This window comes from Paenibacillus riograndensis SBR5, from assembly GCF_000981585.1.
Taxonomy (GTDB): domain Bacteria; phylum Bacillota; class Bacilli; order Paenibacillales; family Paenibacillaceae; genus Paenibacillus_AQ; species Paenibacillus_AQ riograndensis.
Genome location: NZ_LN831776.1, coordinates 7,453,488 through 7,568,830, shown reverse-complemented (window position 1 = coordinate 7,568,830; position 115,343 = coordinate 7,453,488). Strand labels below are relative to the sequence as shown.

92 protein-coding genes and 1 riboswitch (2 of these 93 cut by a window edge) are annotated in these 115,343 nt (G+C 53.3%); of the genes, 56 read left to right on the top strand and 36 right to left on the bottom strand.

The window, feature by feature from the left end:
• Positions 1 to 121 carry the end of a beta-phosphoglucomutase gene (gene pgmB / locus PRIO_RS31940; protein WP_020425921.1) on the top strand. 2,888 nt of this gene lie to the left of the window's left edge, so the window shows 121 of its 3,009 coding nt (coding positions 2,889-3,009); its start codon lies off the left edge, out of view; it ends in the stop codon at positions 119 to 121.
• 699 nt (positions 122 to 820) lie between these two features.
• On the opposite strand, the gene PRIO_RS31935 is transcribed toward pgmB, so the two are convergent.
• The 3 genes from PRIO_RS31935 to PRIO_RS31925 all read right to left on the bottom strand — a co-directional run bounded on the left by PRIO_RS31935 (position 821) and on the right by PRIO_RS31925 (position 4,248).
• Complete coding sequence (locus PRIO_RS31935) at positions 821 to 1,285, bottom strand: DinB family protein (protein ID WP_052741557.1); 465 nt, start codon at positions 1,283 to 1,285, stop codon at positions 821 to 823.
• Between the two features lie 500 nt (positions 1,286 to 1,785).
• Positions 1,786 to 2,763 (bottom strand): LacI family DNA-binding transcriptional regulator, encoded by a 978-nt coding sequence (locus PRIO_RS31930; RefSeq protein ID WP_020426580.1) that lies wholly within the window; start codon positions 2,761 to 2,763, stop codon positions 1,786 to 1,788.
• Between the two features lie 171 nt (positions 2,764 to 2,934).
• Positions 2,935 to 4,248: a hypothetical protein gene (locus PRIO_RS31925; RefSeq protein ID WP_020426579.1), complete on the bottom strand. Its 1,314-nt coding sequence runs from the start codon at positions 4,246 to 4,248 to the stop codon at positions 2,935 to 2,937.
• Positions 4,249 to 4,636: 388 nt separating this feature from the next.
• Between PRIO_RS31925 and PRIO_RS34280 the strand changes: the two genes are divergently transcribed.
• A complete protein-coding gene (locus PRIO_RS34280) occupies positions 4,637 to 7,603 on the top strand; it encodes an ABC transporter substrate binding protein (RefSeq protein ID WP_020426578.1) in 2,967 nt (988 codons plus the stop codon).
• 29 nt (positions 7,604 to 7,632) lie between these two features.
• On the top strand, positions 7,633 to 8,334 hold the full coding sequence (locus tag PRIO_RS31910) for a hypothetical protein (protein WP_144412146.1): 702 nt from the start codon (positions 7,633 to 7,635) through the stop codon (positions 8,332 to 8,334).
• A gap of 451 nt (positions 8,335 to 8,785) precedes the next feature.
• Here PRIO_RS31910 and PRIO_RS31905 read toward each other — a convergent pair whose 3' ends face one another.
• From PRIO_RS31905 to PRIO_RS31895, 3 genes are read right to left on the bottom strand one after another with little or no spacing between them, the layout of a single operon-like run.
• Complete coding sequence (locus PRIO_RS31905) at positions 8,786 to 9,169, bottom strand: RidA family protein (protein WP_020430008.1); 384 nt, start codon at positions 9,167 to 9,169, stop codon at positions 8,786 to 8,788.
• 58 nt (positions 9,170 to 9,227) lie between these two features.
• Entirely contained in the window at positions 9,228 to 10,619 is a 1,392-nt protein-coding gene (locus tag PRIO_RS31900; protein ID WP_020430006.1) for an aldehyde dehydrogenase, read from the bottom strand.
• Positions 10,620 to 10,664: 45 nt separating this feature from the next.
• A complete protein-coding gene (locus tag PRIO_RS31895) occupies positions 10,665 to 11,372 on the bottom strand; it encodes a Crp/Fnr family transcriptional regulator (protein ID WP_020430005.1) in 708 nt (235 codons plus the stop codon).
• 143 nt (positions 11,373 to 11,515) lie between these two features.
• Between PRIO_RS31895 and hcp the strand changes: the two genes are divergently transcribed.
• From hcp to PRIO_RS31875, 4 genes are all read left to right on the top strand, one after another.
• Entirely contained in the window at positions 11,516 to 13,168 is a 1,653-nt protein-coding gene (gene hcp, locus PRIO_RS31890) for a hydroxylamine reductase (protein WP_020430004.1), read from the top strand.
• 177 nt (positions 13,169 to 13,345) lie between these two features.
• A complete protein-coding gene (locus PRIO_RS31885) occupies positions 13,346 to 14,005 on the top strand; it encodes a response regulator transcription factor (protein ID WP_020430002.1) in 660 nt (219 codons plus the stop codon).
• A 7-nt stretch (positions 14,006 to 14,012) separates the two neighbouring features.
• Positions 14,013 to 15,368 carry a sensor histidine kinase gene (locus tag PRIO_RS31880; protein ID WP_020430000.1) on the top strand — a complete coding sequence of 452 codons (1,356 nt, stop codon included), beginning with the start codon at positions 14,013 to 14,015 and terminating at the stop codon, positions 15,366 to 15,368.
• A gap of 61 nt (positions 15,369 to 15,429) precedes the next feature.
• On the top strand, positions 15,430 to 16,548 hold the full coding sequence (locus PRIO_RS31875) for a hypothetical protein (protein WP_020429999.1): 1,119 nt from the start codon (positions 15,430 to 15,432) through the stop codon (positions 16,546 to 16,548).
• Positions 16,549 to 16,628: 80 nt separating this feature from the next.
• Here PRIO_RS31875 and PRIO_RS31870 read toward each other — a convergent pair whose 3' ends face one another.
• Both PRIO_RS31870 and PRIO_RS31865 read right to left on the bottom strand, forming a co-directional pair.
• Positions 16,629 to 17,603 carry an aldo/keto reductase gene (locus tag PRIO_RS31870; RefSeq protein ID WP_020429998.1) on the bottom strand — a complete coding sequence of 325 codons (975 nt, stop codon included), beginning with the start codon at positions 17,601 to 17,603 and terminating at the stop codon, positions 16,629 to 16,631.
• A 35-nt stretch (positions 17,604 to 17,638) separates the two neighbouring features.
• Positions 17,639 to 18,550 (bottom strand): LysR family transcriptional regulator, encoded by a 912-nt coding sequence (locus PRIO_RS31865; RefSeq protein WP_020429996.1) that lies wholly within the window; start codon positions 18,548 to 18,550, stop codon positions 17,639 to 17,641.
• A 99-nt stretch (positions 18,551 to 18,649) separates the two neighbouring features.
• On the opposite strand from PRIO_RS31865, the gene PRIO_RS31860 reads away from it, so the two are divergent.
• Both PRIO_RS31860 and PRIO_RS31855 read left to right on the top strand, forming a co-directional pair.
• Positions 18,650 to 19,534: a DMT family transporter gene (locus tag PRIO_RS31860; RefSeq protein ID WP_020429993.1), complete on the top strand. Its 885-nt coding sequence runs from the start codon at positions 18,650 to 18,652 to the stop codon at positions 19,532 to 19,534.
• A gap of 14 nt (positions 19,535 to 19,548) precedes the next feature.
• Complete coding sequence (locus tag PRIO_RS31855) at positions 19,549 to 20,151, top strand: flavin reductase family protein (RefSeq protein ID WP_020429991.1); 603 nt, start codon at positions 19,549 to 19,551, stop codon at positions 20,149 to 20,151.
• A gap of 100 nt (positions 20,152 to 20,251) precedes the next feature.
• Here PRIO_RS31855 and PRIO_RS31850 read toward each other — a convergent pair whose 3' ends face one another.
• Positions 20,252 to 22,138 (bottom strand): flagellar assembly protein A, encoded by a 1,887-nt coding sequence (locus tag PRIO_RS31850; protein WP_020429989.1) that lies wholly within the window; start codon positions 22,136 to 22,138, stop codon positions 20,252 to 20,254.
• 104 nt (positions 22,139 to 22,242) lie between these two features.
• A riboswitch (cyclic di-GMP riboswitch) is annotated at positions 22,243 to 22,334 on the bottom strand.
• 374 nt (positions 22,335 to 22,708) lie between these two features.
• Positions 22,709 to 23,809 (bottom strand): FUSC family protein, encoded by a 1,101-nt coding sequence (locus PRIO_RS34275; protein ID WP_020429987.1) that lies wholly within the window; start codon positions 23,807 to 23,809, stop codon positions 22,709 to 22,711.
• 292 nt (positions 23,810 to 24,101) lie between these two features.
• Between PRIO_RS34275 and PRIO_RS31840 the strand changes: the two genes are divergently transcribed.
• The 4 genes from PRIO_RS31840 to PRIO_RS31825 are packed head-to-tail and all read left to right on the top strand — an operon-like array spanning position 24,102 to position 27,916.
• Positions 24,102 to 25,226 carry an ABC transporter ATP-binding protein gene (locus PRIO_RS31840; protein ID WP_020429985.1) on the top strand — a complete coding sequence of 375 codons (1,125 nt, stop codon included), beginning with the start codon at positions 24,102 to 24,104 and terminating at the stop codon, positions 25,224 to 25,226.
• Positions 25,216 to 26,022, top strand: a complete 807-nt coding sequence (locus tag PRIO_RS31835; RefSeq protein ID WP_020429983.1) for an ABC transporter permease — start codon at positions 25,216 to 25,218, stop codon at positions 26,020 to 26,022. The genes PRIO_RS31840 and PRIO_RS31835 overlap by 11 nt, the downstream gene beginning before the upstream one ends.
• Positions 26,019 to 26,846 (top strand): ABC transporter permease, encoded by an 828-nt coding sequence (locus PRIO_RS31830; protein WP_020429981.1) that lies wholly within the window; start codon positions 26,019 to 26,021, stop codon positions 26,844 to 26,846. Before PRIO_RS31835 ends, PRIO_RS31830 begins: the two co-directional genes overlap by 4 nt.
• Positions 26,843 to 27,916 (top strand): ABC transporter substrate-binding protein, encoded by a 1,074-nt coding sequence (locus tag PRIO_RS31825; protein WP_020429979.1) that lies wholly within the window; start codon positions 26,843 to 26,845, stop codon positions 27,914 to 27,916. The genes PRIO_RS31830 and PRIO_RS31825 overlap by 4 nt, the downstream gene beginning before the upstream one ends.
• Positions 27,917 to 29,017: 1,101 nt before the next feature.
• Here the strand turns inward: PRIO_RS31825 and PRIO_RS31820 are convergent.
• The 4 genes from PRIO_RS31820 to PRIO_RS31805 all read right to left on the bottom strand — a co-directional run bounded on the left by PRIO_RS31820 (position 29,018) and on the right by PRIO_RS31805 (position 32,617).
• Positions 29,018 to 29,689, bottom strand: a complete 672-nt coding sequence (locus PRIO_RS31820; protein WP_020429977.1) for a MarR family transcriptional regulator — start codon at positions 29,687 to 29,689, stop codon at positions 29,018 to 29,020.
• 226 nt (positions 29,690 to 29,915) lie between these two features.
• Positions 29,916 to 30,740 carry a class I SAM-dependent methyltransferase gene (locus PRIO_RS31815; protein ID WP_020429975.1) on the bottom strand — a complete coding sequence of 275 codons (825 nt, stop codon included), beginning with the start codon at positions 30,738 to 30,740 and terminating at the stop codon, positions 29,916 to 29,918.
• A 323-nt stretch (positions 30,741 to 31,063) separates the two neighbouring features.
• Positions 31,064 to 31,903 (bottom strand): 1,4-dihydroxy-6-naphtoate synthase, encoded by an 840-nt coding sequence (locus tag PRIO_RS31810; RefSeq protein ID WP_039789655.1) that lies wholly within the window; start codon positions 31,901 to 31,903, stop codon positions 31,064 to 31,066.
• Positions 31,904 to 31,915: 12 nt separating this feature from the next.
• Positions 31,916 to 32,617 (bottom strand): futalosine hydrolase, encoded by a 702-nt coding sequence (locus PRIO_RS31805; protein ID WP_082118158.1) that lies wholly within the window; start codon positions 32,615 to 32,617, stop codon positions 31,916 to 31,918.
• Between the two features lie 527 nt (positions 32,618 to 33,144).
• Between PRIO_RS31805 and PRIO_RS31800 the strand changes: the two genes are divergently transcribed.
• From PRIO_RS31800 to mprF, 8 genes are all read left to right on the top strand, one after another.
• Complete coding sequence (locus PRIO_RS31800; RefSeq protein WP_020433161.1) at positions 33,145 to 33,615, top strand: MarR family winged helix-turn-helix transcriptional regulator; 471 nt, start codon at positions 33,145 to 33,147, stop codon at positions 33,613 to 33,615.
• A gap of 182 nt (positions 33,616 to 33,797) precedes the next feature.
• The gene (locus PRIO_RS31795) at positions 33,798 to 34,199 is read left to right on the top strand and encodes a DoxX family protein (RefSeq protein ID WP_020433163.1); all 402 of its coding nucleotides are present in this window, start codon (positions 33,798 to 33,800) and stop codon (positions 34,197 to 34,199) included.
• Between the two features lie 142 nt (positions 34,200 to 34,341).
• Positions 34,342 to 35,292 carry a ring-cleaving dioxygenase gene (locus tag PRIO_RS31790; protein WP_020433164.1) on the top strand — a complete coding sequence of 317 codons (951 nt, stop codon included), beginning with the start codon at positions 34,342 to 34,344 and terminating at the stop codon, positions 35,290 to 35,292.
• Positions 35,289 to 35,909: an alpha/beta hydrolase gene (locus PRIO_RS31785; RefSeq protein WP_020433165.1), complete on the top strand. Its 621-nt coding sequence runs from the start codon at positions 35,289 to 35,291 to the stop codon at positions 35,907 to 35,909. Before PRIO_RS31790 ends, PRIO_RS31785 begins: the two co-directional genes overlap by 4 nt.
• Before the next feature lie 213 nt (positions 35,910 to 36,122).
• Positions 36,123 to 37,352 (top strand): multidrug effflux MFS transporter, encoded by a 1,230-nt coding sequence (locus PRIO_RS31780; protein WP_020433166.1) that lies wholly within the window; start codon positions 36,123 to 36,125, stop codon positions 37,350 to 37,352.
• A 260-nt stretch (positions 37,353 to 37,612) separates the two neighbouring features.
• Positions 37,613 to 38,692: an IS200/IS605 family element RNA-guided endonuclease TnpB gene (gene tnpB / locus PRIO_RS31775; RefSeq protein WP_046502053.1), complete on the top strand. Its 1,080-nt coding sequence runs from the start codon at positions 37,613 to 37,615 to the stop codon at positions 38,690 to 38,692.
• Positions 38,693 to 38,831: 139 nt separating this feature from the next.
• On the top strand, positions 38,832 to 39,206 hold the full coding sequence (locus tag PRIO_RS31770) for a FlxA-like family protein (protein ID WP_020427236.1): 375 nt from the start codon (positions 38,832 to 38,834) through the stop codon (positions 39,204 to 39,206).
• A 1,754-nt stretch (positions 39,207 to 40,960) separates the two neighbouring features.
• Positions 40,961 to 43,621, top strand: a complete 2,661-nt coding sequence (gene mprF / locus PRIO_RS31765) for a bifunctional lysylphosphatidylglycerol flippase/synthetase MprF (protein WP_039786450.1) — start codon at positions 40,961 to 40,963, stop codon at positions 43,619 to 43,621.
• A 70-nt stretch (positions 43,622 to 43,691) separates the two neighbouring features.
• On the opposite strand, the gene PRIO_RS34270 is transcribed toward mprF, so the two are convergent.
• Together PRIO_RS34270 and PRIO_RS31755 are read right to left on the bottom strand one after the other, a co-directional pair.
• Positions 43,692 to 45,392 carry an ATP-binding cassette domain-containing protein gene (locus PRIO_RS34270; RefSeq protein ID WP_052741555.1) on the bottom strand — a complete coding sequence of 567 codons (1,701 nt, stop codon included), beginning with the start codon at positions 45,390 to 45,392 and terminating at the stop codon, positions 43,692 to 43,694.
• Positions 45,389 to 46,201, bottom strand: coding sequence for an ATP-binding cassette domain-containing protein (locus PRIO_RS31755; protein WP_020426948.1), 813 nt, complete (start codon positions 46,199 to 46,201; stop codon positions 45,389 to 45,391). The genes PRIO_RS34270 and PRIO_RS31755 overlap by 4 nt, the downstream gene beginning before the upstream one ends.
• A 125-nt stretch (positions 46,202 to 46,326) precedes the next feature.
• Here PRIO_RS31755 and PRIO_RS31750 point away from each other — a divergent pair, with 125 nt between their 5' ends.
• Positions 46,327 to 46,935 (top strand): biotin transporter BioY, encoded by a 609-nt coding sequence (locus PRIO_RS31750; protein ID WP_020426949.1) that lies wholly within the window; start codon positions 46,327 to 46,329, stop codon positions 46,933 to 46,935.
• Between the two features lie 145 nt (positions 46,936 to 47,080).
• On the opposite strand, the gene PRIO_RS31745 is transcribed toward PRIO_RS31750, so the two are convergent.
• Together PRIO_RS31745 and PRIO_RS31740 are read right to left on the bottom strand one after the other, a co-directional pair.
• Positions 47,081 to 48,616 carry an alpha-amylase gene (locus PRIO_RS31745; protein WP_020426950.1) on the bottom strand — a complete coding sequence of 512 codons (1,536 nt, stop codon included), beginning with the start codon at positions 48,614 to 48,616 and terminating at the stop codon, positions 47,081 to 47,083.
• 102 nt (positions 48,617 to 48,718) lie between these two features.
• On the bottom strand, positions 48,719 to 49,561 hold the full coding sequence (locus PRIO_RS31740; RefSeq protein WP_020426951.1) for a DUF72 domain-containing protein: 843 nt from the start codon (positions 49,559 to 49,561) through the stop codon (positions 48,719 to 48,721).
• A 181-nt stretch (positions 49,562 to 49,742) separates the two neighbouring features.
• Here PRIO_RS31740 and PRIO_RS31735 point away from each other — a divergent pair, with 181 nt between their 5' ends.
• The gene (locus PRIO_RS31735; protein ID WP_020426952.1) at positions 49,743 to 50,597 is read left to right on the top strand and encodes an MBL fold metallo-hydrolase; all 855 of its coding nucleotides are present in this window, start codon (positions 49,743 to 49,745) and stop codon (positions 50,595 to 50,597) included.
• Positions 50,598 to 50,722: 125 nt separating this feature from the next.
• On the opposite strand, the gene PRIO_RS31730 is transcribed toward PRIO_RS31735, so the two are convergent.
• Complete coding sequence (locus PRIO_RS31730; RefSeq protein ID WP_020426953.1) at positions 50,723 to 52,315, bottom strand: histidine kinase N-terminal 7TM domain-containing diguanylate cyclase; 1,593 nt, start codon at positions 52,313 to 52,315, stop codon at positions 50,723 to 50,725.
• 400 nt (positions 52,316 to 52,715) lie between these two features.
• Between PRIO_RS31730 and PRIO_RS31725 the strand changes: the two genes are divergently transcribed.
• The 6 genes from PRIO_RS31725 (at position 52,716) to PRIO_RS31700 (ending at position 59,414) form a co-directional block, all read left to right on the top strand.
• Positions 52,716 to 53,498 (top strand): ABC transporter ATP-binding protein, encoded by a 783-nt coding sequence (locus tag PRIO_RS31725; RefSeq protein ID WP_046506052.1) that lies wholly within the window; start codon positions 52,716 to 52,718, stop codon positions 53,496 to 53,498.
• Between the two features lie 2 nt (positions 53,499 to 53,500).
• Positions 53,501 to 54,310: an ABC transporter permease gene (locus PRIO_RS31720; RefSeq protein WP_020426956.1), complete on the top strand. Its 810-nt coding sequence runs from the start codon at positions 53,501 to 53,503 to the stop codon at positions 54,308 to 54,310.
• The gene (locus tag PRIO_RS31715) at positions 54,310 to 55,212 is read left to right on the top strand and encodes an ABC transporter permease (RefSeq protein WP_052741554.1); all 903 of its coding nucleotides are present in this window, start codon (positions 54,310 to 54,312) and stop codon (positions 55,210 to 55,212) included. The genes PRIO_RS31720 and PRIO_RS31715 overlap by 1 nt, the downstream gene beginning before the upstream one ends.
• Positions 55,213 to 55,354: 142 nt before the next feature.
• Positions 55,355 to 56,452 (top strand): ABC transporter substrate-binding protein, encoded by a 1,098-nt coding sequence (locus tag PRIO_RS31710; RefSeq protein WP_020426959.1) that lies wholly within the window; start codon positions 55,355 to 55,357, stop codon positions 56,450 to 56,452.
• A 100-nt stretch (positions 56,453 to 56,552) separates the two neighbouring features.
• Complete coding sequence (locus PRIO_RS31705; RefSeq protein ID WP_020426960.1) at positions 56,553 to 58,016, top strand: CoA-acylating methylmalonate-semialdehyde dehydrogenase; 1,464 nt, start codon at positions 56,553 to 56,555, stop codon at positions 58,014 to 58,016.
• A 30-nt stretch (positions 58,017 to 58,046) separates the two neighbouring features.
• Entirely contained in the window at positions 58,047 to 59,414 is a 1,368-nt protein-coding gene (locus tag PRIO_RS31700; protein WP_020426961.1) for an aspartate aminotransferase family protein, read from the top strand.
• Here the strand turns inward: PRIO_RS31700 and PRIO_RS31695 are convergent.
• Complete coding sequence (locus PRIO_RS31695) at positions 59,380 to 61,074, bottom strand: PucR family transcriptional regulator (protein ID WP_231869784.1); 1,695 nt, start codon at positions 61,072 to 61,074, stop codon at positions 59,380 to 59,382. The two genes, PRIO_RS31700 and PRIO_RS31695, sit on opposite strands and share 35 nt — an antisense overlap.
• A gap of 324 nt (positions 61,075 to 61,398) precedes the next feature.
• Here PRIO_RS31695 and PRIO_RS31690 point away from each other — a divergent pair, with 324 nt between their 5' ends.
• From PRIO_RS31690 to PRIO_RS31660, 7 genes are all read left to right on the top strand, one after another.
• Positions 61,399 to 62,793 (top strand): NAD(P)-dependent oxidoreductase, encoded by a 1,395-nt coding sequence (locus PRIO_RS31690; RefSeq protein ID WP_046506046.1) that lies wholly within the window; start codon positions 61,399 to 61,401, stop codon positions 62,791 to 62,793.
• Positions 62,794 to 62,915: 122 nt separating this feature from the next.
• The gene (gene preA, locus PRIO_RS31685) at positions 62,916 to 64,205 is read left to right on the top strand and encodes an NAD-dependent dihydropyrimidine dehydrogenase subunit PreA (protein WP_020426964.1); all 1,290 of its coding nucleotides are present in this window, start codon (positions 62,916 to 62,918) and stop codon (positions 64,203 to 64,205) included.
• Positions 64,206 to 64,207: 2 nt separating this feature from the next.
• Positions 64,208 to 65,635: a dihydropyrimidinase gene (hydA, locus tag PRIO_RS31680; protein ID WP_020426965.1), complete on the top strand. Its 1,428-nt coding sequence runs from the start codon at positions 64,208 to 64,210 to the stop codon at positions 65,633 to 65,635.
• Positions 65,636 to 65,878 (top strand): hypothetical protein, encoded by a 243-nt coding sequence (locus PRIO_RS31675; RefSeq protein WP_020426966.1) that lies wholly within the window; start codon positions 65,636 to 65,638, stop codon positions 65,876 to 65,878.
• Positions 65,879 to 66,127: 249 nt separating this feature from the next.
• A complete protein-coding gene (locus PRIO_RS31670; protein WP_020426967.1) occupies positions 66,128 to 66,910 on the top strand; it encodes a methionine ABC transporter ATP-binding protein in 783 nt (260 codons plus the stop codon).
• Positions 66,907 to 67,575, top strand: a complete 669-nt coding sequence (locus PRIO_RS31665; RefSeq protein WP_020426968.1) for a methionine ABC transporter permease — start codon at positions 66,907 to 66,909, stop codon at positions 67,573 to 67,575. Before PRIO_RS31670 ends, PRIO_RS31665 begins: the two co-directional genes overlap by 4 nt.
• 29 nt (positions 67,576 to 67,604) lie before the next feature.
• Entirely contained in the window at positions 67,605 to 68,468 is an 864-nt protein-coding gene (locus tag PRIO_RS31660; protein WP_020426969.1) for a MetQ/NlpA family ABC transporter substrate-binding protein, read from the top strand.
• A 138-nt stretch (positions 68,469 to 68,606) separates the two neighbouring features.
• On the opposite strand, the gene PRIO_RS31655 is transcribed toward PRIO_RS31660, so the two are convergent.
• Positions 68,607 to 69,116: a GNAT family N-acetyltransferase gene (locus tag PRIO_RS31655; protein ID WP_020426970.1), complete on the bottom strand. Its 510-nt coding sequence runs from the start codon at positions 69,114 to 69,116 to the stop codon at positions 68,607 to 68,609.
• Positions 69,117 to 69,284: 168 nt separating this feature from the next.
• Here PRIO_RS31655 and PRIO_RS31650 point away from each other — a divergent pair, with 168 nt between their 5' ends.
• The gene (locus PRIO_RS31650) at positions 69,285 to 69,911 is read left to right on the top strand and encodes a TVP38/TMEM64 family protein (protein ID WP_407944475.1); all 627 of its coding nucleotides are present in this window, start codon (positions 69,285 to 69,287) and stop codon (positions 69,909 to 69,911) included.
• Here the strand turns inward: PRIO_RS31650 and PRIO_RS31645 are convergent.
• Complete coding sequence (locus tag PRIO_RS31645; protein WP_020426972.1) at positions 69,897 to 71,408, bottom strand: aminotransferase class V-fold PLP-dependent enzyme; 1,512 nt, start codon at positions 71,406 to 71,408, stop codon at positions 69,897 to 69,899. The genes PRIO_RS31650 and PRIO_RS31645 overlap by 15 nt on opposite strands.
• A gap of 189 nt (positions 71,409 to 71,597) precedes the next feature.
• Entirely contained in the window at positions 71,598 to 72,074 is a 477-nt protein-coding gene (locus PRIO_RS31640) for a DsrE/DsrF/DrsH-like family protein (protein ID WP_020426973.1), read from the bottom strand.
• A gap of 461 nt (positions 72,075 to 72,535) precedes the next feature.
• Here PRIO_RS31640 and PRIO_RS31635 point away from each other — a divergent pair, with 461 nt between their 5' ends.
• A complete protein-coding gene (locus PRIO_RS31635) occupies positions 72,536 to 73,990 on the top strand; it encodes a transposase (RefSeq protein WP_046506039.1) in 1,455 nt (484 codons plus the stop codon).
• A gap of 209 nt (positions 73,991 to 74,199) precedes the next feature.
• On the opposite strand, the gene PRIO_RS31630 is transcribed toward PRIO_RS31635, so the two are convergent.
• Complete coding sequence (locus tag PRIO_RS31630) at positions 74,200 to 75,081, bottom strand: helix-turn-helix transcriptional regulator (RefSeq protein WP_020426246.1); 882 nt, start codon at positions 75,079 to 75,081, stop codon at positions 74,200 to 74,202.
• A gap of 279 nt (positions 75,082 to 75,360) precedes the next feature.
• Between PRIO_RS31630 and PRIO_RS31625 the strand changes: the two genes are divergently transcribed.
• Positions 75,361 to 75,822, top strand: coding sequence for a VOC family protein (locus PRIO_RS31625; protein WP_020426245.1), 462 nt, complete (start codon positions 75,361 to 75,363; stop codon positions 75,820 to 75,822).
• Positions 75,823 to 76,654: 832 nt separating this feature from the next.
• Here the strand turns inward: PRIO_RS31625 and PRIO_RS31620 are convergent.
• The 4 genes from PRIO_RS31620 to PRIO_RS34260 form a co-directional block, all read right to left on the bottom strand.
• The gene (locus PRIO_RS31620; RefSeq protein WP_020427728.1) at positions 76,655 to 76,978 is read right to left on the bottom strand and encodes a hypothetical protein; all 324 of its coding nucleotides are present in this window, start codon (positions 76,976 to 76,978) and stop codon (positions 76,655 to 76,657) included.
• A 123-nt stretch (positions 76,979 to 77,101) separates the two neighbouring features.
• On the bottom strand, positions 77,102 to 79,246 hold the full coding sequence (locus tag PRIO_RS34265; RefSeq protein WP_020427727.1) for a bifunctional diguanylate cyclase/phosphodiesterase: 2,145 nt from the start codon (positions 79,244 to 79,246) through the stop codon (positions 77,102 to 77,104).
• Between the two features lie 221 nt (positions 79,247 to 79,467).
• The gene (locus PRIO_RS31610) at positions 79,468 to 80,091 is read right to left on the bottom strand and encodes an acetate uptake transporter (RefSeq protein WP_020427726.1); all 624 of its coding nucleotides are present in this window, start codon (positions 80,089 to 80,091) and stop codon (positions 79,468 to 79,470) included.
• A 120-nt stretch (positions 80,092 to 80,211) separates the two neighbouring features.
• The gene (locus tag PRIO_RS34260) at positions 80,212 to 82,578 is read right to left on the bottom strand and encodes an EAL domain-containing protein (RefSeq protein WP_020427725.1); all 2,367 of its coding nucleotides are present in this window, start codon (positions 82,576 to 82,578) and stop codon (positions 80,212 to 80,214) included.
• Positions 82,579 to 82,774: 196 nt separating this feature from the next.
• Here PRIO_RS34260 and PRIO_RS31600 point away from each other — a divergent pair, with 196 nt between their 5' ends.
• Both PRIO_RS31600 and PRIO_RS31595 read left to right on the top strand, forming a co-directional pair.
• On the top strand, positions 82,775 to 83,728 hold the full coding sequence (locus PRIO_RS31600; RefSeq protein ID WP_020427724.1) for a 1,4-dihydroxy-2-naphthoate polyprenyltransferase: 954 nt from the start codon (positions 82,775 to 82,777) through the stop codon (positions 83,726 to 83,728).
• Between the two features lie 93 nt (positions 83,729 to 83,821).
• Positions 83,822 to 84,823 (top strand): Gfo/Idh/MocA family protein, encoded by a 1,002-nt coding sequence (locus PRIO_RS31595; protein ID WP_020427723.1) that lies wholly within the window; start codon positions 83,822 to 83,824, stop codon positions 84,821 to 84,823.
• Positions 84,824 to 85,352: 529 nt separating this feature from the next.
• Here PRIO_RS31595 and PRIO_RS31590 read toward each other — a convergent pair.
• Positions 85,353 to 86,720, bottom strand: coding sequence for a dicarboxylate/amino acid:cation symporter (locus tag PRIO_RS31590; protein ID WP_020427722.1), 1,368 nt, complete (start codon positions 86,718 to 86,720; stop codon positions 85,353 to 85,355).
• 264 nt (positions 86,721 to 86,984) lie between these two features.
• On the opposite strand from PRIO_RS31590, the gene PRIO_RS31585 reads away from it, so the two are divergent.
• From PRIO_RS31585 to PRIO_RS31575, 3 genes are all read left to right on the top strand, one after another.
• Positions 86,985 to 87,785: an ABC transporter ATP-binding protein gene (locus PRIO_RS31585; protein WP_020427721.1), complete on the top strand. Its 801-nt coding sequence runs from the start codon at positions 86,985 to 86,987 to the stop codon at positions 87,783 to 87,785.
• A complete protein-coding gene (locus PRIO_RS31580) occupies positions 87,778 to 89,433 on the top strand; it encodes a hypothetical protein (RefSeq protein WP_020427720.1) in 1,656 nt (551 codons plus the stop codon). The genes PRIO_RS31585 and PRIO_RS31580 overlap by 8 nt, the downstream gene beginning before the upstream one ends.
• Positions 89,434 to 89,664: 231 nt before the next feature.
• Positions 89,665 to 91,674 carry a bifunctional diguanylate cyclase/phosphodiesterase gene (locus tag PRIO_RS31575; protein WP_020427719.1) on the top strand — a complete coding sequence of 670 codons (2,010 nt, stop codon included), beginning with the start codon at positions 89,665 to 89,667 and terminating at the stop codon, positions 91,672 to 91,674.
• Between the two features lie 220 nt (positions 91,675 to 91,894).
• Here PRIO_RS31575 and PRIO_RS31570 read toward each other — a convergent pair whose 3' ends face one another.
• Positions 91,895 to 93,589, bottom strand: coding sequence for a methyl-accepting chemotaxis protein (locus tag PRIO_RS31570; RefSeq protein WP_020425686.1), 1,695 nt, complete (start codon positions 93,587 to 93,589; stop codon positions 91,895 to 91,897).
• 210 nt (positions 93,590 to 93,799) lie between these two features.
• Here PRIO_RS31570 and PRIO_RS31565 point away from each other — a divergent pair, with 210 nt between their 5' ends.
• Complete coding sequence (locus tag PRIO_RS31565) at positions 93,800 to 94,231, top strand: MarR family winged helix-turn-helix transcriptional regulator (RefSeq protein WP_020425687.1); 432 nt, start codon at positions 93,800 to 93,802, stop codon at positions 94,229 to 94,231.
• A gap of 78 nt (positions 94,232 to 94,309) precedes the next feature.
• Here the strand turns inward: PRIO_RS31565 and PRIO_RS31560 are convergent, their stop codons facing one another.
• Positions 94,310 to 96,196: an LTA synthase family protein gene (locus PRIO_RS31560; RefSeq protein ID WP_046507726.1), complete on the bottom strand. Its 1,887-nt coding sequence runs from the start codon at positions 96,194 to 96,196 to the stop codon at positions 94,310 to 94,312.
• 257 nt (positions 96,197 to 96,453) lie between these two features.
• Between PRIO_RS31560 and PRIO_RS31555 the strand changes: the two genes are divergently transcribed.
• Both PRIO_RS31555 and PRIO_RS31550 read left to right on the top strand, forming a co-directional pair.
• A complete protein-coding gene (locus PRIO_RS31555; protein ID WP_020425689.1) occupies positions 96,454 to 98,763 on the top strand; it encodes a helicase C-terminal domain-containing protein in 2,310 nt (769 codons plus the stop codon).
• Positions 98,764 to 98,816: 53 nt separating this feature from the next.
• Positions 98,817 to 99,785: a Gfo/Idh/MocA family protein gene (locus PRIO_RS31550; RefSeq protein ID WP_020425690.1), complete on the top strand. Its 969-nt coding sequence runs from the start codon at positions 98,817 to 98,819 to the stop codon at positions 99,783 to 99,785.
• 87 nt (positions 99,786 to 99,872) lie between these two features.
• On the opposite strand, the gene PRIO_RS31545 is transcribed toward PRIO_RS31550, so the two are convergent.
• A complete protein-coding gene (locus PRIO_RS31545) occupies positions 99,873 to 100,553 on the bottom strand; it encodes a CidB/LrgB family autolysis modulator (RefSeq protein ID WP_039785086.1) in 681 nt (226 codons plus the stop codon).
• A complete protein-coding gene (locus PRIO_RS31540) occupies positions 100,553 to 100,924 on the bottom strand; it encodes a CidA/LrgA family protein (RefSeq protein WP_020425692.1) in 372 nt (123 codons plus the stop codon). The genes PRIO_RS31545 and PRIO_RS31540 overlap by 1 nt, the downstream gene beginning before the upstream one ends.
• A 196-nt stretch (positions 100,925 to 101,120) precedes the next feature.
• Here PRIO_RS31540 and cidR point away from each other — a divergent pair, with 196 nt between their 5' ends.
• From cidR to PRIO_RS31505, 8 genes are all read left to right on the top strand, one after another.
• On the top strand, positions 101,121 to 102,044 hold the full coding sequence (cidR, locus tag PRIO_RS31535; RefSeq protein ID WP_020425693.1) for a cidABC operon transcriptional activator CidR: 924 nt from the start codon (positions 101,121 to 101,123) through the stop codon (positions 102,042 to 102,044).
• 110 nt (positions 102,045 to 102,154) lie between these two features.
• Positions 102,155 to 102,439 carry an aspartyl-phosphate phosphatase Spo0E family protein gene (locus PRIO_RS31530; protein WP_020425694.1) on the top strand — a complete coding sequence of 95 codons (285 nt, stop codon included), beginning with the start codon at positions 102,155 to 102,157 and terminating at the stop codon, positions 102,437 to 102,439.
• Between the two features lie 134 nt (positions 102,440 to 102,573).
• Positions 102,574 to 103,974, top strand: coding sequence for a hypothetical protein (locus PRIO_RS31525; protein WP_020425695.1), 1,401 nt, complete (start codon positions 102,574 to 102,576; stop codon positions 103,972 to 103,974).
• Between the two features lie 421 nt (positions 103,975 to 104,395).
• On the top strand, positions 104,396 to 104,782 hold the full coding sequence (locus PRIO_RS31520; RefSeq protein WP_020425696.1) for a MarR family winged helix-turn-helix transcriptional regulator: 387 nt from the start codon (positions 104,396 to 104,398) through the stop codon (positions 104,780 to 104,782).
• Positions 104,775 to 106,535: an ABC transporter ATP-binding protein gene (locus tag PRIO_RS31515; RefSeq protein WP_020425697.1), complete on the top strand. Its 1,761-nt coding sequence runs from the start codon at positions 104,775 to 104,777 to the stop codon at positions 106,533 to 106,535. Before PRIO_RS31520 ends, PRIO_RS31515 begins: the two co-directional genes overlap by 8 nt.
• Positions 106,532 to 108,445, top strand: coding sequence for an ABC transporter ATP-binding protein (locus PRIO_RS31510; protein WP_020425698.1), 1,914 nt, complete (start codon positions 106,532 to 106,534; stop codon positions 108,443 to 108,445). Before PRIO_RS31515 ends, PRIO_RS31510 begins: the two co-directional genes overlap by 4 nt.
• A 347-nt stretch (positions 108,446 to 108,792) precedes the next feature.
• A complete protein-coding gene (locus tag PRIO_RS36335; RefSeq protein ID WP_167345688.1) occupies positions 108,793 to 108,957 on the top strand; it encodes a hypothetical protein in 165 nt (54 codons plus the stop codon).
• Positions 108,958 to 109,296: 339 nt separating this feature from the next.
• Positions 109,297 to 111,522 (top strand): MMPL family transporter, encoded by a 2,226-nt coding sequence (locus PRIO_RS31505; RefSeq protein ID WP_046506029.1) that lies wholly within the window; start codon positions 109,297 to 109,299, stop codon positions 111,520 to 111,522.
• Between the two features lie 458 nt (positions 111,523 to 111,980).
• Here PRIO_RS31505 and PRIO_RS31500 read toward each other — a convergent pair whose 3' ends face one another.
• The 3 genes from PRIO_RS31500 to PRIO_RS31490 form a co-directional block, all read right to left on the bottom strand.
• The gene (locus PRIO_RS31500; protein ID WP_020433176.1) at positions 111,981 to 112,292 is read right to left on the bottom strand and encodes an antibiotic biosynthesis monooxygenase; all 312 of its coding nucleotides are present in this window, start codon (positions 112,290 to 112,292) and stop codon (positions 111,981 to 111,983) included.
• A gap of 76 nt (positions 112,293 to 112,368) precedes the next feature.
• A complete protein-coding gene (locus tag PRIO_RS31495) occupies positions 112,369 to 113,088 on the bottom strand; it encodes a 3-ketoacyl-ACP reductase (RefSeq protein ID WP_020433175.1) in 720 nt (239 codons plus the stop codon).
• Between the two features lie 119 nt (positions 113,089 to 113,207).
• Complete coding sequence (locus PRIO_RS31490; protein WP_020433174.1) at positions 113,208 to 114,776, bottom strand: FAD-dependent oxidoreductase; 1,569 nt, start codon at positions 114,774 to 114,776, stop codon at positions 113,208 to 113,210.
• A 217-nt stretch (positions 114,777 to 114,993) separates the two neighbouring features.
• On the opposite strand from PRIO_RS31490, the gene PRIO_RS31485 reads away from it, so the two are divergent.
• On the top strand, positions 114,994 to 115,343 hold the 5' portion of the coding sequence (locus PRIO_RS31485) for a Fur family transcriptional regulator (protein WP_020433173.1). It continues 52 nt past the right edge of the window; 350 of the gene's 402 nt are visible here — the first part of the coding sequence; its start codon is at positions 114,994 to 114,996; the stop codon falls past the right edge of the window.

Sequence of the window (115,343 nt, the reverse complement as noted above, 5' to 3'; positions counted from 1 at the left end):
GGCCGCGGGCATGAAGGCCGTAGGCATCGGAAGCCCGGCGCAGCTGGGCGATGCCGATCTGCTGCTGCCCCGGGCCGCGGAGCTAAGTGTGGAGAAGCTGCTGGAGCTGATCCGGCAATAAGACAACACCCCGGTCCTCCTGCATTGCGGGAGCGCCGGGGTGCTTGCATTTAGAACCACGGCATGGAGCTGCCGCTGAGATCTACAGTGCGGAAGTACGGCCGAACCCTGACCGGGCCTGGATATTCACTGCGGCCATCCGCTGCAGTAAGACTATATAATTTGAGCTTGATTCTATCCTGAAATAACGATGTCCGAACGGAGTACATTGTTATGGAAGCCTCGAATTTGGCAAAGCCGAATTGAGGTACTCCTTCTCCGAAATCTCACCGTCTGAAGTGCCGCGAAAAAGCGCCATGGGATATCTATTGCAGTTTCTGCAGCAGATATCCCATAAATCGGCCGAAAAGCTCAATCTATTACACTCTGTACATTAGAATCTCCTGGAAAAGCTGTTTTTGACTCCAAAACCGGAAATCTGTTGCACGAAATACAGCAGAAGGCGATTCGACAGAGATGAATAGGTGATCTATCCTGAAATAACGATGTCTGATTCTTACGACATTGTTATGGAAGCCTCGAATTTGGTGAAGCCAAATTGAGGGCCTTCTCCGAGATTTCATCGTCTGAAGTGCCGCCAATGGGCGGCATGAATGTATATCTATTGCAAGAAGTGCAGTCAAACAAATGCAATAAATGCAGTATGCAAAAAAATTCACTTTTGTTATCCAAATGGAAGACTGCGGATTTCAAGTTCAATCTATATCGTCCGGGAATCGTCCGGGAAGATCTGCCCCAAATGATGTTTCATGTGCTCCAGATAATCTTCGATCAGCCATTGCAGGGTCACGGTTTCGCCGCTCTCTTTCAGGAAGAGAAGCCGGAGCTGGTCTGAAGTGAGGCCGGAAATGACCCGCAGGATAGCCTGGTTAAGGCTGACCCAGAGAGCTAATACTTCCTCTTGGGTGGCGCTGCCGTGCTGCTGGGCGGCCATCCACTCGTTCTGGTCATAAAGGGCAAGACGCAGCGGCTGCGGTTCGTATTGCACTTTGATGAAGCGCGACAAATTGTTCACAGCAGAGTCACACAGATGTCCAAGCAGCTGGAGCTTGGACCATTTGCCTCCCGGACGTGGGGCTGCCACTTCTTCAGGAGAAATAGAGATGAACGCCGCAGGGACCTCCTTCAAGAGTGATTGCAGGCCCGAAATTGTGGTCTGTACCATTCGCCTTCACCGCCTTTCGATTGTATTTAGAAATGCCGAAACACCTGGACGCCCGAACGCCTGAACGCCTGGACGCCCGAAAAAGGGGGGCGATTTTACATAATGACAGTTGCGCCAGGGGGAGTTGTATTTCGTACAACTATAATGCAGGGTTTCTTCTTAGTTACTAGTTTAATTGTATTCAGTACAGTTATTTTCTTTGAAAAAGCCGATTTGGAGGGGAAAGCTGATCTATAATTGTACGAAATACACTTATTGCTCATTTTGGAGCTCGTTTGTTCCGAATAATTGCAGGAAGTGCAGTTAGCGTAGAGATGTCTCTCCAATTTGGCTGGGTAACTGCAAGGAAAGAAAAGGGAAAAGGAATAAGCGGAGTGGAGGAGCCGCCTGTCTGCGTTGCCGCGCACAGAGCGGCTCGCCTCTGCCGCGACTTCGTGCTGCCGCCATACGCGCAGCACCACGCATTGACCGTACCGCCGGTCGCTCCGGGTCTCCGCGAGTTAAGTCGTAGAGCCTTCCTGCAGCTTCACCGGCAAAATATTCGCAGAGGGGACGCTCATGCCTTCCACCTGCTTCAGAATCAGCTCTACCGCCAGCCGGCCCATCTCTTCCATCGGCTGCCGGATGGTGGTGATGGACGGATGATTCAGGCTGCACAGTGCGGTGCCGTCATAGCCGACAATCCGCACATCCGCCGGCACGCGCCGCCCGCGCTCGCGGCAGGCCTTCAGCGCAAAGGCGGCGATCAGATCACTGCCGGCGAAGATGCCGTCAATCCCGGAATGTTCCCGGAACAGCTGCTCCAGCAGCCGTTCATACGCCAGAACATCAAAGCTGTTATTGTCCGTATGCAGGGAGGTGTGCCATATACCCGCCAGCCGTGCGGTCTCCACAAAAGCCTCATACCTGAGGTTGGACAAGAGGTTCAGCTCCGGGTGACCGCCGATATGGGCGAGCTTCCGGCAGCCTTTTTCAATTAATAATGTGGTAGCCAGCTGTCCGCCGGTATAGTTGTCCGAACAGACAAAAGGAATACCGGGGGAGATTTGCCGGTCAAAGGTGACCAGGGGCAGGTTCATCTGCCGGTAGGCTTCGACCTCCAGCGTGTGACTGCCCATAATGATGCCGTCGACCCGGCTGGAACGCAGCATATCGATATATTCCAGCTCTTTGATTTTGTCCTGCTGGGAGTTGCAGAGCAGCAGCTTGTACCCGTTCAGGTAGGCATGCTCCTCTATATAGCTGGTTAATTCACTGAAAAAAGGAAGCGAGACAAGGGGGATGATCAGTCCAATAATATTGGATCTGGAACGGCTTAGTGAGCGGGCCAGCTCATTAGGCCTGTAGTTCAGCTCCTCCATCGCGGAATAGACCCTTTGCTTCAGCGCTTCGCTTAAATAACCCCTGTTGTTCAGCACTCTGGATACTGTGGTGGCCGAAACGCCGGCTTTGAGTGCTACGTCTTTTATGGTAGGCATAATAAAGCTCTCCTGTCTAAGCGGTTCCTGCAAATTTATTCTATCCCGTCTGGCCTGAGCTGTCCACAAAGCCGGGTTTTGCCCTTTATAGCGTGAAGCATATAAATCCTATCTTTTAAAAAAGAGCAGCGAGGCAACCATCCCCCTGCTCCATTTTGCACCCGTTACAATTTACTTCGTATAAGCCAAAAACATATAGGTCTCCCCTACGGCCAAGTTGTTTATGGTATATGAGGTTTTCCCGGAGATCGCTATCGTCTGTCTTACCCCGTTCCAACCGATCACTTCCAGCTTATAAGTCCCGTTAGGCAAGCCGTTGATGGTATATGATGTTCCGGGATGGTTGGTCCAGTAATCCAGGTTCTGCCATACCCACAGCTTTTTGCGGCTTCCGTTCAGCACATACTCGCCGGTTTTCTTAGGATCAAGAGAAACAAACGACATTCCTTTGGTTTTTTCAATGACGTTTTCCAGCGTTTTTCCCCGAGTTACTGGTACCCAAGAATCCGGGCTCGAACTCAAACCGTAAAAAGTATCAGTGGTTGCCGAATTGAACAGGCTCCATGGAAATGCGAATTGTGTGGCCGGGGTTTTACCGTCATTTTTCACTACCCCAAGGTTGTCCCAAATCGCCGTAAAGAAGCCTTTGGCCGCTTCTTCTTCGGTAATCAGGCGTTTCTTGAAATTGAATTCTGTAGCGTAAAAATTGACGTCCGCCGTAATGCCGGAGGCCCGTTTGACCGAATCGAAGTTGCTCTGTGCTGAATATTTGTAGGTTCCCTTCATAGGGGCGTATTGGATGTCGTAATATGTATGCAGATCAATCCCGTCGAGTTTGCCGGAATTATACAGATCGGCGATGGCCGGTCCGTAGCCTCCGAGGGTATAGTCGCTGTTCGAATTCGCCTTCGCAAATCCACCGGGATTCACTTTCAGGGACTTGTCGACTGAATGCACGCCGTCCGCTAAACCTTCAAGAGCGTTGTGATAATCCGTCTTGGAAATCAGATTTTCCACATCGGGCTCATTCAAGGCGGTATAAATGGTGACCCCCCAATTCTGTATACCATTGGCCTGCGCCCATTTCCCATTGGGACGGAAACGATCAGCGAACGCCTGACCGATGCTGTACCATTTGTCGTAGTTGCCGAGCAATTGTCCGTTCTTCTCATATGAACCGTAGTATTCAAACAGGATCATCGGTGTTATTCCGTGCTGATAGGATTGGAGCATCATACTGTCCAGCCGTTCAGGTGTGGGAGCATTGTCCGCATAATAATATTGGGGATACAGGTTGACACGGGTCATTCCAATTCCGATCGTATTCAATGCCTGAAAACAATTCATTTGGGTTGTGCTGCCATTGGTGAAATTGCCGCCTCCCATGATCGCACCGATCGCTTGATTGGAGGCTGATCCGAATGCGTTTTGACCAGAAAACAAGGTAATAAGCATTGCTATGAACAGCGTAATCTTCCGTTTCATTTTTTCACTTCTCCTCATTATTTATTACTTTCCTCCGCCTGAATGGGCAAAAGATACAGAATTTTATTCAATCACCTCTTTAGTAATAAATTGTCATTTCATGTAAATGGTATCAAATTGAGAATGACCTAATCAATCTCATTGTTACAATATATCAACAATTTTCCAACACGATATATACAAAATCTCTGCGGATTATAACAAGGACTTAAATTAATGCAAAATACTCAATTCAGTGAAAATAGAGCCATAAAGAGGGAAGCGGAAGACGGTCAACGAATTAATATATTGTCGAAACTTCCCGTATATTTTATGGCTCATGAATACAAGGTTTTCACTATTGAGAGTGATGGGGCAGACTTTGAGATAGATGCATGGGGGTATGCTAATGGTTGCAGGGAGATTTTATCTCAAAGTGTTTCAAAGCTGGCGGATGCCTCTTCTTCTGGTTGCGATGCTGAGCGCATTCCTGTTTCCGGCGTTGACGGTCAAGGCCGAGGGTCAGCCTCCGCAGAATGTGCTGGTGCTGCATTCCTACCAGAAGGGTTTTGCGTGGACGGATGAGCAAAGCGGCGGCATTGAAGAACGTCTCAAAGGCGCTGAGAATGCCCCGGTGATTTATACGGAGTATATGGACTGGAAACGTTATCCCAGCCAGGAGAATCTCCGGCAATTGTATCAGACGATTAAGCTCAAATATCACAACATCCATGTTGATGCCATTATTACCACGGATGATGCCGCACTCAGCTTCGCTCTGAAATACCGGCAGGAAATCCTGGACGACGCGCCTATTATATTCAGCGGAGTAAATGAACTGGGTGTGGAGAACATCCCCGACAAGCGCAAGATAACCGGTGTGATCGAAAAGATCGACCCCACCCGCACCATACAAATGGCCCTGCAAATTAATCCTTCCATCCGCAAAGTGTATGTTGTATTTGACAACTCTGAAAGCGGACTCTCTACGGGCAGGCTGGTTATGGACCAGATTGCCTCGCTGAATCAGGGGCTTGAGCTCATTCCCCTAAACCGTCTCTCCAGTGAACAGATTATTCACACCGTCTCGGGCCTCTCATCGGACAGCATTGTGCTCATGACTACATACTACAGTGATTCCACCGGAAGAATTATCGAATTTGAACGGTTCGCAAGCGAGTTGGGTCGAAGCAGCAGTGTGCCGGTCTATCATCTCTATGATTTTGCCCTCAACCACGGGGCCTTCGGCGGAAGCCTGATCAGCGGCAAAATCCAGGGCCAGACCTCAGCGGAACTGGCACTGCGTATTCTGCAGGGGGAACGTGCTGACGAGCTGCCGATCGTTACGGACAGCACAATGCGGATTGTGTATGACTATAACGAGCTTCGGCATTTTGGGATTCCTCTTAACAAGCTGCCGGAGGGCAGCGAGATAATCAACAAGCCCTTTTCTTTTTACGAAACCTATAGGACGCTGGTGCTGGGCATTAGTGCAGCTTTTGCCGTTCTGGTGGTCTTCATCCTCCTTTTGCTGTTCTATGTGCAGCTGGTGAAACGGATGCGAAGCCATCTGGAAAAGAGCAATGAGCGCTTCAGTCTGGCAGCTTTTGGCTCGGATGCAGTGATCTGGGATGTGGATATGTCCACGATGATCTACTATTTCTCGGACAGCTGGTATGAGCTGCTGGGCTACGAACGGGGTGAGGTGAATGAGAGCCATGGCGGGTGGAGGGAAATTGTCCATCCGGAGGATGCCGAGCAGGAGGACAGGCTGCGCACACAGCATCTGGAGGGGCGGTCTTCATATTATTATGCAGAGTACCGGATGCGCAGCAAATCGGGGGAATACATATGGTTTCAGGCCCGGGGCAAGGTCCTGCGCAGTGCAGGCGGAGGGTATATCCGTTTTGCGGGATCGATGGTGGATGTGACGGACCGCAAGGGTTACGAGAGCAAGCTGCAGATCAGCTACCAGGAACTGGAGTCCACCTATGAGGAGCTGACTGCTCTGCAGGATGAGCTTATGGAGCAGTATAACAAGGTTGTTGAGAACCAGGAGCTGCTGCAGGCCAGTGAAGAAAAATACCGGCTGCTGGCCTATAACGACGTTCTTAGCGGTCTGCCGAACCGGTTGTCGCTGTCCGAGGAGCTGACGGATTTTATTGAAAAGCATCCGGGCGGGCAGGCCGCACTCTTTTTCCTCGATATCGATAACTTCAAATATATTAATGACACGATGGGCCATACCTTTGGGGATGAACTGCTGGTGAAGGCTGGTGAACGGCTGCTGGAATTGTCAGACGGACGGTGCAGGCATTTCCGTTTTGGAGGGGATGAATTTGTCATTCTGATTAAGGAGGTGGACAGATATGCTGAGGTAATTTATTATGCGGAGTCTCTGGTGCAGGGCTTCAGTGCGCCTTTTGAGCTTGATGCCAGCAGTGTACATATCTCGATTAGTATCGGAATCGCCAGTTATCCGGAGAATGGGACTGATGCCGGGGAATTGCTGAAAAATGCGGATATTGCGATGTATAAGGCGAAGGAGGCGGGGAAAGGCACCTATGTTGTCTATGGAGAAGAGATGCAGCAGCATTTTGATGAACGGATGATTGTTGAACATCATTTACGGAATGCGATTGCAAACAATGAGTTGTCGCTGCAATACCAGCCGCTGGTGGATACCGGTACAGGCCGGATTTGGGGTTTTGAGGCTCTGATCCGCTGGAACAACCCGGTGCTTGGCATTGTGTCTCCGCTGTCGTTCATCACCATCGCCGAGGATTGCCGCCTGATTGTTCCGATTGGAGAATGGGTGCTGCGCAAGGCCTGCCGTTTCATGAAGGAGTTGCAGGCACAGGGATATGAAGGCTACCATATTTCGGTCAATATTTCAGTGGTCCAATTGATGCTTGATGACTTCACGGATATGGTGCTGGCTGTACTGGAGGATACCGGACTTGCGCCGGAGTATCTGGAGCTGGAGATTACCGAGTCGATTTTTATGGAATCCTTCGAGGCGGTCAGCTCCAAGCTGGAGCCCCTCAAACAGAGGGGAATCGGTATTGCGCTTGACGATTTCGGGACAGGCTACTCTTCGCTAAGCTATCTGAAGCAGCTGCCAATTACCACGCTGAAGATCGATAAATCCTTTATCGACAGTATTGACACCCCGAACAACATGTCGCTGGCCAGCTCCATCGTCACGATCGGCCATGACATGGGACTGAACGTAACCGCCGAAGGTGTAGAGACGCAGGAACAACTGGCCTTTCTGGAGCAGACAAGCTGTGACAAGATCCAAGGCTACTTCATTAGCCGACCGATCCCGCAAAAAGAGGTGGCCGGTTGGATTTCCGGCAGACCGGCGGGCTGAGCTGAAGTTTAGTTTGGGGCTGGGGCGAAATGAGAGGTAAAAGTACCTCTGATTCGGCCAGAGATGGGCCACTGGGGGAGATGAGAGGTAAAAGTACCTTTGATTCGGCCAGAAGTGGGCTGCTGGGTGAAATGAGAGGTGAAAATACCTTTGATTCGGCCAGAAGTGGGCCGCTGGGTGAAATGAGAGGTAAAAGTACCTTTGATTTGGCCAGAAGTGGGCCGCTGGGTGAAATGAGAGGTAAAAGTACCTTTGATTTGTCCAGAAGTGGGCTGCTGGGTGGAATGAGAGGTAAAAGTACCTTTGATTTGGCCAGAAGTGGGCCGCTGGGTGGAATGAGAGGTAAAAGTACCTTTGATTTGTCCAGAAGTGGGCTGCTGGGTGGAATGAGAGGTAAAAGTACCTTTGATTTGGCCAGAAGTGGGCCGCTGGGTGGAATGAGAGGTAAAAGTACCTTTGATTCGGCCAGAAGTGGGCTGCTGGGTGGAATGAGAGGTAAAAGTACCTTTGATTTGTCCAGAAGTGGGCTGCTGGGTGGAATGAGAGGTAAAAGTACCTTTGATTTGTCCAGAGGTGGGCCGCTGGGTGAAATGAGAGGTAAAAGTACCTTTGATTTGGCCAGAGGTGGGCCGCTGGGTGAAATGAGAGGTAAAAGTACCTTTGATTTGTCCAGAGGTGGGCCGCTGGGTGAAATGAGAGGTAAAAGTACCTTTGATTCCAGCGCAAACTGAGTGCTGGTGAAACAACGGCAAAAATGCCGTTGTTAAAGCACCGCAGGCCGGTTTGCCCCGAAACAACGGCAGAAATACCGTTGTTAAAGCACCGCAGGCCGGTTTGCCCCGAAACAACGGCAAAAATACCGTTGTTAAAGCGCCGCAGGCCGGTTTGCCCCGAAACAACGGCAAAAATACCGTTGTTAAAGCGCCGCAGGCCGGTTTGCCCTGAAACAACGGCAAAAATACCGTTGTTAAACCACCGCAGGCCGATTTGCCCCGGAATAACGGCAGAAATGCCGTTGTTGAAGCACCGTAGGCCGGTTTGCCCCGAAACAACGGCAGAAATGCCGTTATTGGAGCACCACAGGCCGACTTGCCCCGAAACAACAGCAGAAATGCCGTTGTTGAAGCGTAGCAGGCCCGATGGCTCTGTGATTGCAGCGTGCTGAACGGTACAAAAGCAATTTTACGGTGCAGCAGCTTCCACTTCGATTTCAATGAGCAGATCGGGATCGATCAGCGCTTTTACCTCAACCATGGTCGCAACCGGCTGGATCTCCTTGAAAAACTCCCCATGGGCTTTTCCGAATTCCTCCCATTTGGAGATGTCCGTAACGAACATCCGGGTTCTGACAACATTGTCCAGGCCGGCGCCCAGTTCCCCAAGTGCCTTTTCGATCGTTTGCAGAATAAACCGGGTTTGCTCATAAGGGCTTCCCTTGCCGAAAACTTTCCCGTCCTTTATCGCTGTTGTTCCTGCCACTTCAATCCGGTCTCCGATGCGGATGGCCCGGCAGTATCCCACGGTTGACTCCCAAGGGGAGCCTGTAAACACCTGTTTCCGCTCCACACAAATCCTCTCCATTCTATTCCACTCTATGTTTGTGTTCCTGAATCGTAACCAGCTGCTATTTCAACAGCTTCCGCGCCAGCTTGACTTTATTGCCGTATGGCGGATAGACAATTCCGAAGTCGATTCGGGTGCTCCGCTTCACGATGCTTTTCCGATGGGAAAAAACATCAAAGCTGTGCCTGCCGTGATACCCGCCAATCCCGGAGCCGCCGACGCCGCCGAACGGCAGATGGGTGCTGGCGACATGAGTGATGGTATCATTGACACAGCCGCCGCCGAACGAAACACGGCCCAGCACCTCTTGCTCCACCTGCTTATCCTCTGTGAACAAGTAGAGGGCCAGCGGTTTGGGGTGCTCATTCACCGATTGAATGGCCTCTTCCAGGCGGCTGTATTCCATAATGGGCAGGACAGGTCCAAAGATCTCATCCGCCATGGAAGCGTCGCTCCAGGCAGCCGGGTGAATCAGGGTTGGCTCAATGTACAGATCCTCCGCCAGAACGCGGCCGCCCAGAATAATCTTGGCCTGATCCTTCTCCAGCATTCCGCGAATCCGCTGCAGCTGCCGTTCATTGACGATCCGGCCGTAATCCGGGCTGCGCTGACTATCACTGCCGTAAAAAACAGTAACATAATGTTTGATCCGGCGGATCAGCTCTGCTGCAATTTCGCTGTGGACCAGCAAATAATCCGGGGCAATGCAGGTTTGCCCGGCGTTGATCAGTTTGCCCCAGACGATCCGCTTGGCCGCAGACTCCAGATCGGCCGTCTTGTCGACGATTACCGGGCTTTTGCCGCCGAGCTCCAGCGTGACCGGCACCAGATTTTTGGCGGCGGCCTCCATCACAATTTTGCCGACAGGGACACTTCCCGTAAAGAAAATGTAGTCGAACTTGGTATGGATCAGCAGCGTGGTCATTTCTTTTTCGCCTTGAACCACACGGATATACGCCGGTTCGAAGGTCTCCCTAATCATGTCTTCTATGACTCCCGAAACGGCCGGTGTACTCTCCGAAGGCTTCAGAACGGCACAATTGCCCGCAGCTATGGCACCGATCAGCGGTTCAATCAGCAGTTGGAACGGATAATTGAAGGGCCCGATAACCAGTACAGTTCCGTAGGGCTCGCTGAGAATCAGGCTTTTGGCCGGAAACATATGCAGCGGTGACTTTACCTTGACGGGCTTCGCCCAGCGCTTCAGATGCTTCATCATGTACCCGATGCTATCGAGTGTGAAGCCGATCTCTGTAGCATAGGCTTCGAACTCGCTTTTGCGCAGATCCTTTTTCAGAGCGGTAATCAACTGTGTTTCGCAGCGCTTGATGGCATTCTTCAGCTTCTGCAGCTGCTCCAGCCGGAAGGCAACAGCCCTTGTAGCGCCGGTGTGGAAAAATTCACGGGTTTCCTCTAGCATTTGTTCTACGTTCTGTGATGTTGCTTCGAGCATTCTCTACCCTTCCTCCATAATCTGTCATCTGTTGGTGCACAAGCTTCAGCTCTTGCCCCCGGAATCCGCTTCGTCACTGTGAATGAAGTCCCTCATCTGATCCACGTCCAGCAGGGTGATTTCCCTCCCCTTGAAAAGAATCCAGCCCTGGTCGCGCAGATTCCCCATTTCACGGGAAAGCGAGGGCCGTGCCGTATTTAAATGCTCTGCCCATTCCTTTCTGCTGAAAGGAAGCCGGACAAGAGCGGAGGACTGCAGCTCCGACTGCTCCAGCAGAAAAGCGACAATCCGCCGCCGCAGCGGTCCGGCTGAGAGGATTTCAATCTTCCGGTTGACCAGCACCAGCCGCTCGGACAGATTCTCAATGAAGCGGGTCAGCAGGTCTGTATCTGCCGAAAACATCCGCAGCAGCTCCTGCTTGCCGATGAACATAACGGTGCAGGGATCAGAGGCGGTAACCGTGGCGGGCACACTGTTGTTTCTGCGGAACAGCACGGCTTCGCCAATGGTCTGGCCTTGATTCAGATGGGCAATGGTTACACCGCTGCCTGTGGGGTGGTTCTTCTGTACTTCCACCCGTCCCGAGAGCACGATACCGAGGCGGTCCGCCTTGTCGCCTTCCGCGAGGATTACTGTTTTTCTCGGATACTCGCTGACAGTGTAGATCATCTTTTGCAGCAGAGATTCAATCTCCTCTACAGACCTTCCCCGGAACAGCAGACAGGCCTGCAGCACGGCAGGGTCAGGTTTCATAGATTTCCTCCAGAATCGTGAGTATTCGGTAACATCCGTTACCGATTGTTCGACGAAAGTCTACTACAATTACTGGTAACTGTAAAGGCGGGACGAAGAGCGGCCCGTCCAGTATCCAAAAACCTAAAAGGAGTGAACGGGAAATGAGTGAAATGTTCTGTTTTCAATGTCAGGAGGCGGCGAAGGGATCAGGCTGCACCATCCAGGGAGTCTGCGGCAAAACCAGCGAGGTGGCGAATCTCCAGGATCTGCTGCTGTATACGCTGAAAGGCATTTCAATCTTTGCACAGCGGGGCCGCGAGCTTGGCATCACTGATCCGGCCACGGAGAAATTTATCACCGGGAGCATGTTCGCGACCATCACCAATGCAAACTTCACCCCGGAGCATTTCACAGCACGCATCAGGGAAGGACTGGCACTTCGTGACCAGTGGAGAAACCGGCTGAGCTCAGCAGGGGCAGAGGCGGCTCTTTCCGGTCATGATGCAGCCCTCTGGACGGCCGGTACGGATGAAGACCTTCTGCTGAAAGCACAAGAGGTAGGTGTTCTTGCCACAGAACATGAAGATATCCGTTCGCTGCGCGAGCTGCTGACCTATGGGCTCAAAGGGATGGCGGCTTACATGGAGCATGCGGCGGTGCTGGGTTATGTTGAGCCTGATGCTCAGGCTTTTATGGAAAAAGGCTTGGCGTCAGTGCTGGATGACACGCTTAGCGGCGACGAGCTGACTGCACTGGTGCTGGAATGCGGGAAAATGGGCGTAGCGGTCATGGCGCTGCTGGACCGGGCGAATACATCGACTTACGGCAACCCGGAAATCACCAAAGTGAACATCGGTGTGGGAACCCGTCCGGGGATTCTAATCAGCGGGCATGACCTGAAGGATATGGAGTCTCTGCTCAAGCAGACGGAAGGGACCGGAGTGGATGTGTACACACACAGCGAGATGCTGCCGGCCCACTATTATCCTGCATTCAAAAAGTACAGCCATTTCGTAGGCAATTACGGCAACGCCTGGTGGAAGCAAAATGAGGAATTCGCGAGCTTTAACGGTCCGATTCTGATGACTACGAACTGCATTGTACCACCTAAGGACAGCTATATTAACCGTCTGTACACCACAGGCCATACAGGTTTCCCCGGGGTTCAGCATATTGCAGCCGGTGAGAACGGGGAGAAGGATTTCACCGCGATCATCGAGCAGGCCAAGAACTGTGAACCGCCAACCGAACTGGAGACTGGAGAAATTGTCGGCGGCTTCGCCCACGCTGCGGTAATGAATGTGGCAGATCAGGTGGTAGAGGCTGTGCAGAGCGGCGCGATCAAGCAGTTCTTTGTGATGGCAGGCTGCGACGGCCGGATGAAGAGCCGGAATTACTATACAGATTTCGCTGCCGAGCTGCCGGGAGATACCGTCATTCTGACGGCGGGCTGTGCAAAATATAAATACAACAAGCTGGCGCTTGGTGAGATCGGCGGGATTCCCCGCGTACTGGATGCCGGACAATGCAACGATTCCTATTCTCTGGTCGTGATTGCAATGAAACTGAAGGAAGTATTCGGGCTGGCTGACATCAATGATCTGCCGATTGCCTACAATATTGCCTGGTACGAGCAGAAGGCGGTCATTGTGCTGCTGGCGCTCCTGTATTTGGGCGTCAAGAATATCCATCTCGGCCCGACGCTTCCGGCCTTCCTCTCCCCGAATGTAGCCAAAGTGCTGGTAGACACCTTCGGAATTAGCGGCATTACAACTGTAAAAGAGGACATGGAGCATTTCATCGCTGTGGTATAACAAGATAGGTTAAAATTAAGCCGGACGCTGCCCCCTAGTGGGTTGGCGTTCGGCTTATTGGCGTCTAAGAGCGGTAAAGGGTTTGTAAAATAGAGGGAATTGGGTTACAATGTCGAACCACAACGACTATTGCGCTGTATAGGCGCAGCTGGCTAAGCAACGGGTGGAGGTTTGGGGATGGCAACGATATTGGTAGTCGAGGATGAGAAGCCGATCAGCGATCTGATTACGATGAATCTAAAGCTGGTTGGCCATCGGTTTTTTAAAGCTTTTGACGGGGAACAGATGCAGCAGATTCTAGAGCAGGAGAAAATCGATCTTATTCTGCTGGATGTGATGCTGCCGGTTATGGATGGGTTTGAATGGATGAGGCGGCGCCGTCATCCGGGTGTTCCGGTTATTTTTATTACCGCCAAGGATTCATTGGCTGACCGCATCACCGGCTTTGAGCTGGGCGCGGACGATTATATCATTAAGCCGTTTGAAATTTTGGAGCTGCTGGCCCGGATTAATGCCGTTTTGCGCCGCAGCGTCAAGGAAGAAGAAGGGTTTCTGGCCGGGGATGTTGAGGTGCGTCTGCAGGCGCGGAAGATCTATAAGAACGGGCAGCTTGTCGAACTGACGGCGAGAGAATTTGAATTGCTGGAGGTTCTGATTCAGAACCGGAATATTGCCTTATCCCGGGAAAAACTGCTGGAACTGGCCTGGGGTTATGAATTTGAAGGAGATACCCGGACAGTGGATGTGCATATCCGGCAGCTGCGCAAAAAACTGGGCTGGGAAGAACGGATCAATACGGTGTACAAGCTGGGTTACCGTCTGGAAGCGGAGAGGTAGGTGAGCGATGAGATTCTGGCAGAAAACGCTGGTGCTGATGCTCGTCTTGTTCGTTGTGGTGCTGGATGTGAGCGTCATTATGATTATGAACAAAAGCTGGCGGCTGAATATGGGAAGGGAACAGCAGCGGGCGGCAAGTGATCAGGCCCTGATTGCCAACAATATCTATGAAAATCTAAATTCCATAAAATCACGGGGGATGCGGATTAACGATACGATTCTGCTGGATGTTGCCCGTTCCTATGGGGAGTATTACCGGGAGCGGGGCATTTCACTGGAATTGTCAAATCAGGGTACTCCCGTCTATGCCGGGCCATCGGAGCCGTCCGCCCGCTACATCAGCGTATCGAATGAGCTGCCTGCGCCTTATGGGTATTTGCAGCTAACCTACCGGCGGGAAATTGAAGCGCTGTATGCCGGCCAGGATGAGTTGAACCGGTATTTTGTCTATATCAACTGCATTTCTATTCCTGTTCTCGCTGCACTCATGTATGTGCTGATCCGAAAGCTGACAAAGCCTCTGAAATCATTGGCGGACAGCACCAAAAATATTGCCGAAGGAAACTACAGCAAACGGGTGCAGCTTCAGAACAGGGATGAATTCGGGGAGCTGGCGCAGCATTTCAACCGTATGGCAGATGCTGTGGAAAGGCAGGTTACGGACCTCTCCGCCATGGCTGAGGAGAAGCAGCGGATGGTGGACAACCTGGCTCATGAACTGAGAACGCCGCTGACCAGTCTGCAGGGATTCGCCCAGTATTTGAATGCCGCCCATATCGGCGAAGAAGAGCGGATGACAGCGAGCGGTTATCTCTGGAGCGAGACGCTGCGCCTGAAGAATCTGGTCTTCAAGCTGCTGGATTTATCCATTCTCAGCCATCAGCCGGTAGAACGGAGCCGGATACCGGTTGTGGAACTGTTCGAATCCGTGCGCCGGATGGAACAGGCCAATCTGGATGCGGCGGGGCTTGAGCTGATTCTGGAAGCGGATATTCCTGCGGTATGGGGCGACCGGGAGCTGCTTGAGTCGTTCCTGGTTAATTGCCTGGAGAACTCGATTCATGCTTCAACCCCGGGTTCGGAGATCAGGTTGGCCGCGTATGAACAGGAGACTGCGGCTGTTCTGGAGGTAACAGACTACGGCAGAGGCATGAGCGCCGGACATCTGGAGCGGGTGTTCGAGCCGTTCTACCGGGTGGATCATGCCCGTTCAAGAGAACATGGCGGCGCAGGACTCGGTTTGGCCCTGTGCCGCCAGATTGCAGAGGCGCATCAGGCACAGTTGTCTCTAAGTTCAGAGGAGCAGAAGGGTACGACTATAAAGCTTATTTTACAACTCCATAACAACGGGCTTCTTACTTGATAACATCTTTATCTTACAGTAAGGCTAAGACAAGCCCACTTACACATTGGAGGTAGTAAAGATGAACAGGAATGACGTTAAATCGGCCCTTGGGGTAATTGCCATATCGGGAGGACTGCTGGGTCTCAGTGCTTTTGCGGTGCCGCATATTGTTGCTTATACAGAAATGAACCGTCAGGTGCCGGAAGCGCATGTATCTTACGAACAGCAGCATACCGGGAAGCCTGCGGTTCAACTGGCGAGCAGCCAGATTCCGGTGTTGAAGATCGAGGCGGAAGCTCCGGTCTCGACGATACAGGCGTATCTCGAGAACACGGTCACTGAAGAGGAAATCAAGCAGTACAATGCGTACGCCGAAAAGCTTAGGTTCATGGATGCTCCAAAGCTCACTCGGCCGATGACCGAGCAAGAAAGCAACCGGAGCCTTATCCTGGACGATCAATACCGATTCGATGGCCTGCGTCCCAAGCAGAAGCTGCCCATGAAAGCCGGGAATTACGAGTTTTATCTGGATGATAGCAAGGCTACCCTTGTATTCCCCAAGCGTGCTCTTACGGATGAGGAACTGCTGCAGTTCATTGATTGGAATTATCGCTTGAACTATGTGTTGAGCCTGAACTATGTGAAACCGCAGCCTGATCAGAAGGACATCGGTGAGGCTGAAGCCCTCGGCAAAGCAAGAGAGAGTGTGGCCCGTCTGTTCGATGTGGATCTGTCTAAGATGGAAGGCAAGGCGTCCTATAACAAATCGGGTCCTGAGCAAAAGGGGGTATGGTTCGTACATTTCCAGCCTTACCGTGTAGGCACACTCCAGGCTCAAGGAAAGCCTTATTTCATGTATAATGTGTTCATTGACTCCCTGAGCGGAACCGTCATCGATTCCACTATTGTGGAAATGGCTTATAAGAGAACGCCGATCACAGCAGAGATGAACGGACGGATCCGACAGGATTCCAGCTGGCTCCAAGCCGCGCGCACCATTGTTGCGGACAAACAGGGCGACACCCGTGAGATTGCCGGCACTACTATTATTAAAGACAGCATATATGACAAACGCGGGGTTGTAGCAGTGTTGGTTAAACTGAAAGACGGAAGCTCCTACACCGCAGAACTTCGTTATCCCGAGAAGAAACTGCGCTGCCTGATTTATACTCCGGCCTCCCCGGCCTCCAAGTCATAAAGCAGCGATTGGCTTCGCCATAAGCGCTCACGTTACAGCAATCAGCCGCTGCCCTTCACCAAAGGCAGCGGCTGTGCTGTCTACGGCAGCCGGTAGTAGGCGAACGGCTCGCCGTGCCGGAAGGCCCGGCTGGCTTCGTCCAGCCGGTGCAGGATGCCGGTATCCAGAGCGAGCGCAGCGCTCTGGATGCTTTCTTGCAGCTGCGCGGGCTTCGTAGCGCCGACAATGACGGTGGAGACGGCCGGCTGGTGCATCAGCCAGGCCAGCGACAGCGCGGTGGGGGAGGCCGCCAGCTCAGCGGCGATGCCTCCCACCGCATCGCCAAGGGCGATCCGGTCCTTGCTCAGGAAGCGGCTGAAGTTCGGGTCCGTCTGCGCTCTGGAGCCGGCGGGCGGGGCATCGCTGCCTCCGTATTTGCCTGTGAGGATGCCTCCGGCCAGCGGGAAATAGGGAATGATGCCGATTCCCTGGTCCAGGCAGAGCGGGAGCAGCTGGGTCTCGGGTGTCCGGTCAGCCAGGGAATAGCTGCACTGGATGGAGACATACTTGACCAGATTGCGCAATTCGCTGATTCCCAGCGCCTTCATCAGCTCCCAGGCTGCATAATTGGAAGCGCCGATATAGCGGACCTTGCCTGCGGATACCATATCATCCAATGTGCGCAGGGTTTCTTCCAGTGGTGTGTAGGGATCAAAAGTATGGATCTGATAAAGATCCACATAATCTGTCTTCAGGCGGCGCAGGCTCCCTTCCAGCTCCTGCAGCAGATGATGGCGGGATGAACCGCTGCCTCCGGGCCCTCCGTGCACCGGCAGGCCTGCCTTGGTAGCCAGAACGGCTTCCTGCCGCCTGCCTTCAAGTGCCAGCCCGATAATCCGCTCGGACTCGGAGCCGGCGTAGATATTGGCAGTATCTATAAAGTTGATTCCCTGGCCGAGCGCGGCATGGACAATATCAATCGAGGTCTGCTGATCGGCCCTCTTTCCGAACGCGTTGGTTCCCAGGCCCAGCGCAGACACCTGCAGCCCGCTGCTGCCCAAACGATTATATTTCACATCAATTCCCTCCTTATATAGTTCAATCCCCCCAGCTACATTTGCCCGGCTTGAATTACGGGCGGTACAGCGGTATCCGGACCGGCGGTCAGCCGCAGGGCCGTATCGATGAACAGCCTGACAGCAATCGACGCCTCGGCAAGCGAGTTCACCGCCAGATGAATATCACGGTAGGCATCAGGAGCCAGCTCCCGGATGATCACGCCGGGAGGAAGCGACAGCAGCGAGAGCTGGGACATTACGCCCACAGCCAGCCCTTCCTTGACCATATTGAGGGCGGTCAGATAGCTGCTGACCTCATATTTCACATTCAGCTTGCTGCCGCCTCTCTGAAATAAATCGACTACCGGCGGTTCATAACCGGATCTGCAGATCAGCATCGGCTCATCTTCCAGGTCCTTCACGCAAATGACAGCCTTGTGCCGGAGCGGGTGGTCGTCCTGCAGCACGGCATACAGCTTTTCCCGGAAGAGCGGAACGAAGTCGAAGTCTCCATCCGGAGGAATGATCAGCCCCACGTCAATGATCCGCGCTTCCAGCCATTCTTTCACCTCGGCGACAGTCCCTTCGTACAGCCTGATCTCAATCTCTGGGTAGCTTGAGGCGATGGAGCGGATAATCTTGGGGACGAGATGCGCCGAAGCCACCGGAAACGCCCCGATGCGGATCAGTCCCTTCTCCAGCCCCTTTTCGGCGGAAATTTCCTGCTCCACTTTGTCATACCCGATCAGGATCTCCCGGAAAATAACAAGGATACGCTTGCCGATATCAGTGAGCATCAGCCCGCTGCGCCGGTCGCGCAGCAGCAGCTTCACCGCAAGCTCCGCCTCCAGCGCGGAGATGGCCCGGCTGACCGCAGGCTGGGTCATATTCATATCCTGTCCGGCTTTCGTGAAGCTGCCGCTCTCGGCAATGCTGACAAACAAACGGATCTGAGTGTTGTTCATAACAGTTTTGGTATGCCCCTTATAATAATAATTCATTTCAATTATAACTAGTTTTACTGTATCATTGGTATGAAAATAGAACAAGAGGTGAAAAAATAAATGCAGCAGCAGAGAAAAACCATAGCCTTGCTTATCTTTCTGGTCATCGTCTGGGGCATTAATTGGCCTCTTTCCAAAATCGCTTTACATTACGCTCCGCCGCTGTTGTTTGCTGGGATACGCACCGTGATCGCCGGTGTAATTCTGATCGCAGCAGCCTTGCCGAAACTGAAGGAGCTTCAGTTCAGGCGGCTGTGGCCGGTGTATCTGGTGTCGGCTTTTCTTAGTATCGTCTTCTATTATGGCTTCCAGACCATTGGCCTGCAGTATGTGCCTTCCGGCCTGTTCTCCGCCATTGTCTTTCTGCAGCCGGTGCTGCTTGGCATTTTCGCCTGGCTCTGGCTGGGTGAGAGCATGTATGGGCTGAAGCTGGCCGGTCTCGTGCTCGGATTTCTCGGTGTAGCCTCACTCAGCATCGGCGGCTTTACCGGGAGCATCTCTGTTCCGGGCATTGTGCTTGCTCTGGCCAGTGCGCTCAGCTGGGCTTTTGCCACCGTCTATACGAAACGCAATGCGGCGCGGGTGGATATGCTGTGGATGACCGCCATGCAGATCATGATCGGGGGCCTTGTTCTGCTGGCAGCCGGTTCGGCGACCGAGAGCTGGTCGGATATAACCTGGAATGCGGCTTTTATCGTGAACACGCTGTTTATTTCGGTGTTCGTGATTGCCCTGGGCTGGATGGTGTATTTCAGTCTCATCAAGGAAGGGGAGGCCGGCAAGGTTGGTTCCTTCACCTTTCTGATTCCGCTGATCTCTATCGGCTCAAGTGTGGTGCTGCTGCATGAGCGGATCACGCTTAATCTGGTGGTCGGCCTGCTGCTTATTGTGGGCAGCATCGTTTTGGTTAATTTCAAAAAAGCCGTTAGGCGTCCTACACATTAGATGGAGGTGTTTTTATGTATATCGCGGCTTCAGCACAATCGGCGCATGACAATTACAAGCTTTTGATCGGAAGCATTATCCCCCGGCCGATTGCTTTTGTAACCTCAATCAATGAACAAGGCGTGGTGAATGCCGCACCGTTCAGTTTTTTTAATATTGTGAATGATGAACCGCCGATGATTATGTTCTCCTGTCTACGCAAGGCAACCGGAGAGATGAAGCACACTGCAAGCAACATTTTGGGCAATGGGGAGTTTGTGGTGCATATCGTGGACGAGGATAATGTGGCTGCGATTAACCACACCTCAATCAACGCCCCGGAAGGCGTCAGCGAGCTGGAATTGGCTGGACTGACGCCGGTGCCCGGGCAAATGGTCCGGGTTCCGCGTATAGAGGAATGCAGGATTGCCATGGAATGCCGGCTTACGCGTCATGTCGAGCTGGGACACTGCGATATGATCATCGGAGAAGTGCTGTGTTTCCATGTAGAGGATGAGCTGATCCATAACGGACGTATTGATGCGGCCAAGCTGAAGCCGGTAAGCCGTCTCGCGGGAGCTTCGTATGCGGCGGTTGGCCGGACGTTCGATATGGAAAGACCGCAATATGAGTCTTAAAAGCACGGGAAAGACCCTGCCGGATGCCGCCATTCGGCCCCGCAGGGTCTTTCTGTATGTGTACCTTTTTCCGGTAAGGCTATATGTAGGGTACCGCTGATTATTCGCTTGAAGAGGATGCCGTTCCCCTGAATTTCTGTTGCAGGCTTTTGGCCGTAAATGCGATATTTTCAATCGGGTCAGTAATTTCCAGGGAATACCCGCCTATTGTCACAGAAGCATTACTGATGGTATGTGCAATGATTTGCCGGCCTGCAACGAGCAGCGATTTGCCAATGGATTCCCCGCCGACGCTGCGTGCATGAATCGTTCCGGCTGCTTCCATGGTGGAATCAGAAGACATGGAGCTATTCTTCGCAAAATAAATATCGCCAGCCGAATGCAGTTTGCTCCGGGAAACTCCATCTCCATGAATATGGACATCCCCGCCGGATTTGATAATACTGTCATGTGACCCGGCAATATCGATCCGGACCCGTTCCTCCTGCATCTGGCAGATGCTCTGGGCCAGGTTCTTCAACAGGCTCAGAAAAGAGCCTATACCCGCATCGGTAATCTGGTCGGTAAACCGCCCGGGATTCAAAAAAAACTCCATCAGATGCTTCAGGATTTTGGTATCCTGAGGATAATCAGTACTCATGCCTGATAACAGTTCCTGCATATCACGGATCATACGGGGAAGATGAGCATATTTACTCTCCAGCAGCAGCATGATGACCAGCCCGTATTTCACTGTCTGCACCGTTGACTCGACCGTCTCGGCCAGGTGTCTGGCGGCTTCCCTCAGTCCCGCTACTTCCTTCGCCACCAGTTCGGTGAAGCTGCACAGGCGGTTATGTGCGGCCCCATATCCCCCGGCGTACAGCTCACTGTCTGCAACCTTGCCGCTGATAAATATGCTGCCTGTAGCAGCGATCCGGGAATTGCGCACATCACCAAAAATATAAACATTGCCTAAAGCCTCAATAACCGTGTTCCTGCTTAAATCATGAGCAGCGATAACATCCCCGGGGAACATCAGGGTACCTCCGGCTTCACTGTCACTAGGCGGAACGAGGAACGTTTGGGGGAAATCAATTGTTTTTACAAAGGTTCCGCTTCCGGTTATGCGTGGTCTGCCTTTGCGGCAGGCCTTGATCTCCCCGCCCGGAAGCAGCGCTGCGCAGGGGGAGGAGAACAGGGTGAGGTCCTGCGGCGGCGGCGGCGGAAGTACACCGCCATATACATCAAAGCCGGGAAGGCCTTCTGCCGGGGGCAGCTTCTTCGCAAACACTTCGCCTTCCTGCACCATGAAGAATTCCGGGCAGCCTGTTTCCTGGGCGGAATCGTCCAGCGACTTGAATTGATTCTCTATTTTCTGCTGAAGCAGCAGTTCCAGACTCGCATTTGTCCCTGGCACAGGAGCCTTGCCTTCAGCAATACACACGGGAAGGTAGGTAGGATTATTCAGCTCCTCGTAAAGCGCAGGGATATTGAGACTGCTGACTATAGGGCTCTTATCAAATCCGGCCATAATCTGTTCGATGGAGAGGGTGGATAACAGCATTTCCCGGTTCATCTCCGCGCGGACAGTAACAAAGGCTGAAGCCGGATTGTTGACGAGATTCCAGGCATACCTTTCAGCGCGGTAAAGGGTAAAGTATACTTTGAGCTTATCATCGGATACTGTAATCTGGTATTGCGGTTTCTCGCAAATCTCCCAGGTAAGGTCATCTGCAGAGGTAATTGGAGTCGGACCCGTGATGACTTGACCGTTAATCTTCAACACCACAGGATGGATCGCGGAGATTACAGCCGGTTTGCCGCCGGACAGAGGCGGTGTGATGAAGATTTCGTTATTCTGGATAATGATGACACCATTCTTAGCTTCGTCTGTTCCGCCAAACGTCTGAGGATCCACAGAGTAAAGATTCAAGAGATCGGTCTTCCCAAGAAGCATGGAAGCAATGAACTCGTACCGTGAACGTTCGATGGTATGCTGCGGCATTCTCGTAACCTCACTTTTTCGTATAATCAATGGTATCTGTACAGAAAAGAACATCATGGAGCCGTGATGCGATATCCCGGGATATCCGACCAAATGGCGTCTCTATTGGCAGCCTGGCGGCCATAAATGCAGCAATTGCGCTCTTAGGCCCATGGCTTTGCGTCCTGCCCTTTCGGACAGTTTGCCTTTAGGAATAGATCAATGATATATACTCAGTACGGGACAAATTAAATCGACTGTAATCGACAAAAAGTGGTCAATACTGGTACGATGTCCAAAAATAACTTCTACAAACAACCTTAATTCTAGTACTTAAGTAGCGAATTTTCAACTGGAATAATTGATTTTGACTATAAATATTGAATAATGTAGGTAATTGTTGATTTTTTGTAAATAAAATGAATTTATAATTAAATTACGCTTATTGAATTTCAGATTTACAGGAGAATATGGAAGGTTGGACAGGCAGTATGTAGGGCTTGAAGCAGGGTAAAGGGGCATGAAACAGAGGGCTAACTGATAGTGTGAGAGATGAGAGCGATAAATTAAAAAAAAAGGACGCTCCCAAGCTTAAAGCTTGTGGGAGAGTCCCTTTTGTATGAAGCGTACAGCGTGTGCGGCTCCGGCTTTAGCCTTTTGCGGTGCGGCTGACATCACTACATAGTCGGCCTGCTCGATTTCTTCCAGCACCCGGTTCAGGTGGGAGAACACCGCGCCGAGATCGCGGATGGAGGTGAGGGAGCATTGCCCCTGCAGCTCGGAGAACCAGGCCAGTTGAAGATCGCGCGCCCGGCGCAGCGATTCGGGAAGCGAACGCTGGCATTCGGCATCCGACAATGTCTTCGTCCCGTAAAGGGCGATACAGTCTGCGGTGGCTGTGACCACCTCCGCCATCCAGTCGGCTGCGGCATAATGTGCGGGCAGCAGTGCGATTTCCGCACGGATCTCTTTTACATACGAGTGGATTTTTTTGAGATGGGCCGTTGTCTGTGTCAGTCCGCGCAGCTCATTGCGGCAATGGTAATGGGTTAAGGTATAATGCAGCTCCTTCTGCTGCAGCTCGCTCTTCGCCAGCAGTGAAGCGGAGCGTGTCAGGGCGTCTCCCGCCTGGATGGCTTCCCGTCCGCCGCCGGTCTGACCGCTTAGGGCATCCGCCAGCAGCAGTCCGCCTTCCAGAGCCAAGCCTTTAACCTTGACGAACCCCTTGGGCGGAACGATAATCATATTGATGATTAGAGCAATGACTACACCGATAAGCGTTTCAGCGACCCGCCACTCAATATAATGATCATTATAGAAGGTGAGTGCCAGAACAGAGGTTACACCGACCTGGGAGATGGCCTGGATATTGATCCGGCAGGCTGTGGCGACTCCGATGCCGATCAGAAGCATCAGCAGAATGGAAAAGGCTCCTACATCGAAGAACCGCCCCACAACCAGGCTGACAATGCCGCCGAGCACAATGCCGGTCATGCGGTAAACCCCTTTTTCCAGAGAGGCCTTGACGCTCCCCTGTGTAATCAGAATCGCCGCCAGCGGGGCGAAGTATAAATAGCTGTCCCCATACAGCGTATGTACTGCCAGCCAGGAGAGTGAAGCTGCCAGAGTAACACGTATCATATATAAAGACAGTCCGAATTTCTCCAGACGGTCCTGTAATCCTTCGTTCATTGGAGGTCATCTTCTTTCAGGTTGGTAAAAATGAATTGGATTTCAGCCGTTTTCATTATAGCACCGCAAAACAGTCCGGGAGGTTCATAAATTTTACGAACTTGTTAAGTTTCCGGACTGCTTTTAACAGTGTATGCTATCGCATATATAGGACTAATCCGTTATGCTATATATTATGGAAGGTTGTCGAAGAATGGGAGGAATTGTCGCTTGTACACGCTGAGCCGGCCCGCTTCGATTGTCCCCCGCAAGAAGCGGGTAAAATAGATTGTATTACATAAGGTAAGGGAGGTTGTCAGCTATAGCTACCCCGGAAGGCACTATTATTTCCTTTGACCAGGTGATCAAACAATACGACGACGAAGAGCCTGTATTAAAAGGCGTCAGCTTCGAGATCGAACGCGGTAAATTCTATACCTTGCTGGGCCCTTCGGGCTGCGGCAAGACGACTATTCTGCGGCTGATTGCCGGTTTCGCCGAGCCGACTAAAGGCTCTATTTATCTCAACGGCCAAATCATCAACCACATTCCCGCCAACGAGCGGCAGGTCAATACGGTATTTCAGGACTATGCGCTGTTTCCGCACCTGAACGTATTTGAGAATGTGGCTTTCGGACTGCGCATCAAGAAGCTTAAGAAGGATGTGATCACGCACAAGGTGCAGGAAGCGCTGCGCTTCGTGAACCTGGTAGGCTACGAGCAGCGTGCTATCAATGAAATGTCCGGCGGACAAAGACAGCGTGTGGCGATTGCCCGCGCCATCGTGAATGAGCCGCAGGTGCTGCTGCTGGATGAGCCGCTGTCGGCGCTGGACTTGAAGCTGCGTACAGAGATGCAGTATATTCTGCGGGAAATGCAGCAGCGTCTGGGCATTACCTTTATTTTTGTGACCCATGACCAGGAAGAAGCGCTGGCGATGTCGGACTGGATCTTTGTCATGAACGGCGGACGGATCGAGCAGAGCGGGACGCCCAATGATATTTATGATGAGCCGATCAACCGCTTCGTGGCCGATTTCATCGGGGAGTCGAATATTGTGCCGGGCGTCATGATCGAAGACTACCTGGTGGAGTTCAACGGCCACCGGTTCGAATGTGTCGATGCAGGACTAAGACGCAATGAAGCGGTGGAGATCGTTATCCGTCCCGAGGACCTGGAGATTGCGGCGCTTGAACAGGGCAAGCTGCGCGTGCGCGTGGATTCCCAGCTGTTCCGGGGCGTGCACTACGAGATCAGCTGCTACGACGAATCCGGCCATGAGTGGCTGGTTCATTCCACGCGCAAAGCGGAGGTCGGCAGCGAAATCGGCCTTTATTTTGATCCGGAAGCGATTCATGTTATGCGGTTCGGTGAAACGGAGGAAGAATTCGACAAACGTCTGGAAGCTTACGGCGAGGTGGAGAGCCATGAAGAATAAGGGCAAAGCGTATTTTCTCATCCCTTACTACTTGTGGATTGCGTTGTTTGTCATAGCTCCGGTGCTGCTGGTGGTCTATTATTCCCTGTTTGATCTGGACGGACATCTCACTCTGGACAATTATGTGAATTTCTTTACGCCGGTATATATGAAAATGATGCTTAACTCCTTCTGGTATGCGTTCCTGATCACGCTGTTTTCGCTTCTGGTAGCCTATCCCGCAGCCTATCTGCTGACCCGGACGAAGCATAAGCAGCTGTGGCTGCTGCTGATCATTCTGCCGACATGGATCAATCTGCTGCTGAAGACATATGCATTCATCGGTATTTTCGGAACTTTTGGGCCAGTCAATCATTTTTTCGGCCTGCTTGGCCTCGGGGAACAACAGATTCTGTTTACAGGCTTCAGTTTTGTGTTTGTGTCGGTGTATATTTTTATCCCGTTTATGATTCTGCCGATCTTCAGCGCCCTGGAGGAACTGAATTTGTCGCTGGTGGATGCCGCGCGCGATCTGGGCGCTTCCGGGTGGACGACGTTCCGGCGGGTGATCTTTCCGCTGACAATCTCCGGGGTGCGCTCCGGCTGCATGGCGGTGTTCATCCCGGCCTTGTCGCTGTTCATGATTACGCGCCTCATCGCAGGCAACCGGGTTATTACACTGGGCACTGCGATTGAGCAGCATTTTCTGGTTACGCAGGACTGGGGAATGGGCTCTACGGTGGCCGTCTTCCTGATCGTCATTATGGCGCTGTTCATGCTGATGACGGGCAGCTCGCGGAGAGGGGTGCGCCAGTGAGGAACAAAAACGGATTTGCCAACCTGTATCTGGTGCTGGTCTTCGCCGTGCTGTATGCGCCGATTCTGTATCTGATGTACTACTCGTTCAACAGCGGGGGCACGATGCACAAGTTCGAAAGCTTCACGCTGGATTATTACCGCGAGGTGCTTGGGGATACAAGACTGATGATTATTGTCATCAATACGCTGGTGATTGCGTTGCTGTCTTCAGCGATTGCCACGCTGATTGCAATCATCGGCGCGCTGGCGATTCAGCGTGTCCGCAGCCGCCGGGCCAAAAACACGCTGCTCTCGCTGAACAACGTGCTGATCGTCAGCCCGGATGTGATCATCGGGGCCTCGTTCCTCATCCTGTTCACGATTGTTGGCATTAAGCTGGGCTTCACCTCTGTACTGCTCTCGCATGTGGCGTTCAGCGTGCCGATTGCCGTGCTGATGATCCTGCCGCATCTGCAGGAGATGAGCCCAACGCTGACCGATGCGGCCCGCGATCTGGGAGCCAGCCGCCGTGATGTGCTGACAAAGGTTGTTTTGCCGATTATTAAACCGGGGATTTTCAGCGGTTTTTTCATGGCTCTGACCTATTCGCTGGATGACTTTGCGGTAACCTTCTTCGTTACGGGCAACGGATATTCCACGCTGTCGGTAGAAATCTACTCCCGGGCACGGCAAGGCGTGTCGTTGTCGATCAACGCGCTGTCGACGCTGATCTTCCTCTTCACCATCCTGCTGGTCATCGGATATTACTTCCTGAACCGGCGCAAGAACCGTCCGGCGGGTCCGCTTTCCGAGCCTGCCGCCGAAATGGGGGTGCCTAGATGAAGCAGCTGGTTAATGCATTTCTGGCGATTCTTATTGTGGCCTTCGGGCTGATGTTCCTCGCGTCCCGGCTGAACTCAGCCGAGGGATACTCCGGGGGGAATACGCTGACGATCTATAACTGGGGCGATTATATTGAGCCTGAACTGCTGAAGCAGTTCGAGAAAGAGACGGGAATTACGGTCATCTACCAGACCTTTGATTCCAATGAGGCCATGCTGACGAAGGTCGAACAGGGCGGAACGACCTTTGATGTTGTGGTCCCGTCCGACTACGCCATTGCCAAGATGCGGGAGGAGAATCTGCTGCTGCCGCTGGATAAAAGCAAAATCCCGAATCTGGCCAATATTGATTCACGGTTTATGGATCTGTCGTTCGACCCGGGGAACGTCTACTCTGTGCCTTATTTCTGGGGGACAGTCGGCATTATTTTCAACCCGGACATGACCAAGGGCATGGATTTCAGCAGCTGGGATTCCCTATGGGACAACAGGCTGAAGAATAATATTTTTCTGGTGGATGGAGCCCGTGAGGTCATGGGCATGGCGCTGAACAGCTTGCATTATTCTGTCAATGACCAGAATGAGGAGCATCTGCAGGAAGCGCTGGCCAAGCTGAACAGGCTCTCACCCAATGTGAAGGCGATTGTCGGCGACGAGATCAAGATGCTGCTGGCGAATGAGGAAGCGGCAGTCGGGATTGTATGGTCCGGCGATGCCTCGGAGATCATGGACGAGAACGACAAGCTGGACTATGTGGTGCCGAAGGAAGGCTCGAACAAATGGTTCGACAACATGGTTGTTCCGCGCACGGCGGTGAATGTGGAAGGAGCGCACAAGTTCATCGACTTCATGCTCCGGCCAGATGTTGCAGCCAAAAATGCGGAGTACGTCGGCTATTCCACCCCTAATGTTCCGGCGCTGAAGCTGCTTCCCGAAGAGATATCCGGCGACACCCGCTTCTACCCGCCCGCCGAAATTACCGACCGGCTGGAGGTCTACGACAATCTCGGCAAGCGGATGCTCGCCCACTATAACGAGCTGTTCCTGAGATTTAAAATGAATAAGAAATGAGTGCTGGAGCGCCGGGAGGAATAAACCAACCCCCCAATGCCGCTGTTGTTTGCGGAGCGCCGGACGGGATCTTGACCCGGCGTGCCTCAGACACACTCTGAAGAAAGCGCCTGATGCGGAATTCCGCATCAGGCTTTTCGCTGTTGGAGCCGGAAGTGGAATCGTGCCGCATGAGGCGCGGAGGCGAATGAGGCACGGAGGCGAATGAGGAAAAAGCTGGTGGTGTGAGCTTTGTGCATACGTGACCCGGTAACCCGGTAACCCGGTAGCCTGTAGCCCGGTAACCCGGTAACCCCGTAGCCCCGTAACCCCGGTAACCCGGTAGCCCGGTAGCTCGGTAGCCCGGTAGCCCGGTAGCCCGGTAGCCCGGTGACCCCGTAACCCCGTAACCCCGTAACCCCGTAACCCCGTAACCCCGTAGCCCGGTAACCCGGTAGCCCGGTAACCCCGTAGCCCCGTAACCCCGGTAACCCCGGTAACCCCGCCCCATTGCAGGCATATGGGTTTGAATTTAGAACACACTTGCTTTGTTTACTCCGATTTAGTGGGAATTTCTCCACTTAAATTCTTTGAGCTATCACTGTAGAAGGCGCTAGTTGGAAAAAGTACACTTAAAACAAGCCTAAACACAGAAAATGAGTGAATTCGAGAGAAATAAGTATACTTTTTCCACCTAAATGTCCTGAAACAAGCGAAAATGAACAAATTAGGTTCCCTTTTTCCACCTAATTCTGATTTGAATGTTAGCCAAAGAACGAACGCGACCCGCAAGTAACTATTGGGTTGAACGATCCGGCGAACGCGACCCGCAAGCAACTACTGGCTCAATTATCGCGACGATCGCGGGTGTAAACCGAAAATTGGTGAAGTAACTAACAAGACAACGTGGATAGTAACAGACAACTGCTGAATAATAGAGCAACATAGCGAATGTGACCGGAATTGGCAACTGTTGAGTTCGAATAACCGGATTAACGGGAAGCTGCCTGGCAAATCGCCTGTAAGTTACTCGAAACATAGAATAATTGCGATCCGCAAACTCCAGCGCCATCCGCCGCCGATAGGTCCACTGTTAAACAAACTTGTTTTTAAAACTAACAATTAGAAGTACTCCAAAACCCCGCGCGCCAGCTCGTAGCGTACAATTCTTTGCTCTTTGGTGTCGGCGGATGGCAGCAGCCAGCCTTTTTCGGTCAGACTGCGAAGTATTCGAATCGCCGTTTTGTAGGTGATATTGAAATGCTCCTTCACATCCTGGGGGCGGATGGGACGAGCCAGTTGAACGGCCAGCCGGATAATCTCCTGCTCCATAAGCAGCACGCGTGACACAGGCGCATCAGACGGTTGAAACCTGCCCAGTACCATGCGCAGCAAGGTCATGCAGAGCTCGGGACGCTGCTCCACATCATCGTAGGCAAAAGAAATCACATGATATCCCATAGCGTACAGAAACGTTTCGCGGTTCAGCTCGTTGCAGTACTTTTGCCGGTCCATATCACGGACATGTGAGGCATAGCCCTTAATTTCGATGAGCAGCTTCACATACCCGGGCAGCCAGGCGAAATCAGCAAAATAGGACCTCCCCCGCCAGTCGGTCACCTCATATTCGGGATGAAGCCCGGTAAAATGTCCCCGGAGCGGCCACCAGACATTGCGGAGGAATAAGGTTTCAGCGTGCTGATGGCCTCTCTCCAGCCGTCCCCGCCGCTCTCCCGCCGGTCTGTCCGCCAAATGACCGTTTAAAAATTGCAAATGCGCTTCTTCAAATATCAATCGGTTCACTCTCCCCGGAAAAATAGAAAACGCCCCGGCTTCCCCTAGGAGGGCAACCGGGACGTTCTTCGTCTCGCTTCAATAAGTATAGGTCAAACATGAACTATGGTCAAACACGAAGTAAGTCAAACATGAAGTAATTCAAACGCAATGTAAGTCAAACACGAAATATAGTCAAACAGGAAGTCAAATACGGCAATATAACCAGGACTGCCGGCCGTAGAAATTATTTCACGCCGACCCGCATCCGGTAGCTGATCAGCACAGGCAAGGTCCGGCCTTGAAAAAACTGCTCCACATCTGCCGTGAACCCGGCAATATCCTGTGTCAGAACAGCTGGGTCAAGCTTAAGGACGGTTTGGATTCCGCCTTGACTAAGCATGAGCCCGACATAACGCTGGGCATCACAGTTTTCCGTATTATGAAAAACAATTTCCCGCGCATAGGTGAAAACGCCACTGGCCTTCATCCGGGACAAATGCCCTTCTTTGTCCCATTTGCGGGCCTGCTCGGCAGCGGGCTGAAGCTCTGCAAGCCAGGCGTCGGAAGCGGCGATCAGATGGTTGTAGCGGGCCTCAATATCCGGCTGCAGGACCAGCGGCCAGTCGCAATCGTAGGCGGCAAATATTCCGCCCGGGCGGAGACAACGGGAGACTTCCTGCAGCGTACTGTCCGGGTCCATCCAGTGGAACGATTGCGAGCAGGTGATGATATCCACGCTGTCCGGTGAGAAAGGAAGCTGGTTGGAAAAGCCCTGAATAAAGGACAGAGAGGGTGCCGAAGCCTCCAAAAGACTCAATTTTTCCAGCGCTTTGCCCAGCATATCAGGATTAGGCTCCACTCCGGTTACAGTATCCGCTGCATCCTTCCAGAGAAAGGTGGACAGCCCGGTTCCGCAGCCCACATCGGCCACCAGTGAAGGTCTGCGGCCCAGGTATTGGGTAAGCAGTTCAACGACAATCGGCGGAGCTTCTGGCCGGTAGCGGTCGTACTCATCCTGGAAGCCCAGGAAACGTTCGATATTTGGCTTGCTGTTGCCGGCAGGGATCACATCAAATCCTCCTCGTTGTTCTTAATTTATTCTTCTATCTTGTAAATACGATGTCCAAACCGGGAAAATTGTTATTGGGACTTCAGATAGGGTGAAGTCTTAAGACTGTTGCACCGGGGGTGGTTGCAGGCTTAAGGTTCTTCTTCAAAATATCATCGCCTGTCCGCGAATGCGCGGAAGGGTTGTCTTTCTACTGCCAGCGTAGTCTAAGGCGCAATATTAATCAAGGAGGGCGGGATGCTGGGCCCCAAGGGAAGAAAAAGCCGGCTCCCGGAGCGTTAGCATGTGAATCGGGAACCGGCGGAATGTCTTCTGTCTGCGTGCTACCGCAGCAGCACCGGATCAACTGCCGGAACCAGCCCTTCGGCGGCGGCGCGGTTCAGGAGGGCCGTAATGGCGGCATAGCCGTCATCGCCCAGGTTCATGGTGAACTCATTGACATACAGGTCAATATGCGATTTGGCAACCTCCGGTGACAGCTCCTGGGCATGGTCCAGCACATAATCTCTGGAATCCGTCTGGTGATCCCACGCATATTGCAGGGAGCTGCGAATCCAGCCGATGATGGCCTCATGGTCCAGATCGCGGCGGGCGATGATCGCACCGAGCGGGATGGGCAGCCCGGTGTCGCTCTCCCACCAGCTGCCGAGATCAGTCAGCAGGTCAAGGCCGTAGGACGGATAAGTGAAGCGGGCTTCATGAATGACAAGCCCTGCATCGATCTGTCCGTCACGCACCGCAGGCATAATCTCGTCGAAAGGCATGATGACAATCTCTGCCGGGCCGCCCGGCACCTGCTGTGCCGCCCATAGCCGGAACAGCAGATAGGCGGTCGAGCGCTCGCTCGGCACGGCGATTCTCCGGCCCGACAGCCCGCGCGGATGCTTGATGGCGCCTGCGCCCTTGCGGGTGAGCACCAATGGGCCGCAGCCCCGGCCAAGCGCACCGCCGCATGGCAGCAGCTTGTACTGTTCAAGCACCCAGGGAAGGGCGGCGTAGGAGATTTTGAGCACCTCCGGTCCGGCGCCGTCCGCAGCCAGGCCGTTGGTGATATCGATATCGGCAAACGTCACATTCAGCTTGGGCGCGCCCGGAACTAGACCGTGGGCCCAGGCATGGAACACGAAAGTATCATTAGGGCAAGGGGAAAAGGCGATATTCAGCTCTGTTGTCATTTACAGTACCTCCAATAGAATAGCCGCAGCCGCTGTGAGGGCGTCTAAGGCTTCATTGATCTTCCACGCGGCCCGGTCGCGCGGGCCGACCGGGTTCGAGATCGCGCGCAGCTCCAGCGCCGCGATCCGGAAGCGCTGGGCGGCCACGGCAACCCCGTGGCCTTCCATCGCCTCCGCCGCCGCCTCCGGGTGGCGGGCGGCCAGCACGGCGGCCGTTCCGGCGGTGCCGGTCGCCGTAGACACGGTAAGCACGGGTCCCGTGCTTACCGCAAGCCCGGCCGCTGCCAGCGCGGCCGCAAGGGCCTGCACCGTGCCGCGCTCCGCCGGCACGGTCACGCTGCCGAAGCCGAGCTCGGCAGCGCTGCGGAAGCCCTCCGGCGTCTCTGCGCCGAGGGCCGCGTCAGTCATCTCGCTGGCGACGACCAGCGAGCCTACGGGCGCACGGCCCGGGAAGCCGCCGCCGATCCCGGCGCTGATGACGCAGCCGTAGCTCCCGGCTGCCAGAGCGGCGGCGGTTCCCGCCGCAGCCGCGGCGGTGCCGGCGCCCGCCGCAATCACATCGAATCTGACGCTGCCGTTCAGGCCGCGCAGGACTGCGTCCCGCTCCGCTGCGACCGCCGTCACGATGAGGACGCGGGAGCATTCCGCGCCGCCGGAGGCTGTATCATCCGCAGCAGCGGCTTGTCTATCCAATACATCCATGAGGTAGCCTCCTTCTATATTAGGAACACTGTTATTTCCATCGGTTACTGCAAACTGCTGTACACATGGAAAAATGGAGATCTGTTGCAGAAGCTGCAGCAGAATGGGCGGTGCAGCCTTTAAAATAAGCAATCAACTGCATGTTGGGCAGCAGATTTAATGAAATGGAGCTCCAAAAGGGACTTTTGCAGGATTCAATTGTACAAAGTACAGCAGATCCGCTGTTCAGCCCTGTCTGTAGCGTATTCTGCTGCACCAAATGCAGCAGAGCTAGTCTCCAGACTACCCCGGTTACGCTTCGGTCACAATTTCCGTGCGGCGTGTGCGGCGTGCAGCCGGCTGCCAGAAAGAAATGAATGTGCTCCCTTTTCCAAGGAAAAGGATACGCCGTTTTCAGAGGCAGGTCAAACCGCTGTGATTATTTTAACTGCAAGTGTTGACAATAGATAGAGAATGGATTATAGTTATCTTAACTTAAAGATAATTAATTTAAAGATAAATAAAAAAACGATTGGAGGTGAACAAGGATGAGTGATATCAAGGAAGCCGCAAGCACAGCAGCCGGCACACAGGATGAGGAGCAGGCAGCATCGCTGAAATTATTCGTTGTCCTATCGAAGGCATATAAGAGCCTTATGGATCATGCGGTGAAGGATATGAAGAGCCACGGACTTGCTTCGGCGGAGTTTATGGTGCTGGAGGTTCTGTATCACAGAACCCGGATTCCGTTGCAGCAGATCGGTGAGAAGATCCTTGTTACCAGCGGCAGCATTACCTACAACATCGACAAGCTGGAGAAGAGGGGCTTGCTGAAGCGTGTTCCATGCAGTGAGGACCGCCGCGTGACTTACGCTGAGATAACGGATGCGGGGCGCGAGCTGTTCGATGATATTTTCCCCAAGCATGTTAGTTCCATCCACAGCTTGATGGGGGGCCTGAACCAGGAAGAAAAGAGTCAGGCAATCCAGCTGCTGAAGAAGCTTGGCAAAGGCGTGTAGAACAGACTGTTCCACTTGCATAATGCGCCAGTCAGACGCGTCTTGCCAGGTTTTAGAAGCGGAGCCGCATTCGGTTGCAGGAAACAAAAGTGGAGATTAGAAATAAGCGTAAGACCCAAAAATTTTTATCTAATATCTTAACGTTAAGATAATCAAATCCAAGAGAATGGGGAGTATGTAAAATGGTTAGTGTAGGTTTATTGTTGATAAGACTGGTGATCGGGATTGCGTTTATCGGGCATGGCTCACAGAAGCTGTTTGGCTGGTTTGGCGGCTACGGTCCAAAAGGGACCGGAGGCTGGATGGAGTCGATTGGCATTAAGCCCGGCGTGCTGATGGCGGTAATGGCAGGGCTGATGGAGCTTGTCGGAGGTTTGCTGTTCGCAGCCGGACTGCTGACGCCGGTGGCCGCCGTACTCATTGCCGCAGCAATGCTCGGCGCAATTGTTAAGGTTCATGCCCCTAACGGCTTCTGGTCTACAGCCAATGGGATTGAGTTTCCGCTGACGCTGCTGGCGGTTGCGGTAGGCGTGGCACTGGCCGGGCCGGGATCGATCTCGCTCGACGCACTGTTGTTCAACTGATCCGCTCATGCAGGACCGCCAGCCGCAGCCTCAGAGCTTCAAAATGACTTTTGCGGAAAAAAAGTTCTGTGCCCGCTTGGGGTTAAGCAGAACCTGGCATATAGGAATTGACCCATATAAAAAATTTCAGGAGGTAATTATAATGACTATGCAAACTCAAGGAATTCACCATATCACTGCTTTTGTTGGAGACGTACAGCGCAATGCTGATTTTTATGCCGGAATTCTCGGACTGCGCCTTGTGAAAAAAACGATCAATTTCGATGCCCCAGAGGTATACCACCTCTATTTCGGGAATGAACAGGGTTCCCCCGGTACGATCATTACCTTCTTTCCCTGGTCCCAGGGACGCAAAGGCCGCATCGGCGGCGGACAGGTGGGCGTAACCACTTATGCGGTGCCGGTGGGCTCTATGGACTTCTGGAAGCAGCGTCTGGCAGCCTATCAGATTCCGGTAACCGAGGTGAGCCGGATTGGCGAATCCTATCTCGCCTTTGCCGACTTCGACGGGCTGCGGATTGAACTGGTGGAACGTGAAGAAGGCGCGCTGAGCACCTGGTCCTTTGGCGGTGTGACCCCGGAACATGCGATCAAGGGCTTCGGCGGAGCCGTTCTGTACAGCACCAATCCGGAAAAAACAGCAGATACGCTGTCCCGTACGCTGGGCCTCGAACGTATTGCTGAAGGCGACGGCTATATCCGCTACAGATCGACCGGCGACCTGGGCAACATTATCGATCTGAAGGCAGCGCCGGTTCCGCATGGTGCCGGAGGTTCAGGGACGGTCCATCACATCGCATGGCGGGCCAAAGATGATGCTGAACAGCTGGAATGGGGCCGCCGCGTGCAGAGCCATGGCTATCAGCCGACTCCGGTGCAGGACCGCCAGTACTTCAACGCTATCTACTTCCGCGAAGAAGGCGGTATCCTTTTCGAGATCGCAACCGATCCTCCAGGTTTTGCCCGTGATGAAGCGCCGGATGCACTGGGCCAGAAGCTGATGCTTCCTGCCTGGTTCGAGCCGCACCGCGCAGTGATTGAAGAGAACCTTACCCCTTTTGAAATCCGTGAAATCGAGGTGAACCAGGGATGATTCATATCTTCCGCAAGGGCAGCGATGAGAGTCTGCCGACGTTAGTACTGTTCCATGGCACTGGGGGCAATGAGCATGATCTGCTGCCCCTGGCCGGGCTGCTGGCCCCAGGCGCCTCTGTATTGGGCATCCGGGGAAATGTGCTGGAGAATGGCATGCCCCGTTACTTCCGGCGTTTGGCCGAAGGCATCTTCGATGAAGAGGATCTTATCTTCCGCACCCATGAGCTTAAGCAGTTTCTGGATAAGGCAGCAGCGGAATACGGATTTGACTCCGGCAATCTGGTGGCTGTAGGCTACTCCAACGGTGCGAATATCGCCGGCAGTCTGCTCTTTCATTACGGCGGCATTTTCCGCTCGGCTGTGCTGCTGCATCCGATGGTCCCGCTGCGCGGGCTGAACCTGCCGTCCCTGAAGGATGTTGCCGTGTTCATCGGAGCAGGCACCAACGATCCGATCATCCGCAGAGAGGAAACCGAGGAAATGGAATCGCTGCTGCGGGAGGCCGGTGCAGAGGTAACGATGCTTTGGGGCAATCAGGGCCACCGCCTCAGCTCGGCTGAGGCTGAAGCCGCCCGGGATTGGCTGAAGCAGCAAAGCAATTTCCGTCAAGTCTGACACGCATAACTGCCTGCGGGGCCGCTGCCAAGTGACTGTTTCAGTTGCTTGAAAGCCCCTGCGGGCAGTTTTTTGCTATGGCAAGGGCAGGTAATCCGTTCCTGCCGATCTGGAAGGTTTCACGGCACAGGCGATTAAAAAGCATTGAATATTCCTTCTGCAATCAGGTAGTATGAAGGTTACATTGCTGCGGAAAGGTTGAAGTTATGAATCATGATCACAAAAATCGATAGTAAGGTGCTGGGAGCGGAAGGACCGTCGAGGAAGCAGCGGCTGCAGATTGCCGTTATTCTGGGAGCGATATCCGCGATCGGACCGTTGTCCATTGACATGTATTTGCCCGCGCTTCCGGCGCTGGGTGCGGATTTTGGAGCGGGCGCTGCGCTGGTGCAGCTTAGCTTGACCTTTTTTTTGCTGGGGCTGGCCTCAGGTCAACTGGTAGCAGGGCCCTTAAGCGACGTGTACGGCCGCCGCACACCACTGCTTATTGGCATGCTGGTGTACGCCGTTTCTTCCTTGCTGTGCGCGTTCACTCCTTCCATCGGGCTGCTGGTGATGCTGCGTTTTATCCAGGGGCTGGCCGGGTCCGTAGGGGTTGTAATCTCGCGCGCGGCGGTACGCGATCTGTATAGCGGCTCAGAATTAACCAAATTCTTTTCCTTGCTGATGATCGTCAACGGATTGGGGCCGATCCTGGCCCCGGTCATCGGGGGACAGCTGCTGCGGGTTACAACGTGGCAGGGGGTATTCATGGTGCTGTTTGCCGCCGGGCTGATCTTTTTTGTCACGATTCTGCTGCGGCTTCCGGAGACCCTGCCCAAGGAACGGCGCTTGAAAAGCGGAATTCGCGGCACGCTGCGCACCTTCGCTGTCCTGCTGGGTAATGGAAGATTTATGGGCTATGCACTCTCCCAGGGGTTTGTCTCCGCCGCCATGTTCGCTTATATTTCCGGCTCCTCCTTTGTTCTGCAAAATATTTTTGGGGTCTCCCCGCAAATGTACAGTGTGATCTTTGCCGTAAACGGGCTGGGCATTATCTTGTCCGGCCAGATCGCCGGCAGACTGGCCGGAAGGATCGGTGAGCAGAAGTTTCTGGTCAGCGGCCTGCTGCTGTGCACGCTGGGCGGTGTGCTGCTGCTGCTGACGGTTCTGGCCGGAGGCGGCCTGTTGCCCATCCTTCTCTGCCTGTTCGCCGTTGTTTCCAGTGTGGGCGTAGTTGGGACCACCAGCTTCTCGCTGGCCATGCAGGATCAAGGGGATTCTGCAGGCAGCGCCTCAGCGCTGCTCGGCCTGCTGCCCTTGCTGCTCGGCAGCTGTGTAGCTCCGCTTGTCGGGCTTGGCGGCAGTGAGACTGCTCTGCCCATGGCGATGGTCATCGCAGGTGCCGGTGTGTGCTCTATTCTGTCCTTTCTGCTGCTCTGCAGACAGGGTAGCGCCAAATAAGCCGTAAATATTTCGGCGAGTGCTGCGCTGCTGCATGTATGCTTGTGCCTGGGGCGCTTCGTACTGCTCATGGGCATGGCCCGAATGCTTTTTCAGCAAACTTTCAGCGCGTTTTAACCATCAGTTGTCAGAATTCCCCCATTTCTAAAATGGTGGGATGAATGGCAACGGTCTTTCTTATCCAAAGGAAATTATCTTCCATAAATACGAACATTTGTGCTATGATGGATTCGTAAATTCCTGGAAAGGAGTTGCGAGGCATGTTCGTACTTAAAGCGTATAAGTATCGGATCTACCCCACCCATGAGCAACAACAATATCTGGCAAAGGTGTTCGGATGTGTCCGTTTTATCTACAACAAAATGCTTGCGGATAAGATCGAACACTATAAACAAACGGAGAAAATGCTCCATAATACACCTGCCAGGTACAAAAAAGAATACCCGTGGCTGAAAGAAGTGGACAGCCTGGCATTAGCAAACGTTCAGCTCAACCTGGAGAAAGCCTATAGGCATTTTTTTCGGGATAAGAACGTGGGTTTCCCTACATTCAAAAGCAAGAAAACGAACAACAATAGCTTCACAACGAACAATCAAAACGGAACGATAGCCACCAAAGCTGGAACGATTAAAATCCCGAAACTAAAGACAAGAATCCGAATCAAGGTACATCGTCCATTCTGGGGGCGAATCAAATCCTGCACCCTATCCAAAACACCATCAGGAAAATATTTTGCCTCCGTACGGGTAGAAACAGATATCGCTCCTTTGCCAAAAACAGAAAAGAAGATTGGCGTAGATCTGGGACTAAGAAACTTTGCGATTACTTCGTGTGGCGAAGTGATCGCAAATCCGAAACATCTTCGTCAATCTGAACAACGATTAGCCAAACTGCAAAAGGACTTATCGAGAAAGAAGAAAGGAAGCCATAACCGAAATAAAGCACGTTTGAAGGTCGCCAAGCTTCATGAAAAAATAGCGAATCAGCGTAAAGACTTCTTGCACCAAACGTCAACCCAAATGATACGCGAAAACCAAGTGATCGTGATGGAAGACTTGCGTGTAAAGAACATGATGCAGAATCATAAATTAGCTAAAGCCATATCCGAAGTATCGTGGAGCATGTTTCGAGCGATGCTCGAATACAAGGCGAAGTGGTACGGGAGAACATTGATGATTGCCCCAAAACACTTTGCGAGCAGCCAACTATGTTCCTGCTGCGGCTATAAAAACGCAGAAGTGAAGAACCTTGCGGTACGTGAATGGACTTGTCCTGAATGTAGTGTACAACACGACAGAGATGTAAACGCAGCTAAAAACTTACTACAATTAGCCATATAAAATGGCAACGATTGGGCTAGGAACTAGCCTCTAAGCTTGGGTAAACTTGGAGCAGCAGCTCTATTGACCAAGAAGCACCCACCTCTTAGGTGGTGTGTAGTTCACCGTTCCTCCCAGGTAAACCTCCTATACTTGAGAGGTGAAAGGAGGGACAAGCCTGACTATTTCATCTGTATCATCGGCCTCTTCTGCTGCGTACACTTCCTCTGGCGCAACTGATACCGCTGCACTGGAGAAGCAAAAAGCCAAGCTGGAAGCCGACCTGGAGAAGGTTAAGTCCAGCAGGGATGATGAGAAGACCAAAGGAACGAAGACCAAACAGCTGGAGCAGCAGATCAAACAGATCGAGGCCCAAATTGCCCAGAAGTCGCAGAGCAGCAGTTCCTCTCCGGCAAGCGGTAATCCCGCTCCGCCGGACAAACCTGCAGGCGGCAATACGCTTGTGGCGGCAAGCGCACAGGAAGTCGCTACTGCTACTACAGACAGCGCGGGAAGGTTTGATATCCGGGTGTAAGCCAGCAACACAGTAAACAGCGAATCGTAAACAGTGAGTCATAGACAGCGAATCGTAAACAGTGAATCGTAAACAGCATTCTGGAAAAAGAGGACTCCTCTGCCGTGAGGGGGTCCTTTTTTTGTAAGAATTTATATGTTTTGAGGGAAGCGACTTACCCCTTATTTCATTGCAGAAGGATTGGGCTCCATCCGCGGACTGATGCGGACCGAGGAGCCCTTATTTTGCCAAAAATCTTACTTTTTCAGCAGTTACGCACTCAGGAGCCGTTATGTCGTTCGATCGAGCCTGGAATCAAGGGGAAAGGGACAAATAAAGTCATCTCAGTCCGTTAACCTGCGGAATAGACGAATCTTCTCTCAATAAGGGCTTTCCTGTCCGTAACGGCTGCAGATAGATCGCGAAGGAATAGGGCGACCTGTCTTCAGCATGCCCCCGTTGATTTAAGATGGTTGGGAATCCCTCCGGCTATAAGCCCTGTGTTGCTATTCACCCGCCAGATGTGATTTTGTTCAAATATAAGCATTTATATGCTTCACGCTATAAACTATCCTTCTATTTTTCGCTGAAACGGGGTACCGTCCTAATAAGGACGGTACCCGTTTCTACTTCCTATTTAGAAAATTATGATTACTTTCCATTGTGGATAAGATGTGTATAAAGTTGGGGATAAGCATCTTTAGTTCAATTCGGCTGAAGGACGAATGTGGACCGAAACAACAGCAGAAATGCCGTTGTTAAGGAGCCGAAGGGTAGTTTGCGCAGAAACAACGGCAGAAATGCCGTTGTTAAGGGCCGAAGGGTGGTTTGCGCAGAAACAACGACAGAAATGCCGTTGTTATGATAACTGAAGGGTAGTTTGTACGCTCTGTGAGAAATGGCGGATGATGCGACCGGATGATAAGTAAACAAGGAGACTCTGTGCAGGCTGAAATGAGAGGAAAAGTACCTTTGGGTTCTTCGCACCCGCACTAAATAGTGAATCGGGAGGTGGTATAACACGCTAAGTCCGCTAGTCTTAACCTATAGTGAGCAGCCTTATGACCCGTAGGGCGATTTTGTTATGCTTTTGTAGAAGTTTATGCGGGCTGCCGGAGCACCTGAAGCAACATTTGGGAGAGATCCTCCCGGACGATTCCCGGACGATAGAGATTGAACTTGAAATCTGATGTTTCCATTCTGAATCAGTCAGCTTTGGCATGACTGTACTTTATGCAATGGACAGCCATGCCGCCCATTGGCTGCACTTCAGACGATGAAATCCCGGAGAAGACTCTCAATTTGGCTTCGTCAAATTCGAGGCTTCCATAACCATGTCGTAAGAATCGGACCTTGTTATTTCAGGATAGAATGCTTGTTGTTCTGCGCCAAATTGAATTCTGCTGCATTTCGTGCAGCAGAATTCCGGTTTTGGAGTCAAAAACAGCTTCTCCGTGGAATTCTAGTGTACAGAGTGCAATTGATGAGTTTTTCGACCGATATATGAGAAGTCTACTGCAGAAAGTGCAGCAGAATGCTGGTTCTGGTCTAATTTGCAAGAGAGCCGCATCGCCAGGGGCACCTGGATGGGCGTACTTGCCTCCATGTTAAGATCTTTATTACGCATGATGCAGTGAAGAGGGCCTTGCGGGAGGTCTAACCTTTGAGCGCTGTAAAAAGAAGCCTTCCATCCCCGGAGTTGGTATAATGAAGAAATGGATAAGGGTGAACAGCCCAATTAAGCTCACCATCCGGCAGTAAAGGCAGGAGAAGTTATGCATTCTATGAAGCAAACCTTGGAACGATTCAAAATTGTAAGGCTGATTGTATCCATTTACCGGCTCAAAGCGGTCAGGGCACTTGTTCCGCTTGGGGTTATAGCTCTTGTGTATCTGGAGGGGCAGCATGAGCTGAAGCAGGTCCATTTGGGCCTGATTCTTCGTGAGCTGAGGCATGTCCCCGCAGGGGCCATCCTGGAAATGATGGGGGTGGCACTGCTTTCCGTGGCGGTCATGAGCGGCTACGATTATCTGATCCGGCGGCATTTCCGGCTGGACCTTGGGCGCTGGAGCACCTTCCGCTACTCGTGGATTGCCAACACGTTCAACAATCTGATCGGCTTTGCCGGTTTGGCGGGAGTAGGCTTGCGCACGCTTCTCTACAAAAAAAGCGGAGTGCCCGCCTCCGTTCTTACGCCCGCTATTGTATTTCTCTCACCGCTGATGATTACCGGGCTGTCTCTGCTCTCCTGGGGCAATATCCTTGGCCTGCTTCCGGCCGCCGCGCTTCTGCACGAGCACCGCTGGCTGGTGTTCGCGGTCTGGGGGATGGCATTGTATCTGCCGTTTTTTATTATCGTTCAGCGTTCAGCGCTATTCGCGAAATGGATCAACCGGGGACAAAACAGAACGCCCTGGCTTACCGTAGGGGCCTCCATCGGCGCTTCATTGCTGGAGTGGCTGTTTGCCGGGATTACCTTCTGGATCATCGGGGGCCATCTGCTCGGCCGCATTGATTTCGTTACCGTATTCAGTATCTATGTGATCGCCGCTATTGCGGGTATTCTCAGCATGGCGCCCGGCGGCATCGGCGCTTTCGATCTGATTGCTCTGCTGGGCCTTACACAGCTGGGATACCGGAGCGACCAGGCGATGGCCGTGCTGGTCATTTACAGATTATTTTATTATCTGATTCCTTGGCTGATCGGACTGGTGCTGGCTGCACTGGAAATCGGGCTTCAAGGCAAAAAAGGCGCTGACCGGAATAGCGCCGGTATCGAGCCTTCGCTTAATGTATGGCAGAAAATCTGGGGCTGGCCGGGCCAATATACCTTCCTGAGCGATCTCGGCGTATGGGCGCTCGGCAAGCTGGTGTTTGCCAGCGGGATTATTCTGCTGCTGTCGGCGGCGACGCCCGAGCTGCTGTACCGGCTGCGGATCACCGAGGATCTGCTTTCGCTGCCGGTGATGCGGATTTCGCATCATCTTTCCGTGCTGATCGGATTCATGCTGATTCTGCTGTCGCGCGGAATTTCGCTGCGGGTCCGCAGAGCTTTTATCTGGACAAGCGCGCTGCTGTTTGCCGGTGCAGTGTTTACCTTTACCAAGGGCTTTGATTATGAGGAAGCTGTGTTCCTGCTGGTAGTAGCGTTTATTCTCTGGATCTCCAGAGCGCGTTTTTACCGGATCAGCGTCCCTGTAAGCCGGCAGAATACGGCCTGGTGGCTGGCCCTGACCTCTTTTATAGCGCTGGTATACTACCTGCTGGGCAATTACGTGCATCATGGCTTCCTGAAGCATCTTCCCCACGGAGTAGAGCCGGAGTGGCTGCATCGTCACAGCAACGTTGCGGTTACTGCCGCTGGCGGGCTGGTATTCTCCTGGCTGCTGCTGACGATGATGATTACCCTCCGGCCGCACCGCAGCGGGGATGAGCTGTTCGCGGACAGGGATATGGAAAGATTGCGCCGCTTTCTCGGGGAGCATACCGGAAACTCCTTGACCCATATGCTCTTCCTGGGTGACAAAAGCTTCTACTGGGCCCAAGACGGCAAGGTGCTGTTTGCTTTTGCCAGAGTGCGGGACAAGCTGGTCGTGCTGGGCGATCCGCTGGGCCCCCGGAGTCTGGTCAACGACGGAATCAGTGAATTCCGGCAGGACGCCGATCTGTACGGGCTTGCGGTGGTATTCTATCAGGCCACCCCGGACTTTTTGCCGATATACCATGAACAGGGCTACCACTTCTTCAAGCTTGGCGAAGAGGCGCTGGTCCCGCTTGCTGACTTTACCCTCAGCGGCAAAAAAAATGCAGACCTGCGGAATGTGAAAAGCCGTTTTGAACGCGAGGGGTATGTGTTTGAGGTGGCGGAGGCGCCGCATCCGGAGACACTGCTCGACGAGCTGCGCCGGATCTCTGAGGAGTGGTTGAACGGCCGCAGCGAAAAGGGGTATTCCCTCGGCTGGTTCAAGCCGGCATATCTGCAGCTTGCCCAGATCGCGCTGCTGCGGAGCAAGGAGGGGGATGTGCTGGCTTTTGCCTCTATGGCCCCGGGATATGACAGGGGAGAGACGGCCTCGATCGACCTTATGCGCCACCGGAGGAATACACCGAACGGCACCATGGACTATCTGTTCATCCGCTTGCTGGAATGGGCCAAGGAGCAGGGCAGCCTCAGATTCAATCTGGGCAATGCCCCGCTGTCCAGCGTAGGCCATAATTCGGGAGCGCTGCGGGAAGAGAAGCTGGCCCATCTGGTCTTTGTGCGGGGCGGACACTGGTACGGATTCGCCGGCCTGCGCCGGTATAAGGAGAAGTTCAGCCCGCTGTGGGAACCCAGGTATCTGGCATATCCCGCAACGCTCACGCTGTCGATCCTGACGCTTGATCTGGTAAGACTCGTCTCCCGTCACCCGGAGGCGAAAGAGGATCAGGCATAAGCCAAGAAGGTGCGGGATAGATTCTATGTTCCGGGGCCGCAGCCTGCGGAATACATGCTGAGCTGTAGTCTCAGCTGAACCGCGAGACGGTCCACAGCAGGGCGGCGGCCAGCAGGATAAAGAGCAGGGCGAGCGTATCGCGGTTCTGCCAGGACAGCCGGTAGGAGGGCGTCCGCTCCTTGGCGGGGTCGTAGCCGCGGGATTCAACGGCAGTAGCCAGCTCATCGCCCATCCCGATGACCAGGATCAGCAAGGGGACAATCAGCAGTGCAGCTTGCCTGGGCGAGTACCGGGCCAGGCCGCGGGCTTTTCTGCCGCGCGAGTCCAGCGCCAGCTGCAGCTGGGCCAGCTTGCCTAGAATCCAGGGCACAAACTGCAGCGTGACCGAGACTGCCAGCGACCAGTTGCGGGTGCGGACCCCCAGCTTTCTCAGCGGAGCGATGCCCCATTCCAGCCCTTCCCGCAGGGGGGCGCCAGTGGTCGTCTCTGTGAACAGGAATCCAAGTGCGATCAGCAGCAGAAAGCGGAGCACATTCAATCCGCCCCGTGCCATGCCTGCCGCGCTTACGCCGACTGGCCCCAGCGTATAATCCGGGGAGCTCCAGCTGAGCGAGGACAGCAGCCAGAGGAACAGGAACATCAGCAGGAACGGGCGGAAGAACCGGACGGTCCTCCGCCAGGGAATGCGGGCGGACAGCATCAGCCCGGCGATCAACCCTACTGCCAGCACCAGCGGCAGCAGGGCATCCATTCCCAGCACGACCAGTGTTCCCAGCACCATCCCCAGCCATTTCACACGGGGGTCCAGCCTCTGCCACAGCTTCTGGGCGGGGGCTGCTTCTGTATTCACGCCACTGGTGGAGCGGCTGTCCTCATTCCCGGCGGCAGGCCGGAGCCGGCCTGATCCGCCCGGGCTTCGGCCCGGGCTCTGCTCCCCGGGTGCCGCTGGAAGCAGCTCTGCCGCCGGAGCAGCAATCGGCTGCTTCTCAAGCTCTGCCAGCAGGCTGTCCAGGCTGTCCGGCAGCTCTGTCAGCAGGCCGCGCTCCCGCAGGCTGTGGCCCAGCCGCATATAGGCGGGGGGCGCAAGACCTGCACCCGTGAGCAGAAGCGGATCGGCGGACAGGGCAAGAGACGGCCCGTCATAATAGACGGTGCCCTGGGACATCACAATCACCTTGTCGGCCATAGGCAGGAAGCTGTCGAGCTCATGAGTGCCCACCACCAGTGTCAAGCCGCTGCGGCGCAGCCCGCGCAGCATCTCCAGCAGAGCTTCAGCCGCCTGCGGGTCCAGCCCGGCTGTGGGTTCGTCCAGGACAAGCAGGCCGGGGGCGGAAGCGATAGCCGCGGCTATGCAGAGCCGCCGCTTCTCGCCGCCGCTCAGCAGGAAGGGCGAGCGCCTGCCGAATTCGTCGTAGGGCAAGCCTACTCTGGCAAGCGCGCTGCGGATCAGCTCCAGCCGCTGTGGTCCCGGGACGCCGCGCTCGGCCAGGCCGTATTCCAGCTCTTTATGTACGCTGCCCGCGAACAGCTGCGTCTCAGGCTGCTGGAATACCATGGAGACCTTTCCGGCAGGAGGCTGGCCGCCGTCAAAGGCAATCGTGCCGGAAGCTGGCTGCGCAAGGCCCGACAAAAGGCGCAGCAGTGTAGACTTTCCGCTGCCCGTGACTCCGCACAGAACAGTCAGCGTGCCTTCACGTATGTCCAGGCTGATGTCCGTGAGGACAGGGAGCTTGTCGTAACGGAAGGATACATGGTCCGCCTGAATCCTCACAGGGCGGCCTCCAGCTCCCGCTCGGTCAAAGGCAGGCTGTCCAGGGGCCAGCCCTTGGCCTGCAGCAGCTGTCCGATGCGGATGACGGGCGCAGCCGGCCAGTCCAGAGCGTCCGGCAGTCCGCTTGCATAGAAGAGCGTCCGCGGATCTCCGTCATACAGCATCTTGCCTTGCCCCATAACGGCGACACGCGGGCTCTCCGCCAGCTCCTCCATCCGCTGCGTGACCCAGAGCACTGTCGTCCCCTGTGCCCACAGCTGGCGGGCCAGCTCCAGGATATCCCTCCGTCCGGCCGGGTCGAGCATGGAGGTCACCTCATCAAAAATAATCATTTCCGTATCCAGCGCCAGACAGCAGGCGACCGCCAGGCGTTGGCGTTCTCCGCCGGACAGGGTGGAGACATCGGCCCTGGCTTTATGGGCCAGCCCTACCTGGCCCAGGACGTCCTCGATCTTTGCAAGCATTACGCTCCGGCTGAGACCACGGTTCTCCAGCCCGAAGGCAACGTCTTCAAACGGTGTGGAGCCGACGGTCTGCGCTTCAGGATTCTGAAACACCAGCTGGATATGGCGCTTGACGGCTGCGCGGTTGGCCGGTGACCGCAGATCCAGGCCGGCTGCGGACAGACTGCCCCCGGTTGGAATATTCAGGCCGTTGAAGGTGCGGATGAGTGAGGATTTGCCGCAGCCATTGGCCCCGGTAAGAGCCACCCATTCGCCCCGTCTGATGTGTATGGAAATCCCCTGCAACACGGGCAGCCTGCGCTGGCCGTCCCGGAAGGACAGGGTCAAATGCTCAGCTCTGATCATGTCGTGCCTGCTTCCTTTAACTGCTGTAGTCAATAATCGTTACCCATTATAGCAAATATTTTAGGATTGATGTATCGGATGAGGGATGATATAGTGTTCCTAAAAAAATGGGGGTAATCCTGCTCATGAAAAAATGGACGACTCGCGGCCTGATCTTCAGTGCACTTTTCGCCGGAGTTATGATCGCACTCAGCTATTTGAGAATTTCACTGCCCTTCTCTACCGTGCCTATTACCATGCAGACGCTTGCGGTGATGCTGGCCGGTTCCATGCTGGGTGCGCGCTACGGCAGCCTTGCAGTGCTGATCGTCATCGGGCTGGCGGCTGCCGGATTCCCGGTGCTGGCCGGAAGCGGCGGCTTGTCGGTGCTCACCGGACCTACCGCAGGCTATATTTTTTCCTGGCCGGTGGTAGCCTTTCTGATCGGTCTGTTCGCACAGCGCATAGAGCAGAATAAATACACCTTTGTGAAGCTGCTGGCCGTGAACTTTTTGTTCGGCGTACTGCTTGTGTATCCCGGCGGCGTATGGTGGCTGGCCCATTCCACAGGTATGACCTCTCTCTCCAAAGCATTGACGGCAGGAATGTGGCCGTTCATCCCGGGCGACCTTATCAAAGCGGTGCTAAGCGCTGCTGTTGTAACCGCCGTATGGAGGGTCTACCCGATTGAACGCATTCTGAACACGGAACCGGACACTTGGGCCGAAGGAGAGAATTCAACGGTCAGCCATTAAAGGATTAATCCAAGTAAAATAAGAAAAAATACAGCAAAGAGGTGAACTCTGCCCATTACGGCAGGATTTCACCTCTTTTTTGATGTTAAACCTGAATTAGCTGAAATGCCTTCAGCGGCGGCACCACTGGCCCTCTCAATATTCCTCAGTGCGTCCTTTTACCGGAGCTGTCCTTCGTAATCTTCTCTACATCATCCAAATCCTGCGCAGCAGGCTTCACCTCTGCTCCATCCGGCAGCGCCCACACAGAGACGCTTCCGCCGTTCACGGGGAATACCGCCCAACCGTCCTTGCCGATGGTTACGGACTCCCTGCGGTTATGGGTGAAATCCACCCAGACCTCTCCCGCCCGCTCCTCACCCAGGAACATCCGCTTCTCGCCGTTATCCCCGTTAGAGATCACCACGGCGCAGCCGGAGCCCTCAATCTCTTCTATGCCGCGGCGGACCCAGCCGATGGTGTTCGGATGATCGAAATAATCATCCTGCTCCCCATAGGCCTTGTGGCAGCGGGCGTACAGCAAGGGATCAATGGCCGCTTTTTTGCCTTCGATAGGAGCGGGCCCGCCAATGCCGTAATAATCACCGTAGAAGACCACCGGATATCCGTCACGGCGCAGCAGGATCAGGGCGTAGGCGCTCTGCTTGAACCAGTCCCCGACCCAGGACTCCAACGCTTCGTGCGGCTGGGAATCGTGGTTGTCCACGAAGGTCACGGCATTGCCGGGATGGGTCTGCACCAGTGTGTCGTCAAAAATATGCGTCAGGTCAAAGTCTCTGCCGCCCAGCGCAGCCGCATACAGCTTGTAATGCAGCGATACATCGAACAGATCTATCTGATAGTCGACTGTATTGAGGAATTCCCGGCAGGCTTCGAGATTGGAATTCCAGAACTCTCCGACGATGTAGAAGTCTTCGCCCCGCTTTTTGGTCATTTCCGCCGCGAATTCTTTGATAAACTCATGATTGATATGTTTGATGGCGTCAAGCCGGTAACCGCTGCACTGCAGCGTATCTACCAGCCACTTGCCCCATTCCAGCATCTCTCTCCGGACTTCCTGCTGGCTGTAGTCAATGTTCGCGAACATGAGATAATCATAGTTGCCGAACTCGTCATCCACATTCTGGTTCCAGTTTTTGTTCTCTCCGTTAATCCGGAAAACGCCGTTTCGCCCTCCCTTGGCATCGAAATCGGTGCCGTTGAAATGCGTATGGTTCCATTTGAAGCTGGAGTACGTGTCCCCCCGTCCGGGGAACGTGAATTTGGTCCAGCCTTCGATCTCGAACGGTGCGGAAATCTCCTTGTTGCGGTTGTTCGGGTCTACCTCAATCACCTCGAAGACCTCGGTCTCGTCTGCGCCCGCTTTATGATTCATGACGAGATCCACATACACGGCAATGCCGTTCCTGAGACATTCGGCAATAGCGTCGATCAATTCCTGCTTGGTGCCGTATTTCGTGCGGATCGTCCCTTTTTGGTCGAATTCTCCCAGGTCATAGAGATCATACACGCCATAGCCTGTATCCTCGGGAGAGATGGCTTTCGTTACCGGAGGCACCCATACGGAATCAATACCGGCGGCTTTCAGTTCGGGAGCCATTTGGGCCAGCCGCTTCCAGTGCTGTCCGTCTGCCGCGACATGCCATTCGAAAAATTGCATCATAGTATGGTTTCTCTTCATTTCCTGTGGCCTCCTTCATATGAAACGGATGGATAGGTTATATGATTTAGTCTTCAACAAGAAGTAGAAGAGGGTATGTAGACCTGCAGGCAGCACCCGGATTCAGAAGAAATCCAGCTGCCGCGGAGCGAGTCCGCCATCAATTCCGAGCAGTGACTGCAGCTCTTTCGCATTATCAGTGGCGTCTCCGCCAGAATTATTATTAAACACAACATACAGCTCGCGGCATGTTTTTTCAAGTTCCAGCAGCCGGTCCCGCCATTCCGTCAGCTCTTCGGTACTGTAGCGGTACAGGTAGCGCAGCTTGCGCCAATCCGGGTGGCTGCTCTGGTTCCAGCCGCTGATGTTGCGTCCGTGCAGCCGGACATAAGTTGCATCAGTGCCGGTGGAGACAGGAACGATGGGGATCGACCCGGAACCGGCCTGCGGCTCATCCGCCACCGTGTGAATCCAGCCCTCCTGCTCCAGAAAATGCAGCGTTTTGCCGCGCATTTCCGGGCTGTACCAGGATTCATTGCGGAATTCTACCGCGGAAGGAACATCCTGTATTCTTTCTTTGGCCTCGCGCAGAAACTCCACATTGTCCTTGGTGCAGTCAAACCAGGGCGGGAATTGAAAAAGCACCATCGCCAGCTTTCCCGCTGAGCGTACAGGCTCGATAGAGGCATGGAAGGCCTGATACATCTCTTCCGGTGTGTCGAAGTAATTCTTTTTGCTGCGCAGATGTCCGGTCATGCCCTGATACGCCTTGACGATGAACTGAAAGCCTTCAGGGGTCTGTTCCGCCCATTTAGCGTAATTCCTGACCGGCTGTACCGCATAAAAAGAACTGTCAATCTCCACGATGGGAAAATGAGCGCTGTAGACAGGCAGTCGTTCGGCAGGTTTGATTTTGCCGTAAAGCTCCTCGTGGTCTCCAAAGCCGGTCAACCCGATTTTGATCATGGAATCTCCTCCTCTAGAGCTGAAAGTGAGCTTGAATCAATCGGCTAACTCTTATTAAACTGAAAACCGGTGTTCACAAACAACGGCTGGTTGATTAATGGCTGAAATTGATGCAACATGTACGATATACAGAACTTTTTATTTATCTGCCATAGAGTAAGAATACCGGGGGGAAATACTTATGGAACATCAATTTCAGCAACTGAGTCCGCACATCCTGATCATGCACGCGGAGCATGAGACGGACCGGCCTGTGCTGGCAGCTATCACCGGGGATCGCCGGACACTGCTGATGGATGCGGGGAATTCGCCCGGGCATGCTGAGCTATTCCGCCAGGAACTCGCCAAGCGCGGCATCAGGGTGCCGGAGCTGCTGGTGTTGACGCATTGGCATTGGGATCACTCGTTTGGCCTGTCCGCCTGGCAGGCGCCGGTTATTGCCCATGAAGGAACGGCAGAAGCGCTTGCCGGACTCGGCGGACGAAGCTGGTCAGATGAGGATCTAGCTGAGCTGGTTCTCGCCGGGGTCCTGAGCGAAGAGAGTGCACAGCATATACGGCTGGAGTACGGAGACGCCAGAGAGATAACAGTAATGAAGCCGGATATCGTATTTTCGGGCAATATCGCTATTGATCTGGGCGGCGTTACCTGTGAATTGAGCCATGTTGGCGGGGACCATTCAGCAGATTCATGTTTTCTTTACATAAGGGAGGATAATGTGCTTTTTCTGGGTGATGCCCTGGGACCCTCTGTATATGGCGGTCCGCGCCGGTACAGCAGTACAAGCTTTTTGAAGCTGCTGGGGCTAGCCTATGGCTATAACGCGCAGTGGTATGTGGAATCACATGGATTGCCGTTGAGCCTGGCGGAATTCCGTGCCGATCTGGCACCGTGGGAACGGCTGGCCCGGATTGTGGATGTATTCGGCCACAACCGCGAACGTGTGGTGCAGGAGCTGAAGGATTATCTGGCGCTTGAGGAGCTGCCCGCCGGTTTGCTGCGGGGTGTGGAGTATTTTATGGCCGGAAGCAAATGAATGGCAGAAGCAAATATTCCACAACGGCTGCACTGTCCAATGAAGGACGGGTAGCCGTTGTGTTGTTATCAGGAGACGATGATTACCCTATGGCAAGACCCATACCAGGAGCGAAGCAGGCTTGCTCACGCTGGTGTGAAGGGCGTGATGGAGGAGCCGCTAGATACATGAACGGCATTGCGCCCATTGCGTTTGGAAGTATACAGAGCATGGTCTGCTTCGGAGAGCAGATCTTCCAGTGAAAGATTCTTGCCCCGGGCCTCCACGACGCCGAAGCTTGCAGTGACATGGATGGGTCCCGAAATGGCAGATATAGAGCTGCGCTCAATGTCTATACGGATCGATTCAGATAACAGGGCAGCCTGCTTCAAGGATGTTTCCGGCAGACAGAGAACGAATTCCTCGCCCCCGTAGCGCCCGAAAATATCACCCTCGCGCAAATGGCTGCTGCAGACAGTTACAATATGCTGCAGCGCCATATCCCCATAGTGATGGCCGTAACGGTCATTGATGCTTTTGAAGAAGTCAATATCCAGCAAAATAATCGAGACCGGCGCCAGACTGAGGGCTGCCTCATTCAGCAATCCCCGGCTCAGCTCCATGAAATGCATCCGGTTGTAGATGCCGGTGAGGCTGTCGACAGTGGCGAGCTGGAGCAGTTTTTCCTGAAGCAGCGTCCGCTCCGTGACATCAATCAGCATGATCATCCGCCCCACCTGATGCCCGCCATACTTCTGCACTGGAGAGGATCTAATCTGGTAGTACCGGGTCTCGCCGTTCATATTCCAGCCCAGCTCGCGTTCTTCGCTGATCAGCGGATCGGAATTCATCACGTAATCGACCGCATCCTGGCCTGCCGGAAGAAAGAGCTGGGCCAGAGGCTTGCCGATAGCCGAGGCATCCAGATCTTGCAGCATGTCCGCAGCGGCCCGGTTGTAATCAACCAGCATATCGGAGAGGTCCGTAACCAGCACGCCGTCGCGCATGCTCTCGAAGAGATTCTCCCGGGCGATTGGAGCGGCGGTAAGCATGCCTCTGGACAGGATAGCCCATATATAGAGGGTCGAAGTTATACTCATAATCACCGGAACGGGGTCCATCCCATAGGGAGTTACATCCATTAAATAGAGGAAGGCGCCCAAAGCCGGGAGAAACTGCCCGATAAAGATGGTGAACAGCTGCCTGCGGTAGACACGCTTCATCCGGTTCCACTGCCAGAGAATCAGGCACATGCCGGCAAGCATGCAGCCGAAGGTCAGACTGCCCTGGACAATATACCAGGGACCCATAACCACATCGATCAGCGGTGTCGGCGCTCCTTCCCGGAAATACATCGACTGATAGAACAAATGATGATAATCGTTAGTCCATACAAGCAGCACAGAGATGAAGGGAATGGCATACAGCGCGGTGACCAGCCCTTTACGGATCAGCCGCTCCAGCCCTACGAAATACATAATCATCAGCAGGCTTGAGGGGGCGATAAAAGGCATCCCAAGGTACTCGACCTTAATCCAGAAGCTGATTTCCGGCATCGTGCTGCCCGACAGCTCCAAGGCGAAGCCAAAGGTATAGATGGCCGATGTGAGGGAACTGAGGATAAAGGCCCGTGTTCCAGCAAAATCGGTTTTTTTATAGTAGGCAAAAAGCGCCAGCAAAGCGCTCAGCACACCGGAGATTGAAACAATAACTATATAATTCGAAATCATGGACCCCATGGTTCAAGCCTCCGTCTGCGGATATATGCTGTGGGCATAGGCAGATTGTCTCCTGTAAATTAAAAATCTAGTGAGATAGTAGCAAATATACATAGTGAAATCCCGTTTGTCAGCGTATACAGCATGAAGATATATACCTACTTTATCGGTAAAAGTCGCAATTTTTAAAAATTTAGAAAGCATATATTTCATAGTATCCTTTAATACCTAGACAAAGTGCCGGAATTTCTCAGAGTCCATTTTACTTTTTGTCTAGTGAGTGCAACCGGAGCAAAGTGTACTATGTTAGTTAATCGAACATGGAAACAGAAAAAACATCGTCTTATACGAAAATGTGTTATGTTAATTAACATACAATAGAAAAATTAAATCCGATCCGGGAATAAAGGGGGAGCTGGGAATGTCATTAGCAGCGGCAAGAATTCCTGAAATACAGCTGCAGAACGTCGAGATGCGTTATCAGACGGACACGGCCGACGTGCTTGCGCTGCATCAGGTAAGCCTGGATATCGCCAAAGGGGAGTTCGTCTCCCTGCTCGGACCGTCCGGCTGCGGCAAAACTACACTGCTCAGACTGATGGCAGATCTGCTGACGCCAACTGGCGGAGATGTTACGGTAGCCGGCAAGAGTGCGCGTGAAGCCCGGCTGGCCCAAAAGTACGGTATCGTGTTCCAGAGTCCGGTGCTTTATGACTGGCGGAAGGTGAGGCATAATATAACGCTTCCCCTGGAGCTGATGGGCGTGAAAAAATCCATCCGTGAGGATAAAGCGCTGGAGCTGCTCGATCTCGTAGGCCTGCAGGGCTTCGCGGACAAGTATCCGTGGCAGCTCAGTGGAGGGATGCAGCAGCGGGTAGCCATCGCCAGAGCGCTGTCCATGGAGCCGGAAATCCTGCTGATGGATGAACCCTTCTCGGCGCTGGACGAATTCACCCGCGAACGTCTGAATGAGGAGCTGCTGGCTGTTTGGAGCAAAGTGCAGAGTACTATCGTCTTCGTAACCCACAGCATTCCAGAGTCGATTTTTCTCTCGGACCGTGTGTTCGTGCTGTCTCCGCATCCGGGCAGGCTGTCCGCCATTGTGGATATTCCGCTGCCGCGTCCGCGCACAGCGGAAATGAGGAACAGCCCGGAATTTTTTGAACTGGTCGCCCGAATCCGCGACAGCTTCGAAGGGGTGTAGGGATGAAGAACCGTACGTTTATGCGGGAACGCGTGCTGCCGCTGTTCGTCTGGATCTTCGGCCTGCTGGCAGTCTGGGAGGCAGTCTCCTGGTGGCTGCTGCATATAGCGAAAACACCGCTGGCCCAGTCTAAGCTGCCTTATGTCCATGAAGTAGCGGCAGCCTTATGGAAATACAGCAGTACGCTGCTCAAGGAGGGCGGGGCGACCTTCGGCAATGCCGGCGCCGGATTTCTGATCGGCGCTGCGGCCGGAGTGCTTCTGGCCGTGCTGATGAGCCTGTCGAAGACGGTTGAACAGCTCGCCTTCCCGTATGCGGTGGCCTCGCAGATGATTCCGATTCTGGGGCTGGCGCCGATTATCTACGGCATTGTCCGGGATGAGCAGGCGTCGCGGATTATCATTTCCGGGTACATTACCTTTTTCCCGGTCGCTCTGAATATGCTCCGCGGGCTGCGCAGTGTCGATCTCCCGGCAGTGGAGCTGATGCGCTCTCTTGCAGCGAAGCCTTGGGCTTTATATTGGAAGCTGCGCTTTCCGGCAGCGCTGCCGGGCCTCTTCAGCGGACTCAAGATCGCGGCACCGCTCGCGGTGACCGGTGCGATTCTCGTAGAGCTTATGGGCGCACGGCATGGCATCGGCGTCATTATGCTGCGCAATCTCTATTACGGTCCTTCCCATACGTATATGTTCTGGTCAACCGTGCTTGTCGGCGCCTTGCTCGGAATAGCCAGCTATTGGCTGATGAGCCTGGTGGAACGCCTGGCAGCGCCATGGCAGCCGGAATTCCGTCCGAAAGGGGGCAGCCGCTGATGGAGAGCAACACTACTGTGCGGGATACACCCTTCATGGCCTCAACGGGCAAAGAAGTCACATCTACATCCTTTACGTCAACTAACAACGGAAAATCATCGGTTAATGGCGGGAAGGAAAACCCCCGGTGGCCGTTCAGGCGGCTGAACCCCGGTGTGATTCTGCCCCTGCTCGCCGGTGTACTGTTTCTCTTCCTATGGGAGCTTCAGGTTTTTCACAAGCTTTTGGAGCTCAAAAAGTACCAGCTTCCTCTGCCCTCGGCCATCGCGGAGGCGATGCGGGATAACTTCAGCCTGCTGCTGTCTTATACCGGATATACACTGGCCGAGGCGGTCGTGGGGATGCTGATTGGTTCAGCCTGCGGCTTCCTGATCGCCCTGGCGGCAACCGCCTGGCCCCGGTGGGGCGGAGGCAGCCTTACCCTCGTGGCTGCGCTGAATGCCGTGCCGATTGTGGCGCTCGCCCCCATTATGAATCTGTGGTTCGGGGACGGCATCGGGTCCCGCGCCGCCATAGTGGCAGCGGCCACAATGGCCGCGATGGCGATTAATGCCTACAAGGGCATGACGGCGGTTGATCCGCTGGCTCTGGATCTGATGCATTCGTACGCAGCCGGCAAGCCGGCCGTATTCCGTTACCTGCGCATTCAGAACAGTCTGCCATACGTGTTCACTGCGCTCAAGATCAATACCACGGCGAGTATGATCGGAGCCATAGTGGGGGAGTTTTTTTTCTCCTCACGGGGGCTCGGCTACCTGCTATCCAACTCGATCAAGGTGGCCAAAATGCCGCTCGGCTGGTCCTGCATCGTACTAGCGGCCATCGCCGGGGTCATCTTTTATCTGATGGTGGAGCGGCTGGAGAAGGTGTTTATCAAATGGCATTCCTCCCGGCGGGCCTGACCCCCTGCATCCGTTACATCCGGCCCTGTGCCGAAGGGAAAAGAGAACCCTCCCCAGGCCGTATGCATAGAGTCTCATGTTTGGTTGCCATGCTGTGTTTTTTTCGAAATGAAAACTCATTCGGGTAGGGGGAATTGTATTGATGATCGGGAGAAAAGGCAAGTTTCGCGGCGGGCTGCTGGCGGCTGCGCTAATCATGATGTTTTCTTCGCTGGCAGGCTGCGGGGGCAACAATAATAATGCAGCTCCAGCGGCTGAGGAGGCGGCTGGGGCAGAGGCTTCCGCTTCTCCGGCAGCGGCGGAACCGGCTGCAGATCCGGTAACCGTCAAGCTGCAGCTCAAATGGGTGCCGCAGGCCCAGTTCGCCGGATACTTCCTGGCGCAGGATAAAGGCTATTATGCCGAAGAAGGGCTGAAGGTGGAGATTCTGCCCGGCGGTCCGGATATTGTGCCGGAGCAGCAGGTTGCGGGCGGGTCGGCGGATATCGGCGTGGACTGGGTAGCAAGTCTTTTGACCAGCCAGGAGCAGGAGATGCCGCTGGTGCAGATCGCGCAAATCTTCCAGAAAAGCGGACTGGTGCTGGTCTCCAAGAAGGATGCGGGAATTGCCGGACCGGCCGGCCTGAAGGGCAAGAAGGTCGGCAACTGGATGGGCGGCAACGAGTTTGAAATTCTGGCACTCTTCGATAAATACAAACTGGATTCGAACAAGGATCTGAACTTCACCAAGCAGGGCTTCACAATGGACCAGTTCCTTGGCGGCGAGATCGATGCGGCATCGGCTATGACATATAACGAATACCAGGTCATCCTGGAATCCGGCGTCAAGGCGGAGGATCTGAACGTAATCGATATGAACGATGAAGGGGTGGCGATGCTGGAAGACAACCTGTTCGCCAACAAGGAATGGCTTGAAGCCAATAAGGAAACGGCGGCCAAGTTCGTCCGCGCTTCCCTGAAGGGCTGGAAGGATGCGATCGCCGATCCGGAGGCGGCGGTGGACAGCGTGATGAAGCTGGCAGAAGAAGGCAGCACCACCCGTGAGCATCAGCTGACGATGATGACTGAGGTTGCCAAGCTGATCCAGCCGGAGGGCTTCGATGCATCCAGGTTGGGCTATACCGATGCGGCGGCGTTCCAGCAGACCGCAGACATTGCACTGAAGTTCGGCGTCATCAAGACGGCATCCAAGACGGATGAAGCCTACACGAACGAAATTGTGGAGATGGCGGCCAAGTAACGATGGGTCAACCGATGATTCATATTCCTTATAGATGACCGCCGGAATGGGCGGTCATCTATTATAATCAACAGCCCTGGACAGAAAAGAGGTGCAGATGATGTCACTGCTTGTGAAGCAAACGGAGAAAGTGAAGAACTACGTGAACGGCGTGTGGGTGGACTCCTCCTCGGGACAGCAGGAGGAAGTGTTCAATCCGGCAACCGGAGAGGTCATTGCTTATGTGCCCATTTCCAGCCGGGATGAGCTGAACGATGCGGTAAAAGCGGCGGCTGAGGCGTACCGGTCCTGGAAAAAGGTTGCCGTTCCGCGCCGCGCCCGCTATTTCTTCCAGTACCAGCAGCTGCTGGCGCAGCATAGGAACGAGCTGGCCGGACTGATCACTCTGGAGAACGGCAAAAGCCTGGAGGAAGCGCTCGGCGAAGTGCAGCGCGGCATTGAATGTGTGGAATTTGCCGCCGGCATTCCCACGCTGATGATGGGCAGCCAGCTGCCGGACATTGCTAGCGGTGTCGAGTCCGGCATGTACCGGTACCCGCTTGGGGTAGTGGGCGGTATTGCGCCGTTCAACTTTCCGATGATGGTGCCCTGCTGGATGTTCCCGCTGGCGGTTGCCTGCGGCAACACCTTTGTCCTGAAGCCCTCCGAGCGCACGCCGCTGCTGATGAACAGGCTGGCGGAGCTGTTCGCGGAAGCGGGATTTCCGCCGGGGGTGCTGAATGTGGTGCACGGGGCACATGAGGTCGTGAACGGGCTGCTTGACCATGAAGAGGTCAAGGCTGTTTCCTTCGTAGGCTCCCAGCCGGTCGCGGAATATGTCTATAAGCGCGGAACATCGTCCGGCAAGCGGGTCCAGGCCCTGGCCGGAGCCAAAAATCATTCGATTGTGCTGCCCGATGCCGATCTCGGCAGCGCGGTTAAAAACATCATTTCCGCCGCCTTCGGCTCTGCGGGCGAGCGCTGCATGGCCTGCTCTGTGGTGGTTGCCCATGAGGCTGTAGCCGATGAACTAGTCCGCCGCCTGGTTGAGGCGGCGGACAGCCTGAAGATCGGCGACGGCAAGGATGAGGGGGTGTTCCTCGGCCCGGTGATCCGCCAGTCGAACAAGGAGCGTACGGCCGCTTATATCGAAACGGGAATTCAGGAGCAGGCGGAGCTGGTGCGGGACGGCAGATTGGACAGTGCAGCAGGCGGAGCGGGTTATTTTCTCGGACCGACGCTTTTCGACCATGTGAAGCCGGGGATGACCATCTGGCGGGAGGAGATATTTGCGCCGCTGCTGGCGGTGGTGCGGGTCAAGGATCTGGCCGAGGCGATTGCCGTGACGAATCAGTCTCCTTTTGCCAACGGGGCCTGCATCTATACGGACAGCGCCAAGGCGATCCGGGAGTTCCGGGAAGAGATTGATGCGGGGATGCTGGGGATCAACCTGGGTGTGCCTGCGCCGATGGCGTTTTTCCCTTTTTCGGGCTACAAGAAATCCTTTTATGGGGATCTGCATGCGAACGGCAGGGACGGCGTCGAGTTCTATACCCGCAAGAAGATGGTTACCGCGCGTTATTAACTATTTAAGATATTGAGAGGAGAGAGTGCCATGCAGAGCCTGGGGAACGAAAGCGGGCTGGCCGTCCAGAAGGATCAGCAGTATTTATGGCATAACATTACACCCTACAGTGAGAAAAATCCGCCGATGATCGCCGCAGCGGCAAGCGGGTCATGGGTGACGGATATTGACGGGAACAAGTTTCTGGACGGCATGTCCGGCCTGTGGTGTGTGAATGTCGGCTATGGACGCAAGGAGCTGGCGGAGGCGGCTTATCATCAGCTTCTTAGCCTGCCGTATTTCCCGCTTACACAGAGCCATATGCCAGCGATCGCCCTGGCTGAGAAGCTGAACACATGGCTGGAAGGAGATTATGTCATTTTCTTCTCCAACAGCGGTTCAGAAGCCAACGAAGCCGCCTTCAAAATAGCCCGCCAGTACCAGCAGCAGACCGGCCAGCATTACCGTCATAAATTTATCGCCCGTTACCGGGGATATCATGGCAGCTCGCTTGGCGCACTCTCGGCTACCGGCCAGGCCCAGCGCAAATATAAATATGAGCCGCTTGGCGGCGGGTTTTTGCATGTGGCCCCGCCGGACAGCTACCGCCGTCCAGCCGGCATGACCGTGGAGGAATTCAACCTTCAGAGTGCGCAGGCGATAGAGGATACGATGATCTGGGAAGGCGTGGAGACGGTGGCGGCGGTCATTATGGAGCCGGTGATTACCGGCGGCGGTGTCATTGTGCCGCATCAGGTCTATCTGGACCGGGTGCAGGAGATTTGCCGCAAGCATGGCGTGCTGCTGATTATGGATGAGGTCATCTGCGGGTTCGGGCGGTCCGGCTGCAAATTCGGCCATCAGAATTATAGCGTGAAGCCGGATATCATCACCATGGCCAAAGGATTGACCAGCGCCTACCTGCCGCTGTCGGCAACGGCAGTCCGCAAGGATATCTACGATGCCTTCAAGGATAACAGTGACGATTACGGGCATTTCCGCCATGTGAATACTTTCGGCGGCAATCCGGCAGCCTGTGCACTTGCCCTGCGGAATCTGGAAATCCTGGAGCAGGAGAACTTGGTGGAGCGCGCCGGTATCCTCGGCAAGAGGCTGGCGGCGGAGTGGGCCGGACTTCTGGACCATAAGCGGGTGGGGGATATTCGCAGCTTCGGGCTGATCATTGGCATCGAGCTGGTAGCGGATAAGGCCACCAAGCAGCCTGCCGATCTGGCTATCGTTAAAGGTATTATCGCGGAGTGCAAAGCCAAAGGGCTGATCATCGGCAAAAACGGGGACACGGTAGCAGGCTTCAATAATGTGCTCACCATCGCTCCGCCGCTGTCCTCGACCGATGAGGATATCCGGTTTATCATCGATACGGTCAAAACTGTGCTGAACGGGAGCTGGGCAGGGTGAACTTCTCAGGATACAGGAGCTGGTAGGCGCGCAAGGCGACCTGGATGGAGATGCGGTTCTCCGGCAGCATGAAGTCTTCGCCCAGCAGCTCGGTGATTTTGTCCAGCCGGTAGTAGAGCGACTGTCTGACAATGAACAGGTTCCGGGCGGCAATCTGCTTCGAACCGTCATGGTCGAGATAGACGCGCAGGGTCAGCAGCAGCTCGCTTCCTTTGGCGCTATCATGGTCAATTAAGGGACCGAGATAGCTGCGGATGAAGTTCTCCAGCGTTTTGCCGTCATTCAGGCTCAGCAGCAGCTGGAAGACGCCCAGCTCTTCATAGAACAGAATGGACTTCTGATAACAAGAATATAGAGACAGCGCTTGTACGGCTTCCTGGTATGCGGCATAGGCGTGCTTCAGGCCCCGGTGGGACTTGCTGACGCCGATCACGAGCTGCAGGTCCTTCAGCTTCGCGTCGGAGTGGATATGCTGCAGGGCATCGAGCGCCTGCTGCAGCCGGAGCTTGCCGGGCAGCTTGGACCGGATGTCGAGGGCGATGACGGTGAGGCGGTTGTTCTTCAGCGTAATCAGCGGGCGCAGCGAGTACTTCTCGAAGATCGAGCGGAGGATGAGCGACAAATGAAAGGTGATCGATTCCCAATCATTCTCCGAGCTGTTCCATTTTACATCGCGGGAGTTTTCGATTTCGACCAGGCACACACGGTAGGGAAGCTCATTAACCACATTGAAATCAGGCCCGACCAATCCTTTGAGCCGGTTGTCATCCTGGGTCCGGCCGCCGATCAGCTCATCCACCCACAGATTTTCCGAGAACAGCTTGCGTTCCTCCATATACCGCGTGCGCAGCAGCTCCTGAGCAATGGACAGTGACGCGGAATCGAGCAGCAGACAGTCAAACTCCTGCGGCTTATGATTGCAGACCATCAGAATATAAGCCCAGGTCTGATCGAGTGCACCCACCGGCTTCAAGGCAATCGTCTTGTGGCCATAGTCGCGGATATAAGGAGCGGCATCCGGCTGTACACCTTCCATTTCTTCGCCAAAGGCTTCGAAGAAGCTTAGGAGAGGGGCCTGATCTTCAGGCGAAAGTGCCGGGAAGAACAGGGGTTTTCCTTGCGGCTGCATATACACAATTTGTGTGCGGGTGCTTTTGCATAATAATTGCAGCACCTTGATCGTACCTTGAGAGGTCAGTGTCAGGCGGTGGAACTCACGGGAGATACTCTCCAGCTCCTGGAGCATGCGGTGATGGCGGTTGATAATGAGGGAATGCAGATCAAGTGTGATATCTACAAAGCGTACAGTGCGGGGAAAAATAATCAGCGGGAAATCATGCCGGTTGGCCAGATCAATCATTTCCTGGGGAATGCTGCTGAAATAGTCCCCCAGCTCGATGCATAAGCAGGCTGCGTTCTTGTCAATCAGATTCTGCATAAAAGATAAGGAAGAGGGCAGGCCGGCGCTTGCGCCCATGCCGGTGGTCAGAATCATTTCCTCCCCGTGGATCAGGCTTTCAAAGCCCGCGCTCTCCAGCACATGCACCCAGCGGATGGCGCGGTTCAGGCCGGTTCTGCCGCCGATGACTTCCGATTCTGCAAACAGCGGTCTTTTGAGTGCATCACGAATGGTGAAAACAAGCTCCCAATCCATAAACATCCCCCTCGCTTGACATATGATCTTTTCCTGCCTGGTCCGGGCAGTTCTCAGGCTATTCTTACAGGTAAAAAATACACTTTTGAAATTAGACACTCTGTCTAATGTAACGAAAAACGGAATTTACTATAGTTTCAATATAACGTGTAAGGAAAGTTAACCTAAATGGATGGGAAGTGGAATGAGGAATAAGGTTTATTGTTCATTTTACTACATTAATTCTGAGAAGTAAGCAAAATATTAAGGCAATACTCGTAACTGTGTTATGTTATATAACATAAATATGGTGCTAAAGTGGAAGCCATTCATACAGAAGGAGGGATACGGATGGAGCTCACTTCTCCGTTAAACACATTCACGCCCGACATGTTCAGGCGCAATTTTGCCGAGGCCGAGCCTGGCCTTACCCGCAAAGGTGCAATCGAAGAGTCCAACCGCTGCCTGTATTGTTATGATGCGCCCTGCATCAAAGCCTGCCCGACCAGCATTAATATTCCTTCTTTTATCAAGCGCATTGCGACCGGCAATCTGAAGGGTTCGGCACAGACGATCATGGATTCCAATCCGGTGGGCGCCAGCTGCGCGCGGGTCTGTCCAACGGAGGAACTGTGCGAAGGGGCTTGTGTGCTGAATGATGATTCTGCACCCGTCCAGATCGGGCTGCTGCAGCGTTATGCTACCGATTGGGCGATCAGCAGCGGAACCCGGTTATTTAAGCCGGGTCTTCCTAACGGCAGGAGAGTCGCCGTAATCGGCAGCGGTCCCGCCGGCCTGTCAGCAGCCAGGGAGCTGGCGCGTGAGGGTTGTGGTGTGGTGATCTATGAGGCGAAGGAGCTTGCGGGCGGACTGGACACACATGGGATCGTCTCGTTCCGGCTGCCGCAGTCCATCCCGCTGTGGGAAGTGGAGCAGGTCCGGAAGCTGGGGGTAGAGATCCGTACCGGAATGAAGGTGGGCGTGGATGTCTCTGTAGAGGAGCTGAAGGCCGGATATGATGCTATTGTGCTGGCTGCGGGAATGGGGTATGTTCCGCCTCTCGGCATTGAAGGAGAGAAGCTCTCCGGCGTGTATGATGCCATCGAGCTTGTGGAAACCACAAAGACCGGCATTCCGGCATTGGAGCTGATGGGCCGGCGGGTCGCCGTCATCGGGGCAGGCAACACGGCGGTTGATGCGGCCACCTGCTCGGTGCGGCTGGGAGCGGCAAATGTGAAGATGGTGTACCGCCGGACGCCTGCGGAGATGACCGCGTATGATTTTGAATATGAATTCGCCAAGCAGGAGGGTGTGGAATTCAGCTGGCTGACCCTGCCGAAGCGGATCGTCGGGGATGAACTGGGCAATGTGACTGCTCTGGAGTGTGTGCAGATGAAGCTGACCGGGGAGACCGGCAAGGACGGCCGCCTGATACCGGTGCCGGTGGAGGGTTCTGAATTCCTGATGCCGGTAGATGCGGTGGTGGTAGCCATCGGACAGAAACGGCGGGTTGACCTGATTGAAGCGCTGGGGCTTGAGCATGAACGGGGCGTGGTCAAGATTGATGAAGCAACCGGCCGGACCTCCGATCCGCAGATTTATGCAGCCGGGGATATCGTCTTCGGCTCGGGCAAAGGTGAAGCGACGGTAGTCTCCGCTGCCCGGCAGGGCAAGGATGCCGCTTATGCCATTATGCAGCAGATGTCGGGTCTGCAGGATGGTGTGCTTGGCCCTATCCTTCGCTGAATTTTCTTCGTCAGAAGTGCCGCGAAGGAGCGGCATGTATGTCTGCTGTATAAATTGGAGCTGCTGTGCGAATCCAAGGCCGGCTGCTCTTGCCGGTTTTACATGACAGGGAGGTAATATTAATGGCAGATTTGAGTATCGATCTTGCAGGGATCAAGTCACCCAATCCATTCTGGCTGGCCTCGGCGCCGCCTACCAATACCGGCTACCAGGTGCAGCGGGCCTTTGAGGCAGGCTGGGGAGGTGCGGTGTGGAAGACGCTGGGCGATCCGATTATCAATACCTCTTCCCGGTTTGCGGCTGTGCATTTCAACGGGCAGCGTGTAGCCGGCTTCAATAATATCGAGCTGATCACCGACCGCCCGCTGGAGGTCAACCTCAAGGAAATCTATGAAACGAAAAAAAGGTTTCCTAACCATGCCGTGGTCGCCTCTCTGATGGTGGAGCCGAAGCAGGAGAAATGGCATGAAATCGTCAAGCGGGCCGAAGCTGTCGGCGTAGACGGCCTTGAGCTTAACTTCGGCTGTCCGCACGGCATGGCTGAGCGCGGGATGGGCGCGGCCTCCGGGCAGCAGCCCGACCTGGTGGAAGCCCAGACCTATTGGGTCAAGGAAGTGGCGGCTACGCCCGTCATTGTGAAGCTGACGCCGAATATTACGGACATTACGGTTGTGGCCCGCCACGCCGTTAAGGGCGGAGCGGATGCGATCAGCCTGATCAATACGATTAACAGTCTGGCAGGTGTCGACATCCATAGCTGGAACACGATCCCGAATGTGGGCGGCCAAGGGGCGCACGGCGGCTACTGTGGTCCGGCTGTGAAGCCGATTGCCCTCAGCATGGTCGCTGAATGTGCGCGCGACCGCGGGGTGGGCGTGCCGATCTCCGGGATCGGCGGGATCTCCACCTGGCAGGATGTGGTGGAGTTCATGCTGATGGGCTCTACCGGCATTCAGGTCTGCACGGCGGTCATGCACCACGGGTTCCGGATTGTCGGGGAGATGATCGATGGCTTGAACAACTATCTGGATGACAAAGGATTGGCTTCAGTCACGGAGCTGATCGGCAAATCGGTGCCCAAATACTCCAACTGGGGCGATCTGGATCTGAATTACAAAGTGGTGGCACGGATTAATGAGGAGAACTGCATCAACTGCAACAAATGCCATATTGCCTGCGAAGACGCTTCGCATCAATGCATCGATATGCTTACGGATGCCGGCGGCAAGGCCATTCTGCACGTGCGCGAGGAGGATTGTGTAGGCTGCAACCTGTGTTCCATTGTCTGCCCGGCGGACGGGGCGATTGATATGGTGGCTCTGGACAGCGGAGCGGTTCCAATGAGCTGGAATCAGCGGCAAAAGGTCATCAGCAGCCTGAACGGCTCATATTCGGAAGCGGAGGTGGTGTAAGGATGAAGAAGATGATCAAGAATGGCATTATCGTTACCGCAGCGGATACGTATGCAGGAGATGTTCTGATCGAGGACGGGATTATTGCCGGAATCGGCCTGAATCTGGAAGCGCCGGGTGCGGAGATCATCGACGCTTCCGGCTGCTATGTATTCCCGGGCGGCATTGATCCCCATACGCATCTGGATATGCCTTTTGGCGGCACGGTGACCGCCGACGACTTCGAGACTGGAACGGTTGCCGCCGCATATGGCGGGACAACGACAGTCATCGATTTCTGCCTGACCGCCAAAGGCCAGCCGCTGCAGCAGGCCGTGGATACCTGGCATCACAAATCACAGGATAAGGCGGTGATTGATTACAGCTTCCACCTGATGGTCTCGGAGCTGAATGACAAGGTGCTTGGCGAGCTGCCGCAGATTATTGAGAACGAAGGCATCACCTCGCTGAAGGTGTTCATGGCCTACAAGAACACCTTCCAGGCTGACGACGGCGTGCTGTACAAGACGCTGCAGGCCGCCAAGCGGGAAGGCGCTCTGGTGATGGTCCATGCCGAGAACGGCGATGTGATTGAATATCTGGTCGAGCAGGCCTTGGCTGCCGGGAACACCGATCCGATCTACCATGCTTTGACCCGTCCGCCGGAGCTGGAAGGCGAGGCCACCGGCCGGGCTGCTTATCTGACGGAGCTGACCGGTTCCCAGCTGTATGTGGTGCATGTGACCTGTGCGGAAGCCGCCTGGAAGATCGCAGAAGCGCGCCGGAAAGGGCTGCGTGTCTACGGCGAGACCTGTCCGCAGTATCTGGTACTCGATCAGACGGCGCTGGAGAAGCCGGACTTCGAAGGTGCCAAATATGTCTGGTCCCCGCCGCTGCGCGAAGAGTGGAACCAGGCGGTGCTGTGGGATGCGCTCTGGAGCGGCGCGCTGCAGACAATCGGCTCTGACCAGTGTTCCTTTAACTTCAAGGGACAGAAGGACCTTGGGCTGGGCGATTTCTCGAAGATTCCGAACGGCGGACCGACCATTGAAGACCGGTTCAGTGTGCTCTACTCCGAAGGCGTGCAGAAAGGCCGCATTTCCCTAAATAAATTTGTTGATATTATTTCCACATCGAGCGCCAAGCTGTTTGGGCTTTTTCCTCAGAAAGGCACCATTGCGGTAGGCAGTGATGCAGATATCGTGATTTTCGATCCATCCGTCGAACGAACCCTTTCTGCTGAAACCCATCATATGAACGTAGACTACAATCCCTTCGAAGGCATGGAGGTTAAAGGCGAGCCGGTCTCCGTGCTCAGCCGGGGGAAATTTGTCATTCGCGACAAGCAGTTTGTCGGCCAAGCGGGGTCCGGGAAATATCTGCACCGCAAACGGTTCGAAGCGGAAGCCCCGCATCCCTTGCAAGCCAAAGCAAGCGGAGGGGTGGTCTGAATGTCTGCATATGCCGAGTTCGACAAGGAACGGAAAGAAATTGACGCTTTGCTGCGGCAGGGCTACGTCGTCACGGGTATCCATGAGGACCTGAATGGAGCGAGAGTGAAATTCGCCAACAGCAAACCGGGTGTGAGTCCTGCAGAGCTGCTGCTGCTGACTGCAGATAGCCGCAAGTATGTGACTACGTTGGTTTTTGCCGCCGGAGTGAGGCCAGCCGCTCCAATAGAAACACATATATAAGCTGTCATAAGCTTTAAGGGGCTGTGATCCTAGGATTACGGCTTTTTTCCATGGCATTTGCTGTGAGGAATAGGATTGACAGCTATTCAAAGCTGGTCTATATTAATCCCATGCATTTAATCGGAATTTAATGTTTGGTCGACCAGAACGCTGGAGATCAAGTCCAAACCGTCTTTTGTGCGGTACAGGCTTGATCTTTTTTTATATAAAAATTACAGGTTTTAGCTGAAATGAAAGAAGGGGATTCCTATGATTGCTGTTAAGCATTTGCACAAAAGCTACGCTACCCGCTTAGGCAGGGTTTCCGCTCTGGAGGATATTAATCTGCAGATTGCTAAAGGGGAGATTTTTGGCATCATTGGCGCAAGTGGGGCCGGCAAATCAACACTTATCCGCTGCCTTAACCGTCTGGAGCAGCCGGACTCCGGCAGTATTGAGATAGGCGGCGTGCCGATCACAGAGCTGGGCGGCAGGGAGCTGCGGCTTGCGCGCCGCCGGATCGGGATGATTTTTCAGCAGTTCAATCTGCTGGATGCCAAGACGGTATACGGTAATGTAGCGTTTCCGCTGAGAGTTGCAGGCTGCTCTAAACAGTATGAGAAGGAGCGTGTTGTCGAGATTCTGGAACTGGTGGGCTTGAGCGGCAAAGCGAATGTCTACCCGTCGCAGCTCAGCGGCGGCCAGAAGCAGCGGGTGGGAATTGCCCGGGCGCTTGCCGCAGAGCCGGATGTGCTGCTCTCCGATGAAGCCACATCAGCCCTTGACCCCCAGACCACCTACTCGATTCTGGAGCTGCTGGAGGACATTAACCGGAAGCTGAATCTGACGATCGTGCTGATCACGCATGAAATGGATGTGCTGCGGCATATTTGCCGCAACGCGGCTGTCATCGAAGGCGGGCGGATTGTGGAGAACGGCCCGGTAGAGCAGCTCTTCTACCGTCCGGAGAGCGAGACGGCCAAGCAGTTTGTGAATATTTTTAACTACTACAAGGATGGAAACAAAGCGGAAAAGGCGGTCATTACACGATGAAGGAGGATATGGTGGAACTGCTCTGGGGCGGACTGAAGCAGACGCTGTATATGGTAGCGTGGTCTTCCGTATTTGCGCTTATTCTGGGGGCGCTGCTGGGCGTTACTTTGGTGGTGACCGAGAGAGGAGGTGTGCTCCCGGCTCCCCGGGTGAACCGGTTGATTAGCACAGCTATCAACGGGGTGCGCTCCATTCCGTTTATCATTCTGATTGTGCTGCTGCTGCCGCTTGCGCGGCTGATTGTAGGTACCTCGCTTGGGCCGACGGCAGCAATTGTATCCCTCTCCATCGGAGCGGCCCCGTTTCTGGGCAGAATCATTGAAAGCTCGCTGCGGGAAGTGGAGCCGGGGAAGATCGAGGCAGCCAAGTCTGTCGGCGCACATCCGCTCACTATTATCGCTCAAGTCATTATTCCGGAAGCGCTGCCTGCGCTGGTGCGCGGAGTGACGATCGCGGTGATCTCCATTACTGAATTCACTGCAGTAGCCGGAGCGATCGGAGCCGGAGGACTCGGCAGCCTGGCGATCCGTTTCGGCTATCAGCGGTTCCGCACCGATATTCTTCTGGGCACTGTACTGCTGATCATTTTGATTGTGCAGATTCTGCAATGGAGCGGGGATTATATTGCCGGGTCAATCGACAGGAAGCGCTTTAAAAGCGAATAATTGATAAATTTATTGTCAGGGAGGCAGGGATGAGGGTGAAAAAACAAGGGAGTATATTGGTGGTATTGGCGGTTGTTCTGGCAGGGGTGCTGGCAGGCTGCAGTGCCGGCAAGGGGAATAATGGGGAGAAGGGCGCAGCTGAAGGTTCTGCGGCTGGCGGGAATGCAGGCAAGGAAATCACACTTAAAGTGGGTGCTGCTCCAGTGCCGCATGCGGAGATTCTGGAGTTCATCAAACCGAAGCTGAAAGAGGAAGGGATCAACCTGGAGGTTGTCACGCTGGATGATGAGGGCCAGTTGAATCCGGCTTTGCAGGAGAAGCAGATTGATGCCAACTATTTTCAGCACGTGCCTTATCTGGACTCTATTCAAGGGGAGAAGGGCTATGATTTTGCCGTAACGGCCAAGGTCCATGTGGAGCCGATAGGCTTTTATTCCGAAAAGCTGAAATCCAAGGAAGAACTCCCGGACGGGGCCAAAATCGGGATTCCCAACAATCCGTCCAATGAATACAGAGCGCTTATACTGCTGCAGCAGCAGGGGCTGCTCAAGCTGAAGGATGGACTGGCCACCTATGAGGCAACGCCCAAGGATATCGCCGAGAACCCGCATAAGTTCGAATTCGTTGAGGCGGATGCCGCCACACTGCCGCGTGCGCTTCCTGATCTGGATGGGGCGGTCATCAATACGAATGTAGTGCTTGAATCGGGAATTGATCCGAAATCGGCGCTGTTCCGTGAGGATGCCAATTCCCCCTATGCCAATGTGGTCGTTGTGCGCAGCGGGGATGAGAACCGGGAAGAGATCAAGAAGCTGGACGAGGCGCTGACCAGTCCGGATGTCAAAACATTCATTGAGGACAAATACGGCGTAGCTGTAGTTCCGGCATTTTGAAGCGTTGAACCGGGGCGTCAGCGACCAATCCCATACTTAACAAACAGACTGCCTGATCAGGTGTGGAATATGGCCTGAAGCGCAGTCTGTTGTTTTGCCCGGGAATCGTTTGAACGGCAGCCGCCGACAGGCACAAAGCTACAGCCGCCTCCGCTTTATATACTCCTGCCGCAGAATGGACATAATCATCAGAGATTCAAAGGAATCGTCCGTTCTAATGCAGTCACGAAGCGTTCCTTCTGCAGTAAAGCCTGCACGTACATAGACATGGTGCGCTCTGGTGTTATAATCCTTCACGTCAAGCCACAACCGGTGGGCCGGCGTTTGGGTAAAGACCCAGTGCATCAGGAGTGCGAGCGTGCTTTTCCCATAACCCCGGCCCTTGGACTGAACGACAATCCGCTTGATACATATGCTGAGGTTAGGGTCGAGGAGCCCCGTTAAAATCACGTATCCCGCAGGTTCCCCCGTTTTCTCCCGGATGATCAGATGCAGAATGTCACTGTCTTCCAGGGCGGCCGTATGCTGCTCTATGCTCCATTGTCCGATGAACCGGCGGTTTGGCTCGCTTCCCTCCGCATGCATGACAAATTCCAGATCTTTTATAGTTGTTTTACGCAAATCGACAATCTCTGTCTGCAGCAGCATGGAATCCTCCTATCATTGTTAGTTTACAATGATAGTAAAGGATAATAAGGAGATTGCCAACACAAAGAGGCTCTTACGTCCGAAAAGTATTGTATAATTGAGGCTCAGTGCCTGCAATTTTAACTTATGGATGAGGAGAGCGGATTTCCTATGTTTTTTTTAGATAGTATGTCATGGCTGACGGAGGAGCGTCTTCTACAGCTGCTGGAGCAATACCGCTCACTGGGTCCTTTGCCCGGAATCGGGCTGACTTTCATGAAATCCTTCGTGCCGCCGCTGCCGACGATTGCGATAGTAGGGCTTAACGGGGCGGTGTACGGGCTGTGGCTTGGTTTTTTGTATTCCTGGCTCGGGCTGGTTGCGGGGTGTGTGACCACGTTCCTGATTATCCGCCAAATCGCCTCGCACCCTTACTTGCGCAAGTGGGCGCTGCGCCCCAAAGTGGCGAGAGGTATGCAGTGGGTCCGCAATAGCGGCTTTAGTTATGTTTTTCTGCTTAGCCTGTTCCCGGTTGGACCCTTTGTTGTAATCAATATGGCTGCCGGGCTTGCGCAAATGCGGCTGCGCTCGTATCTGCTTGCACTGTGTGCGGGCAAAGCGATCATGGTGTTTGCGGTTTCCTATATTGGTAATGATATGAACCGGTTCACCCGCCATCCTGGAGAAATCATCTATGTGCTGCTCTTTATCGGGGGTTCACTCTGGGGGGTTAAGGCCATTGAGGCCCGGTTCACCCGGGCCGCGCAGGCGCGGGAGAAGCAGCCTCCGGCAGGCGAATCGCTACAACGTAAATAATCCGCTGACAGCAGCCTTATTTCCGGCTGCATCGGCCGGGTGCACCCAGCTGTTCGTACTGCGGTTATAACGGTAATCCTGTCTCCACACACTGATGTGGCGGACGATGCTGTGGACGGCGTGGATCATGAACTCGACCTCATCGTCGGTCATGATGGGGTGCAGCGAAAGGCGGACCCACCCGGGCTTGAGGGACTGGTCACCGGCATGAATGGCCTGGATAAATTCCCGGGAGAGCTCCCGGTCCAGTCCCAGCAGATGATGGCCGTAAGGTCCTGCGCAGGAGCAGCCGCCGCGCGCCTGAATGCCAAACCGGTCATTGAGCAGCCTGACCACGAGATTATAATGAATATCTTCAAGGTTGAAAGATACAATGCCATGACGCCTGGTGTGTTCACCAGCAAGTATCGTGCAGCCTGGAATGGAGTGAAGCCCGGTGAGCAGCCTGCCGCACAGCTGCTGATCTCTGGCAAGCATGAATCCGCCGTCCCCGTTCATCGCCTCCTTCAGCTTGAGGCACAGCGCTGTGCGGAAGGCCTGCAGAAATCCGGGAGTCCCGCTGTCCTCGCGTACTTCGACTGAATGAATATACCGGCGTCCGCCCCAGGCATCGACCCAGACCACAGTTCCACCGCCCGGCTCATCCGGCAATTGGCCTCTGCTGAGGCCGGAATCGAAGATCAGCACTCCCCCTGTGCCGGGGCCGCCGAGGAATTTATGCGGTGAGAAAAAGATAGCATCCAGCTTCTCCAGCGGATCTGCCGGATGCATGTTGATGGATACATACGGGGCGCAGGCGGCAAAATCCACAAAGCAAACCCCGCCGTGGCGGTGCATGGCGGCAGCGAGCCTGTGATAGGGGGTATGGATGCCTGTAACATTGGAGCAGGCCGTGAAGGAACCGATTTTGAAACGGCGGTTCCGGTAGAGCATCAGCAGGCGCTCCAGCTCCTTAAGGTCAGCAGTTCCGTCCGCTCCGGCAGGGACGGTGACTACATCGCCGATGCCTTCCTGCCAGGGCAGCAGATTGGAGTGATGCTCCATGTGGCTGACAAAAATAACCGGACGTTCCTCCGGGACGCATAGATAATCCTCCTGCAGCCATTCGGGAAGCTTCAGGCCCATCAGCCGCTGCAGCTTGTTGATTGCGCCGGTAGTGCCGTTTCCGCAGAAGAGCAGGGCATCATCCGGCCCGGCGTTCACATGGTCCCTGATAATCTTCCGCGCTTCGTTATAGGCGAGGGTCATGGTCAGACCGGTTGTGTTCGATTCTGTATGCGGATTGCTGACATAAGGCCCGAAGCTCTCCTGGATTTTGCGTTCAAGGGGTTCATACAGCCTCCCGCTGGCTGTCCAGTCGGCATACAGCAGCGGCTGACGGCCATAGGGAGTGGAGATCACATGCCGCCCCCCAATAGTATGCTCGCGAAAAGCTGCGAAATGCTCCAGCAGTGAAACGGGCTCCTCTGCCGTAGAAGCGCGGTTGATACTCAGCACGGGTAATCCCTCCAGCCAGTAGTTACTTTAAAATATATGGATAAATGGGTTCAAGTCATCAATCATCCTTATATTTTTGCCGAAACAGATACCGTCCTTTGATGGACGGCGAAGCTGTTTCTCCTTATGGCCCAGTATATGCCCGCCGGAGGGAATAGGTTAAAGCCCAGAAGCGGTTATTCGCACGGGCTAGATGAACAGCTGCATATCGCTTTCCAGTGCGTCCTTCAGATAGGCGGCGGCATCAATAATCTCGACCTCGGGCAGGAGTTCCTCCGGCTTGAAGCCCATGATGTCGACGGAGAGCTTGCAGGCGTAGAACTTGATGTTCTTTTTGCGGGCCCCCTTCAAAAAATGAATCAGCTTCGGCGCTCCTTGATCTTCGATCATCTCCTCCAGCATCAGCTTCCCGAGGCCGCTGAAATTCATCCGCGAGAGCGGCAGCTGCTCCGGTCCCTTCGGTGTAATGACGTCCATCAGCTTTTCATAGATCGTTTTGTCCTCCAATGTCATTTTGTCCGGATCACGGACAAGGAATAAACCCCAGAACGAGAAGAACATCGTGACCTCCACGTCGATATCCCGGGCGGTATTGGCCAGAATCAGCGCAGCCATCGCCTTGTCATACTCCCCGCTGAACATCAGCAGATTCATTCGTTTACCCATCTTACTTATCCCTCCATTGAAACCCAGAATGTCATTAGTATGGTTGTGGAGGGAAGAAGTATGCTTCCGGTCACAGGATATCCGCACATAAGAGGTGATGTGGCGGGAGGCGAGGGGTGAGGGGGAGTGGTCAAGTGGCGAAGAGGTGGAAGAGTGAAGTTTCGAGGGGACAAAAGGGCGAAAAAACTAAAGGCCAGCCAGTTGGCCTCAGTTTGCGGGGATGCTAGTTGTGTTAATTGGCGTATTCGTTGATCAAGTTCAGCGCATCTGTTGTATTTTGTACAGCAGATTACGGCTCCAAACGCCAGTTTTGGCAATTCTAATGTATTTTGGAGACAATTTCATAATTCAAAACCCTTGCTAGGATTGGTTTTTTTGAGCATAGAAAAGGGAGTACCTCCCCAAATCTCGAAGATATAGGTGACCAAACCAACATCCGAGAATGAAAAGAGGTAATCCCCATGTATTCTATTCGGCAAGAAGAGCTGTTTTCCTTTGAGGATTTGTTGCTGATGCGACCGGAAGATAAATACAGTCAGATCTTTGAACACTTAAATCTCGCTCCGGTCTTGCACGCGCTTGGAAAAAAGAACAACCGTGGGCGGCCGGAAGAACTAAACGTACCCGCGATGATCTACTCGCTGCTCATCGCAAAAATGGAGGGCATCGAGTTTGTATCCGCGTTGGTCCGGCGACTTCGATTCAGCGAGGAATTTCGGGTGCAGTGCCGGTTCACCGGTTCCAACCGCATCCCGAGCGAAGCCTCGTACTCCCGTTTGATTCATGTGCTTGAGCAAACGGGCATGCTCGAGGACCTTCAGGATACTCTGGTGCTGTCCGCCCTGGAGGAAGAGYTCGTTACGGGTATGCATCTCGCTTTGGATTCCTCTATCGTTGAGGCTTGGGATAGCCTATTTAGCGAAGCTGCATCCAAACGCCGCGCGGCCCGCCGTGCTAAAAAGCCAAGTGATGCTCCGGTGGCTCAGCAGCTGCAGCTAGAACTCACCGAGCCCGAGTCCGAGCCTGTGGACGAGCGGCCCAAAAAACCCGTCTACCCGCCTGGACGTCCTTCTGCTGAAGAAAAGGAACGTCGGCGCAAGGAACGGGAAGCTTATGAAGAGAGCCTAGGACCGTTTGAGAAAACCATTGAACAGATGCTGCCCTACACGTACGATGAATTGCTTGCAGCATTACCCCGGCATGCCGCGCGTTGTGACAAGAAAAATGCGAAAGGTAGACTTACCAGTTATTACGGGTTCAAGGCAAATCTGCTGGTCGATGCGGACTGTCAGTATATTCTTAGTGGCTTATGGAGTTCGGCGAATTTGAATGACCAGCGCATGGCGGTTATCCTTCTCAAAGGCCTGCTCCTGAAGTTTCCTAGGTTAAACGTAAAGCATGTCTTGGGAGACAAAGGGTACGACAGCGCAGCCATCTACCAGTTGATTCATTCGTTAGGCGCCTATCCTACGATTCCAATGATTCACCACAAAGAGCCGCCCAAGGGAATGAACTCGGACTACAATCCCGTATGCTCACAGGGGCATACCTACCGCTACGACAGTTTTGATGCCAAGTACGAAACGCTGAAGTATACCCAGCCGAGCCAGTGCAAAGACTGTCCACTTTCCGGTTCCGGCTGCCAAAAGGTGTTTAAAATCCGCATACAAACGGATTTACGCAAGCACACCTATCCCGCAAGAGGTAGCGAGAGCTTTACAGAGCTGTACAAGAAGCGTACGGCAGTGGAGCGAGTTTTTGCATATCTTAAAGAGTATTTTGGCATGAAACGTACGCGTCACCGCGGCGTCCGGGCAAGAGTTGATTTCCAGCTCAGTACACTAGCTTACAATCTCAGCAAGTTTGCGCTAGACAAGTTAAACCAGCGGTTACGCAACTCCCAGCAAGTGGCCTGATTTTTTAAAAAATGACCTTAGATTTTGACCGAGTCTTGCTATTCAGCAAACTGAATTATGAAATTGACTCTTTTGTGCAGCAGATTTTCGATTTTCTGCTGCACAGAATACAATTGAAATGAACTGGCCTCCATTACAGGAATACCGGGAGAGCCTAAAAATAGGATTGGCCTCCCTCGCCTGCAATACCAGCCTTTCGGGGGATATGCTCAGAAAAAAAGCCGGCTGTAATTCAAGCTGCCGCTGCCGGAGCGGAAAGAGCCGGGCGTCTGTCCCGTCAGTTTTTGGAAGACCTTAATGAAATAGCTGCCGCTGGAATACCCGACCTGGGATGCAATGGCTTCGATGCTCAAGTCAGTGGCAGTCAGGAGTTCTATAGCACGTTCAATTCGGGTCCGGTTCAGGTATTCATTTGGGGTCAGGCCAACGTATTTGCTGAAAGTGCGCAGGAGGTGGAATTTGGAAAGTCCCATTTGCTCGGCAAGCTGTTCCTGGCCGATCATGGAACTGTACCGCTCTTCGATGAATTGGACGGAATCCCTTACTGCCGTTGGCCATTCCGCTGCGTCCCTTGGTCCGCTGGAGGAGAGCCTCCCCAGTTCCATCATGAACTGGTGCAGCAGGGAGGAGGCAATGTAGGGATCGGAAATTCTGCCCGAATATGCTTCATGGACAATATCGCGCAGGATACGGATCGGTCTGCTGCCGGGTACAATGGCTGGAGCAGCCCCAAGCTTGGCTTTGATGTCCTCCCACAGAGGGAGCAGCGGCTGCGGCCGGAAGAGCAGGAAATAAAATTCCCACGGCACTGCATCGCCGGGATGATAATAGCGGTGGTTGCCGGGGATCTCGGCCAGAAATGCCCGCCCGGTGCCGATGCGGAACGTCTCCTGCTCCGTTTCGAATATTCCGCTGCCTTCTGCTGTGTACTGAAACAGCAGCAGAGGCCCATCAGTACGGTCCATGCCATTCCAGTGATAGGAAGCATCCGTCACAACTTCATGTCCGACCGCGAAAAGGTTGCAGAGCGGCAGGTGGTCCGGCTCGCTGAAACGGAAGCCATAGACCCCGTGGCTGCTTGGGTTGTTCACAGAATCCCTCCTTGCAGATTTCCTTTATAGTATCAAAAAAGCCCCTACAGGGGGAGCTTATCTAAAAATATGGCTGTGTTAAAACTTTGTTGTTGATATTTGATATGCATGAACTAATGTTCTGTAATTAGGGTAATGTCACTGTTCGGACGTATCCGAAAACCACATTTCACATTTCACATTTTACATTTCACTATACTGTGACTTATCTTTATTATCATGAACTGTGAATATGAAGGTGATCAGGTAATAAATTTGTACACATAAGGAGATAAAAATATGGAAAAAAACAAACTACTAAGAATGGACAATGTTGGCATCGTTGTGGAATCCCTTGATGACGCAATCGCTTTCTTCGAGGAGATTGGCTTGAAGCTCGAAGGGCGGGCTACTGTCGAAGGTGAATGGGCTGGTCGCGTAACCGGGGTGGGTCAACAGTGTGTAGAGATTGCTATGATGGTTACCCCAGATGGCCACAGCCGGCTTGAACTTTCGCGATTTCTCACCCCGCCTGCTATATCAGATCACCGGACTGCTCCTGTGAATGCCCTCGGTTATCTACGCGTCATGTTCACCGTTGAAGACATTGACGAAATGGTAGCCAGACTCACTAAGCATGGTGCTCAGCTCGTTGGCGAAGTGGTTCAGTACGGGGACTCGTACCGGCTCTGCTACATTCGTGGAGTTGAAGGACTTCTAATCGGTTTGGCAGAACAACTCGGTAATTCGGGTGCATCATAAACACCGCATTTACGCTCCGTGTCTGGGCGACCCCCGGTCCCGTAAACAAGGAACGAGGAAGTAATTGCCGGGACACATTCGCACCGGCTAACCGCATGCGGCCGGCAGCAAGCTGCTTAACTCGGTGGGACTTCGTGATGCATGAAGTTCAAGGGACGGGTACGATAGCTAAATAAGCCGTCTCTTCAACGAGGCGGTTTTCTTATAAAAGTAGGGGGGCAGCAAACTCACCCATAAACGGGTGGGAATCAGCCGGATTCGATCACCTTTTTCCAACTAACACTGGCCAGGAAGCAGGTGAACAGTGCTAGTTGGAAAAAGGGAGCTTATTTCTCCCGGAAATCAACAATTGTGAGATTTAGGTGGAAAAAGGGAACTTAATTGGGCCGCATTCCCTAATAAAGGGCGAAATGTGCTAAATTAGTTACCCTTTTTCCACTAAGCTGCTTAGAACTACCCGCTCGGGCAAATTAGTTATCCTTTTTCCACTTGGAATTGCTGAAGGACAGATAAAGGGTTCCCTTTCCCTAAGGTGTTAACCCTCGAAAATCCTGCACGGAATACAACAAAGTGTGGTTTAAGCAGGCCGAAGGGGCGAACATCTTGTACGTAATACAACAATCTGTGTCTTAAGTACGCTAAACGTACAAAAATCTTGTGAATTGTACAACAATGTGGGCGCGGCTTCACCAAATGGACGAAAATCCTGCATGTTATACAACAAATGCGGACTTCGTAACTTCCAAGACCCTTATTCACCTGCGAGGGTGGTCTTTGTTCTCGTAAAGATCTGCATCAGGATTTAACATCGCCAAAAATATAAGAAAACCGGCTATTCTTTGCCTGTTTCCTGATCTGCCGGGTCTGCGGCCTCAGGACGGCGCAGGTCATAATAGCGGGCGGCCAGCCAAACGCTGCTCGTGAACAGCACAATCAGGCCAAGGATGATGCCAAATCGCCAGTCCCCCGCCTTGAAATTGAGCTGGAGAACCGCAAGCACAAGCGCGACCTGCGTCCAGACTAAGGTTCTCTTGCGGAAAGCAGTAATATTTCCGGCCATATTCGGCATGCTGCGGATTACGCGGTAGGCGATGATTGCCAGAATCAGCGCGAAGGCAAGCGTAGCAATCGATTCCGGTGTTGACAGCGTATTCATTATTCTCAGAATCCTTTCGGCTTAACTTCAAAGCTGCTGCCGTCCCTAAGAGGACGGCGCAGTTTTTATTATACTGGCCCGGAGAGCTTTTACCAAGCGGAAGAACCGGAGGGCTGCAATTCTTCAGGAGGCCAGCTTATGGATGTCTTCGGCAGGCAGCGGCGGAAAGAATAAGAAGCCTTGAATATGCGGACAGTTATGCTTAATCAGGAAATCAAGCTGTTCCTGGGTCTCCACGCCTTCGGCAATCAGATCATACCCGAGCTGCGAGGCGACGTATACGATGGATTTAATAATCGTCTCGTCAATGGAGCTGACGCCGATGCCGGTGATGAAGGTGCGGTCGATTTTGATTTTGTTGACAGGAAAATGTTTCAGGTAATTCAGTGAAGAATACTTGGTGCCAAAGTCGTCGATGGAGACGACGATGCCATGGTCGCGCATCTGCTGCAGCAGCGGATAATGCTCTTCCAGCAGCGCGGTGCTCTCCGTAATTTCGAACTCCAGCATACTGGTCTCCAGTCCATATTGGTCCAGCACCGCAAGCAGGTTCTCGATCAGGTTGCGGTTGTAGAACCAGCTGTTGGAGATATTGATCGAGGTCCGAAGCAGCGGCAGGCCCATCGTTCTCCATTCACAGAGCTGGCGGCAGACCTCACGGAGCACCCAGTCCGTAAGCTGAATCATCAGTCCGGCTTCCTCTACGGCGGTAATGAAGGTGCCTGGGCCGATCAGGCCCTTTTCGGGATGGTTCCAGCGGACAAGCGCCTCCATGCCGATCATTTTACCGGTAACGGCGTTGATCTGCGGCTGGTAGTGAAGCACAAATTCTTCGCGCTCCAGTGCGGAATGCAGATATTTGGCGATCATCGTCTTCTGCTCCAGCTTCTCGCGCAGCCCCCAATCAAAGATGAAGTAATTGGCATCCTCCTGGCTTTTAGCCTGATACATCGACATGTCCGCGAACTTCAGCAGATCATCCTTGTTCAGCGAGTGCTCCGGATACAGCGAGACGCCTATACTGGTCGATAAGCTCAGATGCGCGCCGGAAATCAGCAGCGTTTCCGAGATCAGCCCGCTGATGTGTTCGGCGATAGCCGGGATATGCTCCCGGGCCAGGTTGGAGAATACCATCACGAACTCATCGCCGCCGGTGCGTGCGAACAGCTTGAAGGGCACTTTGCCATTTTTTAGCCGATTGGCAAGTGTCTTGATGACCTGGTCCCCGATGGAGTGTCCCAGTGTATCATTGATTTCCTTGAAACGGTTGAGATCGAAAAAGAACAGTGTGTAGGTCTGGGTCGGCTCTGCCGACTGCAAAAGGCGTTCGAACTCGTCCATAAAATACAGCCGGTTGGGTATTCCCGTCAGGCTGTCGTAATGCGCGAGCTTTTCATAGAGACGCTTGGACACGCGGAGATCACGTGTGCGGATGCTGACCACCCGCTCCAGTTCACGGTTGAAGCGGCTCTGATGCCAGAAAATGTAGAGAATGAAGGCAATGATAAGCAGGATGGCCATATCGATCCAGAGAACGCTGCGCAGCACCTCCCATTTCTTATGCAAAGGCATGGGGATGCCCATCAGCCAGTGCTGATTGTAGACGGTAACCGGAACTATTAACTGCTTGTCTTCCTTATCGGCAGGGGTGCCGAATAGAAAAGTATGGTCTTCTGTTTTCACAAAAATTCGGGTGTCCTTCAGCAAAAGCTGGTCCACAATATTCTCAATCTTCAGTGTTACAGAAACGATGCCTGTAAAGGAATTGTTATGGTAGATGGCTTGTCTGATCACCATGCCGTATTCACCCTGGGCGAGTGTCCGGGGCCCGTCTATTGTAATGCCGCCGGAGCGGATGGTTTCTTGGACCATGCCGGGTGAGGATAGTGCTGAATCCAGCAGCAGGCTTCTGCCCAGAATCGCTGTGTTGCCTGAGAGAGGATATAAGTAACGGATGAGGCCGTCCGGAGCGATCATGATATTCATAACGTTGCTTGAATTATTGTTGTATGCGGTGTGCAGATACTCATTAATCAGATTTGGATCAGCATCAAAGCCGACCGCTTGTATAAAGGAACTGACGCCTTTGACAATCGAGACTCTCTCTTCAATGTTTGAGGTTAGCATGACTGCATGTGAGGACAGATCGGCCTTTTCAGCCCGGTACTCCCGGTCTACTGATAAAGAGTAATAGTAGAATAGAGAAAGCTGAAGAACGACGACAAAGCCGAGGATGATCGTTAAAGGCTTTTTATTAATGAAAGCCATGGAGTGCCTCCGATATCAAAAAAATTCAACATTATTCTTATCATTCATTTCGAAGCGGTTCCCGCCCACAGGAAAATGTCGATATATGTCGTAGATGTCTCTATAGCATGTCATCTTTATCGCCTTTGCGCAAGGGAAAAGCTTACAGTGGTCCTACAAAATTAAAAAAGGATAAACACGTCCCGCCGGAAGGCGGGGTATTTATCCGTTGCAGTTGAAAGCTATTTTTTGAAGATCCCGAGCGGATCCCCGACCGGAAGGAACTGGCGCCCAAAATGAGCGTTGAGCACTGACGCGCCACAGCCGTAAAGAGAAACGATGCCAATGGCCAGTTCTGAGCAGGCAGCCAGCTTATGGAAAAACTCAGCGGCGACTCCAAAGGAATCCATCGTAAGTCCGAGGAACAGGAAATCAATGAGCACAAAAATGACAAGCAGCACCCGGTTTGCTTCTACAGCGCCGAGGGTCATGAAGAGGGTGAAGACCAGATATCCCAGAAAAACAAATCCCAGCTGTTTGGGGTCTACGCCCTCCGCCAAAGCTGTTCCGAATACCCCGAGCTTGATCAGCCAGCTTGCCGCCATGCCGAACCAGAAGAACGCATAAGCGCCGAAGGCAGTCATTCCGAAGGTATTGTTGTGTTTGGCATCCTGAATGGAGGCGAACAATTGGGCAAAGGCTCCGAGAAAAATAGCCCAAGGAATGCAGTAGCTGAGACCTGTTGTAATTTCAAGCTTTTGTGAAGAAGCGACCAGGGTGACGATAGCCAATCCGAACAGGCCGATGGCGCTAGGGTCGGCGGTGACGATTTTGACGGATTGGGTGTTTGGCGATTGCGCTGACATAACAATAAATGCCTCCAATTTTCATAAGTGTTCGCATAGGATAACAGCACCCGGAGCGGGTGCTGTTATCAGCTTGCCTATCATATCATATCGCCTGAACCTTGCCTATAAAGGAACGGTTCATTTTTCGCCCAAAAACGATTTTTTCCGGGATAAAAAGGAGCGGATTTCGCCGGCTCTAACCGGTTTGCTGATGTAGAATCCCTGCAGTTCGTCGCTGCCCAGGCTGCGCAGCATATCGAACTGCTCCTGCAGCTCGATTCCCTCGGACACTACACTCAGCCCGAGATTGTGGCTGAGCTCGATAATGGCTTTGACCAGCACATCACCCTGCGGGTGAGGGGTCATTTCAGAGACGAAGGAGCGGTCGATTTTGATTACATCGACAGGGAACCGCCGCAGATAGCTCAAAGAAGAAAATCCGGTGCCGAAGTCGTCCAGTGAAATGCGGAATCCGTGTGCTCTAAGCTGCTGCAGCGACTCCAATATGCTGTCGCCGTTGACCAGCACGCTCTCCGTAATCTCAAGCTCCAGGCTGGAGGGCGGCAGTTCAAATTCGTGCAGCAGCTTGAGCAGCAGCTCCAGCAGGCCAGGCTGCATCAGCTGCAGTGCTGAAATATTGACCGCAGCGGTAAGAAATAATCCGCTCTCCCGAAACCTCCGCATATCCGCGCAGACTTGCCGCAGCACCCACCCCCCGATACTTACAATGGAGCCGCTGGTCTCCGCGAGCGGAATGAACTCTGCCGGAGATACAGGCCCGTAGATAGGGCTTGTCCAGCGCAAAAGCGCTTCCACCTTATGCACCTGCAGCCGCTCAGCATTGAGAATTGGCTGGTAATGCACTTCAAACTCAGCATTGGCTGCCGCAGAGAGCAGCTGCTGCGACAACACCTTTTTGCGCCGGATGCTCTCTTCCAGGTCCTCGGAATATTGAAAGATATTGTTTCGTCCCGTCCCTTTGACATGGAGCATCGCCAGATCGGCTTGTTTGACCAGATAGTCGGCGTCATCCCCATTCTGGGGATAAATGCTGATGCCAATGCTGGCCGTGCAATAGAAGAGATGCCCCTGGATTTGATGCGGCATGGAGAGAGCGTCCTGAATGTTTGACAGCTGGGCCGAAATAGCGGCGGAATCGGGGATGTCGGAGAGCAGAATGGTGAATTCATCGCCGCCAAGGCGCGACACTACATCATGTGTCCCGACGGCCTGCGTGAGCCGGAAGGCAATTTCTTGGAGCATGGCATCGCCGAAATCATGGCCCAGCGTATCATTGACGGTCTTGAAGTGATCCAGATCGATGAAGACAAGGGCAATCTGCCGGTTGCTGCCCTTGGCTGCGCCAATCGCTGCGTTGAGCTTTGCGAAGAAGAGCGAGCGGTTAGGCAGATGAGTCAGCGGGTCTAGCATGGACTGCTGCTGAAGCTCCTCCTGGGCCTGCTCCAGGGAATCGATCATCCGGTTGAATTCATGCTCCACATCACTGAACTCATCCCTTCCGGTACTGATGATGCGAATGGATAAATCCTTGCTGCTGCCGATAGCCCGGATATTTTTGATTAAGGAAGACATTCTTCCCAGGATGGAGCGGTTCACAAAGAGCATGCTCCCTATGCAGCTCAGTATGGTGACAGTAAAGAAGACTAACCGGAAGCTGTAGACCGATTCCTGCCCGCTCTCATAGATCTGCCGGGACTGCTTCACAGTGAAAACGACGCCGGGGTTGCCAAACAGATCGTTCACAACGGTGTGAACCGACATCATGCTGTCGGAGACCGGACTCATCCAGCGATCCTTCCCGCCGCTCTGTGCCAGCAGTTCTGAGGTGGCTCTGGTGATTTGGATACTGGCGGGGCCGTCCTCCCGGACATGGGTGACTTCCTCCTGCTGAAGCATTCTTCCGGCAACGGCGGTGCCGATCACCGGTTTGTCTGTGCTGCTGCCGGCAACAGGCGTAAGCGTAATCAGCATCGGACCCTGATCGAGAAGCACGATCCCGGTTTGGCTGTCATTTGCACTTGAAAAGGCAGGCAGCCTGCTGTTCATCAGCCTGAACAGAGTATGCAGCTCCGGTGTCAGCGGGGACATGCTCCTGCGGGCAGTATCATATGTCCCGCCATATAGAGGCTGCCCCGATTTGTCCAGCAGAGCCATCATATCCAGATGATTGACTTCAAAGGTTGCTCTATTAAAGATGCTGCGGATAAACCCGTCATCTGCAGCAGGGGGACGATCTGCTGAGCGGCTTGCCGCTACGAACCGGTAGGTTTCGTCCCGGAGCGAATAGTTCAGCATTCCGGTCCTCATATCCAGCAGTTCTTCCTGATAGGAAGTGAGCGCATCGTCCAGACTGTGTTTCAGCGCGGCTTCATCCAGCTTCTCAAAACGGTTCAGCATGATGAGATGCAGAAGCAGGTAGTTGATCCCCAAGGTAACCAGGGCAACAACACAGGTGAAGATGATAATTTTTTTGCGCAGCTTCATGATGCTCCCCTTTTATAAATTTCATATGAATAGGAAATAAGTACCATACTATAGAGTGTACCATGAATAGGGAATATTTTGCAGGGCTTTTCTCCACAATGTGTCGAAATTTGATGTATAATAATTCAATCCCCGATCACCATCGCCACTGCCGGCGCGTAAGCACGCTTTATTTGACAGATAAGGATGTATGCCCGTGAATGTAAAAAGCTTTTTGCAATTTGTCGAGCTGCCGACAAAGGTGGCGAGCATGCTGCCTTTTCTGCTGGGGACATTGTATGCCCTGTACCGGTTCGAGGACTTCTATGTTCTGCGTTTTGCCTTGATGTTCGTGTCCCTGCTGAGCTTTGACATGGCGACAACGGCGATCAACAACTATTATGATTATAAAAAAGCGGCCAAAACCCACGGCTACGGCTATGAAACGCATAATGCCATTGTTCACTACAAGCTGAAGGAGAGTACGGTGGTGGCTGTTATTGCTGTTCTGCTCGCGCTTGCCGTGGGCGGCGGGATTGCGCTTGTTGCCGAGACGGGACTGCTGGTGTTTCTGCTGGGCGGCTTGTCCTTCCTGATCGGCATTCTGTACTCGTTCGGTCCGATACCGATTTCACGGATGCCGCTCGGCGAGCTGTTTTCCGGGCTGTTTATGGGGTTTGTCATCATTTTTATCTCAGCGTATATTCACTCGGACCAGACGGTGGTGACGCTGCTCTTCTCAGAAGGCTGGGCCAGCCTGCATATCCATATCTCTGAGGTGCTGTATCTCTTCTGGTTTTCCGTGCCGGCGATTCTTGGAATTGCCGGAATTATGCTGGCCAACAATATCTGTGACATCGAGGATGACATGGACAACCGGCGGTATACACTGCCCGTGTATATTGGACGGAAGAATGCTTTGCTGCTGTTCAGGCTGCTGTATTATATCTCTTTTGCGGATCTTGCCGTGCTGCTGCTGCTGGGAGTGAACCCTGTACTGGCGGCGCTGCTGCTGTTGATACTGATTCCGCTCCGCCGCAATATCGCCAGCTTTGAGGAGAAGCAGGAGAAGGCGACCACCTTCATTCTGTCCGTCAAAAATTTCATGCTGATGAGCGTGGCCCGGATTGCGGTGCTGGGTGCGGCTATCCTGCTGAAGGTTCTGCTGTGATTGCAGCTTCCATTCATAGAGATATGCCGGATTCTGTGATATTGTTTCAATAGAGACAGCCAGGAAATCTATGACAAGGGAAGGTGTACACCGATGACACAAAAGCTGCGTTGGGGAATTATGGGCTGTGCGCAAATCGCAACCGGCTCGGTTATGCCGGCCATCCAAGAATCGGAGACGGGAATCATTCAGGCGGTGGCGAGCCGGGGGCTGGACAAGAGCAGCGCTGTCGCGGAGGAATTCGGCGTGGCGCAGGCCTACGGCAGCTATGAAGAGCTGCTGGCTGATCCGGAAGTTGATGCGGTATATATTCCGCTTCCGAACCATCTGCACCGGGAATGGGTCATCCGCGCGGCAGAAGCAGGCAAGCATGTGCTGTGCGAAAAGCCGATTGCCCTGAACAGCCGGGAGGCGGCAGAGATGGTGGAAGCCTGCCGGAGGGCGGGCGTGCATCTGGCCGAAGCTTATATGTACCGGCATCACCCGCGGATTGCCGAGGTGCAGGAGATTATCGCCAGCGGCGAGATCGGCGATCTGCGGTCCATCCGGGGGACTTTTACATATAACGATGCCGGAGATACCTCTAATATCCGCTTCAAATCGGCTTGGGGCGGAGGCTCCCTGTACGATGTCGGCTGTTACCCGCTCAGTGCGGCGCGGCTGTTGTTCGGCGCGGAGCCGGAAGCGGCAACCGTACAGGCGATCTTTTCCCCGGAGCATGACAATGTGGATATGATGGCCTCCGGGCTGGTTGAGTTCCCCGGCGGCGTCAGCCTGATCTTCGACTGCGGCATGTGGGCCTACAACCGGCAGCTGCTGGAAGTGCTCGGGACGGAAGGGCGGATCGAGCTTCCGATGCCGTTTAACGCCAGATTCGATGATGCCGAATTTTTTGTATATTCCGGCGGGGAAGTCAGACGTGCCCGGGCAACGGGAGCCAATCCGTATGTCTGCCAGGCGGATAATTTCGCCGCCGCTGTCTTCGGCGCAGCCCCTGTAATTGCTGCGGAGGACCCGGTGCTGAACATGGCGCTGATTGAGACCTGCCTGGCATCCGCACGGACACGGCAGCGAATCAGCCTGAAGCAGGGATGACAAGGAGTCGGGAATAAGAGATTAGGTGGAAAAAGGGAACCTATTTCCCTTCAAAATCAACAATCGTGAGATTTAAGTGGAAAAAGGGAACTTAATTGGGCTATTTTACCTCGTCAGGAGCGAAATGAGCTGGATTAGTGATCCTTTTTCCACTTCACTTCCGGACAGCATGGTGTTAGAGCAAATTAGTGATCCTTTTTCCACTTGAAGCTGCAGCAGGGTTCATGGAGCATCCTCCAGGCACCGCGGAACTCAAATGCAGAACGGCTGCGTTGTCCAGTGATGGATGACGCAGCCGTTTTCTGCTTGAAATATAAGAATTTATATGCTTCACGTAATAAATTATCCTTATATTTCTCGCTGAAACGATACCGTCCTGTAAAAGGACGGCGTAGCCGTTTCTGCTTGTGTACACGCATACCGCATTTTTGTTGCCTGCCAGGCTCCAAATTTGGGTACATAACTTACTTGACGCCATCAGGAAATGCTGTTGCTGCTTAATTGGAACATAAGGGGGCCGGCGTTCCCTCTATACAGCATTCAGCAGGATTTCTTCATCATCATCCCCCCGGTTGAAGGCCTCGCGGTCAAATTCGCCTTCCGAGTTGGCCACCAGAAGTGCGGTAACTGTTGTTCCTGTCGCATTTACAGCAGTACGCCCCATATCAATGAGAGCTTCTACCCCCGCCACAATGGCAATGCCTTCAAGAGGCAGTCCCAGTGCGGTCAATACCACTGTTGTGGAAATAACTGCCGGACCGGGTACACCCGCCACACCTATGGAAGAAATGATGCTCACCAATACAAGGGTCACATAGTCGGTTCCGGTCAAGTGGATGCCGAACACCTGGGCTGTAAAAACAGCCACGATCGCAGGCCAGATTCCGCCGCAGCCATTAAAGTTGACAGAAGCCCCCAGAGGCGCGACAAAGCTGGCAATGCGCGGGGAGACATGCAGCCGCTTCGTGATGACCTCCAGGTTAACCGGCAGCGTTGCATAGCTGCTTCTGGTGGTGAAGGCCACGGTGAGGGTCGGATATATCTTGCGGAAAAAGCGCAAGGGATTGACTTTGGCAACGAGCAGCACCAGCCCTCCAAATATGAGGACAAAATGAATGATAAGCGCAACATAGGAGGTGATGATTACGCTGCCCAACTCCTGCAGGGTCTCCCAGCCATACCGTGCTGTAATTCCCGCGATCAGCGCAAAGACTCCATATGGAGTCAGGCGGATGACAAACTTGACTACCTGATGCAGGACAGTGGTCAATGATTCAATGAGATCGCGCACTGGCTTGACGGCCTCCGGTTTTTTGGAGCCGACCTTGATGATCGCTACAGCCAGGAAGATAGCAAAGATCAGAAGGGGAACGACCTTACCGGTTGCGGCCTCATTGACGGGATTAGACGGCACCAGATCCAGTATGACCTGTGAGAACGTAGGGATTTCCCGGGCCTCGAACCCTTCCGGCACCGCTTGCTGAATGCCCTTCCCGGGATTGAACAGCAGGGCTACCGACAAGCCGATAATCGAAGCGACACCGGTTGTCCCCAGGAACCAGGCGAAGGTTTTTATACCTATTTTGCGTAAATACTCCAGATTGGTTAAAGATGAAATACTGTTCAGGACCAGGATGAATACCAGGGGAATCACGAGCATCCGGATCAAACTGACATAAATGCTGCCGAACGTCTTAATGGCCTCAGTCTCCAAATCAAAAAATTGAAAGAAAATGCCGGCTATCAGACCGATGCCGAGACCCAGAAGAACACGGGTACCAAATCCGATCCGTTTACGCGCCAATAGAAATAGAATGCCAAACACAAAAATGGAAATCACGAAACCTTGCCAGTTCGTCTCAATAGCAGACAACAGGTTGTTATCAATATTGTTCATTGGCTTTGTAAAACCTCCTTAATCCTACTTTTTTAGTGTGAATAATGAGAATAATGTACAGAGTATTTTTATGATTGTCAATATAGGAATATGTTACAAAATTTAGCCGTAAATTGTTCACGAATCCATTGAACCGCATTTGTGTACAACCGGGCATGGGCATTTCTAATAGGTTGTTGATCTATAATTTGGTAGAATAGGAGTTGAATTTGGAATTACATAAATTTGGGATTGCCTAGCAGATTTCTGAGAGGGGAGCGGGTTATGGGACTTACAGAAGAACCGGTCATTTCAATATCAGGACTATGGATGAATTACAGCGACCGGATGGTGCTGCGGGGCATCGACCTCGAAGTATACAGGGGACAGATTATCGGCTACATTGGCCCGAATGGGGCAGGCAAGAGCACTACGGTAAAAATTATGCTGGGGCTGGTGGAAGGCTACACGGGTACGGTACGGATTTTTGGCAGGGATATCGCTGACGGCGATGCCGCCTACAAACGGAGAATCGGCTATGTGCCCGAGATTGCAGAGCTCTATGACAGCCTGACCGCCCGGGAGTACCTGACATTCATTGGCGAGCTGTATGGTATGAAGCGGACCGAAGCCGATGCCAAGGCCGAACGGCTGATGGACCTGCTGAATTTGAAAAAAGCCTACGATATGCGCATCGCTTCCTACTCCAAGGGGATGAAGCAGAAGGTGCTGCTGATCTCAAGCATGCTGCATGATCCCGACATTCTGTTCCTCGATGAGCCGCTCAGCGGCCTGGATGCCAACAGTGTTATGGTGGTGAAGGAGATTTTCGCTTCGCTTGCGGCACAGGGCAAAACGATCTTTTATTCCTCGCATATCATGGATGTCGTGGAGAAGATCAGCAGCCGGATCATCCTGATCAATGGCGGAGATATCGTGGCGGACGGAACCTTCGCACAGCTTCAGGAACAGAACAGGGAAGGTTCGCTGGAGGACATCTTCAATCAGCTGACCGGGTTTGACAAGTACCGGGATATCGCCGGCGAGTTTGTCGCTGTACTTGGAGAAGGTGCTCCGCATGAATGATTTTTGGGTATTGAAGCTGCTGGACCGGCTGCAGGGCGGATTCCGGAGGGCCGGGGTGGATTATAAGATGCTGCGCAGCATTCTGCAGGTGAAGCTTACGATGGATGGAAGGCGGACACCGACAGTGCTTGGAACACAGAAGGGCAGCCGGGGAACCGAGGGATCGCCGCTGCGGGTACAGTGGATCTATCTATTGCTTGGACTGATGCTGATCCTCTTCGTTGTACCCGGGAGCAACTTCATGCTGAATATGAGTGTACTGTTTGCGGTCGTCATGTTCATGATCACTACTACCCTGATTTCCGACTTCTCGTCAGTCATGCTGGATCTGCGGGACAAGAACATTCTGTTCTCCAAGCCGGTAGACCGCCGGACTCTCAATATGGCCAAAAGCCTCCATGTCCTGATCTACCTGGTTACGCTAACGTTGACCTTTACAGGTCCTTCGCTGCTGGTTGCCTTGTTCAAGCAGGGAGTGCTGTTCTTCCTTGTCTATGCGGTAGAGATTCTGCTGATGGATTGTTTTATTCTGGTGATTACCGCCCTGCTCTATTTGCTGATTCTAAGGGTCTTCGACGGGGAAAAGCTTAAGGATATCATCAACTATGTCCAGATTATTTTGTCTGTCGGGATTGCTGCAGGCTATCAGCTGGTTCCGCGCCTTTTCGATATGGCCGATTTGACAGGCTCCTTCCAGCCTGCCTGGTGGCAATATGTCATTGCGCCTGTATGGTTTGCCGCTCCGTTTGAGGTGCTGGCGGGAGGGGCGCGCGGCGTGGATTTGAACGTGCTGGCTCTGCTGTCTGTCATTGTCCCGCTGGTGCTGCTGCTTGCTTATATCAAGCTGATGCCGCTGTTCGAGCGGAGCCTGCAGAAGCTGGCGGAGCAGGGGGCTGCCGGCAAGGATAAGAGCCGCTACTCCGGTCTGTTGTCTGAGCTGTTTTGCCGGAATAAGTCAGAGGCGATGTTCTTCCGGTTTACCTGGTCCATGATGAGAAAAGAACGTGATTTCAAACTAAAGGTTTACCCGACCGTGGGCTTATCCCTGGTGCTGCCGTTCATCTTTATATTCAACCGGGCGTGGACCAGCGATCCATCAATGAACACGGAGTCCAAAGCGTATCTGTTTATCTATCTTTGCGCGCTGCTGCTGCTGACTGTAGTGCAAATGCTCCGCTATTCTTCCAGCTATAAGGGAGCCTGGATTTATAAAACGATCCCGTTGCCTGAAACGGCTCCGGTGTACCGGGGGATGCTCAAGGCTGCGCTGCTGCGGCTGATGCTCCCGCTGTTTGTTCTGGAATCAGCCGTATTCCTGTGGCTGTTCGGGGCGCATATTCTTCCCGGTCTGGCTGCAGTAATGCTTGCCTTGCCGCTGTATGCGGTCATCTGTTTCCGGGTGCTGCCGCGGGCCCTGCCTTTTTCGGAGAAGTATGAAGCGGCGAAGCAGAGGGATTTCTCGGTGAGCGGGTTTGTGCTGCTCTTTATCCTGATGGGACTGGCGGGTCTGCATTATATAGTTTCCCTGCTCCCGTCCGGCATTTACATCTATTTGGTAATTTTGGCAGCGGCGAATGTCTGGGCTTGGCGTGCGGCCTTTTCGCATGAAGGTTCACGGCCCGGGCAAATTCCAACCCCCGGCGCATGAGGCTGACACGCAAATGTGGACATTTTTTGCCGACACTAAAAAAAGGGTCTGAGTTCCAGTATTTACTTAGACAGTGTACTAAATACAGGTTAGAATACAGCTAAAGTTTACTTTCAGGGATGGCCTATAATCTTTATGCACTCTTCCATTTATCTGATATTCGTATATTGATTTTGACTTAGCAAATGTACTGCGGCTACGATGATAATTATACTGGTGAAGAGGTCAACTATGGATCAAATGGGAATCCACTATAACCTATGGATTGTTTTACTGTCTTTTGCGCTTGCTGCCACCGCAGCTTATTCAGCGCTTAATTTGATTTTACAGGTTTTCCATTCTGCTGGAAGGGTAAGACGCTTATGGCTGTTGTCCAGCGCCTGTGTGCTGGGCAGCGGAATATGGGCTATGCACTTCGTGGGGGTCATGGCGAGCTATCTGCCTTTTAAGGTAAGCTATCATCCGGGAATAGCCGGTTGCTCACTGCTGATCAGCATGTGTGCGTGTTATCTATCGTTATGGGTCGCTACAATGTCCCCCCTGAGAACAGGACGTCTGCTGCTCAGCGGCATGATTCTTGGCAGCGGGATTTCCATGATGCATTATATGGGCATGTACTCCATGAAGCTGCAGGCGGAGATTCATTATGAGACGCTGACCCAGGGGCTGTCCGTTGTCGTCGCTTGTGTGGTTTCATATGCCGCCGTATTTCTTTTTCACAAATTCAAGGATTATGCCGGTTTCAGCCGCTGGAAGCTGTACTCTGCAGTGTTCATTGGGCTTGCAGTTACCGGAATGCACTATATCAGCCTGCGGGCCAGCATTTTGGAGGTTGACAACTGGACTGGCACGAGACCTCTTCTAATAGAGAGCGATGTAGTTCTGCTGACGGGGGTTTCTCTTGTCACTCTGTTTATGCTCGCGGTATCTTGCGGCGCGGTATTTCTGGACCGGCATGTGCTGGAGCGTATGGCTTATCATGATCCCCTGACAGAGCTGCCGAACCGGCACGGGCTGGAACGTTACTTCAAAGGTGAATTTTTTGGCGGGCACTCGGGTGCGGTGTTTTTTGTCGATCTGGACCGGTTCAAGTCGATTAATGATACCCTGGGACATGATATCGGGGACATGCTGCTCCAGGAAGTTGCGGGGAGATTGCGGGGTGTGATCAGTGCCAAGGGCAAAGTTTTCCGGCTGGGCGGGGATGAATTTCTGATTGCCCTGCCGGTCTGCACCATGGAAGATGCCCGGGAGGAAGCACAGCATATTCTGCGGGAATTGAAGAAGGCCTACAGCATTGAGGGCAATGAACTGTATGTTACAGCGAGTGTCGGCATCAGTATGACCCCGCTGCACGGGACAGACCGCTCTGCGCTGATGAAGGCGGCGGACACCGCGCTGTATACCTCCAAAGACTCCGGCAAAAATAAATTCAGTGTGTTCGATCAGGAAATGAACCGTCACCAGCTCCGGCGGATGTCGCTGGAGAAGGATCTGCGCAAGGCGCTGGCCCGTTCAGAATTCATGGTCGTTTACCAGCCGAAATGGGATTCGCTCATGAACGTAACCGTCGGGCTGGAGGCGCTGCTGCGCTGGAGGCATCCGGAACATGGCATTATTTCGCCTGCCGAATTCATTCCCATCGCCGAGGAGACCGGGCTTATTGTACCCATTACGTATTGGATGCTGCATGATGTATGCGGCCAGAATAAGCTCTGGCACAAAGCCTGCGTAGCCAACGTGGCCGTCTCCATTAACATGTCGGCCCGGATGTTTGAAGGTGGCAGCCTCTATGATGTGGTCGAAGAGGCGCTGGTCCGCTCCGGTCTGGAGCCGCATTTCCTGGAGCTGGAGATCACGGAGTCCATCGCCATGAACAATATGGAAGAGACGGTAGCGCAGCTCTCCAAGCTGCGGAATCTCGGAGTCAGGGTATCGCTGGATGACTTCGGCACCGGCTTCTCCTCCCTCGGGAACCTGGATGAAATTCCGGTGAACACGCTGAAGATTGACCAGGTATTCATCCGCAAGAGCAAGATGCATTCCAAGAAGGCCATCATCAGCAATATAATTGCCATCGCCAGCAACCTCAACATGGAGGTTGTCGCCGAAGGTGTAGAAACACCTGAGCAGATTGAACTGCTGCAGTCCCTGGGCTGCCGGGTAATGCAGGGCTTTTATTACGGGAGGCCCATGCCTGTCAGTGAGCTGGGGCAGTGGTTCATAGAGAATACGGCGTGATGAACTAGATAGGGTATAACCTGCCTCAATATAACCTGCCTCAGGCAGCAAATAGCGCAGAACCTCTTCGGAGGCTCTGCGCTATTTGCTTATACATTAAAACCTATATAGATTGAACTGAAAACGGAAAAAAAGGGGACAGTGACGGAGGGAAAGTTTGGAACTGGAGGAGCGAACGCGTCCGCCTTTGTCTGCGGATTTCCACCGTGATCCGTGCCCCCTACACCTTGAACCTCTCGACCAGAACCTGCAGCTTCTCTGCCAGAGATGAAAGGAACCCGGCTGAGGATTCTACTTCTTCCATCGCGGCCAGCTGCTCCTGGGAAGTGGCGGAGAGGGTCATGGCACCTTCTGCCGTATAATTGGACACCGTGACGATTTTCTGAATCGACTCCACAAGTCCGCCTGCAATCAGGCCCAGTTCACGGACGGTCTCGGAGATCTGCTGGCTCTGTGAAGACATGTCGGAGACGGAGGTTTCGATCTCGGAGAAGGAGCGTCCGGCGGACAGGATCAGCTCCTTGCCCTGCTCCATCTCTTCCGTTGAACGTTTCATGGTTTCACCGGCGTTGTCCATCTGGCTGATGATCAGGCTGACCAGCTCGCCAATCTGGCCGGCCGATGCGGCTGAACGCTCGGCAAGTTTACGGACAGAGCCGGCAACGACGGCGAAGCCCCGGCCTTCTTCTCCGGCACGTGCAGCTTCTATCGCTGCATTCAAGGCCAGCAGATTGGTTTCTTCAGCGATGCTGGAAATCGTACCTACGATGTTCTCAATCTCTTTGGAGTGGCTGCCCAGCGTAGCGATAATGTCCGAAAGGTCATGGATGCTTTCGCTCACAATCCCGATCTGGGAGGTCGTAGAGTCCAGCGATTGCCGGCCGAGGCGGGCTTTTTGGGCGTTATTTGCAGCGGTATCCTTCGCGCTGTCGGCATTCCCGGCAATCTCGGTAATGAAGCGGGACATGTCCTGCACAGCCTGATAGCTTCCTTCCAGGTCCTTCAACTGGGTACCCGCACCTTCAGCCAGCTCAATGGTAACATTCGCGCTATGCTCTCCGGCACGGTTCGTCTCCTGGGCGCTTGCAGACAGCTCTTGGGAGGAAGAGGCGACCAGCATGGAGGTGTCATTCACCTGGGTGATAATGTCGCGCAGACTCAGGGCCATGTCATTGAAGTCGCGGGCCAGTGTCCCGATTTCATCTTTACTGTTGAAGAGCAGCGGTTCATGGGTAAGGTCGCCTCTCGCAATAGTGTTCACCGAGGCGGACAGCTTGGTGAGCGGACTTACCATACGGCGGATCATCAGGTAGGCGGCGAGTATGGCTATGATCAGAATGGAGCCGCCGATGATGAAAGGCTGAACAATAATATCCAGCGTCCGTTCTTGAATTAAGGGCCCGTCAAAATTGATAGCCATCAGGGCGATAATAGGTTTGGTGGGATCATGATCCTGATAAATGGGGCCATACCCGGTTTTGAGCGAGGTTCCTTGATATGTATAAACTTTGGAGTATGCGGAATGCTTCATGGTAGTAATCATGGCTTTATCTTCTTCTGTAAAATAGAAGTCATCACCGGCTTTATAGCCTCTTTTTTTCAAGCTGGTGTCGGCAGCGAGTATTTTACCGTCCAGTGACAGGATGAATGCTTCCTTGAAAATGGGTTTGTGTGCCACAATCCAGCCGATCCGTTCTTCAATCGCAGACACTTTGCTGCTATCCCCGTTGACAAGTGCTGTGATGTCGGCCGGATCAATCAGGCCGGTTGTAATATTGGCGCAGCCCACCAGCTCAATTCCCGCAGCCTCATCTACCTGATGATAGGCGGCACGGTAACCAAAGAATCCGATGGAGGACCCTACAAGGAGCAACACAATAAGGATCATCCAAGTTAATTTTGTTGCTAATTTCATTTTTTAGTACCACCAACCCTGCTTCTAATGTTTTCAGTAATACCGTTGTATCACTGCTACGATTATAGCGCATCAATGCCAGCGCAAATATAATATTTTTGTGTCGGAACATGACGTATTATGTAAAAATGTATCCAGATAAAAGCATTGAATCAAGGCCCGTGATAATGTTACGCTTGAATCAGGACAAACGGACTGGAGCTGAAAGAAATGTCGCAACAAATCGATCCGCTGGTAGAACGTTTAGGGTTATCCATGTGGAAGGTACAGCGCAAAATTGCCTCGCAAATGTCCCTGCACCGGGAAATCGGACTTACCGTGCCGCAATTCGGCCTGCTTCGTATGATTGCCCAGGAGCAGAATGCGCGGGTGATCCAGCTTGCGGACAAAATGGAGGTCAAATCCAGTGCGGTAACGGTGATGCTGGACCGACTGGAGCTGCTGGGGCTAAGCGCGCGCGAGCAGGATGAACACGACCGCAGAGCCGTCATTGTAACCCTTACCGACAAGGGGGAGAAGCTGCTTGAAGAAGGAAAAAACCGCTTCCTGCTTCTGCTTAGTGAATATTTGGCCATCCTGCAGCCGGAAGAGCTGCAAAATTTCGCTGACTATTATCAGATGCTGGACCAGCAGGAACGTTAACGATTAATATATGTACTCGCACAAAGCCGCGCTCCGGTATCCGGAAGCGCGGCTTTATTTGTCTGCTATGGGGGTTAGTTATTCTGCATCTTTCACTTTATCCGGGAGCTGCGTTACGTAGCTGTCTGAGAGCTGGCGCAAACGCAGCGCGCGGTTGTACTCATCCTCAGTTCCAGCAGGAGCCTTGCCTCCCGATGCCAGAGTGAACTGTGTGTTATCCTCGAAGCTGTTGCCGGGGATCAGCAGACCGGAGCTGGCAATAAAGGACCCGGTAGGCAGATAATAACGCTGTGGCAGCAGGTTGTACGACTGGCTTGTCAGGTCCTGGCCGAAGTGAATGTTGTTGTCCATGGAAACGCCCAGCAGGCTGGCCGCCGTTGGCATAATATCCACTTCACCGCCGACATGATCAAGGGTTTGCGTCCCGATCTTGCCTTCCGCATGAATGATCAGCGGGATATTAAGCATATCGGCATATTCATATTCATGACCGTAGATTTCCTTCATCAATTCCTTGTCGTCATGATCCAGGGAATAGATCGGCAGTCCCATATGGTCTCCATAGACCATGATCAGACTGTTGTCCCATACCCCGTTTGCCTTAAGCTCATCCACGAACTGGCCAAAGGCAAAGTCGGCATAATTTTGCGACCGGATATAATCACCGACAAAAGTTCCCTCATACCGTTCCGGCAGCTTCATCTTGTATTTTTCCTCAGGAATAGTGAACGGATGATGGGCGGACATCGAAATGACCTGGGCGTAGAATGGTTTGCCGTCCGCTTCCATTTCCTTCAGCTTATCTGAAGTCTTGCGGTAGAGCGCCTCGTCGGAAGGCCCGAAGAAAAAGGCATCCTCGTCCCCGAAGAACTTATGGTCGTAATAATGATCCCAGCCGAGAGAGCTGTATAGCTCCCCGCGGTTCCAGAACTCCACATCATTGGTATGGAAGGTAGCTGTCTGGTAGCCGTTGTCCTTCAAAAGACGCGGCAGGCTGGGCAGCTCCTTGTCGACATATGCCATGGTAGCCGCTCCCTGCGGCGGAATGTAGAAGGAGGAGTTGACCACGAACTCGGCATCGGATGTGTTGCCCTGACCAACCATTTGATAAAAATTAGGGAGATAGAGACTGTTCTCCATCAAACGGTTCAGATTGGGCGTAATTTCGTGGCCGTCTACCTTAAGTCCAAGCAGGAAGCTTTGGAATGATTCCAATTGAATAATGATCAGATTCTTGCCTTTGGCTGCTCCCTGAAGCGGCGAGACCGCAGCAGGATCGATTCCCTTAAGCTTGTTGATGGCATCCTGCGTGATTTCGCTGGCATTCACAAGCTCAGGTTTGTCTTTGGCAAAAATCGTGTACGCCTCATAATTCAGGATGCCCATCTCCTGCGCCTTCTTGATCTCGTTCATGCTTGCCTTATTGGGCAGGATATTGAACAGGCAAAGGGCCAGTGAGACTGCGAACAGAAGACTGTGCGAGAGTTTTCCGCCGCGGTGATTAATGTTATCCTTCTTGTAGGCCCGGCCCTTCTTATTGAAAAAGAAGTAGATGCCAAGGACGATAATGTCGGCAAAAATCAGCAGATAATACGGGTCCATCAGGGAGAATACGCTGTTGCGTACTGCGGTAACCTGATTCACCTGCTCTGCCGCATGGTAAGTGACGATAACCCCATAATATTTAAAGTACATAATGGCGGCAAAAAAGATTGCGGTGACGAGCAGATTGACCGTCATATAATAGCCAAGCTTCCGTTTGGAAGCGAACCGTTCGATAAGGGCGAACAAGGCCCAGACAAAAGGAATCTCCGTTAATAGTGTTTTCCAGGAGAGGAGATCTCCAAAAATTACGCCCCAGGCGAGGAAACTCTTCAGGATAAAAAGAATGGAGAAATATACGAATGGTTTGATCAGCCATCGTTTTACGTTTAAGGATGACACAGCTTCGCCTTCTTTCTGCATAATAAAAACCAATTCCCGGCTAGCAGGAAGCAGCGCAAGACACAAGAATACCATTATCAATAGTCCTTATTATGCAGCGCTGGGTGACGATTGTCAAAAGTCAGAAATGCCGTATTCCCACCCGGTAAAGCGCAATTTGAAAGACTGCCTTGTGAAGCAGGGAATATCAACTCTTAATGGGGCTAAACCGGGGAAAAAGGACGGAAATGGCCTCTTCAGGCAAAAAAAGGCGCGGGCAACGGGAAGGAGGACGGAACATGGACCATGCAGAAATATTTCTTTCGGTAAGAACGCTGGTGGAGTATGCCTTCAGCAGCGGCAGTCTGGAGCCGGGGTTCCGGAGCGGGGCGGCGATGGCGGAAGGCACGCGTATTCATCAGCATATCCAGAAGCAATATAAAGAAGGGGACCGCAAGGAGGTCTACCTCAAGGCAGAAATTCCGTATGAGGGACTTCTCTTCATCATCGACGGACGCTGTGACGGTTTGCTGGCCGGAGAGGACGGCAGGCTGATCGTAGAGGAAATCAAGTCCATAGCCGGACCCCTGGATTCCACGATGGAAGGGAAAGAGGTCCATTGGGCGCAAGCGCTTATGTATGCCTATATGATCGTAATGGATCAGGAGCTTCCTTCTATTGAAGTTAAGCTGACGTATGTGCTGAGAGGCAGTGATGAGCAGCGCAGCCTGTACAGGACAGCCGGGCGGGAGGAGCTTGAGGCCTTTGCCTCCGAAACGGTGGCCCGATATGCGCCCTTTGCGAAGCTGAAGGTACATCATAAGGCCCGGAGGGAAGAGAGTATCCGGAGTCTGGATTTTCCATTCCGGGATTACCGGCAGGGCCAGCGGCATTTTGCCGCCGCCGTGTACAAGACAACGGCTGAAGGTGTTAATCTGTTCGCCCAGGCTCCTACAGGCATCGGCAAAACAATGTCGACCCTGTTCCCGGCGGTAAAAGCACTGGGCGAAGGGGTGGTCGCGGGGATCTTCTATTTGACCGCCAAGACAGTTACCCGGTTTGCGGCGCAGGAGGCGGTGCTGCTGCTGCTTGCAGGCAGCCTTCATCTCCATGCCATCACGCTGACGGCTAAGGAGAAAGCCTGCTTCCGTGAGGAAGGGCTCTGCGGCAAGGAGAGCTGCCCTTATGCCGATGGTTATTATGACCGGGTGAACGCGGCGCTGCTGGACATGCTGGAGCATGAAACACTGATGACGCAGGAGATTATCGACGCCTATGCCCGGCGGCATGAGGTGTGTCCATTTGAATTCTCGCTGGACGCCGCCTATGCCTGCGACATGGTCATTTGTGATTACAACTATATCTATGACCCCCGGATCAGTCTGAAACGGCTGCCGGAGGAACGCAAGAAGAAGACGGTGCTGCTGGTGGATGAGGCCCATAACCTGGTGGACCGGGGCAGGGAAATATTCTCTGCCTCGCTGACCAAGGCGCCGTTCCTGAACCTGCAGCGGCAGTATAAGACAGTTAACCGCAAGCTTGGCGCCGCCGCCAAAGCGGTGAATGCTTTTTTCATCGCGCTGCGCAAAAGCTGTAATGAGGACGGCGAAGGACATTGGGCTGAATATCCAGAGGAATTGCCGCAGCTGCTGGAGGCTTTTGCCGCCGAAGCGGAACTGGAGCTGTCAAGTCCGTCCTCCGCTCTCATTACTCCGGCCGGGGATGGGGAAGATGGCCTGCTGGATACCTATTATGCGGTCCAGGGCATGCTGCGCACCATCAAAACCTATGATGAACGGTATGTCACCTACGCAGAGGTGCGGCGCGGCGATGTGTTCCTGAAGCTGTTCAATCTGGACCCCTCGCATCTGCTGCAGCAGATGGCCAAAGGCTTCCGCAGCCAGATTCTCTTCTCGGCGACTCTCTCGCCGATGTCCTATTACCGGGACATGATTGGGGCAGCAGAAGAGGATTACAGCCTGCGTGTAGCTTCTCCGTTCCACAAAGAGCAGTGGGAGGTGTCCGTGCTTCCGGTATCCACCCGTTATCGTGACCGTGCCGATTCCCTGATCCCCTTGAGCGACGCACTGCGCGGTATGGTTGCAAGGAAGGGGAATTATCTTGTGTTTTTCCCTTCCTACGCTTATTTGCAGAATGTCTTCGAGGTGTTCACAGACAAGTATCCGGAGATCACAACCCTGGTGCAGGGCAGCGGAATGGGTGAGCAGGCACGGGAGGAGTTCCTCGCTTCCTTCCGTCCGGACAATCCGCAGACGCTGCTTGGCTTCGCGGTGCTTGGCGGGATTTTTTCGGAGGGGGTTGATTTGCCCGGGGACCGCTTGAATGGTGTGATGATTGTTGGTGTCGGTCTGCCGCAGGTCGGACTGGAACGCAATCTGCTGCGCGGATATTTTGGGTCCCAAGGGAAGAACGGCTTTGATTATGCCTATGTCTATCCGGGTATGTGCAAAGTGCAGCAGGCGGGCGGAAGGCTGATCCGCAGTGAGAGTGACAGAGGAATCATTGTGCTGGCCGATGACCGTTTTTTACAGCAGCCTTATGCGGGCCTGCTCCCTGAGGAATGGCGGGACTACCTTATCCGGACCTAAGCGGGTATAATCTTTGAAAAGGTATACATTCGAGAACTCCAGGAGGTAAGAGGATGACACTCAATATAGGAATTGTAGGAACCGGCTGGTTCTCCAAGGTGCATGCCGATTTGCTGGCGGGAATGGAGGATGTGAAGCTCCAGGCGGTCTGCGGCAGCAGCAAGCAAAAGGGTGAAGACATGGCTAGTCCCTACGGCGCTGAAGGGTATGGGGACATTACAGAGATGCTGGATGCCCGCAAGCTGGATGCCGTATATATTTGTGTGCCTCCGCAGTCGCATGGGGCAATTGAGCGGGCGCTGATCCGCAGGGAGATCCCCTTTTTCGTGGAGAAGCCGCTGGGTTCAAGCACGGAGATCCCGGCAAGCCTGCTGCAGGATATCAAGGAGCATGGGCTGCTGACCTCAGTTGGCTACCACTTCCGGTATCAGGAGAATATCGCACGGCTGAAGAAATTACTCAGCGGAGACAAGGTAGGCATGATCGTGGGACAGTGGATGGGCAGCATGCCGGGCGTTGCCTGGTGGCGCGACCAGGAGCAGTCCGGCGGACAATTTACCGAGCAGACCACCCATATCGTCGATCTGCTGCGTTATCTGGGCGGTGAGGTGACGGAGGTCTACGGCATGTTCGGCAACCGGATTGTGCATGAGCAGCATGAAGGCGTAACGGTAGCCGACGTGGGCACGGTCTCGCTCAAGCTGGACAATGGCATTGTGGCGAATATCTCGAATACTTGTGTACTGCCGGGAGAGGTTGGACAAGTGGGTCTTAGCTTCTATAATGACAAAGGGCTGCTGGATTGGAATCCGGACCGGCTGATGGAGGTGCGCAGCGGCGACAGCAAGGAATACGTCAGTTCCGGCAATCCTTATGCAGCCGAGAGCGAGGCTTTCCTGCATGCAGTGCGGACCGGTGACCGTTCGCGCATTCTCAGCGACTACGAAGACGGCTATAAGACGCTGAAGGTAACCTGTGCTGCCTATGAGTCCGCCAAAAGCGGGTTGCCGGTAAAACTATAGGGATAACGAATCAGCAGGTTCATAGGCAAAAAAAGAGACCTGACCGCTCTGCTGAGCGGTCAGGTCTCTGGCCCAAGCCGGGACGGCCTAGTGGAGGAAAACCGCGAGGAGTGCCGGCGCAAGCCCAATCGAGAGCAGGGCCGTCAGAATCATCGCGATACTGGAGATGGTGCCGGTCAGCGAACTCAGCTCGAAGGCTTTGGAGGTGCCCGTACCGTGCGCGGCGGTTCCCAGCGATACACCGCGCGCAATTTCGTTGTCAATGCGGAAGAGACGCAGCACAGAAGGACCCATCAGCGTACCAAGCACTCCGGTTAAAATTACGAATACTGCCGTAATGCTCGGAACGCCCCCAATGCTTTGCGAGATGCTCATGGCGATCGGTGTGGTGACCGAACGAGGTACCAGGCTGGTTGCCAGATCGCCGCTCAGATGCAGCCATTTGGCCAGCAGCATCGAGGAGAGCACAGCCATAACCGTCCCTGACAGTACGCCTGCCGCAATTTCGGCAGCATGTTTTTTCAGTACCTTGAAGTTTTTATGAAGAGGGATTGCAAAGGCAATGGTTGCCGGCTGCAGCAGATCCGTAAGCCATTTGCCTCCCGCATTGTAGGATTCATAAGGAATTCCCGTTAAGAGCAGAAAAATGATAATCAGCAGCGGTGTAATGATAAGCGGTGAAGCATACATCTTGCTGCTGGAAGCATAGATTCGCTTGGCCAGCAGATACACAGCGACAGTCAGTACAAGCAGCAACAGTCCAGTCATCATGATTCTCTACGCTCCTTTGCTTTTGATATAGCTCCCGTAAGCAGCCCTGAGCTGGCCATTACAGCGAAGGTACCGACAATCACAACTGCCAGCACTTGAAGGCCGTCTGATTCGAGCAGCTTGGAATATTTCATAACACCTATAGCTGAAGGGATAAAGAACAGCAGCAGTTCGGCGAGCAGCCAGGAAGCTCCGGCTTCAACCCAGTTCAGACGGATGATTCCGGATTCCAGCAGCAGGAACAAAAGGATCATGCCGATGATGCTTCCGGGAATGGGAATATGAAGGAATGGGGTCAATACATTAACGAGCATTGAGAACACGGTGAGTCCAGCTACCTGCAGCAAGCCTAGACCTAACTTTTTCATAAGGCTTCGTTCCTTTCATGAAATAGAAGAACACTTCCGTTGACCTTCTATTTTTGAAAAAACGGAAGCCGCCTTCTCGCAGAGGACGGCGCGCCGTTTTTCTTATTACTGAAAGTTTACATCCTTTTCTTTCATAGGTAAAATGAATAGATCGAATATGTGACATTCCATTCATCTATACATGGAGGCGGAAAAAATGGATATCCGGCAGCTGCAATATTTCGTCCAGGTGGCCAGGCTGAACAGCTTTTCCAGAGCGGCGGAATCCCTGTACATCTCCCAGCCCACCATCAGCAAAATGATCCGCAATTTGGAGGTTGAGCTGGGGGCTGACCTCTTTTACCGTGAAGGAAAAAGCATCCGGCTGACAGATGCCGGAGAGATTCTGCTGACCAAAGCACAGAATATTGTGGAATCATTCGTGAGCCTGTCTTCAGAGCTGGACAGTCTGCGCAATCTGAAGCAGGGGCATATCCGCATCGGGCTGCCGCCCATGGTGGGGGCAAGCTTCTTCCCGGCAGTCATCGGCGAATTTCACCGCCGCTACCCGGATGTGACCATCCGTCTGCACGAAGACGGGGCTAAAAAGGTGGAGGATGATGTGGAAACCGGACTGCTCGATATCGGGGCCATCGTCCTGCCGGTGAATACAGCCATATTCCATTGCTTCACCTTTGTGGAAGAGAAGCTTGAGCTTCTGGTGCCGGCAGGCCACCGTCTGGCGGGCCGGGCCTCCGTACCGCTGAGGGAGCTGGCTGAAGAGGAGTTCGTGTTGTTCCGGGAGGATTTTGCATTGCATGACCGGATTATTACGGAGTGTGTCAAGACGGGATTTCAGCCGAAGGTCGTATATGAGAGCTCGCAGTGGGATTTAATCAGCCGGATGGTGGAGGCGGGAATGGGGATTGCCCTGCTTCCGGAGACCATCTGCCGGGACATTGACCGCACGCGGATATCCGTGGTTTCGCTGACTGAGCCTGTAATCCCCTGGCAGCTGGGCATGATCTGGCGCAGAGACCGCTATTTGTCTTTTGCCGCACGTGAGTGGATTCATTTTGCCATGGGGGTGCTGGGCGAGCGTTACCTCCCGTCCGGCGAAGCCGGACAGCCTGAATTGTGAAAATGGGTTTGGATGATGATCGACATTTTTTTCTTTTTTTTCAAAATATGTTTTTTGGCATCATGACTTATGATAGGGGAGAAGTTGATCAGGAGAGAAGGTGAGTAACCGTGAGCCTGTACCAGAATTCATCCGCTGAACTTGGAAAAGAGTATAGAGAAGATGAGCTGTACGTAACTATAGAGAGTCTTAGATGTGAACTGTTGGAGGTTGCACAGGAGCGCAGTCTCAGCGACCATGCAGTCCTGGAGCTCAGTCAGCGGCTGGACGGTTATATCGTGCTCGCCCAGAACAAAATGATGGAAAGTCTGCGCAGCCGCAAGAAGTCTGCGGCCGCTTACGGAAAGAAAACCAAGAGCCAGAGAATTCGCAATAATGCTGCGCTGCAGCAGTAGCTTATCCTCGGACATAAACTTGTTACAAATAAAGGCCCCACTTTGTGGGGTCATTTTGTTGTACTTTCTATAGTCATCACCTATAATGTCAATTAATAGAAGGTTAATCTTGAAATTAACGGAGGAGGTGCCGGGTGGAGGCAAAGTTGACAACCATACGCTCAGAAATTGAGAAGCATCTGTCCCGCTCGGGCCATAATCTCGCTTCGTTTGCCAAGGTTTCCGGTCTGAACCGCGGCAGTCTCAGTGCGATTCTCCACGGGAATCCGCCTAAACCGATGTCTTTGGGACAACTGGATGCAGTCACCAGAGCCTTCGGGTTTCCGGAAGGATGGCTGTATCCGCTGTATGTGGATGAATGCTTCAGCGAGGAGCGGATCTCCCGCCGGAGGATTGAACCATTTTTGATCCGCTGTGCCGAAATCGGCAAGCAGCATTGCATAGAAGATGTCCTGAACCGGATCATGGAGTACCCGAAGCCGCTGGGGATCTTGTATTCTGTGGCGGAGAAGCTTTTTGCAAACGGAAAGATTCAGGAATCGCTGGTATTTTATAAAATTATTGTAGACAACGAAATGGACAGCTATTCTGAACGCATGGCGATTTGCCAATACCGTATCTTTAAGTCACTGGAATCGTTGGTGGACAAGGAAGAGCAGCTGCGGGCCGTCATCACCTTTGAGCCCTACCGCGGCCGTCTTCCGGAGAACATGCAGCTGGATGGCCTGCTTAAGCTGGCTAATGTCTGCTTCACCCTGCAGAAGTGGAGGGATATGGGCAAATACGCAGATGAGCTTAGGGCTTTGGCTAACGCCATCTACCGGCAGGAGCTGCGCAGGAAGAATAACCGAAGGAATGAAGAATTAGACCTGTCCCGGCCGTTGGTTCTATATTATGCACAAGGCTATTTACTCAAGGCAACTGCGCTTACCAAGTTAGAAAGATATGAGGAAGCGAAGAAATACACTGCTGGATATGCCGATCTGAACTGGTTTGAGATTTTGGATGAAGAGGGAAGGGAGGTTGTACAAGACTTCAGTCTTTTTGCGGTAGCCAACGGTTTTACGCTTGAGATGCTGATGGGCAACAAAGCAGCGCTTCCGGCATATTCCGCCTTCTTGGCCAACAATCCCGGTGAAATCCTGCCAGGGCTGGTAGTTATTGTTGAGTCCGCCAACCGCTATGGTTTCTCTGTCGATAAGGTGTTAGCGCAGTTCTCCCGCGAAATGGTCCGCTTTGAGCAATTCATGGACCCTATCAATATTGACCGGCTATACCGCCTGCGCTACCAGATTTCAATGTACCTTCTGGACCGGGGGCAGTATAATCAAGGAGTAGAGACTATTCTGCAGTCTCTGCAATTGGCCATTCGGCTGAATGGTGCGGGCAACATCATTGATTGTGTGACGCTTTTTGAGACGTACAGGCATTTTGCAACCGAGCAGCAACAGAAGAAATATGGGGAAACCCTAAAGGAGCTGAGGAAAAATGAAGAAAACCCTGTTAACGGCATTCAGCGCTCTGGCATTATTTAGTTTTATTCTGATCGGCCCGAGAGTACCTGCAGAAAATTCCGGATCAGCTGGTGGATCTTTTACGACAATGGAGCATGGAATAGGTTACTAAGATCCGGTGCAAGGTGGACAAGCCCCATGGCAAGCCACCCCAAAAACCCCGCCTTCTGGCGGGGTTTTTGTGTTTCTGGCCGGTTAGGCAGCGTTCTTCATTCCGTAATAATTGATAGCGGATTCAAGAATTGACAAAGCATCTGGCCGGAAATATAATTAGGTATCCTAATTAATATAGTATTTAATAATTTGTATACCTAAATAAAATCGAGGTGGAAGCATTGGGATAAATCATGAAAATCCAGTCGCACACAAGCTTTTTGCCGCACTCCGGCAGTTGCGTAAAACACACTGGCAGCATACGGTGGAGGGCCATAGGCCTAGTGAGATGACTTTATTAATAACCATCGCAAAACGGTCACGTGAGGGGGAGGAAGGGCTGAAGGTTTCCGAAATCAGCCGGTTCATGGGACTCACGCCTCCAACCGTTACCCAGCTTATTAACAGTCTTGAAGCCAAGCAAATGGTGGAGAGACTCCCGGATGCAAACGACCGGAGGGTCGTGCGTATCAGGCTGACGGAGCAGGGGGGGATTATTACCCGCAGGGCAAAAGAACATATGAATGCATCGCTTAACAAATTGGTGGGGTATCTGGGCGAAGCCGAGAGCGACCAGCTGGCAGAACTGCTGCTGAAGGTGCACAGATTTGTAGAAGATAATCCGCCGCCTAATTTGGACCGGTTACAAATGAACGGAGATGAGAATCGTGATTAAACTAATGAAACAATTGAAGCCCTTTAAGCTGGCTATTGCAGCCGTACTGATCCTCGTATTTCTGCAGTCCATGGGCGACCTGTATCTTCCTACCCTGATGAGTGACATTGTCGATAAAGGGATTGTTCAGGGTGACCGCAGTTATATTTGGAAAATTGGCGGATTCATGCTGCTGGTTGCTGCTGGAGGAGCCTTATGTTCAATTATAGCCAGTTACCTGTCGGCCAAAGTTGCCGCCGGCTTCGGCAAGAATACCCGGTCCCGGATGTTCAATCATGTAGAGAATTTCACCCTGCATGAATTCGACAAGCTGGGAACAGCATCGCTGATTACACGTACCACCAATGATATTACACAGGTACAAACCGTGCTTACTATGATGCTGCGCATGATGATCGGTGCGCCGATGATGATGATCGGCGGTATTATTATGGCTATATCGGAGGATGCAAAGCTTTCCTTGATCTTTGTTGTGGTGATTCCGCTGCTAGTGGGCGCGATTCTCTTCATCGGGATGAAGGGCCTCCCGCTGTTCAAGGCGATTCAGGTCAAGCTGGACAAATTGAACCGCGTGCTGCGCGAGCATCTGACAGGTATTCGCGTCATCCGTTCCTTCAACCGGATCAGCCATGAGAATGAACGGTTTACCGAAGCCAACAAAGATCTCACGGATACTGCCATCAAGGTCAACAAGATTATGGCCGGTCTGATGCCGCTGATGATGATTGTTATGAACTTTTCTATGATTGCCATTCTGTATTACGGCGGTATCCGGATCGGCGACGGGGATCTGCAGGTCGGCTCGCTGATGGCTTTTATTCAATATGCGATGCAGATTATGTTCTCCCTGATCATGGTATCCATGATGTTCGTATTGATTCCCCGGGCCTCCGCCTCCGCGCTGCGGATTAATGAGGTGCTGGACATGCAGCCTGAAATTACAGATCCAACCGCCGGACAGCTCCAGACTACAGCCGCAGCGACCCGTAAGGACGGCCGCGGCAATATGCACGGGTTCGTCGAATTCGATAACGTGTCCTTCTCCTATCCCGGTGCGGAACAGCCTGCATTGGCAGGAATCAGCTTCAGTGCCAAGCCCGGTGAGATCACAGCGATTATCGGCGGTACAGGTTCAGGCAAATCCACTCTGCTCAGCATGATTCCGCGATTCTATGATGTCAGCGAAGGTGCAGTGCGTGTAGATGGAGTTGATGTGCGGGAGATGACACAGGAAGAGCTGCGGAGCAAGATTGGCTATATTCCGCAAAAAGCCGTGCTGTTCACGGGTACAATCAATGAGAATATCCGCTACGGCAAAGAAGAGGCCACGGAGGAAGAAGTCATCCATGCGGCCAAGATTGCCCAGGCTTACGATTTCGTCACCGCCATGAAAGACGGCTTCAATTCAGAAATCTCCCAGGGCGGAGGCAACGTCTCCGGCGGACAGAAGCAGCGTCTTTCGATTGCCCGTGCGCTGGTAAGAAAACCGGAGGTCTATTTGTTCGACGACAGCTTCTCTGCCCTGGACTTCAAGACCGACGCCAAGCTGCGGGCTGCACTTAAGGGTGAAACTACGGAATCTACTGTAATCATTGTAGCCCAGCGGGTCAGTACCGTTATGGATGCCGACCGGATTATTGTGCTTGATGAAGGACAGATTGCCGGAATGGGCACCCACCGCGAGTTGATGGACAACAGTGAAGTGTACCGCGAGATCGTATCCTCGCAGCTGTCAGAGGAGGAAATAGCATGAGTGAACAGAATAATGCAGGTAAATCGGCTCCCCGCCGCCCAGGCGGATTTGGAGGCGGCCGCGGACCGGGCGGACCCGGTGGTCCGGGCATGGGCCTGCCCCCTGAGAAGGCCAAGGATTTTAAAGGCACGCTGCGCCGTCTGATCCGCTATCTGCGGCCGCGCCAGATGCAGCTCATTATTGTTTTTATTATGGCAATTGCCAGTACCGTATTCAGTATCTTCAGCCCTAAGATTATGGGTAAAGCAACTACCAAGTTGTTCGAGGGCGCTTTTGGCATAATGAAGGGTGTGCCTGGCGCTGCGATTGATTTTGGCTATATTAATGATATTTTAATTATTCTGGGCGCTCTGTACCTGCTCAGCTCATTGTTCAGTTATGTGCAGCAGTATGTAATGTCCGGTGTGGCGCAGAAGGTTGTTTTTGATATGCGTGAGCAGATCAACAGCAAGCTGGAGCGGCTGCCGCTGAAATATTTTGACTCCCGGACCCACGGGGAAATCCTCAGCCGGGCCACCAATGATGTGGACAATATCAGCACTACGCTGCAGCAGAGTTTGACACAGCTCATAACTTCTATCGTGACCATTATCGGTGTGATTATCATGATGCTGACCATTAGCCCTTGGCTTACTCTGATCACGATTATTACACTGCCGCTGAGCTTTGTGGTCATTATGGGGATCACCAAACGTTCCCAGACTTATTTCATCGGGCAGCAGAAATCTTTGGGACAGTTGAACGGGCATGTTGAAGAAATGTACACCGGTCACCGCATTGTCAAAGCTTTTGGCCGCGAAAAGCACTCGCTGGGCGAGTTTGATAAAATCAATGACTCGCTTTACGATTCCGGCTGGCGGGCGCAGTTCATTTCCGGTATTATTATGCCGCTGATGATGTTCATCGGGAACCTGGGTTATGTGCTGGTCTGTGTGGTTGGCGGTATTTTCGTCACCAAAAAAATTATTGATGTCGGGGACATTCAGGCTTTTATCCAATATTCGCGCCAGTTCACCATGCCGATTACGCAAACGGCCAATATTGCCAACATCATTCAATCGACGATTGCTTCGGCAGAACGTGTATTTGAGCTTTTGGATGAAGAAGAAGAAGTTCCTGAAGTCAGTACGTCCCTGGCCAAACGCCCAGTGGATGCAGAAGAAGGTTCGGTTGAATTCCGTCATGTGAAATTCGGCTACAAGGAAGACGCTATTCTGATTGAAGACATGAACATTGAGGTCAGCCCCGGACAGACCATTGCTATTGTAGGGCCGACCGGTGCCGGCAAAACGACGCTGATCAACCTGCTGATGCGCTTCTATGAAATCAGCGGCGGGGAGATTATCATCGACGGTGTCAATATTACCGATATGAAGCGCAGCGAGCTGCGCAGCAAATTCGGCATGGTGCTTCAGGATACCTGGCTGTTCAACGGAACCATCCGTGACAATATCGCCTATGGCCGCGAGGGCGCTACAGAAGCCGATGTGGTGCGGGCTGCCAAAGCTGCTCATGCCGATCACTTTATCCGCACACTGCCGCTTGGCTATGACACGATTCTGAACGAGGAAGCCTCCAACATTTCGCAGGGGCAGAAGCAGCTGCTTACTATTGCCCGGGCAATTCTGGCCGATCCTACCATTCTGATTCTGGATGAAGCGACAAGCAGCGTCGATACGCGGACTGAAGTGCAAATCCAGAAGGCGATGAACACGCTGATGAATGGCAGAACAAGCTTTGTTATCGCCCACCGTCTATCCACCATCCGGGACGCCGATTTGATTCTCGTGATGAACAAGGGCAGCGTCATTGAAAAAGGCACCCACGAGGAACTGCTGAAAGCTGACGGATTCTATGCGGATCTGTACAACAGCCAGTTCTCCGATGAGGGGCTGCCGGATGTAGGCTAAAGAATACAATGAATCCCAATGGATAGTTAATCCTATGCGGCATACCGCCGCTTAAATAGTCCCCCTGTTCACAGCGGTACGTACATGCTGTGGGCAGGGGGGCTTTTTTCAAAATATAAGAATTTATATGGCGCTATAAATTATCCTTCTATTTCTCGCTGAAACGGGTACCTGAAAGCGGTACTCTGTATCGCTGCTTTGGAAGCATAGGCTCTTGTAAAAGGAAGCCGTTTCTACAATTATATGTTTTGGGGGAAGCTAAGCTTAACCCTAATTTAATAGCATAGGAAACTATGATTACTTCCACATGTGGATAAAAATATGCTTAAAGTTGTAGGATAGATACTTTGGACGAATTTGTAACGAGCAACAGCAGAAATACCGTTGTTGGGGCGCCGAAGGCCAGCTTGCTCGGAAACAACGGCAGAAATACCGTTATTGGGGCGTCGAAGGCCAGCTTGCCCGGAAATAACGGCAGAAATACCGTTGTTGGAGCGTCGAAGGCCGGTTAGCCTAGAAATAACAGCAGAAATACCGCTGTTGGAGCGCCGAAGGCCGAGTTCTGGGGGGCAGAGCCGGTCTAAATATCCTAATTCCAACTAGCAACTACTTACCGGCTTCTTCGCATATTAAACGTGCCCCAGCCAAACAAATTTCAACGTTATGGTGTATTGCAAACGTTATGGTGTATTGCATAAGATTCTGCACTAACCCTAAGATAATTGGCATATAAACCTATGGATATCGCGATCTTTTGAAAAAAAAGGTTTGATTAAAATTTTTAGGGTATATATGATAAGAATATGAAAATGACCCACGGTTCATTTTGGGCTGAAGGGTACGAAGAGAGGATGAACGGAATGTCAGGCTACGGAAATTGGGTGGCAGGCAGCAAAACCAAGTGGGTCACCCTAATCGTCTGGATAGCGGTTGTGGGAGCGCTCACCATGTTATGGCCTTCGGTGAACTCGCAGGAGCTGAACAATGCATCCAACCTCCCTGAAGATTCGCAGTCGGTGCGGGCTTCAGCCGTTGCTGAAAGGGAGTTTCCGGCTGGCAGCGGCGTCCCTGCCTTGCTCGTATGGCATAGGGAAGGCGGAATGTCCGGGGAGGATCTGGCACATATCATCGCTGTGTACAGCAAGCTTGAGCAGCAGCCATTGGCACATCAGAACTACGTTCCGCCGCTCGGGAAGCTGCCGCCGCAGGCGCTTCAGGCTTCGTTGTCGGAGGATGGGAGCACACTGGTTACTCCGGTGCTTTTTGAGAAGACAGCGGCCAGCAGCCAGCTCGGCGAAGCATTAACGGAAATGAAAAAAGTAATAAAAACGGAGACAGGCGGCGACCCTTCTGCAGCGAAGACAGAGAGTAATGATCTGAGCCTTCGGGTATCCGGGCCGGTAGGGATCTCCGTTGATGCCACCGGACTGTTCCAGAATGCGGATGTCTCCCTGCTGATCGCAACAGTTGTGCTGGTGCTTGTGTTCCTGCTGCTGATCTACCGCTCGCCGATTCTGGCTTTGATTCCACTCGTAGCGGTAGGTTTTGCCTATGGTGTTACCAGCCCTGTGCTCGGAAAAATGGCCCAGGAAGGCTGGATCACCGTAGACTCCCAGGCCATTTCCATTATGACCGTGCTGCTGTTCGGTGCGGGTACGGACTATTGCCTGTTCCTGATTTCCCGGTTCCGTCAGATGCTGAAGGTGGAGAAGCATAAGGGGCACGCATTATTGCTTGCAATCACACATTCTTCCGGCGCTATTGCCATGAGCGGATTTACAGTTGTATTGGCGCTGTTTGCGCTGCTGCTGGCCAAATACGGTGCGTACCACCGGTTCGCCGTTCCGTTCAGCGTCTCGATTCTGATTATGGGGATCGCCAGCTTGACGCTGGTGCCTGCGCTGCTGGCGATTTTTGGCCGCACCTCCTTTTTTCCGTTCATTCCGCGTACTCCGCAGATGGAAGCCGATCGGGCCAAAGCGAAGGGCAAACCGGCACCGCAGCCTAAACCTGAACGCAAAAAAGGAATCGGTGATTTCGTGGTAGCCCGCCCTTGGGCGATTGTAGGCATTACGGTGGTTCTTCTCGGTGTGCTCGCCTCCTTTTCCGGCGGGATCAAATTTACTTATGATATTCTCTCGTCCTTTCCGGAGGACATGGAGTCGCGCGAGGGCTTTGACCTTATCGGCACCCAATTCTCTCCCGGCGGGCTGGCTCCGGCCAAGCTGATGATTGATACACAGGGTAAGGTGAACGGGGAGGATATCAAGGTAGTTCTCAGCGGGATTTCTTATATTGATACGGTGTCCGATCCCCAGCAGGGTGCGGTCAGCCATAATATCCTCGGGTATGATGTAGAATTCAAAAGTAATCCATATTCTCTGGAGGCCATGAATCACATACCAGCGCTTCAGGCAACCGTAGAACAGGCGCTGGCTGAATCGGGCCTGGACAACGTCAAGGATAGTGTGTGGATCAGCGGGCAGACTGCGGCCCAGTATGATACCAAAGAGCTCGGGGAGAGAGATACGGATCTGATTATTCCGGTTGTTATCGGGATGATTACCGTGCTGCTGCTGATCTATCTGCGCTCTGTAGTGGCGACGGTTTATCTGGTGGCGACCGTAATCCTGTCGTTTTTCTCAGCGCTGGGGCTAGGCTGGATTATTATTCATTATCTTATGGGAGCAGACGCCATTCAGGGTGCCATTCCGCTGTATTCCTTCGTATTCCTGGTTGCACTGGGAGAGGACTACAACATCTTCATGATCTCGAACATCTGGAAAAAACGCAAAGTTATGCCGCTGAAGCAGGCCATTGCTGAAGGTGTAAATGAGACCGGCTCGGTCATCACCTCCGCCGGGCTCATACTGGCCGGAACCTTCGCGGTGCTGGCCAGCCTGCCGATTCAAGTGCTGGTGCAGTTCGGCATTATCACCGCCATTGGGGTGCTGCTGGACACCTTCGTAGTCCGCCCTTTCCTGGTGCCGGCAATTACCGTACTCTTGGGCCGCTGGTCCTTTTGGCCGGGCAAACATCGGGAGCAGGAGCGAGCGCTGTTAGTGAGCGAGGATTAATTGGGGAGAGGGCCAATACCATAATGAGGTGCGGACGGGCCGGGCGAGAACATGAGGAGTATTGAACAGGGAGCTTCACGACGCCCCCGCTTCCTTATTATGCGGCTGCTCAGTAATATAACAACAGGGATGCCCCGCTGTGCCGTATAGGTCAGCAGGGCATCCCTGTTTAGGTTAGTAGAGCAATCAACGGCAGTAATGCCGCAATAAGCGGGCTATCTGGCGAAATGAAAGGTAAAAGTACCTTTGAATTCGTCGCAAGCGGGCTATCTGGCGAAATGAAAGGTAAAAGTACCTTTGAATTCGTTGCAAACGAGTAAGCAGCGAGCTGAAGCCGCAGGCCACAAACGTCGGCATTCCTGCCGTTGTTTGCGCGGGAAGCTAGGTTGCTTTTGCCTATATAAAGCGAACTTGAAAAAGTAACAAAAGGGGAAAGGTCACAACCTCCGCCTGATAGCCTACTCCCCTGGCGTACGGCTGACAAGCAGTTCATACTTGTCCAGCGTGGCGCCAAGAATCGCTTCATTCCCGCCTGCGCCGCGATGTGACTGACGGAAGGCGTCGCTGGAAGTCCAGCCCTTAAATGCTTCCTCATTCTCCCATACGGTGCAAATTTTCAGTTCCTCTGCACCGTCTTTGGGGCTGCCGTGCCATACTTCCATACGGACGAAGCCGGGCATATCCTGTACCCCGTTCGATGCTCCGAAGCGCTGGGCTATGGCCTCAGCATGGCCTTCCTTGATTTTGAGGGTATTGGTAACTACAAGCATTCCAAAGACCTCCTTCATGCTAGAGTATCCTACCCGTTCTGTAAGGCCGCCGCAGCGGGGCGGCAGCCTTAACCGCTTATTGCGGATTGGTTGTCCAGATACCTGCAGTCTTCAGGAAGACGCGGTCGGGAAGCTTCAGCGCGGCCAGGGCCAGCTCAGCCACATCCTCAGGCTGCATCATCCGGTCCTCATCGCCGATCTTCAGGCCGGCATTCTCCGCAAGGCCGGTGTTGACGGTGCTCGGTGTCAGAGCGACCACACGGATGTTGTGCTTGCGGACTTCCTGCGCCAGCGCCTCGGTCATGCCCATCAGCGCGAACTTGGAAGCGCAGTAAGCAGAGCCGGTGGCGAAGCCCCGTTCTCCGGCTGTAGAAGAAATATTGATGATATTGCCGCTGCTGCGCTCAATCATTGCAGGCAAAGCTGCACGGGTGACATAGTAGGTCCCGAACAGATTGATCTGCATATGGTGTTCCCAATCCGCAGGGTCCATTTCCAGAAAAGTGCCGAATTTGGCGATCCCGGCATTGTTAATCAACGCGTCAAACGCGCCGAGGTCTTTCTGCAGGGAAACGACAGCCCGTTCAGCGTCCTCGCGGACAGCGATATCCGCCACCGCGATGCTTGCCTTGATATCGTACACTTCGGTCAGCGCCGACTTGAGCGCCTCCAGATCAGCCGCTGTTCTGGAGATCAGCCCCAGATTTGCACCTTCCTTGGCCAGCGCCATAGCCAGAGCTTTGCCGATCCCTTTGCCGGCACCGGTGATGACAATACTTCTTCCTCTCAGATCCATAACCTAACGTCACGCTCCTTTTTTACAAATGCTTAGTAATGAGGCTGCTATTCAGCTCCCATTATACCTGAGCGGGAAAAGAGAAGCACGCGAAGGGAAGGAGAGTTCAGCTTCCTGTCTTATTCTTTAACTTCCAGCCTGGTCAGCGGAACACTTGCCGGACCCTCCAGTACATCTCCATCAAAAGAGAAGCGTGAGCCGTGGCAAGGGCAGTCCCAGGAGCGTTCCCCATCGTTCCACTCGGTTTCGCAGCCCATATGGGTGCAGGTTCTGTCCACCAGATGCAGCTTTCCTTCGGGATCGCGGTAGGCTCCAACGCGCTTGCCGTCGTGGAAGACCACCGCCCCTTGATCCGGCTCCAGTTCATGCGTCCTTTTATGCACAATCTCCAGCTTGCCTGCAACCAGTTCTTTTGCAACGTTGGCATTTTGGGCAATGAAGGTTTTAATCGCAGGCACGGTTTTGAAGCGTGAAGGGTCATATAGCTCCGTATAAGGATTGCTGCGCCGCAGGATGCCATCCGCTATTATGCGTGCTGCCAGGGTTCCGTTCGTCATGCCCCATTTGCGAAAGCCGGTGGCGATATAAATTTCCTCATCCTCTGCTGTTTTGGCAATGTAAGGAACACGGTCCAGAGTAATGAGGTCCTGGGTCGACCACCGGAAGGGGATGCCCCGAATGCCCAGCAGTCCCCCGGCGAATTTCTCCAGATTTTCATAATGGCCATGGGTGCAGATGCCTTGCCCCGTCTTATGGTTGTCCCCTCCAACAATGACCAGCTTCTTGCCGTTCCATTCCACGGCCCGCAGCGAACGGGTGGGGTTTCCCGCACTTAAATACATTCCGCCCTCATAATCGGTTTCCGGGTCAATGGCCAGACAGTAGGAACGCTCCGCATGCAGACGGGTGAAGTATAAGGCACCGCCGTCATAAAAAGGATAGTGGGAAGCCGATACCGCATGCCGGCAGCTGATTTTATGTTTGCTTTGCTCTGTATACAGGGTGAGCACGCCACTGTCCTTGTCGACTTGTTCTCCAATCATGGTGTGCTCGTAGATTATCCCGCCTTTATCCAAAATAACATCCAGCAGTCCCTTAAGGTACTGGAGCGGATGGAAACGGGCTTGTTCCGGCAGCTTAATGGCACCGTCAATCCGCAGCGGAAGCGAGATATGGTCTTGCCACTCCCCCGGAAGCCCGATTTTGCCATAGGCCTTGAACTCATCTTCAAGCTGCTTCAGCGTCTGCTCATCCCCCTCATCTGCGTAGAGATAAGCCGCTTCGCGTGTGAGGCCACAGGATAACTTCAGTTCTTCTGCCGTCTGTACCATCCACTTCAACGCCTCGTTGTTTGACTGATAGTAGAGCCGTGCTGCTTCTTCTCCGAAGTCCTTGACCAAATCGTGGTAGATCAGGCCATGCTGTACGGTGATTTTGGCGGTAGTAAATCCGGTAGTGCCGGCAAAAAGTTCACCTGCTTCCAGCAGTGTTACTTTGTACCCCGCCTGGGTCAGCAGATAGGCTGTCGTAATCCCGGTAATCCCGCCGCCAACAATCGCGACATCAGTAGAATGGTCTTCCGCAAGTGCCGGAAAGGACGGGACTTCAGTACTGGCTCTCCATAACGATTGCGGGAATTGCGGAAGGCTCTGCGGGAACTGGGGGCGGTTCATCCTGTTCTCCTTCATATTTATCTCCTCCATCACTGTAAAGACTCATTTCAATTATTACCACACTCCCGCCAAAAGAAACCCGTCAGACGCCAGTAGTGCATGAAATAGAAACAACCATGTCACAATAAGGGGCAGTTGCCGTTAAGGCGGATTATGAGCCGGGCCTTCCTCATTGACGCTGTGGCCATCTGGATTTATACTTGATCTAAAAACAAATCAGAGGATGATAAAGATGAAGACCCTGAATCTGACCTCCCAGCGTCAAGCTGTGTATGACATTGTCCGGAGTTCACATGACCACCCCACGGCAGCAGAGGTAATGAACCGGCTGGTAGAACAAGGGCACAACCTTGCTTATGGAACCGTATATAATTCTTTGCGTTATCTTTCGGACAAACAAATGATCCGTGAGCTCAAACTGGGGGAAGCCGCCAGCCGCTATGACGCCCGTCTTGATGAACATCAGCATATCCTGTGCGAGGTGTGCGGGGCCGTGGATGAGGTAATGACCCAGGTGCCGCAGGAGTGGACTGACCAGGTGAGCGAAGAGACAGGCTATTTGATTACCCATGCGCATGTTGT

Excerpts from the sequence above, each read along its gene's own strand:
- PRIO_RS31935 (WP_052741557.1), bottom strand. The coding sequence starts at position 1,285 with ATGGTACAGACCACAATTTCGGGCCTGCAATCACTCTTGAAGGAGGTC.
- PRIO_RS31930 (WP_020426580.1), bottom strand. The coding sequence starts at position 2,763 with ATGCCTACCATAAAAGACGTAGCACTCAAAGCCGGCGTTTCGGCCACC.
- PRIO_RS31925 (WP_020426579.1), bottom strand. The coding sequence starts at position 4,248 with ATGAAACGGAAGATTACGCTGTTCATAGCAATGCTTATTACCTTGTTT.
- PRIO_RS34280 (WP_020426578.1), top strand. The coding sequence starts at position 4,637 with ATGGTTGCAGGGAGATTTTATCTCAAAGTGTTTCAAAGCTGGCGGATG.
- PRIO_RS31910 (WP_144412146.1), top strand. The coding sequence starts at position 7,633 with ATGAGAGGTAAAAGTACCTCTGATTCGGCCAGAGATGGGCCACTGGGG.
- PRIO_RS31900 (WP_020430006.1), bottom strand. The coding sequence starts at position 10,619 with ATGCTCGAAGCAACATCACAGAACGTAGAACAAATGCTAGAGGAAACC.
- PRIO_RS31895 (WP_020430005.1), bottom strand. The coding sequence starts at position 11,372 with ATGAAACCTGACCCTGCCGTGCTGCAGGCCTGTCTGCTGTTCCGGGGA.
- hcp (WP_020430004.1), top strand. The coding sequence starts at position 11,516 with ATGAGTGAAATGTTCTGTTTTCAATGTCAGGAGGCGGCGAAGGGATCA.
- PRIO_RS31885 (WP_020430002.1), top strand. The coding sequence starts at position 13,346 with ATGGCAACGATATTGGTAGTCGAGGATGAGAAGCCGATCAGCGATCTG.
- PRIO_RS31880 (WP_020430000.1), top strand. The coding sequence starts at position 14,013 with ATGAGATTCTGGCAGAAAACGCTGGTGCTGATGCTCGTCTTGTTCGTT.
- PRIO_RS31875 (WP_020429999.1), top strand. The coding sequence starts at position 15,430 with ATGAACAGGAATGACGTTAAATCGGCCCTTGGGGTAATTGCCATATCG.
- PRIO_RS31865 (WP_020429996.1), bottom strand. The coding sequence starts at position 18,550 with ATGAACAACACTCAGATCCGTTTGTTTGTCAGCATTGCCGAGAGCGGC.
- PRIO_RS31860 (WP_020429993.1), top strand. The coding sequence starts at position 18,650 with ATGCAGCAGCAGAGAAAAACCATAGCCTTGCTTATCTTTCTGGTCATC.
- PRIO_RS31855 (WP_020429991.1), top strand. The coding sequence starts at position 19,549 with ATGTATATCGCGGCTTCAGCACAATCGGCGCATGACAATTACAAGCTT.
- PRIO_RS31850 (WP_020429989.1), bottom strand. The coding sequence starts at position 22,138 with ATGCCGCAGCATACCATCGAACGTTCACGGTACGAGTTCATTGCTTCC.
- PRIO_RS34275 (WP_020429987.1), bottom strand. The coding sequence starts at position 23,809 with ATGAACGAAGGATTACAGGACCGTCTGGAGAAATTCGGACTGTCTTTA.
- PRIO_RS31835 (WP_020429983.1), top strand. The coding sequence starts at position 25,216 with ATGAAGAATAAGGGCAAAGCGTATTTTCTCATCCCTTACTACTTGTGG.
- PRIO_RS31825 (WP_020429979.1), top strand. The coding sequence starts at position 26,843 with ATGAAGCAGCTGGTTAATGCATTTCTGGCGATTCTTATTGTGGCCTTC.
- PRIO_RS31805 (WP_082118158.1), bottom strand. The coding sequence starts at position 32,617 with ATGGATGTATTGGATAGACAAGCCGCTGCTGCGGATGATACAGCCTCC.
- PRIO_RS31800 (WP_020433161.1), top strand. The coding sequence starts at position 33,145 with ATGAGTGATATCAAGGAAGCCGCAAGCACAGCAGCCGGCACACAGGAT.
- PRIO_RS31795 (WP_020433163.1), top strand. The coding sequence starts at position 33,798 with ATGGTTAGTGTAGGTTTATTGTTGATAAGACTGGTGATCGGGATTGCG.
- PRIO_RS31790 (WP_020433164.1), top strand. The coding sequence starts at position 34,342 with ATGACTATGCAAACTCAAGGAATTCACCATATCACTGCTTTTGTTGGA.
- PRIO_RS31785 (WP_020433165.1), top strand. The coding sequence starts at position 35,289 with ATGATTCATATCTTCCGCAAGGGCAGCGATGAGAGTCTGCCGACGTTA.
- PRIO_RS31780 (WP_020433166.1), top strand. The coding sequence starts at position 36,123 with ATGATCACAAAAATCGATAGTAAGGTGCTGGGAGCGGAAGGACCGTCG.
- tnpB (WP_046502053.1), top strand. The coding sequence starts at position 37,613 with ATGTTCGTACTTAAAGCGTATAAGTATCGGATCTACCCCACCCATGAG.
- mprF (WP_039786450.1), top strand. The coding sequence starts at position 40,961 with ATGCATTCTATGAAGCAAACCTTGGAACGATTCAAAATTGTAAGGCTG.
- PRIO_RS31755 (WP_020426948.1), bottom strand. The coding sequence starts at position 46,201 with ATGATCAGAGCTGAGCATTTGACCCTGTCCTTCCGGGACGGCCAGCGC.
- PRIO_RS31750 (WP_020426949.1), top strand. The coding sequence starts at position 46,327 with ATGAAAAAATGGACGACTCGCGGCCTGATCTTCAGTGCACTTTTCGCC.
- PRIO_RS31745 (WP_020426950.1), bottom strand. The coding sequence starts at position 48,616 with ATGAAGAGAAACCATACTATGATGCAATTTTTCGAATGGCATGTCGCG.
- PRIO_RS31740 (WP_020426951.1), bottom strand. The coding sequence starts at position 49,561 with ATGATCAAAATCGGGTTGACCGGCTTTGGAGACCACGAGGAGCTTTAC.
- PRIO_RS31735 (WP_020426952.1), top strand. The coding sequence starts at position 49,743 with ATGGAACATCAATTTCAGCAACTGAGTCCGCACATCCTGATCATGCAC.
- PRIO_RS31730 (WP_020426953.1), bottom strand. The coding sequence starts at position 52,315 with ATGGGGTCCATGATTTCGAATTATATAGTTATTGTTTCAATCTCCGGT.
- PRIO_RS31725 (WP_046506052.1), top strand. The coding sequence starts at position 52,716 with ATGTCATTAGCAGCGGCAAGAATTCCTGAAATACAGCTGCAGAACGTC.
- PRIO_RS31720 (WP_020426956.1), top strand. The coding sequence starts at position 53,501 with ATGAAGAACCGTACGTTTATGCGGGAACGCGTGCTGCCGCTGTTCGTC.
- PRIO_RS31715 (WP_052741554.1), top strand. The coding sequence starts at position 54,310 with ATGGAGAGCAACACTACTGTGCGGGATACACCCTTCATGGCCTCAACG.
- PRIO_RS31710 (WP_020426959.1), top strand. The coding sequence starts at position 55,355 with ATGATCGGGAGAAAAGGCAAGTTTCGCGGCGGGCTGCTGGCGGCTGCG.
- PRIO_RS31705 (WP_020426960.1), top strand. The coding sequence starts at position 56,553 with ATGTCACTGCTTGTGAAGCAAACGGAGAAAGTGAAGAACTACGTGAAC.
- PRIO_RS31700 (WP_020426961.1), top strand. The coding sequence starts at position 58,047 with ATGCAGAGCCTGGGGAACGAAAGCGGGCTGGCCGTCCAGAAGGATCAG.
- PRIO_RS31695 (WP_231869784.1), bottom strand. The coding sequence starts at position 61,074 with ATGTTTATGGATTGGGAGCTTGTTTTCACCATTCGTGATGCACTCAAA.
- PRIO_RS31690 (WP_046506046.1), top strand. The coding sequence starts at position 61,399 with ATGGAGCTCACTTCTCCGTTAAACACATTCACGCCCGACATGTTCAGG.
- preA (WP_020426964.1), top strand. The coding sequence starts at position 62,916 with ATGGCAGATTTGAGTATCGATCTTGCAGGGATCAAGTCACCCAATCCA.
- hydA (WP_020426965.1), top strand. The coding sequence starts at position 64,208 with ATGAAGAAGATGATCAAGAATGGCATTATCGTTACCGCAGCGGATACG.
- PRIO_RS31675 (WP_020426966.1), top strand. The coding sequence starts at position 65,636 with ATGTCTGCATATGCCGAGTTCGACAAGGAACGGAAAGAAATTGACGCT.
- PRIO_RS31670 (WP_020426967.1), top strand. The coding sequence starts at position 66,128 with ATGATTGCTGTTAAGCATTTGCACAAAAGCTACGCTACCCGCTTAGGC.
- PRIO_RS31665 (WP_020426968.1), top strand. The coding sequence starts at position 66,907 with ATGAAGGAGGATATGGTGGAACTGCTCTGGGGCGGACTGAAGCAGACG.
- PRIO_RS31660 (WP_020426969.1), top strand. The coding sequence starts at position 67,605 with ATGAGGGTGAAAAAACAAGGGAGTATATTGGTGGTATTGGCGGTTGTT.
- PRIO_RS31655 (WP_020426970.1), bottom strand. The coding sequence starts at position 69,116 with ATGCTGCTGCAGACAGAGATTGTCGATTTGCGTAAAACAACTATAAAA.
- PRIO_RS31650 (WP_407944475.1), top strand. The coding sequence starts at position 69,285 with ATGTCATGGCTGACGGAGGAGCGTCTTCTACAGCTGCTGGAGCAATAC.
- PRIO_RS31640 (WP_020426973.1), bottom strand. The coding sequence starts at position 72,074 with ATGGGTAAACGAATGAATCTGCTGATGTTCAGCGGGGAGTATGACAAG.
- PRIO_RS31625 (WP_020426245.1), top strand. The coding sequence starts at position 75,361 with ATGGAAAAAAACAAACTACTAAGAATGGACAATGTTGGCATCGTTGTG.
- PRIO_RS31620 (WP_020427728.1), bottom strand. The coding sequence starts at position 76,978 with ATGAATACGCTGTCAACACCGGAATCGATTGCTACGCTTGCCTTCGCG.
- PRIO_RS34265 (WP_020427727.1), bottom strand. The coding sequence starts at position 79,246 with ATGGCTTTCATTAATAAAAAGCCTTTAACGATCATCCTCGGCTTTGTC.
- PRIO_RS31610 (WP_020427726.1), bottom strand. The coding sequence starts at position 80,091 with ATGTCAGCGCAATCGCCAAACACCCAATCCGTCAAAATCGTCACCGCC.
- PRIO_RS34260 (WP_020427725.1), bottom strand. The coding sequence starts at position 82,578 with ATGAAGCTGCGCAAAAAAATTATCATCTTCACCTGTGTTGTTGCCCTG.
- PRIO_RS31595 (WP_020427723.1), top strand. The coding sequence starts at position 83,822 with ATGACACAAAAGCTGCGTTGGGGAATTATGGGCTGTGCGCAAATCGCA.
- PRIO_RS31590 (WP_020427722.1), bottom strand. The coding sequence starts at position 86,720 with ATGAACAATATTGATAACAACCTGTTGTCTGCTATTGAGACGAACTGG.
- PRIO_RS31585 (WP_020427721.1), top strand. The coding sequence starts at position 86,985 with ATGGGACTTACAGAAGAACCGGTCATTTCAATATCAGGACTATGGATG.
- PRIO_RS31580 (WP_020427720.1), top strand. The coding sequence starts at position 87,778 with ATGAATGATTTTTGGGTATTGAAGCTGCTGGACCGGCTGCAGGGCGGA.
- PRIO_RS31575 (WP_020427719.1), top strand. The coding sequence starts at position 89,665 with ATGGATCAAATGGGAATCCACTATAACCTATGGATTGTTTTACTGTCT.
- PRIO_RS31570 (WP_020425686.1), bottom strand. The coding sequence starts at position 93,589 with ATGAAATTAGCAACAAAATTAACTTGGATGATCCTTATTGTGTTGCTC.
- PRIO_RS31565 (WP_020425687.1), top strand. The coding sequence starts at position 93,800 with ATGTCGCAACAAATCGATCCGCTGGTAGAACGTTTAGGGTTATCCATG.
- PRIO_RS31560 (WP_046507726.1), bottom strand. The coding sequence starts at position 96,196 with ATGCAGAAAGAAGGCGAAGCTGTGTCATCCTTAAACGTAAAACGATGG.
- PRIO_RS31555 (WP_020425689.1), top strand. The coding sequence starts at position 96,454 with ATGGACCATGCAGAAATATTTCTTTCGGTAAGAACGCTGGTGGAGTAT.
- PRIO_RS31550 (WP_020425690.1), top strand. The coding sequence starts at position 98,817 with ATGACACTCAATATAGGAATTGTAGGAACCGGCTGGTTCTCCAAGGTG.
- PRIO_RS31545 (WP_039785086.1), bottom strand. The coding sequence starts at position 100,553 with ATGACTGGACTGTTGCTGCTTGTACTGACTGTCGCTGTGTATCTGCTG.
- PRIO_RS31540 (WP_020425692.1), bottom strand. The coding sequence starts at position 100,924 with ATGAAAAAGTTAGGTCTAGGCTTGCTGCAGGTAGCTGGACTCACCGTG.
- cidR (WP_020425693.1), top strand. The coding sequence starts at position 101,121 with ATGGATATCCGGCAGCTGCAATATTTCGTCCAGGTGGCCAGGCTGAAC.
- PRIO_RS31520 (WP_020425696.1), top strand. The coding sequence starts at position 104,396 with ATGACTTTATTAATAACCATCGCAAAACGGTCACGTGAGGGGGAGGAA.
- PRIO_RS31510 (WP_020425698.1), top strand. The coding sequence starts at position 106,532 with ATGAGTGAACAGAATAATGCAGGTAAATCGGCTCCCCGCCGCCCAGGC.
- PRIO_RS31505 (WP_046506029.1), top strand. The coding sequence starts at position 109,297 with ATGAACGGAATGTCAGGCTACGGAAATTGGGTGGCAGGCAGCAAAACC.
- PRIO_RS31500 (WP_020433176.1), bottom strand. The coding sequence starts at position 112,292 with ATGCTTGTAGTTACCAATACCCTCAAAATCAAGGAAGGCCATGCTGAG.
- PRIO_RS31495 (WP_020433175.1), bottom strand. The coding sequence starts at position 113,088 with ATGGATCTGAGAGGAAGAAGTATTGTCATCACCGGTGCCGGCAAAGGG.
- PRIO_RS31490 (WP_020433174.1), bottom strand. The coding sequence starts at position 114,776 with ATGAAGGAGAACAGGATGAACCGCCCCCAGTTCCCGCAGAGCCTTCCG.